Origin of the sequence: Mycobacterium sp. 852013-50091_SCH5140682, assembly GCF_001665685.1 — a bacterium.
Classification (GTDB): Bacteria; Actinomycetota; Actinomycetes; order Mycobacteriales; family Mycobacteriaceae; genus Mycobacterium.
Genome location: NZ_LZTB01000035.1, coordinates 1 through 115,343, shown reverse-complemented (window position 1 = coordinate 115,343; position 115,343 = coordinate 1). Strand labels below are relative to the sequence as shown.

102 protein-coding genes and 4 pseudogenes (1 of these 106 running past the window's edge) are annotated in these 115,343 nt (G+C 62.6%); 55 read left to right on the top strand and 51 right to left on the bottom strand.

The annotated features are described in order from the left end of the window. The 5 genes and pseudogenes from A5784_RS11425 to A5784_RS11405 all read right to left on the bottom strand — a co-directional run. A protein-coding gene (locus A5784_RS11425) for an acetyl-CoA C-acetyltransferase (protein ID WP_064945007.1) crosses the window boundary here: on the bottom strand, positions 1–413 show its 5' end (the start). It extends 739 nt beyond the left edge of the window; 413 of the gene's 1,152 nt are visible here — the first part of the coding sequence; it begins with the start codon at positions 411–413; the stop codon falls past the left edge of the window. Positions 414–490: 77 nt separating this feature from the next. Beyond that, positions 491–1,141: a TetR/AcrR family transcriptional regulator gene (locus tag A5784_RS39135; protein ID WP_064945006.1), complete on the bottom strand. Its 651-nt coding sequence runs from the start codon at positions 1,139–1,141 to the stop codon at positions 491–493. A gap of 55 nt (positions 1,142–1,196) precedes the next feature. After that, positions 1,197–1,550 (bottom strand): hypothetical protein, encoded by a 354-nt coding sequence (locus tag A5784_RS39130; protein WP_232006011.1) that lies wholly within the window; start codon positions 1,548–1,550, stop codon positions 1,197–1,199. A 350-nt stretch (positions 1,551–1,900) separates the two neighbouring features. Next, positions 1,901–2,353: pseudogene (locus A5784_RS39835) on the bottom strand (phosphotransferase); the annotation flags it as partial. A 266-nt stretch (positions 2,354–2,619) separates the two neighbouring features. Further along, positions 2,620–3,774 carry an acyl-CoA dehydrogenase family protein gene (locus A5784_RS11405; protein WP_064945003.1) on the bottom strand — a complete coding sequence of 385 codons (1,155 nt, stop codon included), beginning with the start codon at positions 3,772–3,774 and terminating at the stop codon, positions 2,620–2,622. 157 nt (positions 3,775–3,931) lie between these two features. Here A5784_RS11405 and A5784_RS11400 point away from each other — a divergent pair, with 157 nt between their 5' ends. From A5784_RS11400 to A5784_RS39630, 4 genes are read left to right on the top strand one after another with little or no spacing between them, the layout of a single operon-like run. After that, entirely contained in the window at positions 3,932–4,540 is a 609-nt protein-coding gene (locus A5784_RS11400) for a cytochrome c oxidase subunit 3 (RefSeq protein WP_064945002.1), read from the top strand. Further along, positions 4,540–4,809 carry a cytochrome C oxidase subunit IV family protein gene (locus A5784_RS11395; protein ID WP_064945121.1) on the top strand — a complete coding sequence of 90 codons (270 nt, stop codon included), beginning with the start codon at positions 4,540–4,542 and terminating at the stop codon, positions 4,807–4,809. The genes A5784_RS11400 and A5784_RS11395 overlap by 1 nt, the downstream gene beginning before the upstream one ends. Before the next feature lie 52 nt (positions 4,810–4,861). Then, positions 4,862–5,743: a protoporphyrinogen/coproporphyrinogen oxidase gene (locus A5784_RS11390; protein ID WP_156750504.1), complete on the top strand. Its 882-nt coding sequence runs from the start codon at positions 4,862–4,864 to the stop codon at positions 5,741–5,743. Positions 5,744–5,753: 10 nt separating this feature from the next. Continuing rightward, entirely contained in the window at positions 5,754–6,149 is a 396-nt protein-coding gene (locus A5784_RS39630) for an FAD-dependent oxidoreductase (protein ID WP_197514703.1), read from the top strand. A gap of 10 nt (positions 6,150–6,159) precedes the next feature. Here the strand turns inward: A5784_RS39630 and A5784_RS11380 are convergent, their stop codons facing one another. Continuing rightward, positions 6,160–6,660 (bottom strand): pyridoxamine 5'-phosphate oxidase family protein, encoded by a 501-nt coding sequence (locus tag A5784_RS11380; RefSeq protein ID WP_502687508.1) that lies wholly within the window; start codon positions 6,658–6,660, stop codon positions 6,160–6,162. Between the two features lie 225 nt (positions 6,661–6,885). On the opposite strand from A5784_RS11380, the gene A5784_RS11375 reads away from it, so the two are divergent. Continuing rightward, on the top strand, positions 6,886–7,743 hold the full coding sequence (locus tag A5784_RS11375; protein WP_082944777.1) for a PaaI family thioesterase: 858 nt from the start codon (positions 6,886–6,888) through the stop codon (positions 7,741–7,743). A gap of 85 nt (positions 7,744–7,828) precedes the next feature. Beyond that, positions 7,829–9,355 (top strand): GMC family oxidoreductase, encoded by a 1,527-nt coding sequence (locus A5784_RS11370; RefSeq protein WP_064944997.1) that lies wholly within the window; start codon positions 7,829–7,831, stop codon positions 9,353–9,355. A 69-nt stretch (positions 9,356–9,424) separates the two neighbouring features. On the opposite strand, the gene A5784_RS11365 is transcribed toward A5784_RS11370, so the two are convergent. The 3 genes and pseudogenes from A5784_RS11365 to A5784_RS11355 all read right to left on the bottom strand — a co-directional run bounded on the left by A5784_RS11365 (position 9,425) and on the right by A5784_RS11355 (position 11,305). Beyond that, positions 9,425–10,231, bottom strand: coding sequence for a maleylpyruvate isomerase family mycothiol-dependent enzyme (locus tag A5784_RS11365; protein ID WP_064945120.1), 807 nt, complete (start codon positions 10,229–10,231; stop codon positions 9,425–9,427). A gap of 212 nt (positions 10,232–10,443) precedes the next feature. Continuing rightward, positions 10,444–10,908, bottom strand: a pseudogene (locus tag A5784_RS11360) (CAP domain-containing protein); the annotation flags it as partial. 64 nt (positions 10,909–10,972) lie between these two features. Continuing rightward, positions 10,973–11,305, bottom strand: coding sequence for a DUF732 domain-containing protein (locus A5784_RS11355; protein WP_064944996.1), 333 nt, complete (start codon positions 11,303–11,305; stop codon positions 10,973–10,975). Between the two features lie 362 nt (positions 11,306–11,667). Here A5784_RS11355 and A5784_RS11350 point away from each other — a divergent pair, with 362 nt between their 5' ends. Beyond that, on the top strand, positions 11,668–12,330 hold the full coding sequence (locus A5784_RS11350) for a TetR/AcrR family transcriptional regulator (protein WP_064944995.1): 663 nt from the start codon (positions 11,668–11,670) through the stop codon (positions 12,328–12,330). 7 nt (positions 12,331–12,337) lie between these two features. Here A5784_RS11350 and A5784_RS11345 read toward each other — a convergent pair whose 3' ends face one another. Continuing rightward, on the bottom strand, positions 12,338–13,408 hold the full coding sequence (locus tag A5784_RS11345) for a phosphotransferase family protein (RefSeq protein ID WP_232006009.1): 1,071 nt from the start codon (positions 13,406–13,408) through the stop codon (positions 12,338–12,340). A gap of 144 nt (positions 13,409–13,552) precedes the next feature. Here A5784_RS11345 and A5784_RS11340 point away from each other — a divergent pair, with 144 nt between their 5' ends. From A5784_RS11340 to A5784_RS39820, 11 genes and pseudogenes are all read left to right on the top strand, one after another. Beyond that, entirely contained in the window at positions 13,553–14,128 is a 576-nt protein-coding gene (locus tag A5784_RS11340) for a TetR/AcrR family transcriptional regulator (RefSeq protein WP_082944775.1), read from the top strand. Between the two features lie 69 nt (positions 14,129–14,197). After that, the gene (locus A5784_RS11335; protein WP_232006008.1) at positions 14,198–15,253 is read left to right on the top strand and encodes an LLM class F420-dependent oxidoreductase; all 1,056 of its coding nucleotides are present in this window, start codon (positions 14,198–14,200) and stop codon (positions 15,251–15,253) included. Between the two features lie 122 nt (positions 15,254–15,375). Then, entirely contained in the window at positions 15,376–16,119 is a 744-nt protein-coding gene (locus tag A5784_RS11330) for a DUF4386 family protein (RefSeq protein WP_156750502.1), read from the top strand. A gap of 76 nt (positions 16,120–16,195) precedes the next feature. Further along, positions 16,196–16,312 (top strand): annotated as a pseudogene (locus tag A5784_RS39120) (CAP domain-containing protein); the annotation flags it as partial. Positions 16,313–16,436: 124 nt separating this feature from the next. Continuing rightward, the gene (locus A5784_RS11325) at positions 16,437–17,261 is read left to right on the top strand and encodes an alpha/beta hydrolase-fold protein (RefSeq protein WP_064945117.1); all 825 of its coding nucleotides are present in this window, start codon (positions 16,437–16,439) and stop codon (positions 17,259–17,261) included. A 317-nt stretch (positions 17,262–17,578) separates the two neighbouring features. Next, entirely contained in the window at positions 17,579–18,649 is a 1,071-nt protein-coding gene (locus A5784_RS11315) for an ABC transporter ATP-binding protein (protein ID WP_064944990.1), read from the top strand. A gap of 1,357 nt (positions 18,650–20,006) precedes the next feature. Next, positions 20,007–20,969, top strand: a complete 963-nt coding sequence (locus A5784_RS11305) for a GlxA family transcriptional regulator (protein WP_064945116.1) — start codon at positions 20,007–20,009, stop codon at positions 20,967–20,969. A 432-nt stretch (positions 20,970–21,401) separates the two neighbouring features. Next, entirely contained in the window at positions 21,402–21,821 is a 420-nt protein-coding gene (locus tag A5784_RS11300) for a Rid family hydrolase (RefSeq protein ID WP_064944988.1), read from the top strand. A 417-nt stretch (positions 21,822–22,238) separates the two neighbouring features. Then, positions 22,239–22,634 (top strand): transposase, encoded by a 396-nt coding sequence (locus tag A5784_RS39830; protein WP_232006007.1) that lies wholly within the window; start codon positions 22,239–22,241, stop codon positions 22,632–22,634. A 140-nt stretch (positions 22,635–22,774) separates the two neighbouring features. Then, entirely contained in the window at positions 22,775–23,191 is a 417-nt protein-coding gene (locus A5784_RS39825) for a transposase (protein WP_353651909.1), read from the top strand. Further along, positions 23,155–23,493 carry a transposase gene (locus A5784_RS39820; protein ID WP_353651908.1) on the top strand — a complete coding sequence of 113 codons (339 nt, stop codon included), beginning with the start codon at positions 23,155–23,157 and terminating at the stop codon, positions 23,491–23,493. The genes A5784_RS39825 and A5784_RS39820 overlap by 37 nt, the downstream gene beginning before the upstream one ends. A gap of 241 nt (positions 23,494–23,734) precedes the next feature. Here the strand turns inward: A5784_RS39820 and A5784_RS39815 are convergent, their stop codons facing one another. Next, positions 23,735–24,025: a glycerate kinase gene (locus tag A5784_RS39815; RefSeq protein ID WP_064944987.1), complete on the bottom strand. Its 291-nt coding sequence runs from the start codon at positions 24,023–24,025 to the stop codon at positions 23,735–23,737. A gap of 114 nt (positions 24,026–24,139) precedes the next feature. Further along, positions 24,140–25,057, bottom strand: coding sequence for a sugar phosphate isomerase/epimerase family protein (locus tag A5784_RS11285; protein ID WP_064944986.1), 918 nt, complete (start codon positions 25,055–25,057; stop codon positions 24,140–24,142). 736 nt (positions 25,058–25,793) lie between these two features. Here A5784_RS11285 and A5784_RS11280 point away from each other — a divergent pair. The 8 genes from A5784_RS11280 to A5784_RS11250 all read left to right on the top strand — a co-directional run bounded on the left by A5784_RS11280 (position 25,794) and on the right by A5784_RS11250 (position 32,963). Beyond that, positions 25,794–26,240, top strand: a complete 447-nt coding sequence (locus A5784_RS11280; protein WP_197514702.1) for a VOC family protein — start codon at positions 25,794–25,796, stop codon at positions 26,238–26,240. Between the two features lie 57 nt (positions 26,241–26,297). Continuing rightward, positions 26,298–27,125 (top strand): mycofactocin-coupled SDR family oxidoreductase, encoded by an 828-nt coding sequence (locus A5784_RS11275; protein ID WP_064945115.1) that lies wholly within the window; start codon positions 26,298–26,300, stop codon positions 27,123–27,125. Between the two features lie 690 nt (positions 27,126–27,815). Further along, complete coding sequence (locus A5784_RS39620; protein WP_082944773.1) at positions 27,816–28,160, top strand: SDR family NAD(P)-dependent oxidoreductase; 345 nt, start codon at positions 27,816–27,818, stop codon at positions 28,158–28,160. 153 nt (positions 28,161–28,313) lie between these two features. Continuing rightward, the gene (locus tag A5784_RS39615) at positions 28,314–28,574 is read left to right on the top strand and encodes an SDR family oxidoreductase (protein ID WP_286159422.1); all 261 of its coding nucleotides are present in this window, start codon (positions 28,314–28,316) and stop codon (positions 28,572–28,574) included. 15 nt (positions 28,575–28,589) lie between these two features. Next, positions 28,590–29,084, top strand: a complete 495-nt coding sequence (locus tag A5784_RS11265) for a VOC family protein (RefSeq protein ID WP_064944984.1) — start codon at positions 28,590–28,592, stop codon at positions 29,082–29,084. Between the two features lie 136 nt (positions 29,085–29,220). Continuing rightward, the gene (locus A5784_RS11260; RefSeq protein ID WP_064944983.1) at positions 29,221–30,267 is read left to right on the top strand and encodes a sugar ABC transporter substrate-binding protein; all 1,047 of its coding nucleotides are present in this window, start codon (positions 29,221–29,223) and stop codon (positions 30,265–30,267) included. Further along, positions 30,260–31,786 (top strand): sugar ABC transporter ATP-binding protein, encoded by a 1,527-nt coding sequence (locus A5784_RS11255; RefSeq protein ID WP_064944982.1) that lies wholly within the window; start codon positions 30,260–30,262, stop codon positions 31,784–31,786. Before A5784_RS11260 ends, A5784_RS11255 begins: the two co-directional genes overlap by 8 nt. Before the next feature lies 1 nt (position 31,787). Next, positions 31,788–32,963 (top strand): sugar ABC transporter permease, encoded by a 1,176-nt coding sequence (locus A5784_RS11250; RefSeq protein ID WP_064944981.1) that lies wholly within the window; start codon positions 31,788–31,790, stop codon positions 32,961–32,963. A gap of 56 nt (positions 32,964–33,019) precedes the next feature. Here A5784_RS11250 and A5784_RS37495 read toward each other — a convergent pair whose 3' ends face one another. Next, complete coding sequence (locus tag A5784_RS37495; RefSeq protein ID WP_286159421.1) at positions 33,020–33,112, bottom strand: SDR family oxidoreductase; 93 nt, start codon at positions 33,110–33,112, stop codon at positions 33,020–33,022. Positions 33,113–34,454: 1,342 nt separating this feature from the next. Here A5784_RS37495 and A5784_RS11245 point away from each other — a divergent pair. Continuing rightward, complete coding sequence (locus tag A5784_RS11245; protein ID WP_082944770.1) at positions 34,455–35,162, top strand: alpha/beta fold hydrolase; 708 nt, start codon at positions 34,455–34,457, stop codon at positions 35,160–35,162. Positions 35,163–35,522: 360 nt separating this feature from the next. On the opposite strand, the gene A5784_RS37490 is transcribed toward A5784_RS11245, so the two are convergent. Both A5784_RS37490 and A5784_RS11235 read right to left on the bottom strand, forming a co-directional pair. After that, positions 35,523–36,470 carry a LysR family transcriptional regulator gene (locus tag A5784_RS37490; RefSeq protein WP_082944769.1) on the bottom strand — a complete coding sequence of 316 codons (948 nt, stop codon included), beginning with the start codon at positions 36,468–36,470 and terminating at the stop codon, positions 35,523–35,525. Between the two features lie 21 nt (positions 36,471–36,491). Beyond that, positions 36,492–36,986 (bottom strand): 2,4'-dihydroxyacetophenone dioxygenase family protein, encoded by a 495-nt coding sequence (locus tag A5784_RS11235; RefSeq protein WP_029371512.1) that lies wholly within the window; start codon positions 36,984–36,986, stop codon positions 36,492–36,494. Between the two features lie 925 nt (positions 36,987–37,911). On the opposite strand from A5784_RS11235, the gene A5784_RS11230 reads away from it, so the two are divergent. The 8 genes from A5784_RS11230 to A5784_RS11190 all read left to right on the top strand — a co-directional run bounded on the left by A5784_RS11230 (position 37,912) and on the right by A5784_RS11190 (position 46,951). Continuing rightward, the gene (locus A5784_RS11230) at positions 37,912–38,901 is read left to right on the top strand and encodes a thiamine pyrophosphate-dependent enzyme (RefSeq protein ID WP_197514701.1); all 990 of its coding nucleotides are present in this window, start codon (positions 37,912–37,914) and stop codon (positions 38,899–38,901) included. Between the two features lie 11 nt (positions 38,902–38,912). Next, the gene (locus tag A5784_RS11225) at positions 38,913–39,875 is read left to right on the top strand and encodes an alpha-ketoacid dehydrogenase subunit beta (RefSeq protein WP_286159420.1); all 963 of its coding nucleotides are present in this window, start codon (positions 38,913–38,915) and stop codon (positions 39,873–39,875) included. Further along, positions 39,872–41,209, top strand: coding sequence for a dihydrolipoamide acetyltransferase family protein (locus A5784_RS11220; RefSeq protein ID WP_064944978.1), 1,338 nt, complete (start codon positions 39,872–39,874; stop codon positions 41,207–41,209). Before A5784_RS11225 ends, A5784_RS11220 begins: the two co-directional genes overlap by 4 nt. Further along, positions 41,210–42,649 (top strand): dihydrolipoyl dehydrogenase, encoded by a 1,440-nt coding sequence (gene lpdA, locus A5784_RS11215; protein WP_064944977.1) that lies wholly within the window; start codon positions 41,210–41,212, stop codon positions 42,647–42,649. It begins immediately after the preceding gene. Between the two features lie 29 nt (positions 42,650–42,678). Continuing rightward, positions 42,679–44,025, top strand: a complete 1,347-nt coding sequence (locus A5784_RS11205) for a metal-dependent hydrolase family protein (RefSeq protein ID WP_082944767.1) — start codon at positions 42,679–42,681, stop codon at positions 44,023–44,025. Between the two features lie 263 nt (positions 44,026–44,288). Continuing rightward, positions 44,289–44,780 carry a TIGR03618 family F420-dependent PPOX class oxidoreductase gene (locus A5784_RS11200; protein ID WP_082944766.1) on the top strand — a complete coding sequence of 164 codons (492 nt, stop codon included), beginning with the start codon at positions 44,289–44,291 and terminating at the stop codon, positions 44,778–44,780. 314 nt (positions 44,781–45,094) lie between these two features. Next, complete coding sequence (locus A5784_RS11195) at positions 45,095–46,003, top strand: LysR family transcriptional regulator (protein WP_029371501.1); 909 nt, start codon at positions 45,095–45,097, stop codon at positions 46,001–46,003. Positions 46,004–46,048: 45 nt separating this feature from the next. Beyond that, positions 46,049–46,951, top strand: coding sequence for an SDR family NAD(P)-dependent oxidoreductase (locus A5784_RS11190; protein ID WP_197514700.1), 903 nt, complete (start codon positions 46,049–46,051; stop codon positions 46,949–46,951). 327 nt (positions 46,952–47,278) lie between these two features. Here A5784_RS11190 and A5784_RS39810 read toward each other — a convergent pair. The 3 genes and pseudogenes from A5784_RS39810 to A5784_RS11185 form a co-directional block, all read right to left on the bottom strand. Then, positions 47,279–47,563, bottom strand: a pseudogene (locus tag A5784_RS39810) (NAD-dependent epimerase/dehydratase family protein); the annotation flags it as partial. Between the two features lie 109 nt (positions 47,564–47,672). Beyond that, positions 47,673–47,798: a hypothetical protein gene (locus A5784_RS39610; protein WP_286159419.1), complete on the bottom strand. Its 126-nt coding sequence runs from the start codon at positions 47,796–47,798 to the stop codon at positions 47,673–47,675. 174 nt (positions 47,799–47,972) lie between these two features. Then, positions 47,973–48,269, bottom strand: a complete 297-nt coding sequence (locus tag A5784_RS11185; protein ID WP_064944973.1) for an antibiotic biosynthesis monooxygenase family protein — start codon at positions 48,267–48,269, stop codon at positions 47,973–47,975. A 499-nt stretch (positions 48,270–48,768) separates the two neighbouring features. Here A5784_RS11185 and A5784_RS11180 point away from each other — a divergent pair, with 499 nt between their 5' ends. Further along, positions 48,769–49,623 carry a uroporphyrinogen-III synthase gene (locus A5784_RS11180; protein ID WP_286159418.1) on the top strand — a complete coding sequence of 285 codons (855 nt, stop codon included), beginning with the start codon at positions 48,769–48,771 and terminating at the stop codon, positions 49,621–49,623. Positions 49,624–50,351: 728 nt separating this feature from the next. On the opposite strand, the gene A5784_RS11175 is transcribed toward A5784_RS11180, so the two are convergent. The 6 genes from A5784_RS11175 to A5784_RS11150 form a co-directional block, all read right to left on the bottom strand. Beyond that, complete coding sequence (locus A5784_RS11175; protein ID WP_064944971.1) at positions 50,352–51,566, bottom strand: acetyl-CoA C-acetyltransferase; 1,215 nt, start codon at positions 51,564–51,566, stop codon at positions 50,352–50,354. 47 nt (positions 51,567–51,613) lie between these two features. After that, positions 51,614–52,444 carry an SDR family oxidoreductase gene (locus tag A5784_RS11170; protein ID WP_064944970.1) on the bottom strand — a complete coding sequence of 277 codons (831 nt, stop codon included), beginning with the start codon at positions 52,442–52,444 and terminating at the stop codon, positions 51,614–51,616. A 96-nt stretch (positions 52,445–52,540) separates the two neighbouring features. After that, positions 52,541–53,482, bottom strand: a complete 942-nt coding sequence (locus A5784_RS11165) for an AraC family transcriptional regulator (RefSeq protein WP_064944969.1) — start codon at positions 53,480–53,482, stop codon at positions 52,541–52,543. A 231-nt stretch (positions 53,483–53,713) separates the two neighbouring features. Continuing rightward, entirely contained in the window at positions 53,714–55,012 is a 1,299-nt protein-coding gene (locus A5784_RS11160) for a lipase family protein (protein ID WP_064944968.1), read from the bottom strand. Between the two features lie 355 nt (positions 55,013–55,367). Further along, positions 55,368–56,882, bottom strand: coding sequence for a long-chain-fatty-acid--CoA ligase (locus A5784_RS11155; RefSeq protein WP_064944967.1), 1,515 nt, complete (start codon positions 56,880–56,882; stop codon positions 55,368–55,370). Positions 56,883–56,932: 50 nt separating this feature from the next. After that, complete coding sequence (locus A5784_RS11150; RefSeq protein ID WP_064944966.1) at positions 56,933–57,901, bottom strand: polysaccharide deacetylase family protein; 969 nt, start codon at positions 57,899–57,901, stop codon at positions 56,933–56,935. Between the two features lie 261 nt (positions 57,902–58,162). Between A5784_RS11150 and A5784_RS11145 the strand changes: the two genes are divergently transcribed. Continuing rightward, positions 58,163–59,197, top strand: a complete 1,035-nt coding sequence (locus A5784_RS11145; protein WP_064945110.1) for an NADP-dependent oxidoreductase — start codon at positions 58,163–58,165, stop codon at positions 59,195–59,197. Positions 59,198–59,269: 72 nt separating this feature from the next. On the opposite strand, the gene A5784_RS11140 is transcribed toward A5784_RS11145, so the two are convergent. The 7 genes from A5784_RS11140 to A5784_RS11110 all read right to left on the bottom strand — a co-directional run bounded on the left by A5784_RS11140 (position 59,270) and on the right by A5784_RS11110 (position 64,828). Then, positions 59,270–60,022 (bottom strand): DJ-1/PfpI family protein, encoded by a 753-nt coding sequence (locus A5784_RS11140; protein WP_197514699.1) that lies wholly within the window; start codon positions 60,020–60,022, stop codon positions 59,270–59,272. A 253-nt stretch (positions 60,023–60,275) separates the two neighbouring features. Then, a complete protein-coding gene (locus tag A5784_RS11135; RefSeq protein WP_156750499.1) occupies positions 60,276–60,689 on the bottom strand; it encodes a RidA family protein in 414 nt (137 codons plus the stop codon). A gap of 95 nt (positions 60,690–60,784) precedes the next feature. Next, a complete protein-coding gene (locus A5784_RS11130; protein ID WP_064944964.1) occupies positions 60,785–61,756 on the bottom strand; it encodes an NAD-dependent epimerase/dehydratase family protein in 972 nt (323 codons plus the stop codon). 320 nt (positions 61,757–62,076) lie between these two features. Further along, entirely contained in the window at positions 62,077–62,505 is a 429-nt protein-coding gene (locus A5784_RS11125; protein WP_064944963.1) for a Rid family hydrolase, read from the bottom strand. 88 nt (positions 62,506–62,593) lie between these two features. Continuing rightward, a complete protein-coding gene (locus A5784_RS11120; protein WP_064944962.1) occupies positions 62,594–63,304 on the bottom strand; it encodes an HD domain-containing protein in 711 nt (236 codons plus the stop codon). A 668-nt stretch (positions 63,305–63,972) separates the two neighbouring features. Further along, complete coding sequence (locus A5784_RS11115; RefSeq protein WP_064944961.1) at positions 63,973–64,314, bottom strand: DUF2834 domain-containing protein; 342 nt, start codon at positions 64,312–64,314, stop codon at positions 63,973–63,975. A gap of 55 nt (positions 64,315–64,369) precedes the next feature. Continuing rightward, positions 64,370–64,828: a GNAT family N-acetyltransferase gene (locus A5784_RS11110; protein ID WP_064944960.1), complete on the bottom strand. Its 459-nt coding sequence runs from the start codon at positions 64,826–64,828 to the stop codon at positions 64,370–64,372. Between the two features lie 130 nt (positions 64,829–64,958). Between A5784_RS11110 and A5784_RS11105 the strand changes: the two genes are divergently transcribed. Further along, positions 64,959–66,629: an ABC-F family ATP-binding cassette domain-containing protein gene (locus tag A5784_RS11105; protein WP_064944959.1), complete on the top strand. Its 1,671-nt coding sequence runs from the start codon at positions 64,959–64,961 to the stop codon at positions 66,627–66,629. Positions 66,630–66,661: 32 nt separating this feature from the next. Here the strand turns inward: A5784_RS11105 and A5784_RS11100 are convergent, their stop codons facing one another. Beyond that, complete coding sequence (locus A5784_RS11100; protein WP_064944958.1) at positions 66,662–67,423, bottom strand: IclR family transcriptional regulator; 762 nt, start codon at positions 67,421–67,423, stop codon at positions 66,662–66,664. A 168-nt stretch (positions 67,424–67,591) separates the two neighbouring features. Between A5784_RS11100 and A5784_RS11095 the strand changes: the two genes are divergently transcribed. From A5784_RS11095 to A5784_RS11080, 4 genes are all read left to right on the top strand, one after another. Further along, positions 67,592–68,353: a CoA transferase subunit A gene (locus A5784_RS11095; RefSeq protein ID WP_064944957.1), complete on the top strand. Its 762-nt coding sequence runs from the start codon at positions 67,592–67,594 to the stop codon at positions 68,351–68,353. Positions 68,354–68,355: 2 nt separating this feature from the next. Beyond that, complete coding sequence (locus A5784_RS11090; protein ID WP_064944956.1) at positions 68,356–69,012, top strand: 3-oxoacid CoA-transferase subunit B; 657 nt, start codon at positions 68,356–68,358, stop codon at positions 69,010–69,012. Further along, positions 69,012–70,190: an acetyl-CoA C-acetyltransferase gene (locus tag A5784_RS11085; protein WP_064944955.1), complete on the top strand. Its 1,179-nt coding sequence runs from the start codon at positions 69,012–69,014 to the stop codon at positions 70,188–70,190. Before A5784_RS11090 ends, A5784_RS11085 begins: the two co-directional genes overlap by 1 nt. Positions 70,191–70,642: 452 nt before the next feature. Continuing rightward, complete coding sequence (locus A5784_RS11080) at positions 70,643–71,671, top strand: SGNH/GDSL hydrolase family protein (RefSeq protein ID WP_064944954.1); 1,029 nt, start codon at positions 70,643–70,645, stop codon at positions 71,669–71,671. Positions 71,672–71,769: 98 nt separating this feature from the next. Here the strand turns inward: A5784_RS11080 and A5784_RS11075 are convergent, their stop codons facing one another. Together A5784_RS11075 and A5784_RS11070 are read right to left on the bottom strand one after the other, a co-directional pair. Beyond that, entirely contained in the window at positions 71,770–72,654 is an 885-nt protein-coding gene (locus A5784_RS11075; RefSeq protein ID WP_064944953.1) for a universal stress protein, read from the bottom strand. Continuing rightward, on the bottom strand, positions 72,651–74,480 hold the full coding sequence (locus tag A5784_RS11070; protein ID WP_064944952.1) for an amino acid permease: 1,830 nt from the start codon (positions 74,478–74,480) through the stop codon (positions 72,651–72,653). The genes A5784_RS11075 and A5784_RS11070 overlap by 4 nt, the downstream gene beginning before the upstream one ends. A gap of 586 nt (positions 74,481–75,066) precedes the next feature. On the opposite strand from A5784_RS11070, the gene A5784_RS11065 reads away from it, so the two are divergent. From A5784_RS11065 to A5784_RS11045, 5 genes are all read left to right on the top strand, one after another. Next, a complete protein-coding gene (locus A5784_RS11065; protein WP_064944951.1) occupies positions 75,067–75,429 on the top strand; it encodes a bifunctional 3-phenylpropionate/cinnamic acid dioxygenase ferredoxin subunit in 363 nt (120 codons plus the stop codon). Further along, on the top strand, positions 75,426–76,616 hold the full coding sequence (locus A5784_RS11060) for an NAD(P)/FAD-dependent oxidoreductase (RefSeq protein ID WP_064944950.1): 1,191 nt from the start codon (positions 75,426–75,428) through the stop codon (positions 76,614–76,616). Before A5784_RS11065 ends, A5784_RS11060 begins: the two co-directional genes overlap by 4 nt. A gap of 40 nt (positions 76,617–76,656) precedes the next feature. After that, positions 76,657–77,796 (top strand): aromatic ring-hydroxylating oxygenase subunit alpha, encoded by a 1,140-nt coding sequence (locus A5784_RS11055; protein WP_064944949.1) that lies wholly within the window; start codon positions 76,657–76,659, stop codon positions 77,794–77,796. 154 nt (positions 77,797–77,950) lie between these two features. Beyond that, the gene (locus A5784_RS11050; RefSeq protein WP_064945108.1) at positions 77,951–79,999 is read left to right on the top strand and encodes an NADH:flavin oxidoreductase; all 2,049 of its coding nucleotides are present in this window, start codon (positions 77,951–77,953) and stop codon (positions 79,997–79,999) included. Positions 80,000–80,032: 33 nt separating this feature from the next. Further along, positions 80,033–81,118, top strand: coding sequence for an S-(hydroxymethyl)mycothiol dehydrogenase (locus tag A5784_RS11045; RefSeq protein ID WP_064944948.1), 1,086 nt, complete (start codon positions 80,033–80,035; stop codon positions 81,116–81,118). Positions 81,119–81,874: 756 nt separating this feature from the next. Here A5784_RS11045 and A5784_RS11040 read toward each other — a convergent pair. The 6 genes from A5784_RS11040 to A5784_RS11015 form a co-directional block, all read right to left on the bottom strand. Continuing rightward, a complete protein-coding gene (locus A5784_RS11040; RefSeq protein ID WP_064944947.1) occupies positions 81,875–82,516 on the bottom strand; it encodes a hypothetical protein in 642 nt (213 codons plus the stop codon). 537 nt (positions 82,517–83,053) lie between these two features. Further along, the gene (locus tag A5784_RS11035; protein ID WP_064944946.1) at positions 83,054–84,040 is read right to left on the bottom strand and encodes an FAD binding domain-containing protein; all 987 of its coding nucleotides are present in this window, start codon (positions 84,038–84,040) and stop codon (positions 83,054–83,056) included. After that, on the bottom strand, positions 84,037–84,567 hold the full coding sequence (locus A5784_RS11030) for a (2Fe-2S)-binding protein (protein WP_064944945.1): 531 nt from the start codon (positions 84,565–84,567) through the stop codon (positions 84,037–84,039). The genes A5784_RS11035 and A5784_RS11030 overlap by 4 nt, the downstream gene beginning before the upstream one ends. Continuing rightward, complete coding sequence (locus tag A5784_RS11025) at positions 84,549–86,837, bottom strand: xanthine dehydrogenase family protein molybdopterin-binding subunit (protein ID WP_064945107.1); 2,289 nt, start codon at positions 86,835–86,837, stop codon at positions 84,549–84,551. The genes A5784_RS11030 and A5784_RS11025 overlap by 19 nt, the downstream gene beginning before the upstream one ends. A 75-nt stretch (positions 86,838–86,912) precedes the next feature. Further along, positions 86,913–88,082 carry an FAD binding domain-containing protein gene (locus tag A5784_RS11020; protein ID WP_064944944.1) on the bottom strand — a complete coding sequence of 390 codons (1,170 nt, stop codon included), beginning with the start codon at positions 88,080–88,082 and terminating at the stop codon, positions 86,913–86,915. Then, positions 88,079–89,086 (bottom strand): amidohydrolase family protein, encoded by a 1,008-nt coding sequence (locus tag A5784_RS11015; RefSeq protein ID WP_064944943.1) that lies wholly within the window; start codon positions 89,084–89,086, stop codon positions 88,079–88,081. Before A5784_RS11015 ends, A5784_RS11020 begins: the two co-directional genes overlap by 4 nt. A gap of 267 nt (positions 89,087–89,353) precedes the next feature. On the opposite strand from A5784_RS11015, the gene A5784_RS11010 reads away from it, so the two are divergent. Further along, complete coding sequence (locus tag A5784_RS11010) at positions 89,354–90,226, top strand: glyoxalase (protein WP_197514698.1); 873 nt, start codon at positions 89,354–89,356, stop codon at positions 90,224–90,226. Positions 90,227–90,273: 47 nt separating this feature from the next. Here the strand turns inward: A5784_RS11010 and A5784_RS11005 are convergent, their stop codons facing one another. Together A5784_RS11005 and A5784_RS11000 are read right to left on the bottom strand one after the other, a co-directional pair. Further along, positions 90,274–91,110 (bottom strand): NmrA/HSCARG family protein, encoded by an 837-nt coding sequence (locus tag A5784_RS11005; RefSeq protein ID WP_064944941.1) that lies wholly within the window; start codon positions 91,108–91,110, stop codon positions 90,274–90,276. A gap of 218 nt (positions 91,111–91,328) precedes the next feature. Further along, complete coding sequence (locus A5784_RS11000) at positions 91,329–92,189, bottom strand: NAD(P)-binding domain-containing protein (RefSeq protein ID WP_064944940.1); 861 nt, start codon at positions 92,187–92,189, stop codon at positions 91,329–91,331. Positions 92,190–92,373: 184 nt separating this feature from the next. On the opposite strand from A5784_RS11000, the gene A5784_RS10995 reads away from it, so the two are divergent. Together A5784_RS10995 and A5784_RS10990 are read left to right on the top strand one after the other, a co-directional pair. Further along, positions 92,374–93,321 (top strand): alpha/beta hydrolase, encoded by a 948-nt coding sequence (locus A5784_RS10995; RefSeq protein ID WP_064944939.1) that lies wholly within the window; start codon positions 92,374–92,376, stop codon positions 93,319–93,321. Further along, on the top strand, positions 93,318–96,116 hold the full coding sequence (locus tag A5784_RS10990) for an AAA family ATPase (RefSeq protein ID WP_064944938.1): 2,799 nt from the start codon (positions 93,318–93,320) through the stop codon (positions 96,114–96,116). The genes A5784_RS10995 and A5784_RS10990 overlap by 4 nt, the downstream gene beginning before the upstream one ends. A gap of 47 nt (positions 96,117–96,163) precedes the next feature. On the opposite strand, the gene A5784_RS10985 is transcribed toward A5784_RS10990, so the two are convergent. From A5784_RS10985 to A5784_RS10955, 8 genes are all read right to left on the bottom strand, one after another. Next, the gene (locus tag A5784_RS10985) at positions 96,164–98,107 is read right to left on the bottom strand and encodes a thiamine pyrophosphate-dependent enzyme (protein WP_064944937.1); all 1,944 of its coding nucleotides are present in this window, start codon (positions 98,105–98,107) and stop codon (positions 96,164–96,166) included. Next, a complete protein-coding gene (locus tag A5784_RS10980; protein WP_064944936.1) occupies positions 98,104–99,726 on the bottom strand; it encodes a glutamate synthase-related protein in 1,623 nt (540 codons plus the stop codon). The genes A5784_RS10985 and A5784_RS10980 overlap by 4 nt, the downstream gene beginning before the upstream one ends. 261 nt (positions 99,727–99,987) lie before the next feature. Then, positions 99,988–100,308: a DUF202 domain-containing protein gene (locus A5784_RS39805; RefSeq protein ID WP_082944762.1), complete on the bottom strand. Its 321-nt coding sequence runs from the start codon at positions 100,306–100,308 to the stop codon at positions 99,988–99,990. Then, a complete protein-coding gene (locus A5784_RS10975; RefSeq protein WP_064944935.1) occupies positions 100,305–100,634 on the bottom strand; it encodes a YidH family protein in 330 nt (109 codons plus the stop codon). The genes A5784_RS39805 and A5784_RS10975 overlap by 4 nt, the downstream gene beginning before the upstream one ends. Before the next feature lie 56 nt (positions 100,635–100,690). Next, positions 100,691–103,057, bottom strand: coding sequence for an arylsulfatase (locus A5784_RS10970; RefSeq protein ID WP_064944934.1), 2,367 nt, complete (start codon positions 103,055–103,057; stop codon positions 100,691–100,693). Between the two features lie 96 nt (positions 103,058–103,153). Beyond that, a complete protein-coding gene (locus A5784_RS10965) occupies positions 103,154–104,512 on the bottom strand; it encodes an MFS transporter (protein WP_064944933.1) in 1,359 nt (452 codons plus the stop codon). Positions 104,513–104,716: 204 nt separating this feature from the next. Continuing rightward, a complete protein-coding gene (locus A5784_RS10960; RefSeq protein WP_064944932.1) occupies positions 104,717–105,577 on the bottom strand; it encodes a LysR family transcriptional regulator in 861 nt (286 codons plus the stop codon). A 453-nt stretch (positions 105,578–106,030) separates the two neighbouring features. Further along, the gene (locus A5784_RS10955; protein ID WP_064944931.1) at positions 106,031–106,393 is read right to left on the bottom strand and encodes a hypothetical protein; all 363 of its coding nucleotides are present in this window, start codon (positions 106,391–106,393) and stop codon (positions 106,031–106,033) included. A gap of 327 nt (positions 106,394–106,720) precedes the next feature. Between A5784_RS10955 and A5784_RS10950 the strand changes: the two genes are divergently transcribed. The 3 genes from A5784_RS10950 to A5784_RS10940 all read left to right on the top strand — a co-directional run bounded on the left by A5784_RS10950 (position 106,721) and on the right by A5784_RS10940 (position 109,823). Further along, positions 106,721–108,067, top strand: coding sequence for an FAD-binding oxidoreductase (locus tag A5784_RS10950; protein ID WP_064944930.1), 1,347 nt, complete (start codon positions 106,721–106,723; stop codon positions 108,065–108,067). A gap of 25 nt (positions 108,068–108,092) precedes the next feature. Further along, positions 108,093–108,887 (top strand): bestrophin-like domain, encoded by a 795-nt coding sequence (locus A5784_RS10945; RefSeq protein ID WP_502687507.1) that lies wholly within the window; start codon positions 108,093–108,095, stop codon positions 108,885–108,887. A 96-nt stretch (positions 108,888–108,983) separates the two neighbouring features. Next, a complete protein-coding gene (locus A5784_RS10940; protein ID WP_064944929.1) occupies positions 108,984–109,823 on the top strand; it encodes a GAF and ANTAR domain-containing protein in 840 nt (279 codons plus the stop codon). A gap of 263 nt (positions 109,824–110,086) precedes the next feature. On the opposite strand, the gene A5784_RS10935 is transcribed toward A5784_RS10940, so the two are convergent. Beyond that, complete coding sequence (locus tag A5784_RS10935; protein ID WP_156750497.1) at positions 110,087–110,605, bottom strand: hypothetical protein; 519 nt, start codon at positions 110,603–110,605, stop codon at positions 110,087–110,089. Between the two features lie 624 nt (positions 110,606–111,229). Between A5784_RS10935 and A5784_RS10930 the strand changes: the two genes are divergently transcribed. After that, positions 111,230–112,708, top strand: coding sequence for an APC family permease (locus tag A5784_RS10930; RefSeq protein ID WP_064944927.1), 1,479 nt, complete (start codon positions 111,230–111,232; stop codon positions 112,706–112,708). Between the two features lie 275 nt (positions 112,709–112,983). After that, entirely contained in the window at positions 112,984–114,966 is a 1,983-nt protein-coding gene (locus A5784_RS10925; protein ID WP_064944926.1) for an APC family permease, read from the top strand. Positions 114,967–115,343: the final 377 nt, after the last annotated feature.

Here is a 115,343-nt window from a genome sequence, read left to right as displayed (position 1 = left end):
TCGGTCGATCCGAACGGTTCGCCAGCGGCGAACGCACTCAGGATCGGGAACTGGCTCATCTTCTGCACACCGCCGGCCACGATGAGGTCCGACGTGCCACTCATCACTGCCTGTGCGGCGAAATGTACTGCCTGCTGGGCAGATCCGCACTGGCGGTCGATAGTCACGCCGGGGACGGACTCGGGAAGGCCGGCCGCCAATGCAGCGGTTCGTGCGATATCTCCGGCCTGGGAGCCGATGTTGTCGAGACATCCCAGGATGACGTCGTCGATGGCCGCCGGATCGATGTCATGGCGTTCCACCACCGTCTTGATCACGTGTGCGGCCATATCGGCCGGATGTGCGTCTGCAAAACCACCTTTGCGCCTGCCCACGGCGGTGCGGGTGGCGTCAACGATATAAGCCTCAGTCATGAAAATAATTTAACATAGAATCAAAAATGCTGTTAGTGGAGTCCCCGCACAGGATCACAGGGACGAGCTCCGGGTACTCAGCGACGTCGTCGGGAACGCTGCGGCTTGGGGGACGGACTGAGGCTGTGCTTAACGAATACCTGCGCGTTGGACACCATGGTCTCGACGGAGCCTCGCCGGGGATGCCACCATTCGGCCGACCAGTTGAGGGCGCCGAGCACCAGTGCCTGGGCCAGCGGCGGATTCAGATCGTCGCGGATCTGACCGTCGGCCGCAGCGTCCTTCATCAATCCGCGCCAGATCCGGTCGTAGGCGGCCTCTTCCTTCTTTTGCCGAGTTTTTAGATGCTCGGGGATCTGCCCCGAATTGCGGATCGAGGCCCGCGCATAGTCGGACAACTCGAGCTCGTGCCGCAGGTGCGACTCAACCGCAGTCATGATGCGGTCCATCGGAGCCGTTTCCGGCGGCAGGGCATCGAGCGCCTCCTGCAGATACTTCCGCAAATCGCTGATCCCGCAGAACATGACCTCTTCGATGAGGTCCTCACGGGATTTGAAATAGTAATAGATCGCCGGCGCTTGGAGTTCGGCTTCGTCAGCGATATCGGTCAGTCGGGTACCGGCGTAGCCCTTGACGCTGAGAACCTGGGCGGCAGCGTTGAGGATGCGCGTGCGCGTCCTTTTGGCTTTTGTGTCGTCGGAACCGGACGCTGACAGCTTGGAGGGCATCGGTAGATGATATGAGCGCCACCCAGTCATGATCGAGTGCGTGGTCGAAACGGCCTCATGTCGAGGGTATCGCCGCCCAGTTGATCGGTTGCACGCGGAAGCCGCGGACGTCGCGCATGCCGGGCGTGATGAGGTCGATCTGCCGGCGTACGCGCCGGGCCAGCAGGCGCGCGACCTCGGCCTCACAGGTGGCGCCGTGATGCGAGACGAAGTCCTCCAGATCCTGATCGGTCTGAATCCAGTCCCGGGGGGCGAAGCCGAGCAGTTCGTCCGCCTCGGCCTGGTCCAACGCGTCCACGTACGGCATCGCCTGCGCGCTGCGTTGCAATCCTGGTAGCAGGTCGCGTACGACACGGAGGCGGAACGCGAGGTAGCTGTCGATGTTCTCGTTGGCGAGTAGGTCGTCCACGATGCGCTGCACGGCAAGGTGTGCGCCGGCGTTGCGGATTCTCGGATATGTGAGCGCTGCGGGGGAGCGAGTTGAAATTCGCTCTCTTCGGCGATGATTTCCAAGCAGATCGTCAGTGACATGAGCGACCATGCCTGCCACTGGGCGAGATCGAACTCGGCCGGAGGATTCGCGCGGGTACCCGCCGAGAGCATCGCGGTGAGCAGTGCGAATCTGACGGCATGGAAATTGACGACCTGCCGGTCGATTGGCTGACCACTTGCCTTCGCGTAGACCGTGAAGGCATGGGTCAGATCCCCGATCGGCTGTGCAGTGTCGCGCATCCGCATCGCGCCGAGGTCGGCCAGTGGATCGCCCAGGCAGCTGAATTCGACGTCCATCAACGCGGTAACGCGTCCCTCGGCGTGCAAGAACTGCCCAGCGTCGAAATGGATCCAAGACACCACGTCCCGGTGAAGCGGAACGTGTCGGTGCAGCCAGCCGATGATGAATTCGATGGCCGGATCCGGACCCGGTTTGACTTCGCGATACCACTGCTCGGACAGCCCGAATCCCATGTACCCGACGTCCTGTGGTGTTGCCGGTTTGGACAGGCCGATCGCCTCGAAAGCGCCGGTTCCTACTCGATGGGCACCAGCGAGCCTCTCGACGTAGTCGGCGATCACTGCGCCGCGAACCCGCTCATCGTCACGTTCGTCGAAACGGTCCCGCCCGTCGACCGACGCCATGAGTATCGCCTCGGGTTCCTCGCAGAACGCCAGGGGAGCGGGCACGGCGACCCCTTCGTCGTGCAATACCCGCATGATGTCGTACTCGCGCCGCAACGAGAGCGTGCGGGTCCAGGGCATTGATTCTTCGCGCTGGCAGCGGGCGTAGAGGCGGTGAGCTTCACCGTCGATCTCCACGGTGAGGAACCAGGACGGTCGCCACCGGGCTTGTCGCTTCCACTCGAGAATGCGACCCCCGGTTTCGCTTTCCACCCAGTCGAACAGCTGCGGCCAGGGATTCTCCAGGCCGTCCCAGCGGGTGTCGGTGGCAGGGCGATCGACCGCGCTGTCGGTCACGGCGTTCAGATCCCGCCGCGGGAGACCAGCTGCGACGCGATGACGTTGCGCTGGATCTCATTGGTGCCTTCGCCCACGATCATCAGCGGGGCGTCGCGAAAATAGCGTTCGACGTCGTACTCGGTGGAATAGCCGTAGCCACCGTGGATGCGCACGGCATTCAGTGCGAGCTCCATCGCCACCTCGGAAGCGAACAATTTGGCCATCCCGGCTTCCATGTCGCAGCGTTCCCCGCTGTCGTAGCGTTCGGCGGCATACCAGGTGAGCTGCCGAGCCGCGGTCAGCTTGGTGGCCATATCGGCCAGATAGTTGCCGATCGACTGGTGCTTCCAGATTGGCTGGCCGAAGCTCTCGCGCTGCTGGGCGTAGGCCAGTGAGTCATCCAGCGCGGCGGTGGCCACCCCAAGCGCCCGGGAGGCCACCTGGATGCGGCCGGTCTCCAGGCCCTTCATCATCTGCGCGAAACCCCTGCCCGGTTCGGTACCCAGGATCGCTGACACACCGATGCGGTAGTCGTCGAACGCCAGCTCGCAGGATTCGACGCCCTTGTAGCCCAGCTTGGGCAGGTCACGCGAGACGGTCAGACCCGGCCCGTGCTCGACCAGCACGATGGAGATGCCTTTGTGTTTGGGCACTGCGGTCGGGTCGGTCTTACACAGAAGGGCGATGAGATCCGAGCGGCGGGCATTGGAAATCCAGGTCTTGGCGCCGGTGATCACCAGATCCGTCCCGTCGGTTCTCGCGACGGTGGTCATGGCTTGCAGGTCCGACCCGCCCCCGGGCTCGGTGAGCGCCATGGTGGCGCGGATCTCACCGGTGGCCATCTTGGGCAGGTATTTCTGCTTCTGTTCTTCGGTGCCGAACAGCGTGAGCAGTTTGGCCACCACGGTGTGCCCGCCCATTGCTCCGGCCAGACTCATCCAGCCGCGAGCCAGTTCCTGAGTCACCTGCGCATAGCAGGGCATCGACACCGGGCTGCCGCCATAGGCCTCTGGCACCGCCAGCCCGTAGATCCCGATCTGCTTCATCTGGTCGATCCAGCGCTCGGGATATTCGTTCGCGTGCTCCACGTCGCGCACGGTTGGTTTGACCTCGCGGTCGATGAAGGACCGTACGGTCTCGACGAGCAGGATCTCTTCATCGCTGAGCTGATTGTGCATGAAAGCACCCTACCGTTGTTTTTATTTTATGTTAAATTATTTTCTGTGACCCACATCGACGATGAAGGGGTGTCCTGGCCTTGAAGACCTGTACCGCGACGATCAGCGACCGCGCCGACGCGCTTCCCGGGACGCTCATGTCGGCTACGGAGGCACGATGACATCGGCGCGGACACAGCCGTCCGCCGCCACCCGGAAGAAGACGCAGCCTAAGGGGCGGCTTCCCGCGGAGGAAGGTGTCTGGGTATTCCTCTTTGGCGACATGACCGTATTCGCGTTGCTGTTCAGCGTGTACCTGTATTACCGCGGCCAGGATCCAGCCCTCTTCAACACATCTCAGCTCAAGCTGAACCAGACTTTCGGGGTGGTCAACACACTGGTGTTGTTGACCAGTTCGCTGTTGGTGGTCACCGCAGTCCGCGCCGTGAGGCAGAGTGCCCACCAATTGGCCCGCTGGCTCACCTACGGGGCCATGGCGTGCGGTGTGATCTTCGTGATCAACAAAGCCATCGAATATGGTCTGAAGATTTCGCATGGGGTGGTGCCGGCGACCAACCAGTTCTTCATGTACTTCTACGTGATGACCGGGCTGCACCTGTTTCACGTCGCCATCGGTCTGGTGCTGCTCGGGTTGGTTGTCAAGCTGACTCGCAAGCCGGCCTTGGACGGGCGTGAGCAGGGCTATCTGGAAGGTGCCGCGTGTTTCTGGCACATGGTCGATCTGCTCTGGATTGTGATCTTCCCGCTCCTCTACTTGGTGAAATGATGCTGACAACTCTTGTGCGTGACCGCATTACCATCGTCTGGTTCGTCCTTGTCGCTGCGACGCTGGCGTCGTGGACCCTCGGGGTCGGGCATGAATTGCCGCAGCGCTACGCGGCCATCAGCATCATCGTGATCGCCTTCGCCAAAGTGCATTTCGTCGGAAGGTACTTCATGGAGATCCGGGATGCGCCGCCGGCCCTGAAGGCAGTGTTCGGCGTGTGGAACGTGGTGGTCGCCGGCCTCTTGATTGGGCTCTATCTCTACGCATAGCAGCGGTGCGTGCATATGGGACAACGTGATTCAGGACGAGAATGGAGAGTTCATGTTCGCAGTGGTAGGTGGGGGAGCCGCGGGTAGCGCGGCCGCCTTCGTGCTCAAGCGCGCGGGACATGACGTCGTCCTGTTCGAGGCATCGGACAACCTTGGTGGTCGCACCAGGACTGTCCAACGGGACGGCTTCGGAGTCGAGGTCGGGGCGATCTACATGCTCAACTCCTACGCGAAATGCATCGAACTACTGAACGACAGTGGCGCGCAGAATCTGCTGGAGCCGTGGTCGCCGCCGCTCGCCGGACTCTGGGATGGACGCAGTCTTCACCCGGTCCAATACGACTACATGCCTTCGTTTTTCAAGATACCTATGCTGACGCTGCGTGACAAAGCCCGGTTGACGGTGCGGGCGGCACAGTCGATCCTGAGCCCGGCCCCTGAGCCGTTTGAAACCGACAGCCTGGCGCAGTTCGACAAAGGCGAGAACATGGAGGCCTGGGCGCGTCGCCGACTCGGCGATCCGCTGTTCGAATGCCTTGTTCGGCCGTTGATCGAGCCGTCCTTCGGCACCGATTGTCGAGAGCTGTCGGTGCCGTATCTGCAGGGCGTCATGAAGCGCGCACACCGGGCCAAGTTCTTCCTGTCGCGGGAGGGGATGGGCAGTGTCTGTTGCGCATTGACGCGCGGCATCGACGTCCGGCTCGGCGCCGAGGTCACCGGCATCGAGAGTGGCCGCGACGGCGTAAAAATCGTAACCGCAGACGCGTCGGTGCTGCATGTCGAGGGAGTGGTCGTCGCAACCGACGCCCGCCGCGCCGCCCAGCTGCTCGAAACTGTTCTGGAACCCGCCACGGTACAGGCTCTCAATTCAGCCCGGTACGCATCGATGGCCCATGTCAACCTGCGCTGGCGCCGTAACCCCCTGGCCAGGTAACAAATTTGAGATGATCCTGCCGATCGGCATTGGTCCGCGCCCGTTGTTGGGCACGATTGTGAAGTCGTCTGCGTCGTCGCGTTTGGTACCGCCTGGAGCCTGTATGACCAACTCGTATTTCTCGAGCAGGGCAACGCAGGATCTCACCAACGACGAACTCATCGATACGGCGCTGCGACATGTCGCTGAAACGTTGGGCAAGGACTTCCCCGAGCCTGAGGCGGAGGTGTTCACCTCTGACCGGGCCCTTGCCATCTGCCCTCCGGGCCACTACTGCGCGATGATGCAGCTCAGAGACACCATGCCGGCGCGCGTGGCTATCGCAGGTGACTACCTTGCTCACTTGGGGGTGGAGACTGCGGTGGTCAGTGGCGATCGTGCAGCTCGGCGGCTGTTGAGCGGGTAGCGCCCCCAGGCTATCGAGCGGCGTGGTCGCCGAGTTTGCGGAAGTCCCAGCTCGTGATTTTCGTGGGCGTGATACGGAGCCAGCCGTGCCGTCCGTCGTTGACGAAATCCGCACCCGAGAAGTACTTTTCGGCGAACAGACGTTCTGGTTCAACGAGTGCTTGATGGGGTTCGCCGATACGTGGAACCTCGCCGACCACGTTGGTGGTACCAGTGATCTCAACGCCTCGAAGCTCGCCGTAAGCCTCGCCGGTGTCGACGACGGCCGCGATCCGCTGATTACGCGCAAGGTCCGTCCAGCGCTGACTGTCTACGATGGAATACAGCCACAGTGTGGATCCGTCCCAGGTGAACCACAATGGCGTCACATGAGGGTGGCCGGTGGTGGTGACTGTGCCGACTCTGCAGGTTCGCTGGACGGCGAGAAACTCGTCGATCTCGTTGGGGTGCATGGCAATAGAACGTCGTCGTCGTTGCACGTGCATCGCGACCTCCTTGTGCTGTGTTCGCATGTGTTCGACCCGTGTCCCGGGACTTCTGCACCCACCGCAGGTGGTAGGCGTTGCCGATGCACTCGACTCGCCCTGGTATAAAATTTGAATCTGCGATAAATTCTATCAAGGCGCCAACGTGGTGTATACCGGCGCTCATCAACTCTCAGTGAGGACGTCATGATCGACTATCGGGATCACCGCAAATGACGTACGCGCCACTCGGCCTCTGGCACGGGGCTGACGATGTCGATCGCTGAGGATGCGCGTCAGACTGCCGCCGGCGCCGCGTGGTGCATGATCGAGGACTCGAGGACGGTTGAGTCACGGTTCGGGCTTCGTGACTGCTCACCTACCGATGCCGGAGGCAATCGGTGCGCGTTCGTTGCCCCGGCGTGGGCGCGTGACCCGCAGGGGAGGCCACGGGTCGGCGCCTTGGCGGTGCTGGCTGATCACATTCTCGGAGAGCTCCCGTATATGCGGCGCCCACCGAGAACATGGTCGCTTACCGCCGAGTTGTCCCTGGACGTCATCGGGGACCTCCCGTCGACCGATGTCCTGTTCGCTGAAGCGGTCGATGTGACCGGGGGCCCGGACGCGTTCTTGCAATGCCGAATCACCACGGCCGCAGGAAGACTGGTCGCGGTAGGCACCGCGAGGACGGCCTATGTGGCGGCTACCGGCGAGGATCCGGTGGCCGACGCCGCGGCAGCGCCATCCGCCGTCCACGATGACTTCGACGCCAGCGCCGTGCTCGGACTCCAACATCGCGACCTCACTGACGGTGTCGAGATCGCCCTGTTGAATCCGGGAAACTGGGTGAACGGATTCGGCATTCTGCACGGCGGTGTGTCGGCATGTGTCTCCGAGCTGGCGGCAGCAGAGGCGGTCCGCGCGCGCAATCCCACCCTGTCCACTGCGCATGTGCACACCAGCTACTTGCGTCCGGTCGTAGCCGATGCGCCGTTCGTCGCGACCGCCCGCCTTCATCACGTCGGCAGGTCCTCGGCGGTTGTGGAAGTGCTCGGCCGCGGCGGTCGGGGCGAGCTGTGCACAGTAGCCACGGTGACTGCAACGAGCCGGCTTCAACCTGCGACGAAGTGACCAGGTGAAGCCGCGAAGCCTGATGTCCCCGTGAGCTGCGGCCCAATCCGGTTGCCGTCCGTCAGATCTGTGGAAGAGCCCATTGATGAAGCGTGAATTAGATGACCGAGACGCCGAATATATTGTGGTTGGGGCCGGATCGGCAGGATCGATTGTCGCATCCCGCCTGGCCTCTGCGGGGGCCAGCGTCCTGCTCGTCGAGGCCGGTGGGACGGATCGACGACCGGATGTACGCGTGCCTTTCGGCATCATGTCGCTCTTTGCCACGGCGAACTGGCGCTATCCCGTGGTGGCCGACACCAGCAAGAGCGGTTTGGCGAGTGCCTTTGCCGGGGGGCGCATCGTTGGTGGTAGCGGTTCCATCAACGCCATGGTGTTCAACCGTGGGCGCGCCTCGGACTTCGACGCTTGGGCGTCCAGTGGCGCAAGTGGTTGGGCCAGTGCCGATGTGCTGCCGTATTTCAAGGCGATCGAAAACTGGGTCGGTGGGGCCGACGAATATCGCGGTGACTCAGGGCCGGTGAACGTCTCCTGGTGCGGCCATCGTCATGTTCTTGACGATGCGTTCATCGAAGCGGCTGTCGAAGCGGGGCACAGTCGCAACCTTGATCAGAACGGACGCAGGCAACTCGGCGTTGCGCGGTGTCAGGTCAATCAGAAACGGGGTCTTCGTTCTTCGTCAGCCCACGGCTATCTTCGGGGGCAGGAACGAGTTTCGCGGCCACGCCTGATCACGAATACCAGGGTTGCCAGGGTGTTGGTCAAGTCGGGTCGCGCTATCGGGGTCGAATGTGAGGATGGGCGCACCCTATGGGCCCGCCAGGAAGTCATTCTGAGCGCTGGAGCCATCGGCAGTGCGGCACTGCTACTACGGTCTGGTATCGGTCCAGAAGGCTCAGTGCTGAATCTGGCTGGTGTAGGTGAAAACTTTCAGGATCACCTCGTCGTGGCTCAGCACTGGGAGTCGAAGGTGCCCACGATCAACACTCTGGGGCCGATAGATATCGTGAAGGGATTCAATTCCCTTGCCCGGAGTGGAACAGGTCCGCTGACGACAACCCCGTTTGAGGCGCAGCTGTTCACCGAGGATCTCCAAATTGCCATCACCCCAGTCCGATACGAACTTGACCCGATTCGTGGGCGCGCGTCGTTGAAGCGGTCTGACGCGTTCACCGTGTACACGGTGTTGTTGCGTCCTGAAGCGCGGGGCCGCGTGGGCTTGCGTGCCGGACGACCGGCGATCGAATTCGCCAGGCTCAGTTGCGCTGACGATGTGCGCCAGTTGACCGATGGGGTTGCGCTGACCCGTGACCTGATTGAATCGCAGGCCGCGATGCGTGGGCTCGCCGGAGAACGTCTCGACGGTGGCGCGCCGATCGACAAGGCGTGGCTGGCGAAGGCGGAGAGCAGCATCTACCACGCAGTCGGAACCTGCCGAATGGGCACGGACGATGCTTCGGTGGTGGATACAACGCTGCGGGTGAATGGCATCGAACGGCTGAGAGTGGTGGATGCTTCGGTCATGCCGACGCTGACATCAGGCAACACGAACGCTCCGACCATGATGATCGCGCACCGTGCGAGCGATCTGATTCTGTCTGATCACCTGTGAAATCGATGGTCTGATTTTCGGCAGTTGTCAAGATCCCGCTCCCCAGACATGCAGTAGGGGCGGTCATTCTCAGACCACGTTCAACTCGTCGAGGAATACCGCCCCGTAGCCGGTGTCTCCGACTATGTTGATGTCGTAGTCGCGCCAATCCGAACGCTTTGTTGCCCACGAGGGAAAGTCGGAGCTGTCCCCGACGATCTCCACAGCCGGCCGTTCGATTCCTGAAAGTATGCGACCGTCTCGTTGGATCGTCCACGCACCTCCGCCCGGCCCGGTAAGACGCAGGCCCACAGGGCGACTCAGCCACTCCGGGCGTCCTGATCGGAGTTGATTCCCCAGCACCGCCAGCATCCAGTCGATCACGACGGCCATCCGGCGGGGAGCAGGAGGGGAAGGTGACAGACCCAGTGCAGGCGCAAGATCGTGGCGCATATGTGTGTGATGATCGAAAACCATGGCGCCAGTGAGTAATAGCCCTACGGGAAAGCGACCGAGCTCGGCTAGCGGTACTGGCAATCTGGTCAGGGGCGATTTGGTGACCAGCGTGGCGAGCTGGATGATTCGCGCACTCCACCGCTCGTATTCCGCCACGGTCTCATCGGGCCGCCTCACCCGCCGTGCCCAGACCATCTCGTCGTTGGACTGCTCGATATCTTTGCTCAGTAACAGTTTCAGAGATTCGGTGGTGAAGATCGCATGGCACCCGGCTCCGATGTGACTGACCACATCCTGAACAGTCCAGCCGGGTGCCATGCTGGGCAACCGCCATTGCGAGTCGCTGAGGGTATGGCACAGGTCGAGAAGCTCGGCGCGCTCAGCACGTAGGGCAACGACGCCGTCCCTGTGAGCTGGGCGCTTCAAGGGGGCAAGGGCCATGGTTTTTACTGCCATCCCACGTGCGAGGGATCAGGCAGATCGGTAATCGGTTGAGAATTCACACAACAACTGTGCGCAGCGCAAGGTGACAAGTCAACAAGTTTCTATGTGAGATTAAAATATCGCATTCGGTTCCGAAATAACCAATGGTGCACTGATATTCGACTGTCGCTACCCGGATGTGATGCCTCGGAGTGGCGCGTCAATCAGGCCGGGTGGCCGTAGACCGCGACCACTACGGTTCGGTCCAAGCTGTTCTCCGACCAGACGCCCATCTGGGTGTTGGCGCAGTTCTGCATTATGGCAAGCGACGCGGGGTCGTAGTACCACTGGTTGATCAACTCGATGCCACTCATCGCGAGTGCCGGGTTGATACCGACCGTCTGCTGCACAACTCCGTGGTAGCCGGCCGCCTCCGCGCGTGACTGGGGTGTGGAGCCATCCGATCCGAGATCGCCGCCCAGCTCGCGGTTGTTGAGCACGTCAATTGCGTGCCATTGCGCAGCCAGCGTCAGTTGCGTGTTCGCCGCCACGTTGTTCTGGCACCCCGCTTGATGCTGCACGGTGTACACGTTGGCAACGACGCTGTTGTTGAAGCGGCGGTTGTCGGCGTGTGCCGGTGCTGCGATAGCGGTCGCGATCGTCGTCGCCAAAACTGCTGTGCGCCCGGCTATCAGGAGTCTCGTGAATGATCTGCGCCGATGGAGCTGATCGAAAGAAAATAGGGTGTGTGGCACAGATCTACTCCGATCCCGGGCGGTAGCCGGCGGCCGACTGTCTCAGCTGCCAAATGGCGGCGGGGCATAGTTCATTGGCGGCCTGGGTAATGAGGTACGACGCTTGGTACTCGTCGGCAGTGCCGAAGTCGCGCTTCACGTCAGCCAGGAGCGACGCGTAGGGATGGCCGGTTTGAATCTTGTCGCACAGTCCGTTGCCGTAGTCCACGGCCGCTTGGGCGTTGGGGAATCCATACCCCGGCCGCACCGTGACGTTGATCAGGTAGGCAACAGTATCGGCTTGCGCGACCCCTGTTGAGCTCAACGTCAGCGCTGCGGCGGCGGTGGCGCCAACCAAAGCTAATGTGGTGCCGGCCCACGTCCGTCCCTGAGACGCTCTGCGCGATGCGCCAGGGGCATGAGTCGGTCCGCCGGGGCGGGATCCTGTTACGGAGATCACGCGTCAACTGTGCGCAATGGATGCGCTCAGGTCAAGCATTTTCTATTTAGAATTAAGTCATTCTTGTGCGATGCAGTGAAGCCCCAGCTTGGGCGAGGCAGTACCGCAGCAGGTCTGGATGCGGGGCTTCTGCGCGAGGGGTATCGAGCAACGGTGGCGACCGCTAAGTGCCATCTAAAGCCGCGGATGGGGGAAAACGCCGGCCGGTCGGAGCTACGGTAACGTCGATCGGCTGATTGTTTCGGCCGTATCATGGTCGGATGCCCAGGCAACGCTCCCGGCCGCCAGTCGACGCCGACGAGTCGATTCTCGGTGAGTCGATTTCAGAATCTAAATCGGCGTTGACACGCTCGAGAATCTTGGATGCAGCTGCACGCGTCCTGTCGGAACATGGCTACGCCGGCTTGCGGCTCACTGACGTGGCGGCCGAGGCAGACCTACAGGCGCCGGCCATTTACTACTACTTCCCGTCCCGCGACGAGCTCATCGAAGAGGTGATGTGGTCGGGTATCGCCGACATGCGATCACATGTCGCCGCAGTCCTGGACGAGGTTCCTGACGGGACTGCCCCAATCGACAAACTTCTGATCGCTGTCGAGGCGCACCTGCGGCATGCACTCGAGATCTCGCACTACACGACTGCTGCGATTCGCAACGCCGGGCAGGTTCCCCAGGATATTCGCAAGCGTCAGGTCCTGGAAGAAGAGCGTTATGGCGAGATTTGGCGCAGATTGATCAACGATGTTGCGCGTGAAGGCGTGCTCCGGCCAGAGCTGGACCTCTACATCGCCCAAATGTTGGTGCTCGGTGCACTGAATTGGGCGGTGGAATGGTGGAATCCGCGGCGCGGCGCGATTGAAACGGTGGTCGCAAACGCCCAGTCAGTGATCCGGCATGGGCTCGCTGACATGTCCGCAAAGTAGCGGCGCCTCAGGCCACCTTCGCGAGATGCCCGGCGGCCGAGGTCAGCAGCACACCGATGGAGTTTTCGAGTTCCTCGGGGTCGATCGCTGCGTGTGAACCCATCGCGCCGGCCAGCCGGCGCGCTCGTACGCCCTCCAGAAGGCTGGCGGCACGCCATTGCGAGAATGCCCTGTAGTAGTCGAGGCCCCCTACTGGAAAGCCCGTCACGTCGCGGTATACGTCGACCATTTCGTCGCGATCGGGAAAGCCCCCGGCGCGGGTCGGCGACGGCATCACGATGGCCGACTCATCAGCAGGACGCCAGTCGTCGAGCAACCACGCGAGGTCGGCGAATGGATCGCCGATGGTGCACAGCTCCCAGTCGAGCACTGCGGTGATGCGCCCCGCGGAAACCAAAAGATTGGACAACCGATAGTCGCCGTGCATGATGACCGCGGGAGACGGTCGCGGAAGCCGCTGTGACAAACCGGCGCACACCGCCTCCCAATCGCGGTCATGTCGGCTGGCGTGGCGCACCCGCTCCCACGCTGCTGATACCCGACGCAACTGGCGAACAAGATATGGACTGGTGGACGTGTCGATACCCAAAATTGAAGCGTCGAGACGGTGCAGACGGCCCAGTGTCTCTGCCACAGAAATACCGAGGACCTGGCGCTGATTGGGGTTCAGTTCCTGGGCGTCCTGTTCGCTTTCTAGGGGTGCGCCGGGTGCTCGCTCCATGACCAGAAAAGGTGAACCGGAGGGACTCACTCCTGTTCCAAGGACTCTGGGCACCGGTACGTCGGTTTCCGCAAGTGCCCCGAGTATCTGGGCTTCGCGTATCACGTCGTGTGCCTTACTGGCGGAGTCGCCTGGCGGTGGCTCACGCATCACCCATTCGCGGCCAGCGTGATCGGTGACGACTGTGGTGATATTCGACTGGCCGATTCCGACCCGCTTGATCATTACCGGGGGCGTGACATCTGCCTGGTTCCGTTCCAGCCACTGTGCAACGGATTCAGGTTGTGTCCACATGCCGCCAGTAGCTGAGGTTGGCGAGGTGTCAGCACCGGTGGATTTCCGCAGGTCCATTGCCATCGACCCTTCTGTCGCTCTGTTCCACTGAAGATCGCGGAGCGCGTCCAACGGCACAAGCCAAGGACCCGCGGTGGTCTGCCACGGCGCAGGCGACGGATCGCCCGCGGTGACCATCCATTATTTATTCTGCATTAGAATACGTGCATGGCAACAGCGGGGTCCGCGCGGGTGCGTGCAAACAAGTCTGCAACGCGTGAGGACTACATGGTTGTCGGTCTGCAGACCTTGGCTGACCAGGGGCATCTTGGCCTCAAGCTCGCCGAAGTGTGTAGCCGCCTAATGGTCACGTCCGGGTCGTTCTATCACTTCTTCGGCAGTTGGGCGCAGTACCGGACGCAAGTGATCGAATATTGGAAGAACGAGGCGACCTTGACGCAACTGCGTCTACTGCGCGGCGAACTCGATCCGTACCGACGCATCGAGCGACTCGTCGAAGTGGCGCTGAGTCTGGATCACACTGCTGAGGGTGCGATCCGTGCCTGGAGCCGGGTCGATCCTGACGTGCATGCGGTGCAGGCGGAAGTAGATGAGCTACGCCGACAGGTGGTATTTGACTCCGCGCTCCAGATCGCTAACGACGAGCCGCGTGCCAGCCGATTCGCCGATGCGGCGTTGTACCTGCTCATCGGCTACGAGCAGGCCGCCCTTGCGCCTGATCTTGACGGGCTGGAGGCGATCTTCCGGGATCTCCTCTCCGTTCTGGAAGGCCAACCGCAGTGACGCGCCACCTGGCCACGGCCGGGCAACGCCGCGGCCGACGCGGCGAAAACCGATGAAGGAGATGCAGCTGTGAAACTAGGTATGCCCTTGCGCTACTACGGAAGTGAGTTTGCCGCAGTCGTTGACCGACTCCCCGAGTTCGAACAGGTGGGTCTGGATCGGGTCATGATTGCCGAGGCCTACAGTGTGGATGCGGTCAGCCAGATGGGATATGTGGCTGCCAAGACGTGCCGCGCCGAGCTGGCCTTCGGTGTGTTGCCGATGTTTTCCCGGACGCCTACCAACCTGGCGATGACGGCCGCCGGAATCGACTACGTGAGTGGTGGTCGGTGCATCCTTGGTATCGGTGCGTCGGGCCCACAAGTCATCGAAGGTTTCCACGGGGTCAAATACGACGCACCTATCGAACGTGCACGCGAACACGTGGCCATCTGCCGCAAGATCTGGCGGCGGGAGGCCAGCGAATACCGCGGAAAGCACTACACGTTGCCGCTGGACGTCGATTCTGGTGGGTCGGGACTCGGGAAGCCGCTGAAGATCATCGGGACACCTGTGCGGGCCCGGATTCCGATGGCGCTGGCCGCGATAGGACCCGAGAATGTTGAGTTGGCCGCTGAGATCTTCGATGAGTGGCAACCCATTCTGTTTCATCCCGAACGAGCCGATCGCGCGTTCGGAGACGCGCTGCGGGCAGGAAAAGCTCGCCGCGACGGTGAACTCGATGATCTAGGCATCAGCGTGCAATGCCCGCTGCTGATCTCGGACGACTCCGACCGCGTGACAAGTGCATTGAACGCCGTCCGCGCGAATGTGGCGCTGTATGTGGGCGGCATGGGTGCCGCCGGTAAGAACTACTACAACGCTCTCTTCGCTCGGTATGGTTACCCGCAGCAGGCGCGCCAGATCCAAGACCTCTTTCTTGGTGGTGCGAAATCCGCCGCAGCCGAGGCTGTTCCGGAGGAATTCGCACGGGCGATCTCGCTGATCGGCAGTCGTGCCGAGGTGGGGGATCGGCTAGCTGCGCTCAAGGATGCGGGTGTCACTTGCGTGCTCGCCGATGCCGTTGCCTCCTCACACGCCGAGCGAATCGATGCGATGGCTACGGTGAAGGGTTTCATAATTTGACGCTGCAGCAAAAGCGCCATCTCGTAGTTGTTTATCTTAATTTTGATTAAAGTCCTCCTGTGGGCGCGGTGCGTGGGCCGGCCCAAGTGTCGGTGGACCCGAAGCCGGACCGGAGGAGAAACGTGACAGTCACCATCAACCCAAGCGCGAGCGAACGCATCGCCACTGACCGCGCCGACTATCGACTTCTTCGTGTTGCGTTGTGGACAGTTGTTATCTATGCCGGGCTAGGACTATTGGGATTCGCTGTGTTCGCGGGTTTCTGGCCACCGCCCGGCGAGGACCTCGATGCGGCGGGTATTGCCGCATACTTCCGTGAGCACGAGACGTCGATCCGAATCGGCATGGTGCTGATGGCGGTGGGTGCTCCGTGCTATTACACCTGGAGCATCGCGCTGTCGAAGATCGTCAGCCGCATGGAGGGGCCGATGGGCCCCCTGTCCATGACGGAGTTGATCGGTGGCCTGATGACCGGTGTGGTTACCGTCGTTCCGGCAATTGTCTGGCAGACCGCCGCATTTCGGTCCGAAGCACGCTCGGCGGAGAGCATCCAGACGTTGTACGACTTGGGGTGGTTGTTCTTCGATCTGACATGGATGTTCTCGTTCTTGCAGAGCGTGGCATTGGGAATTGCGATCTTGAAAGACCGACGCGCCGAACCGCTGTTTCCTCGCTGGGTGGGCTACGTCTGTTTCCTGACCGCGGCTGTATACATCCCTCTCGTCTTCGTCCCGTTTGCGCGCACCGGTCCGTTCGCTTGGCATGGCGTACTCAACTTCTGGGCCGTGTTCGTGATGTTCTTTGTTCTCATCGCGGTCTTGACGCCGTTCGCGTTCCGCGCCTTGCGTCGTCTAGAGGTGGAGTAGCGCCGTGAACAAGATTGCCTTTGAGGTGAGCAGATTGTCTTGCTCGGCAAGATAATTCAGATAAGTTGATCGGAGAGTGCTTGTGGATCCCAGCCCTGACTACGACGCAAGTGACGAACTCGAATACTTCTTCAATTGGTTGCCGTGGGCGCTTCGCGGTACGTATCCGCCGCCGGCATATCCGCCGATCTAGTTGACATCGGAGTCATTGCAGGTGCCCGACGAGCGTCAGGTGTGCTGTTCTAGAAGGAGATTGACCAATTAGTGTTGCCGTGCGATTGCTGCGTGCGTTCTTCGTAACCGCGTTGAGTCTCTGCATGTGGTCGGCCGCTCAGGCGAAAGCCGACACCGTCGAGATGCTGACGGTGCCGTCTGCGGCGATGGGCCGGGACATCCCGGTGGCATTCCAGGCTGGCGGTCCGCATGCGGTGTACCTGCTGGATGCGTTCAACGCGGGTCCGGATGTAAGCAACTGGGTGGGTGCGGGTGCATTCAGCACGCTGGCGGGTAAAGGCCTCGCGGTGGCTGCCCCGGCCGGCGGCGCGTTCAGCATGTACACCAACTGGGAGCAGGACGGCAGCAAGCAGTGGGAGACCTTCTTGTCCCAGGAGTTGCCGGACTGGCTGGCGTCCAACAAGGGCCTGGCTCCGACCGGTCATGGCGTCGTCGGCGCGGCACAGGGTGGCACTGCGGCGCTGACGCTGGCGGAATTTCACCCTGACCGGTTCCGGTATGCCGGGTCTATGTCGGGTTTCTTGACTGTCGGCAACACCTTCCTCAATGGCGCGATTACCGCAGGTATGGCGCAATTCGGCGGGGTCGACACCCAGGGCATGTGGGGTCCTGCGCAGTTCGGTCGGTGGAAGTGGCACGATCCGGACGCCCACGTGCAGCTGTTGGTGGACAACAACACCCGGCTGTGGGTGTTCAGCCCACAGACCCTGACCTGCAGTGACCCGCCTGCGATGATCGGTTACTGCGATCAGGCGCAGGGCAGCAACCGGAGCTTCTATACCCACTATCGCGCAGTCGGTGGGCGCAACGGGCACTTCGACTTCCCGACCGGCGGCCAGCACGACTGGAACAGCTGGGGTCCGCAATTAGGCGCGATGTCAGGTGACCTCGCGGCCGCCATCAGATAGTTGTCGACTGGAGGAGTAACCATGGCCCGCGTTCTAGCTCTGTCTTTAGCTGCGTCAGCGTGCCTGATCGCCCTGGCGTTTGCGGCTCCTGCCGACGCCCAACCTGGGGATTCGCCGTGCGCTGCTGCGGTCTCGTTGATTTGTCATTTCATCCCAATGGCGCCCGATCTCGACGGCGACGTCGATCTCACCTCTGATCAGCTGGCAGGATCCCCTCCGATGTCGGGGCCGATGGGTGCACTGCCTGTCGATCCCTGTGCGAGCGGCTGCATCTAAGGCGTGCACCTCGAATACGTAAGGACCAGAGAGGATTTCGTATGGGCGTGCAAATCGATGTGACGGGGCTGAGCAAATCTTTTGGGTCTTCGAAGATTTGGGAAGACGTCACGATGTCGATTACCGCTGGCGAGGTCAGCGTGTTGCTGGGCCCGTCGGGTACCGGCAAGTCAGTGTTCCTGAAGTCTCTGATCGGCCTGCTGCGCCCCGAGCGCGGCTCGATCGTCATCGACGGCACCAACATCCTGGAGTGCTCGGCCAAGGAGCTCTACGAGATCCGCACCCTGTTCGGTGTGCTGTTCCAGGACGGCGCGCTGTTCGGCTCGATGAACATCTATGACAACACCGCCTTCCCGTTGCGCGAGCACACGAAGAAGAGCGAGAGCGAAATCCGCAACATCGTGATGGAGAAGCTCGAGCTCGTCGGTATGCCGAACGACGGCCACAAGTTCCCCGGTGAGATTTCCGGCGGTATGCGCAAGCGTGCCGGCCTGGCCCGCGCTCTGGTGCTCGACCCGCAGATCATCCTGTGCGACGAGCCGGACTCCGGTCTGGACCCGGTGCGTACCGCGTATCTGTCCCAGCTGCTGATCGACATCAATGCGCAGATCGACGCGACGGTGCTGATCGTGACGCACAACATCAACATCGCCCGTACCGTGCCCGACAACATCGGCATGCTGTTCCGTAAGCAGCTGGTCATGTTCGGCCCCCGCGAGGTGCTGTTGACCAGCGAGGAGCCCGTCGTCAAGCAGTTCCTCAACGGTCGCCGTATCGGCCCGATCGGTATGTCGGAGGAGAAGGACGAGGCGACCGCGGCCGCCGAGCAGGCCATGCTCGATGCCGGTCAGCATGACGGTGGTGTCGAGGAGATCGAGGGTGTGCCGCCGCAGCTGTCGGCCACTCCCGGTATGCCCGAGCGTAAGGGTGTGGCCCGCCGCCAGGCTCGGGTGCGCGAGATCCTGCACACCCTGCCGCCGGCTGCACAGGCCGCGATCCTCGATGACCTTGAGGGCACGCACAAACTGCCGGTGCACGAGTTCGGCGACGAGCCCACCGCGCGCCACCACCGCCCGGTCGAGGACGACGCCCCAACCGGAGCCATTGCCTGACGACGCCGACCATGACCGATGCCAAGACCTTTGAGGTGAGTGATGAATCGAGCTGAAGAGTCGGCGTTCGTGTGGGCGCTCATGGATTCGGCAAATCCGTTCCTCAGCAAGACTGCACGTACATGGCTCTGCGTGCGAATCGGCGCGGGAGAATTGGAAAGCGCCATCAAGCAGCTTCTCCGAGGGTTCGTAGCGAGCGAAACTGCATTGCCGGCCAATCTCATGGAGTCGCTGGCGGCGTGGATAAGCGGATTCGCGGGGAGTGAGGGCGAGGCGGACCTTCGCGAACTCATGTGCGGGATCAATATGTCGCCGCCGCCGAGTCATCTCGCGGACCCTGGTCCGGTGCGGTTGAAGGCCGTGCGACTCGTTCCCCGACGCAGCGCGAGGGCGGCTGGAAGAGAGCTGCAGGCCGTGCAGTCCTAGGAATCCTCCGGTACTGCGACTGCGGCATTGTGTCCCCATCGTGCAACGAATGTCCCGGTGAGACTGTTTCCGTCGAGCTCGCTTCGGGCGGCAGGTACGCGGTCCGCTCTTGATAGAAATCAAGCTGCGGTCGGACGCGTAGTCGAGTGTCGTCCACCGAACCAGCCGCCGGGAGTTGAAGGCATAATTACTCGTATCTAAACCGACGGCTGCACGGTCAGCTCCCGGCCCGCGAGCGGCTAAGTTCATCGGCGGACAGCCACTCGCTATCTATATTGTTCCGATTCGAGTGCGCGAGTGCAGTCTCAGACCCAGTTAATGAGACAACCGTCTCGTTCTAGGATCCGCCACCGAAACGAGATAAATTTGTCTGCCATCTCGATGAGAAAATAGCATGCTAGCAGGTAGATGGACCGCCGTCCGCCACGGACTTTGAGAACCTACACCGGAAAACGCTTGTGTACCACCACCAACCACAATCCCATTCGAATACTGACAAAGATTGGCAAGTGACGGGACCAACTGGAACTGCGGTCCGCGAAACTGCCTGGTTGGTGCCATTGCCGTGCGTCCGCATGTAGGTCGCGGATGGGTGAGCGAGGAAGATGGTTCTGAGCTTGCCGATGCCTTCTCGTGGCTCGCTTGCTCGAGGTGTCCGAGGGGACTGTCTTGCGACGTTCTTGCTGCATCTTCTTGGTGTGTGTTTCAAGAACTCGATCGGCGATTGCCTGTGGGAATCGGCGTAAGTCGGCTGGCGCCCGAATCGAATCGATGGCGGGCGCCTGATTAGCTGGTCCGACGTTGCGGGTGGCCGGGACGTGGGAAGCGGGGGTGGCTGGAGCCGTCCGCCACCAGAATGGCCGGATCCTTGCGATATTAGGCAGAATGGCCACTGTTCATGCGAGAGCTAGTAGGCCAGTGTCAGTCAGTGATGGAGAAACAGCACCGTATTGCAGTTGTGGCCCTCGACGGTGTCACGGCGTTGGACATTGCGATTCCGGTCGATGTATTCACAGTTGATTCTGATGTCCCGTATGACTTGAAACTCTGCGGGATATCGGATCGCGTCAGTACTGCATCGGGCCTGGTCTTGGCGGTCGGCCACGGACTTGATGCAGTGGGCGAGGCCGATACCGTGATCGTCCCGGGGTATCAGCCGGTGGATCGGCCCGTCCCTGCCTTAGTTCTCGACGCTCTAGCGGCGAGTGTGGCGCGAGGTGCCAGGGTGGCGTCAATTTGCACTGGGGCGTTTGCTTTGGCCGCAGCTGGCGTCCTCGACGGTAAACGAGCCACCACGCATTGGCAGCATCTTGGGGAATTCGAGGCGTTGTTTCCATCGGTGCAAATCGACCGGGATGTCCTCTATGTCGACAACGGTGATGTCCTTACTTCTGCCGGAATGTGCTGCGGCATCGACATGTGCTTGTACATGGTGATGCGGGATCTTGGTGCCGCGGCCGCGAATCGGGTAGCGCGTGCATTGGTCGCCCCGCCCCATCGCGATGGGGGGCAGGCGCAGTATGTTCCCGCTGCGGTTGCGATTGTCGGGGATACGTCGTTGGCTGCCACTCGGGCCTGGGTATTGGGCCGCCTCGCCGAGACAATCACTGTTGCAGACATGGCCCAGCACGCCAGGATGTCGGTGCGAACCTTTATGCGTCGTTTCACCGACGAGACAGGAACGACTCCGTTGCAGTGGCTGGTCAACGCACGCGTAACCGCTGCACGCGAACTACTTGAAACCACAGACTATTCGATCGACCGGGTGGCTCAGGAATCCGGCTTGGGGTCGGCTGCCAATCTGCGCCTCCATTTCCGCCGCAGCCTGGCCACAACGCCAACCGCGTACCGTCAAGCTTTCTCGTGTGACTACGCCACAGCTACTGCCGTCTGAAGGGTCGAACCTAGCGATCCAAAAGTTGATCCGATTGGAGCGCCATGCGACAGACCTTTCGTGTGGCGTCTTGTCGGTTGATTCCACCGCTGCCTGCTTCCTCGACGCTCGAAACCGGCGCGGAAGGCGGTGTCTCTGTTAGCTGTTCAAAGAGTTTCGCAGCTGGCGCATGTATTGGAACAGGTATCGACACCTACAGACTGCCTTCCGTATCCCGTGTCGACCGGCTGTGAGGCAATTGCTCCGTATACCTCGCTGGAGATTGCGCAGCGTCGCGCGCGCCCCGAAACCCGTACCACCCGCGCCGCTCCACGATCTACGATGAATTCTCTAGCGAACGCGACTCTTTCGGCCAGGCCACGACAGAACACGTCGGCCGTTCGTCTCGCTGGACCAACCGGTCCGCATCAGTCACAACAAAAGGAAAACGCAATGACCATCCACACTGTTGAGGTCCCCGAAGACTCTGAGATCTTCGGCAAGACCGTGAGCGCCTTCGAGAGTTTCGGCTATTCCGCAGCAGTGCGCTCACACGGGCACCTGTTCATTGCCGGCACTATCGGTCGGCGCCCCGACAGCACCATCCCTGAGGGCATTGAGGAACAGACCGAGATCGCCATTGGGAAGCTGCAGGAGATTCTCCGTCTGGAAGGACTCGATCTGTCTGCGCTCGTCGATGTCACCAGCTACCACGTCGACATCCACCAGCACTTGTCCGGCTTTACCAAGGCGAAGTCCCGCCTGATCCAGCCTCCTTACCCGACTTGGTCACTGATCGGGGTCAGCGGGCTCGCTAGCCCCGGACTGCTTGTCGAAATTCGCGCTACCGCAGCATATCCGGAGGGATCCTGACCATCACGCTTCCTGCGCCCGGACGCACGCGTGACCTACCGGCTCGCATCTGGGTTGACGTTCCCACCGGTGAGCCGTAAGGGAGAGCATCGGGCGCATGAGCCCGACATACCCACCAAGCACGTCTCCGGTCCAACCAAACGCCGTCGCAGAGATGGCCCAGCAAGCTCGGATGTCCGTGCTGACCTTCATGTGCCGGTTCACCGACCAGGCCGACTTCGTGCAATGGCTCGTCATCGCACGCACTGTCGCTTTACACGAATTGCTTGAAACCAATTGTCAACAGTTTCCGAAATTTGACCCTCTGCAGGTCTCGTGCACTTGACCCACCGGGACTGTGGATTTAAACGGTGTTTCTGCCCGGACACGCTGAGCGATGCTCGCAGGGGATAGTGCCGTGATGACGCACTGGATGATGTGGCGAAGAGGAAGCCGTCCGATGCGTCGGCCGAAGCGCAAACTGCTGGGGAATTGGTGCGGCTGGCTCAGGAGCAGGGTCTGTCACTGACTGGGGCTGATGGGTTGCTCAAACACCTCAGCAAGACGGTGCTCGAGACCGCGCTGAAGGAGGAGATGACCGAGCATCTCGGCTATGAGAAACATGACCCTGCGGGAGCGGGGACAGGAAATATCCGCCACGGGACCAGGACCAAGACGGTGCTGATCGACACGACCGGCGCGGTGGAACTCGACGTGCCCCGCGACCGGGCGGCGACGTTCGAACCGCAAATCGTCAAGAAACGCCAGCACCGCCTGTCAGGCGTAGATGAGGTCGTGCTGTCGCTGTATGCCAAAGACCCTACTGCCGGTTAGTTTTCGGCACGTTTCGCCGAGATCTACGGCGCCTCGGTGTCCAAGGAGACGCTCAGCGGCGATCACCGACAAAGTGATCGAGGAGAGGAACGACTGGTCGCTGCGGCCCTGGATGAGGTCATGTCGCGATCGACGCGATCGTGGTGAAGGTCCGCGACGGCCAGGTGGCCAACCGGCCGTTCTACGCCGCGATCGGGGTCAGTTTGGCCGGGGACGCGACATTCTCGGATTGTGGGCCGGCAGCGGCGGCGAGGGCGCGAAGTTCTCTGATGAGCTTGCTGACCGACCTGCGCAACCGCGGTGTCAAAGATACGTTCTTCGTGGTCTGCGACGGACTTGGAGCATTACCCGATGTGGTCAACAATGTGTGGCCGCAGGCGCTCGTGCAGACCTGCATTATTCACCTGATATGCAACACTTTTAGGCTGACCTCGCGCAAGTATTGGGATGAGATCAGGGGGATATCAAACCGATCTACACTGCGGTCAACGCTGCTGCGGCCCGCACGGCATTCGATGAGTTGGCTGAGAAGTGGGGACAGCGCTACCCGGCGGTGATCCGCTTGTGGGACAACGCTTGGGCTGAGTTCATCGCGTTCCTGGACTACGACGTGGAGATTCGCCGCGTCATCTGTTCGACGAACGCCATCGAGTCGCTCAACGTCCGCTATCGCCGGGCAATCAAGGCTCATGGCCACTTTCCCTCCGAGCAGGCCGCTCTGAAGTGCCTGTACTTGGTGACTCGCTCCCTGGACCCCACCGGGGTCGGCAGGGCACGATGGATGATGCGGTGGAAGCCGCCGCTCAACGCGTTCGCAATCACCTTCGGTGACCGACTCCCGGCAGCCGAAATCTACTGATGGACACCGCGGAAACACCGTTAAGGGGATAGTCCCCTGCCGAACTACTTGCGGTGCTGTTAGCCTCCAGCGGTCTGTCGTTGTTGCAACGTTGACTAGAGCTCACCTTGCCGACAACTGATCAGAATTCAGTTGCCGTTGACATGACTGGGCAGGCGTGCAGCTTGGCTGGAGGGACCGGGCAGAAGTGGTGGGCGACGATCAGCCACGGGGGCCACGTTTTGGTGGTCGCCGGGTCTAATCACGTCCGCGCTGCCACAGGGGTGTCGCGGTAGGGGGTCAACTTGCGTGACCGAGTATGGGAGCCGAGTCGCGTTGTGCCGCCGAGGGTCAGGACAACCTGCGATGGCTCGTGGGTGAGCGAGTGCCGAATCGACTGGCTGAAACCGAGACTCGACGAGTCCAGCGGATCAAAGCGCCGCTCGCGCAAGGTCGACGAGCCACAGCTGTTGGCGACTTCGACGCCGGCCCCCGATACGCACAGCGCGATCTCGGCCGTGCGCGGGAGTCCGGTTGCACCCGCGATGCTCACGGGATATCTGGGGTGTCCGGCGCTGCAGCGCCAGAGTACGTGCCGGTACGCTCCCCGAGGCGAGTCCGGCGACCAGGGCCGCCGCAACCGCGGCGCATCCAGACAGTCTTGAACTTATCGGGCGCCACCAGTGCGGTACTGGCTGCCTGCAGGTGGGGGACCGCCACCCAAGGCGTGCGCTGGCAGCGCCACGGTGGAGAAGCTGTCCACGACCAGCGCGGTGGCGTCGGCAAAGGGCTTGTCCCACAGCTCTTTGCTGAAGATCTCCACCTCGACGTCACCGCGATATCCCGCATCGTCCACCGCGGCGGTGAGCCCCGCGAGGTCGATGTGACCAGCGCCCATCACCCCGCGGGCCAGCAAGGTATCGGGCGGCAACGGCGTGATCCAGTCGTTGACCTGATAGGACGCGATCCGGCCCTGGGCGCCGGCGCGGGCCACCTGTTCTAGGACCTCGGGGTCCCACCATACGTGGAATGCGTCGACCGCCACACCGACTGCGGCGGCCGGGTGCTCCTCGGCGATGTCGAGGGCCTGACCCAGTGTGGAGATCACGCTGCGGTCGGCCGCGTAGATCGGGTGCAGCGGCTCGATGGCCAGCACCACCTCGGCATCGGCGGCATACCCGGCCAATTCGCCGATTGCATCGCGCACGCGGCTGCGCGCGCCGATGATGTCGGTGCTGCCGGGCGGGAGGCCGCCGGGCACCAGCACCAGCACCGGGACCGATCCCGGCGCGCCGGCGCGTGCTAGTGCGGCGGTCTCGTCGATTGCGCGACGGTTCTCCTCGATCGATTCGCGAAAGCGCTGTGGGTCCTCTGCTGTGAAGAATCCGCCGCGGCACAGACTCGATACGCGTAATCCGGAGTCACGTATCACGTCGCACGCGGTGGACAAGCCGACCTCGGCAACCGGTTCGCGCCACAGTCCGATTGACGGGATACCCGCTGCCACAGTGGTGTTGATCGCCTCACGCAGGTCAGCGTGCTTGATGGTCACCTGGTTCAGCGACAGCCGCGGGTGCACGCTCATGTTATCCGTCCCGTCGCGCCGTTCAAGATGATTGCAACGGTGGTCCCTGGTGAACATCTTCAGCTCCTCGGTAGCAGTGTGCGGTATCCATTTTGGAAGCGCTCACCATGAGAGCATAGGCCCGACGCGGCGGCAGCGATCTCGGCCAGTATCCGAGTTCTGGATGGGCTGCACGGCCGAAATGCACTTGACCGCTCTGCGGCGGGGGCAAATACTGACTTCCGGATCAATTGACCGGCAGCACATTTCGCACAGAGTGGGCTGTCAGAGGCAGCGCCCACAATGCGTCTGTCACGGTATGTCGCCGCGTGCGGACTTGAAGGGCGAGGGCAACGATCCGGCCCTTGAATGCTAGGACTGCACAGGATTGGCTCCGGGGTGCTGTTCCCTTGGATGACTCTGCGCGCGGTAGGCAGAGGCGCCGGTACGCCACAAACAGATCAGGGCGAAGTCATCGGATCAGGTTCTGGAAACAATACGCCCACCGTGTTCAGAGGAGTAGATACGCTGTGCATCAAGATAATTCGCTGAGTTGAGAACCGAACGGGGACCAGCGCAATGAACTGGCTCGGCTGTGAATGGCGTCCACGGGCCAAACTAGGTAGCTATGGCACACAGTACGGCCGCCACTCGTGCTGAATGTAGGCAACGGGGAATGGGCAATCTGGCCGGGCGCCGACCGGCAAGCGCAGCATCACTGCGATATCGATGGATACGTGGAAAGGCGATGAATCACATGTCGATCAAAGTTATGCACCACACAGGCATTGTCGTGTCAGATCTCAGCGCGTCTGTTTCCTTTTATGAAGAACTCGGCTTCGTAGCGGAGGCCGACCAGCCGGCTGAGTTGCTTGGCGAAGTCTGGGTTGACGGTCTTGTCGGACTCGACGGCGTAGCTATGCGTCTGATCTTTATGTCATTGGGCGGCAGTCGTATTGAGCTAATTCAGTATCTCAGCCCCGTGGGCGCTGATAGCGCGACCCTCACGACGAACGACGTCGGAAATCCCCACATAGCTTTGGCGGTGGATGACGTAGAGCGAGAGTACAGGCGGCTGCGTGAGCGCGGCGTTGAGTTTGTCTCGGAGCCGGTATCTGTCTCCGGGGGCGCGTTTTCGGGTCTCGTCGTGGTGTACGGCAAGGACCCTGACGGCAATCTGTTCGAGTTGCTCAGTGATGTTTAGCAACTAACAACAACTGTGATCGTAGATAGGTCGCAAGTCGAAGAAAGGATCGAGAACATGGGACGGGTCGAGGGCAAGGTCGCGCTGATCACGGGTGCTGCGCGGGGCATGGGGCGAAGTCACGCACTGCGCCTGGCTGCTGAAGGCGCCGACATCATCGCAGTGGATGTGTGTGAACAGGTGAGCCCAATGTACAAGGGTGCTACCGAGGAGGATCTCGCGGAGACGGTGAAGTTGGTCGGAGACCTCGATCGGCGGATTGTCGCGGCGAAAGCGGATGTTCGTGATTTCGCGGCTCTGAAGGACGCGGTAGACACGGGGGTGTCCGAGCTGGGCAGGCTCGACATCGTGGTGGCCAATGCCGGAGTCCTGACGATGGGTTGCGCGTGGGAATTGTCAGAAGAAGAATGGGACCAAGTTATTGACGTCAATCTCAAAGGGGCTTGGCAGACGTTGAAAGCCGCTACGCCCCACGTGATCGCGGGCGCTGATGGCGGGTCCATGATCCTTATTACGTCTGAGGCGGGGATGAAGGGAAGGGCCAATATGGCCCACTACTCTTCGTCGAAGTTCGGTGTCGAAGGCCTGGCTCAAGTTTTCGCAAAGGAGCTCGCTCCCTATTCGATCCGTGTCAATACGGTCTGCCCAAGCGCGGTGGCGACGGAGATGACGCAAAACGAGGGACTGTTCAAACTGTTTCGACCGGATCTTGAGAATCCGACGGCTGACGACTGCGAAGGTCCCTTGCGAGATCTCAATCTGCTGCCGAACACTTGGACCGATCCAGCTGAGATCGCGAACGCGGTGTTGTTCTTGGCTTCGGATGAAGCTCGCTACGTTACGGGCCTGTCGTTGCGGGTAGACTCCGGCAGCGTTGTGAAGTAGCCGACTCGGCACCTGCCGGCGGTAGTTGGTGATCCTCGGTAGCCAAGAAGTCGTGGTTGTCGTCACGGGCTCTTCCCGTGCTGCGTCGGTTTCTGTTCCGCAGACATTCCGAGCGGGCAAATTCGGGCAGATTTCAACGATTGCCCGAGCACGGTCTACGCCTGCTCAGCGGCTTGGCGTTCGAACCCGTGGTTAGCAGTGACGTAGTGGGCGGTGAGGTGAGGGCTACGCGCCGAATAGACGGTGCCGCAGCTATGTTCACTGCGGGATGTCGCTCGCCCGCCGCTCAAAGGCGGCTGGCGGCTCCCGGCCGGTCTGCCGCCCCATGACATCCAGAACTCACCCGTAACTACCTGCTCGCTTTTCGACCGGAGCTGACGTTAGTGACATGGTGGTACCTCCTAGCCGACCCCGAAGCGGAGTACCACTGGCATCACGGCTTACGCCCTTGGCTCCACCCGCGGCCGAAACAATTCGCCGAGCCGGTGGTGTTGCCGTGTCCAGTGGGATTTCAAGAGAATTGCCCTGCTGGACAGGCCATCACCCATCCGGTTCTCGGATGTTCTGCACCGACATTGTGGTGTTGAGCACATGGGGTTCAGAGGATTATTTTGATCACACGTCGCAGCTGCAGTCCGACAGATTGTGTCGCGGAGCATATCCACGGAGACTCGTGAAAGGTGAAAAGCCATGACCCAGAACAGGGTTACGGTGGTGACCGGGGCGGCAGAAGGCCTCGGCAGCGCGATCACGGTGCGGCTGGCCGGGGCAGGCCATGACCTAGTGCTGGCGGATCTGGTGTCGAGCAGCAAGACCCCCGAGCTGGTGCGCGCGCACGGGGTCCGTGCACTGGAGGCCGAATGTGACGTCTCATCCGAGCCGGGCGTCGCCACGCTGGCCGACGCGGTCGAGGAGTTCGGTGGAGCGGATGTCCTGGACCACAACGCCGGTGTCTCCCCGTCCTCCTCTTCGAGGACCTCACGTTCGCCGACTGGCGCAGAATCCTGGGAACGAACCAGGAATCGATGTTTCTGACCTGCAAGGCATTCCTGCCGATGATGCGGGAGCGCGGCTGAGGTCGCATCGTCAACATCGCCTCCAACGCCTACATCAACGGTGCTGATCCCATGCTCGCCGTATACGTGTCCAGCAAGGGTGGTGCCATCGGACTGGCCCGCGCGCTGGGCAGTGAGTACGGCGGTTACGGCATCACCGTCAACGCGGCGGACTCCCGGACTGATAGTCAGCGACACCACCATTCGTGCCATCGGCGGCGCCCCCGGCGACGAGGGTGCGGCCAAGTGGGACGACATGCGTGCCCTGCAACCGATCAAACGCAACGGTTCGCCCGATGACATCGTCGGAGCCGTCGCATTTCTGGCGTCGGACGACGCCGGCTACATGACCGCACAAACCATCGTCATCGACGGTGGCCTCGGACGAGTCTAGAGAAAGGCACTTTCTATGTTCCTCGGTTTGCACCACACCGGAATCACCACAACGGATCTCGACCGGCTCAAAGACTTCTACTGCAATCTGCTGGGCTTTGAGGAGCGGGCAGGCGGACAGTGGGAGCAGGGCCGTCCCGACATGGATGCGATCGTGGGCTTTGAGGATTCTGCAGCCCGCTTCGTGATGCTGTGGACCGGAAACACCCACCTCGAACTGTTCGAGTACCACAACCCCGTCGGAAGGCCCAAGGATCCAACGCTCCGCGCGTGCGACCACGGCATTACCCACATCTGTGTCGACGTGGTGGACGTCGACAATGAGTACGAACGGCTGCTGGCCGCGGGCGTCGAGTTCACCACCAAACCGGTGTCGGTGTTCGGTGTCCGGACCACCTACGCAAAAGACCCCGACGGCAACATCCTCGAGTTCCAAGAGATCTTGAACTGGGACGAGATGCGCATCCCGTCGGCGATCCGCTACCGCTTGGCGCACGAGGGCGTCGAGTAGACGTGACCACCACGTTGCCGCTGACCGCCTGGCGGACAAGCGGATCCGAGGCGTTGGCGGAGGACATGGACCCCTACATCCCGACGCCGGGCGTCGGATCCCTTTCACACCACATCTCACCTAGAGAGGCTTTGTCGTGCCCAAAAATATCCGACCCCGCGGTCTGCATGTCCTGGCGGCCGCCGTTCTGGCTGTCTCCGCCACTGCATGCGCGAACCCGGCCTCGCAGGGCAGTAAGGGGGGCGGCTACCTGATCGGTGTCGACTTCCCGAGCCAGAACCAGGCCCGCTGGGGCTTTGAGGCCAAGACCTTTGAGGAACAGGCTGGCAAGCACGGGGACAAGGTGATCGTGAATTACGCCAACTACAGCACCTCCAAACAGACCAGCGATGTGGAGACCATGCTGCAGCAGGGTATCGACGTCCTTGTGCTGGGGCCCGTGGACAGCACGGCGGCAGCGGCACTGGTGACCCGGGCGCAGAGCCAGGGGGTCAAAGTCATCACCTACGACGTCGGCGTCACCGGAGCGACGGCGGATTACGCAGTGGAACGAAACAACTACGAGGCAGGCAAGATGCACGTGGAGTCGGCCCTGGCAGCAGTGCCCACGGGAAACTACGCGATCATCCGCGGCGACCGGTCAACCAGTGTCGCTCAGGGTATAGGTAGGGCGTATGACGATTTGCTGCGCAACAAGCCGGGTGTCAATGTCGTCTACGACCAGTGGACTCCGGCCTGGGACTCCGCACAGGCGCAGCGGTACGCCGAGGCCGCGTTGTTGGACAACGGCAACAACATCGATGCGTTCATCGTGTCCTGGGATTACGGCGCCCAAGGTGTGGCCCAGGCGCTCAAGACGGCGGGGATCTCCAGGCACGTCTATGTGACCGGAACCGACGGAAGCGTGCCCAGTCTCGCCAATATCGCGACCGGGCGGCAGAGCGAGACGGTGTGGACGCACATCGACTCCGGTGCGTCGTCGGCGGCTGATATCGCACACGCGCTGGCCTCACACGGTGAAGTTCCACAGCCCGATGACACCGTCGATGGTGTCAAGACCCATTACATGAAACTGACCAACGTCGACGCCGCCAACCTGTGCGAATTCGTTACCACCATCGCACCGGCCGGATGGGCAAGCGTCGAGCAGGTGTACGGCCCGAACTCGGCCCACTGTGCCTGATCTGCTGGAGTGCCGGGGCCTGACGAAGACCTATGGACCGAGCACCGTTCTCGATGACGTCGGGTTGACCCTGCGCGCCGGGGAAGCCCTGGCGGTACTGGGCGAGAACGGCGCAGGGAAGTCCAGCCTGATGAAGATCATCGCCGGGCTGACCCCGCATGGAACCTACGAGGGCACCGTCAAACTTGGCGGCACCGCAGCAGAATTCGGATCCGTCCGCGCCGGGGAGGACGCCGGCGTCGTCATGGTCCCGCAGGAACTGCACGTCGTCCCGCACCTGACGATCGCCGAGAACATGTTCGTCGCCGAACTCCCTGGACGTTTCGGGATGTATGACCGGCGAGCTGCTGAAGAGCAGGCGCGGGAGGCGCTGCGGATCTTCGACCTGGACATCGACCCGCGTTCGAAAGCTCAGGCACTCTCGCCGTCGGAACGCCGTCTGATCGTGCTTGCGTCCGCGCTGCACCGGTCAGCGAAAGTCCTGATCCTCGATGAGCCGACCGCGGCGTTGACCGAAGCCGAGTCGGCCGTACTGCTGGATCACGTGGCCGCCGTGCGTGAGTCCGGGGTCGGCATTCTCTACATCACGCACCGGCTCGACGAGCTGGACCGGGTGGCGCAGCGGACCATCGTGTTACGCAACGGCAAACTGGTGTCAGAATTCGAATCTCTGCCGGTGCGTTCGAAACTGGTGTCGGCGATGCTCGGTGCCGAACTGGAGTCGGTGGAGCCACTGGCTGAGACCGGTCGGGCGCCGTCCAGGGCAGGCCAACCTGTTCTGCGAGTGCGGAACCTCACCGTGGCAAGCAACGACAAGGTACGCCCACCCCGGGTGGTGGATGCCAGCCTGGACGTGCATCCCGGAGAGATCGTCGGGTTGTACGGCCTGGTCGGTGCCGGTCGCACCGAACTGGGGCAGGCGATCTTCGGCGCCTGGCCCGGACACGTCGGTGGAGAGTGTGAGATCGCCGGTGTGACCGGGCTGCCCCGCAACACCATGCAGGCGATCCGGCGCGGACTCACCCTCCTGGTGGAAGACCGCAAGTCACAGGGTGTCATCGGCGGCCATGACGTCGCCACCAACCTCAACGCCTCAATGATCGAACAGCACAGTCTTGGGTGGCTTTTCGTGGACCAGGGCAGGGAACGGCGCCGCGCCAAGGACCTGATCACCAAGCTCGGAGTCCGCCCGCCGCGGGCGGACAGTCAGATGACGGCACTCAGTGGCGGCAACCAGCAGAAGGTGCTCCTAGGGCGGTGCTTGATCGACGGCCTGAAAGTGCTGATTCTCGATGAACCGACCATCGGAGTCGACGTCGGCGCACGACGTGACATCTACGGACTGATCCGAACGTTCGCCCGGGATCTCGGCGTCGGAGTCCTGCTGATCTCCAGTGACGTCGACGAGGTGCGGACCGAATGTGACCGCGTCCTGGTGATGTACAAGGGCCGCATCACCGGCGAATTTCCGGGCGCCGCAGGCGCACACGAACTCTTATCCGCAGCCACGGGAGCATGACATGACCACATCATCGGAAAAGGTCGCCACCACCCTCACCCCGGCGCCGGTACCCCGCACCGCGCGGTTGCTGGGCGCCTTCACCTCCAGGGCGACGGTGCTGCTGGTAGCAGCGCTGGCCCTCATCCTGTACTTCGACTACGCCTCGGGTGGCCTTTTCATCACCACCACCAACGCCTCCCTGCTGCTGCGCCAGACCGCGGTCATCGCCGTCATCGCCTCCGGGGTGGCGGTCCTGATCATCATGGGAGAGATCGACCTGTCTATCGGCAGCGCGGTGTTCTTCACCGGACTCGTTGCCGCACAGTGCCAAGTGGCCGGTTGGGACCTCGTGTCGACCATTCTGGCCTCGGTGTGCGTCGGCGTGGTCATGGGACTGTTGCAAGGTGTGGTGGTGGTCCGCTTCGGCGTACCCGCCTTCGTGGTGACACTCGCGGGTCTGCTGCTGTGGCGCGGCGTCGGCCTGATGTGGACCAACGCGGTGGCAGTGGGGCCGGTGCCCTCCGCGTTCTCGAGCCTGACCGAGGGACGGCTATCGAACATGGTGGGCATCCTGCTGTCGGTGGCGGTGGTACTGGCCTGCTTCCTGGTGACGTTGACGAAGGTTCGCGAGAACCGCTCCCTCGGTATCGGCCTGGTGGCGCCGGCGGTGGCCGGTGTGCTGTGCGCCGCGGGGCTGCTGTGGGTGGCATACGGCAAAGTGGGGCTGCCGAATGCACTGCTGTGGATCGCTGCCGTCGGCATCGTGTTAACCATCGTGATGACCAGGGCGAAGTTCGGTCGACGGGCGTTCCTGGTGGGGTCCAACCCGGAGGCAGCAGCCTTCGCCGGTGTCAGTGCCGGGCGCACCGTGTTGTTGGGGTTCATCCTTATGGGAGCGATCTACGGGATCGCCGGCGTCATGCTCACCGCGCGGTTGTCCACTTCCACAGCGGACTCCGGTTACAGTCTGGAGCTGGTGGCCATTGCGGCCGCTGTCATCGGCGGCAACTCACTTCGCGGCGGCGTCGGTTCAATCCAGGGGGCCATTCTGGGCGCATTCCTGTTGGCGACGATCGACAACGGTATGTCTCTTCTCGGCGTGTCGAGCTACGCCCAGAACGTGGTCAAAGGCCTAATCCTGGTACTGGCCGTCGGGATCGACGGATACCTCACGCGCCGAAACGTTGGCGGCTGAACATCTGAAACGCCCTACGGCCGCGGCAGAGATCTGCCGCGGCCGTAGGTGTGTGCTCACGCCGCGGTGAAGCCGCCGTCCACCATCAGCTCGGCGCCGGTGATGTAGGAGGCCTCACTGCTGGCCAGAAAGGCCACTGCAGCAGCCACTTCCGCAGCCGTGCCCGCGCGGCCCAACGGAGTCGCAGGGAACGAGCTCGGCCGAGAAGGCGGGATCCTGAGCGTCGGTCAGCGGTGTGGTGATCAGACCGGGATGGACGGAGTTCACCGGAATCCCACTGCATTAGGGAAGTCCTTTGACTCGCAGCAATCAGCCACCACGGTTCTCGATCGCCTCCCAAGGATCCCGGCCAGAGGACTGATGAAAATGTCCTCTGGTTTGGAAGGTGCGCAGGCCGAGCTCGCGCGCTCGTCATTAAGGCGTCGATCGATCTTGCTGCTGTCTGCTGTCGTCCACAATGCTGGTCCCGATCCCAGAACGGTCGCGGCCCACTACAACGAGCTGCATGTGCTGTTAGAGCCCGACGGTGAGCACGATGCGCCATTGGCCGCTGGGCTGGCAAGGGAAGGACGTGGGAGGCCAGCCCGCGTTGCGACCTATCGCGACGTGGCTACGGCGCTCAACAGGCATCTCGCCGACTAGCCGATCGTCGGAAAGCGCTCACCGCGTCGCCCATCCGAGCAGAAGCGCTCTCAGGTTCATTGCTGTTGATTCGTTCCCAGGACCACCGGTGGATAGATGAGCAGATCCTCCCGGCATGGCGACCTTGCTGTGGAAGCGCAACATGGCTGAGATGCGCTTTGCGTTGAACTGGAGGGCTGCGTTGAGATCTGCAGCGGGACCAGCGACTCCGAATGTGAACAGGGTTAGACGGGGCCTGTGCCAGGATCAGATTTGCTAGCATCCAGATGCTCCGCACCCCTAGGTAACCGACAACGGTCACGTCGTCGATGGCCGGATCCTCCCTAAATGAGGCAGTTTTTGGCTTGTGAGACATGGAGGGACGCGCCAACCTTAGGTTGTGGGTCTGCTAGTACCTCCTCCGAATGCAAAGAGCTCGTCGATGATCGGCACTTCGGACGGTGTTGTTGGCGCACAAGGTGCGGACTATTCAACTGATCTGGGACACTTGAGGTGTCGCCTTCATCGGAGGGCGTTAGTTAGTCGCTATCCTTCCCTTGTGCGCGTGTCTTTTCACACGTGCTTGAGGGGCGACTGACACGGACGTGAACCCACTGACGGTGTGATGGGCGCCAAGGTATGAGGACACGGTCGGTTCCTGTATGCGTTATCGGTAATCAGGTTGATAATATGGATGTTTATGTGTTGTCGCAGTTGTAGTTTGGCGGCATCTGGCTGCAGTGCCGGCACCACTTCTTGCGCAACTGCGCGACTGGCCCCAAGGCCGCAACCCCCTACTCAGAAGAGCATCATGACAGTCACAGTGAAAACCTTGCGGTCGAGATTGATGGTGCAGGCCCGGGAGTACTCATGATTCACGGCCTTGGCGGTACATTGAATATCTATCAGGTTCAAGCAGAGGCGCTAGCCGAGGAATACGCCGTCATCCAAGTTGATCTCGCTGGAGCGGGCCGGTCTCCAGTATCTGACAACATCACTATCGACTCACACGCCGATGATCTAGCGGCCATCGTCCGTGCAACCGATCACGACACGGTTGCCGTCGTAGGGCACTCGATGGGCACGCTGGTTGCCCGCTCTCTCGCGGCCCGTTACCCGCGGCTCGTCAATCGTCTTGTCCTGCTCGGCGCAGTTGCCCAACCCGGTGATGCGGCACGGTCGGCCCAACACGAGCGGGCGTCCACAGTACGAAACGGCGGAATGGCAGCGATTGCTCCAGGCATCATCGCCAAGGCACTATCGGCTGAGACGCGAAGAAGCAGACCGGAGATTGCGGCATTTGTCCGTGAGCTCGTGATGCGTCAAGATGCAGAAGGCTACGCACGGAACTGCGAGGCTCTCGCGAACTCAGGTGAGCCGCACCCGATTAGCTCCAGTACTCCGTTGCTCCTCATCACCGGCAGTGAGGATAAGGTGGGACCACCTCAGGTCAGCCAGGACCTGGCTGCTGTCCATCCGTCGGCAAAGATGAAGATTGCCAGCGATATTGGCCACTGGACGGCGTTAGAGGCGGCCTCGCTGGTCACCTCCGAGCTCCGCACCTTCTTAAGGCAATGAGGGTTGGGCATCTATGCCAGGCGACAACGGTGAGGCAGCTCGGATGTGCAACGCTGTCGACCATGCAATCGCGGACTTACCTGGCTTGCTCACGATGTTGCCCGACTCGCCATCAGTGACCAGTTCAAGCGAGGCTGCAAGCGCACACGGAGTCAGATACCGGCGGCTTCCAAGAGCGGTCAAACTCAAAAGTGTTCGTTTCCTGACCGTTTAGATAATCCGCTGGCGGCCGCATCGCTGTGGATCTGCGTGATCCTCGGAGTCGATGCAATGCCGACTACGTTGCGCCGAGCATGGGACTTCGTTCACGGTATTAGGGGTAGGGGTAATCCCGCCCGCCGCCGCTCCCTTTTCAGTCGCTTAGGCCCTTGGGATCAAAGGGATAGTCATGCACTGGCATGCTTCAGCTACCGCCGCCACTGATGCGGACAGCGGTGCTCGCGAGCGCCACCACAGTGCGACCTCGCGGTTGCATCCTTGACCAACCAGCGGAACAATGCACACGCCATCGTGGTTACTGGTTTGTGCCGCCAGCTGATTGGTGATTCCGATGCCTAAACCTGATCGGACCATGGACACCAGCGTCTGCGGCTGGTTCGTGCGATACGCTACGGCCCCTAAGAGGCCCGCAGTCTCCAGCGCTGCCGTGCCATCCAAACCAGCAATTCGGGTACTGGGGCCGTGGGCTTCCCCGACGGTGATGAGTGTGCGATCTTTAAGGTCAGTCAGGGCAATCCCGCTCCGGGGCGGCGGAGAATCGTCGACCGAGAATACAGCGACGAGCGGCTCACTCCATAGCATTTCACATCCAAGCCGATCGACATGTTCTGGTGTCGGCAGGCTCGGCCGGATGGCGAGATCGATGTCCCCTGCCACCAGCGCTGCGTCGAGCTCAAGGGTGGCTCCCTCCCAGAGCAGCACCTCGACACCGGGCTGGGTCTGTTTCAAGTGGCGCACCACTTCTGCGTAGCAGTGCGCGGCTGCCGACGGGTACATTCCGACGACAACGGTGCCGCCAAGAAGGCCGCCCGCATTGGGAAGATTGCGCTGAGCGGCCGTCAACTCATCGAGTACCGCTTGGACGTGTGGGTGTAGGCGGCGACCGTTGTCCGTAAGCATGACCGGATGTCGCGAGCGATCGAAGAGCTGAACACCGAACAACCGCTCAAGATCGGCGATGTGCTGGCTCACCCGAGGCTGTGGAAGGAATAGAGCCTCTGCCGCAGCGGAGAAGCTGCCATGCCGAACGACCGCGTCGAACGTGCGAAGCCGATCGACCTTTAGACCCGCGAGCCGGTCGTTAAGCATGCAGCTCTCCTGCCTGTGGCGTCAGCGGCGGAACTGCTCCACATAGTCGGCTCCCAAGCCGTTTTGCTCGTAGTGACGCCGGCACATCTCTAGCTTGGTGAATACGTCCTCGTAGCCCACTTGACGATCTTGGTCGTCTAGGTAGACCAGTGCCCCGGTGACGTTGAAGAACGTGATCATCTCGCCGGTGCAGTGTTCGGGTACGCGCAGGGTGTGGATCTCGCCGGGTGGCTCGTAGACGAACCCTCCTTTGCGTGCGACCCAATCGTGCTCGTCGTACTTCCACTCGCCTTCAAGCACGTAGCCGACCACGATCCCAGGATGGCGATGCCGTGAGACGACCCCGGTTTTGGTGACTTTCAACAGATTGCACCACTGACCGGTGATCGTGTTGAGGAACAATGGTCGGAAGAATACGCCGGGCGACTGAGGTACCCACACGCGGTCGTCGTCTGGCATCGCATCGACTGCGATCTCCAGCGGGATGTCGAGGGACACGGGAACGGTGGCACTCACAGGTTTCTCCTTTGTCGTTGGGTTTGTGTGAAAGCTGTTGTGGGCAGGGGAAAGTGTCGCTGCGGTCGGGCCCGTAGAACGCGCGGGTCCAACAGAGCAAACGACTTCGCTGAACAGCATGGCGACCGTCGCTTTGGCCCAGTGCCGAAGACACAAGGCCTAAGCGGGAATCGGGCTCGGCTCGGGTGCGGGCATCGCCTTCACGAGATGAACGATAGGTCCGGTAGGCGCGCAGGTAAACCAGTCGAATCGCGATGCAGGTCATCCGTTTTCGGTATAATCTGCTCATCTACCGTCCCGTCCCGGCGACAGCCACGTCAAGTGCGCTGGTAGACAGGCTGATTGGCGCGAAGGGAAGTGTCAAAGCGGTCGAATCTGGCACCTGTGGTAAATCGATGAAGTTCGGCCGTGTCCGGTGTCCCACTGGCGGGGTGATCTGAATCCGTATGTCTAAGAAGGTGAACTTGCCGCTGGGCGGGTCCGGGGGCGTTAGGGCTTAGAACAGGTGGGGTGAGCTCTTCGCCGCTCTGGCGCTCCGCGTCTAGTGGCTCCCTAAGCGTTCTGCTGTATCCATTTTTCGGATAACCCTGTTAGCAAATGTGCGATTGACCGAAGGGTGGGCGAGGGCAACACTAGTTCGACACACAAGTGATAGCCATCACGCTGGAAGCGATGTAGTCGAGGTTTGGCGGCACCCTCGAAGGAACGTCGAACCAGCTGAACGGTTCTGAGCCATGACGCGATCAGCTGCCCTCGTCACATAGAGCGACGCTTCAGCATCCTGGCATTGCTCGTTCAGCGATGGATGATTCTCGGAAAGGTCACAATGCCCCAGCTATCTCCGCAGTTTCCGGCCGCAGTCGGCACTGCCGAGCCGTGGTCGTTGCTTGCCGCCTGCAGTGACCTGTCCGCTGTCGACACCTCGATGTCGCCCGTTGAACTGCAGGAGGCGTTGGAGTACATGAAGTTCTCCCGAGCCTTCGACGAGAAGGCGTTTAGTCTGCAGCGTCAGGGCCGCTTCGGGACGTTCTCGCCGGTGCATGGGCAGGAAGCATCCGTGGTGGGCGCTGCGTTTGCTCTAGATCCGGTCCGAGATTGGGTGGTGCCGCAGTACCGAGAGTTGCCGGCGCTGCTGCGGCAGGGTCTTCCTCTTGAGAACTTCATGCTCACCCACCTTGGCGATCCGCGGGGAAACGCAGCGCCCGAAGGCACCAACGTGATGCCTATGCAGATCGGGCTCGCGGCGCAGTTGCCGCAAGCCGTCGGTCTTGCATGGGGCCTGCAGCGGAAGGGAAGTGACGGGGTCGTCTTGGTGTTTTTCGGCGACGGAGCCTCGTCTGAGGGTGATTCTCACGAGGCCTGCAATCTGGCGGGGACTTTGCGCGCGCCTGTCGTGTTCTTCCTGCAGAATAATGGGTGGGCGATATCGACGCCACGTTCGCGGCAATCCGCGGCGGCAAACCTCGCGGCGCGCGCCCCGGGCTACGGAATGCCCGGAATCGTCGTTGACGGCAACGATCTACTCGCTGTCCATGAGGTGGTATCCCACGCTGTCGCTCGTGCGCGCGCTGGTGATGGTCCATCGCTGGTCGAATCGGTGACCTACCGCATCGGTGACCACAACACCGCCGATGACTCAACGCGCTACCGCAGCGCCGAGGAAGTCGCTTCCTGGCTTGAGCGCGATCCTATTGAGCGGGCGCTGGCCTACCTGCAAGCACGCCAGCTGTGGGACGACGAACGTGAAGCAGATGTGCGAGTGCGCATCAACGAACGTATCGACGCAGCCATACAACTGATGGAGAGCGTCGAAGCTCCTGGCGTGGACCATCTGTTCGAGCATGTCACAGCTGAACCGTGGTCGCGGTTGCGCCTGCAGCGGGATGCGTTGCTTGCGCAGGAGGGCGCGCAATGAGCCGACGAAACATGGTGCAGGCCATCAACGAAGCCCTCCGCGGCGAGCTGGAGCGCGATCCACGCACAATGATTCTCGGTCAAGACATCGGGCATTTGGGAGGCGTCTTCCGCGCTACTGACGGGTTGCTGGATGAGTTCGGCCCTGACCGGGTCGTCGACATGCCGCTGGCGGAGGCGGCGATCGTAGGAGCAGCTATAGGTCTCGCAGTCGCGGGGTTCGTGCCGATCGCAGAACTTCAATTCCTCGGATTCAGTCACCAGGCGTTTCATCAGATCGGTTCACAGCTTGCTCGGATGCGATATCGCTCCCAGGGGCGACTTCCTATGCCGGTGGTCATCCGTGCACCTTTCGGCGGCGGCGTCCGGACTCCAGAGCTGCATTCCGAAGCGTTAGAAGCACAGTTCGTCCAGAGTCCTGGACTGTCGGTGGTGATGCCAGCCACGTCGGCCGACGCCAAAGGTCTGCTGCAAACGGCGGTCCGGTCACCGGACCCGGTGTTGTTCTGCGAGCCGCTTCGCGGCTATCGCCTCGTGAGCGGTGAAGTTCCCGAAGGTGAAGCACGAGTGCCGTTTGGTCGGCTTCGCATGGCTCGGGAAGGCGACGACGTGACGATCGTGGCCTGGAGCGCCGCCGTGCACATCGCGGAGAAGGCGGCCGATCTCGTGGCGGAGGAGGGTATTTCGGCGGCGGTAGTGGACTTGCGAACGCTGGTCCCGTTAGACGAGGCAGGCCTGGTGGCCGCGGTCTCCTCGACCGGTCGGTGCGTTGTCGTACACGAGGCTCCGCTCACCGCAGGTTTCGGCGCTGAGATAGTCGCAACGGTGACTGAGGGAGCCTTCTACTCACTGGAGGCACCGGTCGCCCGCGTCGCGTCGCCTGACACTCCCTACCCGCCCGGGCGCATCGAAGACCTATATATACCCAGCGTTGGACGAGTTGTGGATGCCATCCGGGCAACGGTGAAGGCATGACACTCGTCGCGTTCAAATTGCCCGATGTCGGCGAGGGTTTGGCCGAGGCCGAGATCATTGAGTGGCTTGTCGCCGTCGGGGACACCGTTGAAGCAGATCAGCCGGTCGTGATTGTGGAGACGGCGAAGGCTCAGGTCGAATTGCCAGCGCCGACGGCGGGTCGGCTCATGAGCCGACCCCATGAACCTGGTGACGTCGTGGCCGTCGGAGACACCCTGTTTGACTATGAGATCGGATCGGAGTCGGCCAGTACGGTCGGCTACCCATCGTTGATGAACGTAGGACCTGCTGGTGCCGCCTTGGGGGCGGCGAGTGCGTCGTCAGGGCTCACCGACGACTCCATCGCGCAACTCCCAAGCGGCGATCCGCCGTCCGCCCCCTCCGGCAGCCAGAAATCGCCATCGCACCCCGGCGTTGACACGCGGAACCGACGCGCGTTGGCGGCGCCCAGTACGAGAAAGTTCGCCATCGAGCAAGGGGTCGACCTGGCAGGCCTCATGGGAAGTGGACCCAACGGCCGTATCGAAGTTGGAGACGTCAGAGCAGCGATCCACCGTCGATCAACGCAAGATCAGCGAAATGCGCAGGGCGCCTACGACCCTGCTCGTCCCACGGCGATCAGCGGTGAGGCATCTCGCGGCGTTGTCGAGAAACGACCCTTGCGCGGCCTTCGACGGCAGATCGCGCGGGCGATGACGGCAACTCTTTCGGTTCCTCACATCACCGACTACCGAGAAATAGACGCCGCTGCGCTGATCGCTGCGCGTTCCGCCCTGCAGGGGTTAGCAGCGCCAGGGGACAAGATGAGCCTGCTGCCCTTGCTGGTGTGCATCGTTCTTGCGGCGCTGCGTGAACATCCAACCTTCAATGCCAACTATGACTCGCACGCCGAGGAACTGACACTTTTCGCCCAGCCCGACATCGGAATCGCAACGGCAACACAGGATGGGTTACTGGTTCCCGTTGTAAAAGCTGCGTCACAGTACTCGATCGCTGGGCTGTCGCAGGAGCTGAACCGGCTTGTCTCAGCCGGCCGTGACCGTGTTCTGCGGCCAGACGAGACGAGGGGAGCCACTTTCACAATCAGCAATTTCGGTAGCTTCGGTGCTTGGCTCGGTACACCGCTCATCGCGCCTCCGCAGGTCGCCATCGCTGGTTTCGGCAGAGCCAGGGACGCGGTTGTGGCCGAGAACGGAGTGCCCAACGTGCGCCCCATTTTGCCAGTTGCTGTCGCCGCCGACCACCGTGTCATCGACGGTGCTGACCTTGGTGCTTTCGTCAACACCATAGAAAAACTGGTTCGCAACCCGCTGCTGCTGCTCGGGGAGCGCTGAATGGTAGTCGGAGAAATTGCAGAACCTGTGGACCTCCTTGTCGTTGGTGGCGGTCCTGCCGGCTATGCGGCCGCCTTGCATGCCGGCGGTCGGGGCAGAGGCGTGATGCTCGTCGATCGAGACGGCGTCAACGGGCTCGGCGGTGTGTGCTTGCGTCGCGGTTGTATCCCGTCGAAGGCGCTAATCGAGCTTGCTCATCTTGCACACAGTGCGGCTGGGCATCCAGCAATGCGGAAAGTCGCACGCGTCGACCTCGCCGCTTTCCGGCAGCACAAGAACGAGATCATCACCGCTCTCGCCGACGGCGTCACGGGTCTGATGAAGGCGGCCAACGTGGACGTAAGCGCCGGCGAGGTTCGCTTCACACGGCCCGATCAGGCGGTCATCCGCACTTCTGACGGGCACGCGCGGTTCGTGGAGTTCAATGACGTTGTCATCGCCACAGGATCCCGTCCCGCACAAGTGCCTGAGCTCGCAGTCGATCATGTGACAGTGCTGGACAGCACCAGTGCACTGAATTTGGACCATGTTCCCGCCACATTGGCCGTGATCGGCGCGGGCTACATCGGGGTGGAGCTGGGCACCGCGCTGGCCAAGCTCGGCGCCAGCGTCACACTCGTTGAGGCATCGGACCGAGTGCTACCTGGCTTGGACGCGGCGCTTGTCCGGCCTGTCGTGCGGCGTTTGACCGATCTTGGCGTCACCGTTCTCACAGAATCGCAGGTTGTCGGACACGCCAATGGAATTTTGAAAGTCGTAGGCAATTCAGGGGAAATCGATGTCGAGGCCGACCAGGTTGTCCTCGCGGTCGGACGCCGTCCCAATACTGATGAGCTCGGATTGCATCGCCTGGGAGTGCCAGTACGTTCAGATGGACTGCTCAACGTTGGTCCGAACCGTCTGATTCGAAATCACGTCGCGGCGGTCGGTGACGTCACGCCAGGTCCAGCACTCGCGCACAAGGGCTATGCCGAAGCGCTCGTGGCGGTTTCGGCTCTGTGTGGCGACCGAACAGTGTTCCATCCAGCGGCGATACCCGCAGTCGTGTTCTCGGACCCCGAGATTGCAACCGTCGGTCTTACCGCGGCCGACGCGCAGCGCGAAGGAGCGGAGGTGGTGACCGTACCGATCGCCAGCAACGGGCGGGCATTGACTCTCGGCGCGGCTAACGGCGTCGTGCAATTGGTCACCGATAAGGACACCGGTGTGGTTCTCGGCCTGCACATAGTTGGGCCGCAAGCCAGCGAAATAATCGCGGAAGGAGTCGTGGCCATTGAGATGGGTGCGACTGCCGCCGACCTCTCCGACATCATCCACGTACATCCGACTGTCGCTGAACAGGTCCAGGAAGCGGCCCGATCCGCGGCCGGCTATGGATTGCACCACCCAGCCCGAAGCGGTCGAAGAGCGACAGTCCAAACCATCAAACCCGTTGTATAAAAACCCGTTTGAGAAGTCAGGAGCCACCCATGCTAAATCCAGAATCGATGTTGCTCACCCACGGGCGCATCTTCATCGGCACCGACGAGGAGGTGATTCCGGACGGCGCAGTTTGGATCGAAGGCGATGAGATCCGTCGCGTCGGCCACATGGATGGCTTCGATGATGTTGGCGATGAGGTTCCACGCTTCGACCTGGGTGGGCGTTTCGTAATGCCAGGCATGACCGAGGCGCACAGTCACTTGTCCTATTTCAACGCGGTCAGCCTGGCGGACCTGGACATGAACTGCACTCCGGAAGCAACGACAATTTATGCGGTCGAGAACGCCCGTACGATGCTGCGTTGCGGGTACACGTCCGCGTTCAGCTTCGGCTCACTCCACGCTGTCGACGTCGCCGTACGCAACGCGATCGACGGCGGACAAGCACCAGGCCCTCGCTACGCAGCCTGCGGACGCGACGTGATGGGGACAGGTGGGATGGTGGACTGGAACCCCGATCACCTCAAGCTGGGTATGGATGGACTGGCCCTCCTAGCCGACAATCCTTGGGAGGTTCGCAAGATCATCCGGAAGGTGCGCAAGAGCGGCGCGGACACGGTCAAGGTCTACCTCGACGGCGAAGGCATGACCGAGGGCACCCTCCCGGGCGAACTGTCCTACACCCAAGAGGAGGCCAGCGCCGCGGCAGACGAGGGCCATCGTCGCAACCTCCGGATGCTGTGCCACGCGCGTTCGGCCGACGCGGTCAAGATGGCGCTGACCGCTGGTTTCGACGTCATCGGTCACGCCAACTACCTCGATGATGAGGCCCTTGATCTGCTCAAACGTGAACGCCACCGCATCTTCGTGACCCCGGCCATCCACTGGCAGGTGGGCCTCTACAAGAACGGCGCAGAATTCGGGTTCACCCCCGACGTACTCGACGGGCTGGGCTACAAGGATGAGATGGTCGAGACCATTGCCAGCGTCGCCAAGATGCGTAAGGCCGGAGTCAAAGTTCTCCCCGGCGGCGACTTCGGCTTGGCCTGGACGCCGCACGGCACGTACGCCCATGACCTGCAAAACTTCGTGGAAATGTTCGGATACTCCCCTCGAGAAGCCTTATCGGCCGCAACACGTGACGCGGGCGAAATGATGGGCTTATCCGGTCGGGTGGGCACCCTTGAGCCTGGAAAATTCGCAGATGTGGTCGTGGTGGAAGGGGATCCACTCAGCGATATCACGATCTTGCAAGATCTCAACCGAATCAAAACCGTGATTAAAGGCGGCCGGATTTTCCACAACACGTTGCCCACCGGGCCCCGCTATGACCTCGGAGCCAAACCTGGGCTCACGTTGCCCGAGAAAGAAGAAATTCTCTCCACGAACCAGTGACTTCCATCGATTTCCCGGCCCTGCGTGCGGCCGCCGAAGCCAAGGCCGAGAGCGATCAGCTACCGGGGCCGTGCAACAGGCGGTGCCGCGAACGCGGCGAGTGTGCCTTCGGTCGAGCAGAAAGCGGCGGCGACTTTTGTCGCGCAAGACATCGACGGCGCACTCGGTCAGAGCCGATGCCGGACAGCAATTAATCCTTCGCCGAGGCTTGCAGAAATGAGCCCGAAGATGCCGGTGCAGGCCCGTAAGAATTGAGGACAATAATGGAAATTGGAAAGATCATCCCGGTAGGTGAAGAGAATCAACAGGAGATTGGGGACCGGCGCGCTGGTGGCATCGCCGACCTGCCAGACTCCCATCTCAGACTGCTGCGTGGCGCTTACACCGCGGCCATGTCCACTGTCAACGCAAGCGGCAGTGTTCAACTCACCCCGGTGTGGCTCATGGATGACGGTGAACACCTGCTGTTCAACACCGCCCGCGGGCGACACAAAGCTCGCAACCTCGCAGCGCGCCCACACGTCTCATTCCTTATCGTAGATCCCAAGGACCCGTTTGTTTGGGTCAGTCTGCAGGGACAGGTGGTCCGTGTGGTCGACGAGGACGACGTAGAGAGTGGTCACCTTGCCACCGAAACGATCAACAGGGCCGCTGCCCTCTACCTCGGTGTGGATGTCTACCCGAATCGGGACGATCGGGGTGAGGTTAGGCGCTTGTACTACATCCGGCCTGACCGGGTCGTTGTGATGGGCTAGAGGTGATGCACCAAGGTTATCGCGGTGGACAAATGCGTTGCCGTTAAAGCATCTCCCCGGGTCGGCCCGGTCGGCCCGACGAGACTGCTTCTGAGCGGTGGGGCGTATCCTCCGCGACATGATGAGGCAGCCTGTTCTCCAGGGTTGGGTTCTGTGCTGCGACAGGGAAAGAGGTGGTGCCAGACGGCGCCAGAGTTGTGTTGAAAAGGCAGGAGGGGTTCGGCGGGCGTATGGCATTCAGGATGCAAAAGTGAGCGCCGCTCAATAATGGAGGTCCTTGACAGTCACGGCCCTAGAGCGTGGAGTATACAAAGGTGCAAATCGACTGGCTGATAGCGTTTCTGGCCGTCGTCGACCACGGAGCATTCACCTCCGCAGCGACGCAGCTGTACCGATCGCAGGGCCGGATTTCGAGTTATATCGCGTCATTGGAGCAGTACCTTTCCACGCAGCTGTTCGACCGCGATCATCGTCCCGTGCGCCTCACCCCAGCTGGCGAAGCGTTTGTTCCTCACGCGCGCGCCATGCTCGAGGAACTGGAGTCCGGCCGAAACGCGATGGCATCGGTGCAAGGGCTCGTCCGCGGCGATGTGGCGCTAGTGACATATCCCAGCGCTAGCGCGTCATTCGTGCCCGGCGTCCTCACACGGTTCTCCTCGGAGTACCCGGGAGTCCGCGTCGAGCTGCTCGAACAAGCCGTCCTCGGCATCGATGCCACACTTGATCGAGGCCCAGCCCTCGTCGCCATCAGACCCCTCCTACCTGCTCCGCGCAGCGCACACGGATTCGAGAGCGAACCGCTCTGGCGGGAGCCAATGCGGTTGGTCGTTCCGGTGGGGCATGCGTTCTCAGGACGCCGCTCTGTGCAGCTCGCTGAGCTCGCTGAGCAGCAGCTGGTCCTTGCGGGCCAGCACATGCACGATACCGAAGCGATCCGACTGTTGAATGGACACGGGGTTGAACCGCGAATAAGGTTCCTTTCGGATCAGCCGCAAGGACTGGTTGGGTTGGTGCGCGCTGGCTTGGCTCTGGGTTTCACCAATCAACTCGCGTTGGAGACTGTAAGAACCGACGGTGTATCTGTGGTCAACGTCGAACCTTGCCTCTACCGCGAGGTTGCGGTGTTCTACGCCCCAGGTTTGGGAGGATCACCTGCGGCGAAGGCTCTGCGGGCTACGATCCTCTCCGCACCCGTGCCACCGTCCACGATTGACATGCGGTGAGCGCGTCGATCCGAGTTTCGGATGCACGGACACTCGACTACGAAGTTGATCCTGGGTCCCGGCGGCAACATCGTCGGACGAACGTTCGAACGCGTGCGACTCGAACCCCCTACCGATTCGGAAAGCGACGGTATGCAACGCCGCCATCCGCTGGAAAGGCCTACTGTGAACTCGTCATCTGGTGCCACCGATGCGTTGCAGGGATCGGTGGCTATTGTCACGGGATCCAGCTCAGGGATCGGTCGAGCCATAGCAGGCGAGCTGGCCTCTCGGGGCGTGAAAGTGGTTGTCAATTCGCGAGATTCGCGGAATGCCGAGCGAGTTGCGGCTGAAATCAATGATGCGGGTGGCACTGCGATCGGGATCGGGGCCGACGTCGGTCTGCCGGCGGCCGGGCAGCAGCTGGTGGAAGCCGCCCTCAACGCGTTCGGGCGACTGGACACGCTCGTAAACAACGCGGGAATATCGCTAGTCAAGCACGCGGAAGACATCACCGCTCCCGAGTGGGCAGAGGTCCTTGCAACCAACTTAACAGGGCCGTTGTTCTGCGCCCAGGCGGCTGCGCGCGCCATGATCCAACGAGGCGGGACGATCGTGAATGTCTCCTCTGTGGCCGGATCGATTGCAATACCTGGCCGCGCGGCATACGTCACCGCCAAACATGGTCTGGAGGGACTCACGAAGGCCCTGGCGGTAGACTGGGCCGCTAGGAATATTCGAGTCATTGCGGTCAGTCCGGCCTATGTCGCAACACCATTCGTCGAACACACTATGGCGGCCGGCGGATTTACCACGAGCGACATCGAGCGACGCACACCATTGGGCCGCCTGGCCAGCGCCGAAGAGGTCGCCACGGTCGTCAGCTTCTTGGTCTCGCCTGCTGCTTCGTACATCACAGGGACGACAATCGCAGTGGACGGCGGATGGATGGCTTACGGAGGTTGGTGAAGCGGGCGTCAACGGTTCCTGAAAACTGGCCCGCTGCCGCAAAATTGCCCCACCCCCTAGCGGGGTGAGGGGCGTTTGGGGCTCGGTTGCCCGATCGCTTGTTGTGCGGCTGTGAGCGTCTGGCGCAGTAGCAACGGCTAGGGTTGTCGCGGGCAAGGTTGTGCTCCGCACTGGGCAAGAGCTCCTCAGCGAGTGCAACTGCGAAGGGTGACGTCGCGCAGTGGTGCGTTGGCTCGGCGCGGCGCGTCGAGGGTGCAGGGGCAGCAGCGCCATCTTGGGTGCGACCCTGTCGGCCAGAGTGGCGTGTTCCTGGCAGGCGGCGAATACCAGGTGCGTGACATCGCGGAGCTGGTCGATGATGCTGTCTGGGTCGGCGATGTCAGTTGTCACGCGGGCTGAGCGCGTCTGCTGATCCGCTGCGGGTGTGCGGCGGCCCACGCCGAGCACGGGTCGGTCCCGGTCGTTGAGGTGGTCGACGACGTCGCGCCCGATCACTCCGAGAGCGCCGACGACGAGGGTATGAGAGTCATTGTCAGACAGCGTGAACCGGTGACCTGCCTGGCGAGATCGGATGCCAGGAACACGATTGCGGCGACGTCTTCTGGGCCCCAATGTGCCCGACCGGGAGCTTGCGCACCTCGGTGGCGAAGTGTTTGATGGCGGCTTCGCGGTCGAGGCCGTACTCGGCAGCCAGACTGTCAGTGAACCCGCCGTCCCTGTCTCATCGGGCGGTGCGGGTCGGCCCCGGAGAGACGATGACGATGTTGCCGCGAATGCCCTTGGTGCCGAACTCGTTCGCCCATGACTTGGACAGGTTGACGACGCTGTATATCACGCGTCGCGTCAACCCTCCGCTGTTTGCCGATACCTGGCGGGGCGAGGAGGTGCCGAAATCGTTAGGAAGTAGCCGATCCGCAACCGACCGCCTCGAATTGTAACCAAGAGCGCGGGAGCCAGCCGATAGTGCCTAAGAGCTTCCACCGATACGCTGAGTCCGTAGAGGCTCTTCGTCCTGATGCCTTCAGGACAGGTCGACGACTTCGAACTCGAGCAGGTCGGCCCCAGTGGCCACCGGTTTGCGTCCGTCGGCGACCGGCTCGTGGTCAACCGCCTTCGCCCGCCAGGCATCAAAGGACTCCTGGCTCTCCCAGATCGTCATCACGAAGTACCGATCTTCGCCTTTGACTGGGCGCAACAAGGTGAAACCCTCGAACCCGGGTTCGCCGTCGACCATGCGCGCCCGTGCGGCAAAGCGCCCCTCCAATTCAGCGCCCTGGCCTGCCGGAACATGCAGGGCATTGATCTTCACCACAGACATGAATCTCCTTATGTCATCGGTTGTTAGTGGCGGTCACTGAGCAGTGAGTGCCACCGATTTTCGGTAATGGACCGCGCTGGGCCTGAGGCTGTTCACCGACGAAGTTCAATACTACTGTTCAATACTACTGAAGGTTCGGCTCCTGGGTATTGCGACTGTCTCTGCTTGCCGATACGAAAAGCCTTGGCACGCAGCTATAACACTATGGCAGCAACCTAACGCAGCCTGGCGCGATCGCCGCTGGCGATGTCCGAACGCGCCGACGATGATGAAGTGGCCGGTTTCGTCGCAAGCCCAGGAGGGGTCAACGCTCTTGATCGCCATCGACCAGGCGCTAGAAAGCTCGTTCGTAAATATCCACGCGGGCAGCGTCTTTCATCTCGTTGTCGCTATGACGAGATCGAACCTCGTCAACGGCAAGTAGCTGGTAGCGATGCCAGCATCAACACATGACGCTTGACGGTGAGAGTGGCCCCGCCGCCTGGTTGGGCCGCAGGACGTGACGGCATCACCGCTGCGACAAGATGATTCGTCACCCGCTGGGCGGTCCCTTGAAGGTCGACTGATCGGAGTGACAGCGGCTCGGAAGGCCCGAGAACAGATCGAGATGTTCCAGCGACGCGGCGCCGATATCATGTGGGCGCCCGCGCTGTCACTTGTCCCGTCGATGATCGACGAACGGGAGCTTCGCCGTACTACGAAGGCCGTCGTGGGCCGGCCTGTGGATCTGTTTCTGGCGACAACCGGTACCGGCATAAACTCCTGGTTCGAATCCGCCGACGCATGGGGATTGGGTCACGATCTGGTCCGAGTCGCCGCCGGCGCCGAGGTGTTGGCTCGGGGACCGAAGTCAGCCGGTGCACTGGTCGGGCGGGGTGTACGCGTCGACTGGTCGCCGCAGAGTGAATGCTTCGCAGATGTCCTGGCCTACCTATGCCGCAGGGACCTGTCTGGTAAGCGAATCGTCGTGCAGGAGCATGGCCTCTCGCTGGATCGCGCAGCTCAGGTCCTGCGCGAGCGGGGTGCTGATGTGATTATCGCCTCGATCTACCGCGTCGAAGGACCTGAGTCGCCGGCGCGGCTTGATGAACTTCTCGATCTGGTCGTCGGTCATGCTCTCGACGCACTCACCTTCACATCGGCGCCTGCCGTCGCCTCGGTCATGCGCGCCGCCGCAATCGCCGGTCGCGAATCTGCCGTCGTCGATGCGCTACGGGGCGACATTGTGGTCGCGTGCGTGGGGCCGGTGGCTGCAGATGCATTCTCGCCCTGGAGTATTCCTATCCTCGTGCCTCGCCGCTATCGGCTCGCCGCGCTCGTCAAACTCGTCGAATCCCACCTAGAGCAACGCTGACCCGTGAACCAGAGTCGTCTGACACGCCCGTTTAGGCCCCCTCCCCGTGCGTGGTGGCACCCGGGTCCAGCGAGCTCGATCGCCGGGCGAGTAAGAAATGCCGGCAGACCGTTTGGCGATCTCGCTGATGGGAATTGGTGCCTCGGCCTGCGTGGATCGTTATGAGTCAAGCACATTCAGGCCAGGTTGGTTTGATCGCGTTGATGCGGTCCCGAGTATCGAGCGTTGCTATTTCCGTCAGCGTGGGAGGCTTCTGCGCCGTATTTGGCTCCGCCTGTGGGATATCCACAGCTCCACACACTGAAACCCCACAGTCAGGTTCGGCTAGTAGCTCTCACATAGCACGTGATGTTGTTGAGGAACTGAAGCGCAGCGGGTTACAGCTGGGGCGGTCCGTGGACACCAGTGCCGCGGACTGTCCGAGGATCGGATGTGCGCAGTCGATTACCACCGAGCGTATGCAAGTTCTCTCATTTCGCACAAGTGGTGCGGCTCAGGTATATGCAGCAGATCACGGCATGCGCCAGGTGATGACAGTAGTCGTCGCTTTCGCCCCGACGATGCATGTCGAGGAGCGTCAGGCATACTGGGCCGCCATCACCCGTCTGATGAGTTAGGTGGGGTCGCAGGGCGAATCGTGCTTGGTCGCGGTGCGTGCGAGAGTCGCATTCCGGTCCATGACGTCACTGGATGCCCGAGTTGAGTGACGCCACCAACCCTGGGACATGTTACGACAGACGTTCGAGAATCATAGCCATGCCTTGGCCACCCCCGACGCACATGGTTTCTAGCCCGAATTGCTTGTCATGGAACATCATCGAGTTGATCAGCGTGCTGGTGATCCGGGCACCCGTCATGCCGAAAGGATGGCCGAGTGCGATAGCGCCACCGTTGATATTGACTTTGTGTTCGTCCACACCTAGTTCTCGCATGGAGGGGATAACTTGGGCAGCGAAAGCCTCGTTGATCTCGACCAGGTCGATATCGCCGATGTCGAGGTTGGCCCGTCGCAATGCCTGCCTGCTCGCTTCAACAGGCCCGAGTCCCATGATCTCTGGTGACAATCCGGTGACGCCTGTGCTGACAATGCGCGCAAGCGGAGTGATACCGAGTTCGGCTGCCTTGGAATCAGACATCACCACGAGCGCGGCTGCACCGTCGTTGAGCGGGCAGCTGTTGCCCGCAGTTACAGTTCCGCCTGTTCTGAACACCGGTGGCAGTGTCGATACGGCTTCAAGAGTGACGTCGGTGCGTGGGCAGTCGTCGGTGCTTACATAGCTGCCGTCGGGTAGACGTACAGGGGTGATGTCGCGGCCCCAAAAGCCGTACTGGATGGCCGCTTCGGCGCGGTTCTGGCTGCGCACAGCGAAGGCGTCCTGATCGGCGCGGCTGACTCCTTTGAAGTCGGCCACGTTCTCTGCAGTCTGACCCATCGCGATGTAGAGATCTGGCAGGCGATCCCCGGCTCGGGGATCAGTCCAGCCGAGGTTGTCCTTTGCGCGGGCGGCGGTGCGGGACTGAGCATCGGCAAAGAGGGGGTTCCGTCCTTCGGGGTTGTCCGAGGCGCCGTTGAAGTATCGACTGACAGTCTCTACGCCGGCAGAGACGAATACGTCCCCTTCACCAGATCGTATGGCGTGCAGTGCCATACGAGTCGTCTGCAAACTGCTTGAACAGTAGCGATTGACCGTGACACCGGGGAGTTGATCTAGGCCGGCCAAGACGGCTACGGCTCGGCCTAGGTTGTTTCCGGATTCGCCTGCCGGTTGGCCGACACCGAGCATAAGGTCGTCGATCTGGGTCGGATCGAGTTCGGGGACTTTGGCCAATGCGGCGTGCACTGCGTGTGCCGCGAGGTCGTCGGCGCGAAGGTCTTTGAGGGATCCTTTGACGGCGCGGCCGATCGGGGTTCGGGCAGTGGAGACGATGACGGCTTCGGGCATGCGGGTCCTCCTGTGGCGTTGGTGATGTGTGCTGTCGGGATGCGGGTTCAGTTCGTGGCGCCGCTGAATCCGCCGTCGACCGGAAGTACAGCTGCGGTGACGAACGCCCCGGCTGTTGAGGAGAGGAATCTGACGGCGCCGACGATGTCGCCGGCTTGGCCGTAGCGGCCGAGGGGGACGGTGTTGAGCAGCTCGTCTTCCTGCGCGGGGTCGGCCGCGACGTGGCTGAGCATGTCGGTGAGGAACGGCCCGGGGGCGATGGCGTTGACCGTGATGCTGTCTGGTGCCAGGCGGCCGGCTAGATGGCGGGTGAGCATATGCAGGCCCGCCTTGCTGGCGCTGTAGGAGTAGTTCTCCCACCGCGGTGCGACCAGCCCGTCGACGCTGCCGATGTTGATGATTCTGGCGGGATGCTCCGCGTTGGCGCCTTTGCGCAGCAACGGGAGTAGGCCGACGATGATGCTGAATGGGGAGACTAGGTTGGTGTTCAGGACCTTGCTCCAGCCGGCGATTGGGTAATCCTCCAGGGGTGCTCCCCACGTGGTGCCGGCGTTGTTGACCAGGATGTCGATGTGCTCGTGGCGATCGTTGACCGAGTTGACTAGATGTTCGACGCCGGTTGGCGTCGAGAGATCGGCGCTGATGTAGCTACAGCGGCCTGAACCTCCGAGAGTCTCTGCCTCGCTATTGATCTGGTGGGCAGTTGCGCGGCACTGTTCGACTTTACGGCTGGTGATGATCACATCGGCACCGTCGGTGACCAGCCCGCGGGCGATCATGGCGCCGATTCCTCGGGATCCTCCGGTCACCACGGCTATGCGGCCGCTGACAGAGAACAGGGTGTCGTTATCGGCGAGAGGATGAGTTGTAGGTTCCATGCTTCGACGCTAAGAGATGGTGCGGCGTACTAGCTTGGAGCCTTGCGCACGTATGTTGTTGTGCGCGCGGTATTTAACCAACGCGGGCAGGATAGTTCAGTGAGATGTGCGGGTGTCTGATGGTCGTTCTCCGAAGCTGCGGTGGTAGGCGTTGCTGAAGGTGCTCAGGTCGCCGAATCCTGAGGAGAAGGCGATCTGGGTGATGCTCTGTGCCCGCCATCCGGGATCCTGAAGGCGAAGTCGCGCCAGTGCGAGCCGCTCCTCGCGGATCAGGTCCGAGGGTGTGGTGCCCACGCGTTGCAGTTGGTTCTGAATATGGCGCAGTGACCAGCCCAAGCCTGCGGCGATACCTGCGCCGGTCAGCGCCGGATCGTGTGCGTTGCTGCGCACATAGCGGCGGATTGAATCGACTAGTGCGTCGGTGGGAACATCGTCCAGCGGTGCGCTGAGATCGTTGTAGGCGATGGCGATGAGGTCGACGATCCGGTCCATGACTGCGTCGAACTGGAAGCCGTCCAGCTGATCGCGCTCGCCACGGATCGTGCGTAGCTGATCGACGACGATCCGGCCGAGCCCGCGCCTCGCATCAAGCGATATCGGACGATCATTGGTCGGCTGCGCCAGTCGAGAGTCAAGGTGATCTCGTGGAATGACAAGGGCTACCGCCGAGACATTGTCGCCATGTCGCATATCCATCGCAGCATCCAGCGAGGTGAGCGTCATCGTGTGTGGCACCGCGACGATGTCGCTGTCCCCTTGGGCGAGCCGCAGATGACCATGGACAGGGATGAGCAACTCGTAAGATCCGTGCGGAGATCGCCGTATCTGGGTGGTATCTCGAGTCAGTGCTTCAGCGTCACCCCACCAACGGACGAGTCGATAGCGACCCGACTGCTGGTATTCGATCCGGCCGGAGTAGTCAACGGCCAGCGCGAAGGACATCGGACAGTGAATCTCTGACACGCGGTCTCGCCACCAGTCGCTGCGATCCTTGGCGCCCAGATCCTGGGTACTTAGGGTCTGCACGATGTAACTCATGTCGGAACGTCGCTTCCTCGTGGTGCCTCTGCCTGTCGCCAAGCGGGCTGCGCTGGGCAGGTTTGGCGGCAGCGCAGTCACTGTAGAAATGTGACCTAGAACACGTCTTGGCTATATGCGCAGCGTACCTTTCGCTGTACGCATGGCCAACGTCGTAGCGAACTGCATTCGCCCGGTTGCGGTGCGGCCGTTCGGGCGAGTTCGCAACCGGGCAGCGGCAGACGTCACATGTCAGGCCGGAGCCGGAATCTGCCCGCAGTTGGGCGCGCTAGGTATCCCATTGAACCGGTCGGCGATCCAGCTCATGCTTCGCTCTCCGTCGACAAAGACGGGCAGCATGGAATTGACGTCCAACTTGTTGAACAGCGGTGGCTGTTCATTCGTCCACAGCGTTACGTCGGCGCCCATCGCGCACCAGTCGGCCGCGGTCTGTTCTACGGCAGAGTACGGATCAAAGGGATCCCACCGATTGTGCGTCAGATACACAGGGCCGGTGGGTTTAACGTTGCCGATCCGCTGAGCCCACAGCAGGGACTTGAAGGGTTCTGCGGCAGCGGTGGCGAAGATGTCCTGTTTGAACCAAAACTGGATATGCCGAAACATGTAGTCGACACCGGTCTGCAGCAGGCATTGACGGCCGGTATTGGCCAGCATTTCCACTCCGCGCGGGGTGAGCGCATCCCAGATGGGCCGCTCTGTCGCAGGATAGGACGCCATGATCCCTCGCAGGACGTAGCCGAGAACACCGGCCAAGAAGTTGCCGTCCATGGCGGGCAGGACTGCTGCGATATCCGTTGGTGCCGCAGCCGCGTACGTGCCCACGACGTGCAACTCGGGCCCGTAGCTCGCGGCCAATTCGGCCGCTGACAGCGCCGCGTGTGCGCCTGCGAGCCATCCCCAAAAAGCGACAGGGCCGTGCGGGTCCAGGGACGTGTCGGGCAACTTCATTGCAGCGCGGGCAGCGTCTATGAGTGCAGCTCCGCCAGCGTTGCGGTTGAGGAATTGCGGGGACCCAGAGTCATGGATACCCACCCCGACACCGTCAGTGATGACGATGGCGAAGCCACGCGCCAGCAGGGTCGCGACCCAACCCTCCTCCAGGTTGAACATGACATCAAAACCGGTCTGCAAAGAGGCGTGGATGCCCTGATTGAACATGCGCGACGGTGCACACTGCTCGCCCATGCCAAAGCCCATGACCGCATACGCGAGAAGGGGACGGGGGCCGATGCCCGGCCAGGGGACGTCGGGTTCTATATAGGTGCCAGTCACCGCCACTGGCTGTCCTTGGGCGTCGGTGCTGCGGTACATGATCCGCGTTCCTGTGCCGACAAACGCTCCGAGTTGCCCGGACGGTTCGAGCACCAGCCGCGACGGTTCGGTGCGGATGAGGTCGCCTGGCCGGCCGGGCGGGAGCGGACTAGGTGGGGTGTAGAACGGGAGATAAGCAGTTTCGTCTGCACGCACGACCGGCGGCATTGCCGATCCGCAGACCGCGAGCACGATGATCGTGACGGCCAACCCGAGCATGCGTACCAACCAACGCGTCACGTGAGTACGCACCGAACCTGACACCACAACGGATTGGGACCCGGACAGCGGTGTGGCAGTGCGTTCGGGCGTGAGATGAGTCATGTTGGCTGCTCCGGGGATTGAGGACTGAAGTCAGGAAACTCGGGAAGAAGCGCAGCCTGCAGTCGGATCGCTCGGCCTGCGGTTGAGGCGCCTGCTGCGATGGCGGGCGTGAACGACGTGATACGGCGCTCATCGCCGTGGTGCGGTGGTTCGGGCGCCGATCGGAAACCCCGGACAGGTGGTGTCCGTCCGGACCGTGGTGATATTTGGGAAAAGTGCGGTGGCGCAGTGTTGTTAACCCGTTACCCGACTATGCGATGGCTGCGCTGCTCGCGTTTTTGAGCTGTTGTTTGAGGACCTTGCCCGTGGCGTTGAGCGGAAGCTCGTGGCAAAACTGAACTGTGCGTGGGCATTTGTATACGGCCAGGCGGTCCCGGCACCACGCGATGACTTCAGATTCGGCTAGTGTCGTGCCCGGTCGCGTGATCACGAAGGCTTTGATCTCTTCGCCGACGCGTTCATCGGCAATCCCCACCACCGCGGCGAGGGTGATGTCGGAATGAGTCATCAGGGTCTCCTCGACCTCGCGGGGGTAGACATTGAACCCGCCGCGCACGATGAGATCTTTGGCGCGATCCACGATGTAGAAAAAGTTGTCTTCGTCGCGAGTGGCAATATCGCCGGTGTGAAACCAGCCGGCAGAATCGATGGCCTCATCGGTCGCGTCAGGGCGGCCGATGTATCCCTTCATGACGTTGTGCCCGCGGACGACGAGTTCACCGCGATCGCCAGGACCGCAGTGCTGGCCGTCGGGACCGAGCAGCGCGAGTTCGACTCCCCACACTGGCATCCCGATGGAGCCGGGGCGGCTGGGTCGGTCGAGTCGATTGAAAGCCACCACCGGGCTTGTCTCGGACAACCCGTATCCTTCGCGGATGCCAACCCCGAAGACGGTCTCGAATCGCTTGAGAAGCTCGACGGGGAGCGCGGCGCCACCGGACATGGCCACTTTGAGCTGCCTGCCCAGTGCGGTGATGTCGTCGCGGTTTGCGGCTGCGCCCAGCAGCGCCCAATACATGGTGGGTACGCCGGCGAACACCGTGATCTGATGATCGCGGATCAGGTTCAATGCGGTACCGGCATCGAATCGGGGCAATAACACGAGCGTTCCACCCTGGCTGATACCGGCGTTCAGCTGGACAGTTTGGGCGAACGAGTGAAACAGCGGTAGTGCCACCAACTGCGACTCACCGAGGATGTCGAAAAGGCGGTGACATGTCAGCGCATTCAGGACGAGGTTGGCGTGTGTGAGCTCAGCACCTTTGGGCTTGCCTGTGGTACCGCTGGTGTACAGGATGACCGCAGTGTCGGTCGCGTCGGTCGGGACCAACACATCCTCGCGAGACTCCTCGTCGAGAAGTTCGGCCAGGTCGCTGATGGCGATGGAGAATTCGCATGTGGTCACGTCGTTGAAGCCGCGCCACGCATCGTCGGGCAGGTAGTTTTCGGCAAAGAAGTAAGCACGTGCGCCCGAATCGCGAAGGTGGTAGGCGACTTCGGCGCGTTTCAGCATGGTGTTCATCGGTACGACGACCGCGCCCGCCTTCAGGATCCCGTAATAGATGACAGGGAATTCGAGAACATTCGGGACACTTATGGCTACACGATCGCCAGCATTGACGCCACGGCGAATCAACAGCGCCGCGATCTGATTGGCTGCAGCGTTAACCTCACGGTAAGTCATCCGGCGGGTACCTTCGATCAGCGCTGTCCTCGAGGGTCGTTCCCGGGCAGTGTCGGTGAGTGTGACGGAGAGATTGAGCACGAGTTACTTTCTCTTTCTGGTGATCTGATGTCCTCGACGCAACGCCTGTACTACGACCAGTCCCATAGGTAGGGTGATCCCACCCGGTCGGCGATCGGCTTGAGGACTTTCTCGTCGTAGTACTGAAGGGTGTCCATCCCGTTGACCGGGCACTTGAACAGGATCTCGCTGAAAAGCTCTTCTGAGAGGTCGGGTTTCGTGATGCCGGCCGCCATCGCATAGCGCTGAAGGTGGTTGCTGAAGGAGTCCCGCACGGGCGGCATGCTGAAGTTCACGGGATGCTGCATAGCCTTCTCAAGGCTGACGAATTGCACACCTCGCTGCTTGTACGCTTCGACAATGCGTCCGATAGTGCGTGCGGCCAGGGGCGTGCCATGCACCATCCAGATGTGCGGTACGTCGGTGCCGAACATGGCGCGGGCAGATGCGGCATGCGTCTCCAGACCTTGGATAGCGCCCTGGACGTGGAGGTCTTCTAACCTGGCTTGTGCGTCAACATCTCCGGTGATGAGGGACCGCTGATACGGCACGATGTAGACGAAGTCACCGAACCAGCAGGTGATGGGTGCGTTTCGATATCCGTGGTCGCGCAAGAAGTCCTCGACTTGTCCCCGTTTGCTCTCCGAGCCGGAAGACATATCCATCGGGTAGCGGAAGTAGCGCTCGGGGGCTAGGTCGACAAGCGGGCCGATGAGCTGCTCGGCCTGGTCAACGTCACGACAGAAGTCGTCAGCGCTCATCCAACGCAGTGGAGCGTGTTGATGGGTGTGGTTGCCCAGGTGATGGCCGGCCTCCAGCCACGCGTTCCAGCACGCCAAGCTGGCCGGGTCCTTGGCGATGCTGTAGGTGTGCGCGAACCCGTAGACACCGTTCTGGCCGGCACCGGTCAGCGCCTCGGCGAGTGCGCGGGTCACGTCGAGTGAGCTATGTCCTTCGGGAAGCGGCGTACCGTCCCACAACACGAAATCATCGACCGTGATGGCCACTTGGACGTTACTGAGCGAAGCCTGGCCAGTCATGGCGAAGTTCCTTCTGCAAATGATGTGGCGGTTCGGCTGAACGCCACGCGACATTGAACCTATGAATGTGATGGGGAGCACGTCTTGGGCTCAGGCGTACGCCCACTTTCACCCCGCGCACGGCGATGGACGTGATCGACGTCGATATTTGATGCAGCGCTGGAATCGAATTCCGTGCGCATGTAGCCAAGCCGCGCCGCTTCGTCGGTTTCTACCGTGGCATGGACGGCCGCGCGAGCCGGAAACGGAAGGAAGATCCACGTGGTGAAGACCCTGCAGTATGTGCTGGCCCGCCGCCCGAAAGGGCCGGTTGCCGAGGAGGATTTTCGCCTCGTGGAGACGGTACTTCCAGACCTCGGCGACGGCGATGTAGAGTTCGAAACCCTTTTTATCTCAATAGATCCAGCGATTCGCGGTTGGCTCGACGACCGTCCAAGCTACCTGCCGCCTGTGCAGATCGGCGCTCCGGTGCGAGCGCTGGGAATCGCCCGTGTGATCTCCACGCGCCATAGTGGTTTCTCGCCAGGAGATCTCGTGCGTGGTTTTGTCGGCTGGCAAGAGCGTTTCGTGGTCACCGGTCCGGGACCTGAGTGGGAACGTATCCCTGAGAATTCGGATGTACCGCTGCAGCGCTGGCTCGGAATCCTTGGCATGACAGGGCTCACCGCCTGGGCAGGTATATGCGACATACTCAAACCTCAAGCCGGACGGACTGTCTTGGTCTCGGGAGCCTCAGGTGCTGTCGGCAGCATCGCAGTGCAGCTCGCCAAGCATGCAGGAGCCCGCGTTGTCGGCATTGCCGGCGGGCCAGAAAAGTGCCGCATGCTCGTCGAAGATCTCGGAGCGGATGAGGTCGTCGACCGTAAGGCGACGAACTGGGCAGAACAACTGGCCGAGGCCACCCCGGAGGGGATCGACCTCGTCTTTGAGAACTCCGGAGGCCCAATGTTCGAAGCTACCATCGATCGACTCAACAACCACGCCCGCATAGCCCTGTGCGGCTTGATTGATGGATACAACATGGATCAAAGGCCCGCAGGGCCTCGAAACTTCGGACTGCTGCTCAGTAAGCGCACCCATGTACAGGGATTCATCGTCCTTGACTACTTCAACCGCGCGGCGAAGGCCCGCCAGGAACTCTCACGATTACTCCGGGAAGGGACTCTCAAAGAGATCGAGACCGTGGTCCACGGTTTCCATGAGCTGCCACGTGCTTTCATCCGATCGTTTGAATCTGGACCTCCAGGCAAGCTGGTAGTCGAGACTGTGCCTGTGTGGATACGTGAGCGGTGCTGATCACTTTGAGGCAGAACAGGTCTCGCGCTTGCTAGGCCACTCGTGCGAAAGAGTCCGACGCATTGCAGTGCCTCAGCTGTTGGTAACGATCCGCCGAGCGGATTGAAGCCGACGCTCCAGAAGTGGTTTGCCTCGGGCGGTCACGGATTGCAAGACGTGTGGCGGCGCCGTTTCGGGTGTGCCGCTGGAGAACGGCGGCTGGGGTGCGTACTGCATGAAGAGTTGGATCGCTTGCGCTTCGTCGAGTCCGCGCAGTTCGGCCGCGACCATCAGGGCCGCGTCGATACCAGCGGTGACCCCGGCGGCGAACACGAAGCTACCGTCGGTGACTACGCGCTCAGGGACGACGGTAGCGCCGAAGATCGGAAGAACATCGAGCGAACCCCAGTGCGTGGTTGCACGCCGTCCATGCAACAACCCTGCGGCTCCGAGCAGCAGTGCGCCAGTACACACCGATAAGACACATCGAGCTCCAGATGCCTGCCTTTGCAACCAATCCAAAAGACGCTGGTCTTCCATCTGGGCCTGCTGACCGGGACCACCGGGTACGTGCAGCACATCCAGCTGCGGCGCATCCTCGAGCACCGCATCGGGTAGAAGTCTGAGTCCACGCCAATCACGGACGGGCTGTGGCGACAGGCCGTATGTGGTGTACGTGACATTGCTCAGCGACGCGAGCACCTCGTAAGGGCCCGTGAAGTCGATCTGGTCCATGTCCTCGAAGATGATGGACCCAATCTTCAGGTCGTGCCGATGCTGTTTGGCCTCACCGTAATCGTTCATGCCTTCATTCTGGTTGTAGGAAAGGTCCGTCGCGCCGCGCATTGCTGCCACCTTCCGCATGACTGCAGCCACATCGCCGAGCAGTCGGCTGGCGCCAAGCCTGTGATGTCTGCGGCCAACCCTGTACACATGACAGGCTGTCCATCTACAGGCCCAGATTCGCGATACGCGGCCACATGCGCATCCATCTGAATCTGTTGCAGTGGCAAGCCGTAAATCATTGACCTTCGCTTCTGTCGTCGCATTCAGTAGTGGGGCCACCTCTCTTCGGACCATCGCCGGCCGCCGGAAGGACTCATCCGCGATAGGCGATCGCCGGGATCTCCAGGACTTGCCCCGGCAACAAGAAGCCGGCGACCTTGACAATGGACATGTTGGGAGCGTGGTCCCCGACCCACGGAACGTAAACCCGGGGAATAGCCTCCGCCAATGCGGGCAGGTCGGATGCGTAGATCGTCAGGGATACAAGATTTGTGCGGTCCAAGCCTTCAGTTCTCAAGAGGTCTTCGATAACTCGCAGGATGAAATCCAACTGCCCGGCAGTGTCCTCGGGATGAACGATCCGCAGATCGTCCAAGCCGCCGACATTTGCGACAACGCCAGCGAGATGGACGGTGTCGCCCGCACTCACGATCTGATTGAAGCCGAAGCCCTTGAACACGTCGGGGGTGATGAAGTTTTCGACCTGCGGAGATGTCCTGCGAATCATGATGTTCCTTTCAGTGAGCGTGTCGCCGTCCAGCGGCAAACAGGGGACGCCTGTGGCGGCTATGGCGGGATCTATTGCGTCGCAGTGTTTCCGCACTAGCGTGCGGTTCTCAACTGCTTGAGACCGTCGGCGCGTAAGGTCTGGCCGACGTAGCCGAGTTCGGCGCGGGCGGCACGATCGTCGGTAGTGAATTCTCGTCCGATCATCCGGACCATCGTTCGGGTCAGTGGTGGATCGGTCTGATCCCGGCGGAGGGAAGCGATGGTCTCCATGATCCAACCCAGGGAAGCCGCCGCGGGGTAGGGAACTGATCGGAGATTGCCGATGGAGAGGCCCTGGACATCCGCCAGCGCCGCGATGAATTGGCGGAAGGTGATGGGTTCCCGGTCGTTCACGAAGTAGGCGCGTCCACTCTGACCGCCGACGAGTGCGAGTTGCACCGCCTCGACCACATTGTCGACGTGACAGGTGCTGAACGGGTAGTCGCCGCGGTTGATGAATGCGAACTGCCCGGTGTCGATGCGGCCGGGAATCTCACGGCTGAACGAGTCGCCTGGGCCCCAGATCGCCGAGGGGCGCAATGCGATGGTGCGGAACCCGATCGTGTTCGCCGCCAGCACATCAGCCTCACTGATCGACTTGGTTGCGATATAGCCTGAGAAGCTTTTCGGATAGGTCTTCGCCGACTCGTTGACAGCGTGCATGGGTGAGCCATGTCCATCCATGACAACTCCGGCGGCACTGATGTACAGGAATGTCGTGGCGCCGGCGCGCTTCGCAGCGTTGAGCAGCGCCCGAGTACCTGCGACGTTGGAGCGGAAGTATGCCGCACGCGACCCAGCGAAGCGCAGGTATGCCGCGGCGTGCACGACGGTATCGACCGCGGGTAGGGCGATGCCGTCGGGACGGTCAAGATCGCCGGGTAGCGGCGTTGCCCCCAGCGCGCGGACCTTATCGACTGATGTGGCAGAGCGAGCAAGAGCGAGCACGGTGTGACCGTCCGTAGCCAGCCTCTTGACGAGGTGTTGACCGACGAATCCTGAGCCCCCGGTGACGAGAATCTTCATGATCGTAGTCCTTCCGCTTCAGACGATTGCACTGTGCGCAGCAGGTCGGCACGGACCTGGCGCAGCTGGGGGTCGAAAGCCAGTGCGTGTAGCCCTCGTTAGCTTGTTGTGAACGCGATCTACTGAGGCGGAAGACGCTGCGCGCTACGGTGCGGACTGCACGGCGGTCGATGCACTGCAATCTCGGTTCGGACAACAAAGCGGCGCCGTCGCCGAATCACTCGCCTGTTCCGTTCGAAGCAGGGATATGTATGACATGGCGACTGCGACAGGGCTGCCCCAGCACCGCCTCGCGCCGAGGCAGCCCTGTCGTACGCGAATTAGCTATCGCCAGACCGGATCAGAGCCACGGCCTCGACCTCGATACGCATCTCGGGCAGACCCAGCGCTTTCACACCGAGCGCAGTCCACAGTGGCAGGTGTTCTCCCGCCCGCTTGCGGAACTGATCAACAACTGCCGTCAGGTGATCGTCGCCGATAGAATCCTCGCTGGTGGGCTTGTGATACGTATTGACTTTCACTACGTCATTCCACGTCGCACCTGCCGCCACGAGGGTCTTTTCGACATTGTCAAAGGCCTTCTGGATCTCTGCTTCCAGAGAATCGACCGAGAAGGTCAGGTCATCGTTCCATCCGCCCTGGCCGGAGATTTCCACACGATCGCCGATCCGAACGGCCTGACCGTAGCTGTACTGCGTCCGAAAAATATCTCCATATCCGGGGGTGTCAAAGAACTCAGGTGTAGACATTCAGGTGCATCCTTTCGTACTTCATTTCATATCCACTTCGGCAAGCCGGTCGTCCGGGAGTCTCTGTGCGATAGCCGTGCTACGGCGCTCAGTTGCCCCAGCGTGAACCGCCATCGGCGATGAGTTGCTCACTGTAGGTGGCGCCGAATTCGCGTCGCTCGCGCAGAACTTCGCCTGGTGGGCTATAGCGCGGGGCGTTGTTCGGACCACTTGCAGCGTGATCGGCGACCGCGTCGATGACCGACGTAGCCATATTGAAACGAGGGTAGGCAGAGTGGATTACGGCTCCGATTTGTGCGGTTACCGCGTTCAGGTGTGCCTCCGGCAGACCTAGGACACCCCCGAAGTCGATGGCGACGCCTTGATATGTCAGCGAAGTCAGGGCGCCCATCCGCTCAGGGATGACAGCAGTGTTATGGAGGGCGATGGCTTCCCAGACGGCATCGACCTTGTGCGCCTCCAGGCCATGGCCGGTAAGAAACTCGGCCGCGCGGTCCGCACCATCGACCTCGAAGCGCGTGTTCCTCTTGGCGAGCGGTGACAATCCAACGTCATGCAGGACACACGCAAAATAGAGAAGCTCATCGTCGAAATCTCGGCCACGCGCCAGCCCAACGTGTGGAGCGAGCAGCCGAGCGAACAAATAACTCCGCACGCTATGATTGGCGATCGCCGGCGACTCTGCGCCTCGGACCAATTCGAGCGCGGCAAGCGCTAGTGGTGTGCTCGGTAACGTGACCAGGTCGGTGTCGGTGGGGTGCTGTTCCTTCTCGGAGGGTGAAGCGTGCGGCAATGTCATACGACGAGTGTGCGGTCACTTCCTCAGGCCCGGCCAGAGGCAGAATTGCCGGTATCCGCTAGGTTGCTGCCAATTTCTGGCCGCGCCATCTCGGCGACCTCTTGCCGCGTCTTCCGCGCAGGGGTGGAGGCCTGGTGACGCGTCTTGATTGTGTTGGAACCGAAAGGGCCTCAATGGTTATAACATCGCTGTTCGCTCCTTGAAGTCTCACTGGCGGTGGCGGACTCTGAGCCGGAGACCCCTACCGATCGCGCTGAAGCTATCGCCAACGGTTGGAAGTTCGGTCCGATCGACGGATAACCCTGCGGTTCCGAAGGCGCGCCTCGTTGTAAATAAACGTTCACGACCAATGAGCGATGCAGATGACGCCTAACGTTGTCAGCAGTACGAGCTCGGTGGGCAGGAAATCTTGCACGACCATACGGTTTCCGCTTTGCCATTCTCAATTGGAAGAATGTGCTGACAGGATCCATTGGAACTCGCACTACCCGCATGTCAGGGGAGTGTCGTTGCCGGTGCAGTCCTGGAAACGACAGTAGGTTGCAATTCTCGATGGCGGATTGCATTTCGAAATGGCGGAAGTTGGCGGATCTGCCAACTGCACTGCAAAGCCACTCTCCGTGGGTGCGCCGCAGCCGCTGTCGATGACCTTGCACGCCTGCACGGAGTCACAAGTCCGAGAGCTGCGCCAGACGCCGCTCCCGGGCGATGAGAGATAGCGGGACGGCCGCGCTGATATCGACAACGAAACCCAACACGACGTACACCCACAGGTACTTGACGCCGATCCTGCGTGTCTCGACGACCATGAAGACCAGCGCTGCGGCGGAGACCAGTGTCAGGTCGATGGTCATCGAGCTGACCGCGTGATTGGCGAAACGGCGGGCGAAGAAGTCGAGCGTGCTTCCGCCGGCCGAGAAGTATGCGATGTTGTGCGCCCAGGTGGCGATGAGCGCCACCAGCGCGATCACACCGTAAAGGATGCAGAGGTTTCTTCGGGCAGCGGTCATGCCCGTGTGTATGTGGACATCAGCGCAATTGTCAATGCCTGTGGATCGATCTGCCTCAGGCTTGCAATGCGAGATGAAGGATCGGGTATGGTCTGCCATCGCCGTCTAATTCACTGCGACTGACCTGTGTGAATCCGCGGCTCAGGTAGAAGCCGTGGGCACCCGAGTTCTGTTCGTTCACATCGACTTTGGTGACGCCATCCTTCTCGATCGTCTCCGCGAGAAGCAGGCTTCCGATTCCGCTGCCGCGAACCTGGTCCGAGACGAACAACATCTCCAGGTTGCCGTCGGCGGTGCCGGCGAAGCCGACAGATTCTCCGTCGCGTTCGGCCACAGTCAGTGTGACCGCGGGAAAGTAAGTAGAGGCCAAATTGCTTTCAATGCGGTGGAAGTCAGACTCTTCGAGGAAATCATGCGTAGCGCAGACCGCACTGCGCCAGATTTTGATCAGACGGGGGTAGTCGTCGGGTCTGCGCACTGGCCTCAGGACGATGGCACTATCTCTCTGGGGCATCGCTGCATCCTTATGGCACGGTCGAGTCGAGTCAACTGGATAACTCCGCCGACCACCTCGGCCGGGATTCTCCGAGGTTGATGCGGTCGGCGCCGCGAAAACAGTTTGCGGTGGCTCATACGGTTGATCCGTGGCTCATCTAGACCTGTCAAGGATCAGCTACGGCCTACCGGACGGCCGTCCGCTTCTCAACAATGTCTCGCTGCGCGTCAGCGAAGGGGAGCGCGTCGCACTGATCGGCGCCAATGGTGCCGGCAAGTCGACACTGCTGAAGATCGTGCTCGGAGAGATCGAACCCGACGAGGGCTCTATCTCCCGCTCCGGAGGCGTCGGAGTGATGCGGCAGTTCATTGAAGGTGATTGCGTCCGTGATCTGCTCCTGAGCGTCGCCCCGCCGCCCGTGGTCGAAGCTGCGAGGAGAGTCGACCGCGCCGAGCGCAGCATGTTTGAGGCGGGCACCGAAGCGTCGCAGATGAGGTATGCGAACGCGCTGACGGGATGGGGTGAAGCAGGCGGCTACGAGATCGAAGTGTTCTGGGACGTCTGCACCGACGCGGCGCTCGGCATCCCGTATGACCGAGCGGCATCTCGTCCGGTGGAGACTCTGTCGGGCGGTGAGCAGAAGCGCCTCGTGCTCGAGGCCCTGCTGCGTGGTGCCGACGGGCTCCTCATCCTCGACGAGCCGGACAACTTCCTCGATGTGCCAGGCAAGCGCTGGCTCGAGGACCGCCTGCGGGAGTCCGGAAAGAGTGTCCTCTTCGTGAGTCACGATCGTGAGCTTCTGGCACGCTCGGCGACGGCTGTCGTCACGCTGGAGCTCGGCGCTGCGGGAAGTACCGCATGGACCCATCCGGGTAGCTTTGAGACCTATCACGCGGCTCGCGAAGCCCGCTTTGAGCGGCTTGACGAGTTGCGCCGCCGCTGGGATGAAGAACACGCAAAGCTCAAGGCCCTGGTGCTGATGTACAAGCAGAAGGCGGCCAACAATGACGGGATGGCGTCTCGGTATCAGGCTGCCCAGACACGTCTCCAGCGCTTCCAAACGGCGGGACCTCCGCACGAACTCCCCCGTCAGCAGCGATTCCAGATGAGTCTCGCCGGCGGGCGAACCGGCAAACGAGCGGTGGTGTGCGATCAGTTGGAACTCGTTGGCCTAATGCTCCCGTTCGACGTCGAGGCCCGGTACGGCGACCGAATAGCCGTTCTCGGGGCCAACGGATCCGGCAAGTCGCACTTCCTGCGGCTCTTGGCGGCTGGCGGGACCGACCCGGAACCCGAGCACAAGCCTCCCGACGATCTTCCGATCGAGCCAGTTGAGTTCGAGGGCCGCGCCAGACTCGGCGCTCGAGTCCGGCCCGGATGGTTTGCACAGACCCAGCGTCGACCCGATCTGGCGGGTCGGACCCTTCTGGAGGTGCTGCACCACGGAGACAGTCGCAGGGAAGGGCGCGATCGTGAGTCGGCCACGCGTGCGCTCGCTCGCTATGAGCTCGCTCATGCCGCGGAGCAAGTCTTCGACTCGCTGTCCGGTGGGCAGCAGGCGCGATTCCAGATCCTGCTGCTCGAGCTCGGCGGTGCCACGCTACTGCTGCTCGACGAACCTACCGACCACCTCGACCTGGAATCAGCTGAGGCACTGCAGCAGGCGATCGCCGCATTCGAGGGCACCGTCATCGCCGTGACGCACGACCGCTGGTTCGCCCGCGACTTCGACCGATTCTGGATCTTCCAAGAAGACGGAGAAGTCGTCGAATCGTCGGTGCCAGTGTGGGACGAAGGACGCGTCGTCCGGCCGAGGTGATGGCGTCGCCGGCAGCGAGTAACACCAACTGATCATCTCCGAAGCCGCAGCGTCAACTCGTGCGCCAATTCGAGGAGCAGCGCACCCATGTCCGCTCGTCGGTCGGCACGGAACCGTGTTTCGACACCGGTGAGGCTCAGCGCCCACGCGGGGCGACCGTTCCGGTCGAAGACGGCCGCGCCCATTCCCCAGCTGCCTTCGACCAGAAGTCCGGGATTGACTGCGTAGCCGGTGGTTCGGGTGGCGGCGATCCGTTCGCGGACCGCGGCTTCGGAATGGCTTGTGGTCCAGCGGGGTTCGAGGTCGGACCGGGTGAAATAGTCGTCGATGTCGCGGTCGGGTAGGTGACTGAGGATCGCCAACCCGGCCGAGGCGACTCCGAGCGGGAAGCGAATCCCTTCGTGGAGGACGTGGGATCGCAGCGGGAAGCTGCCTTCTCTGCTGAGTATGCATACGGTTTCATCACCCCGGCGGGCCGACAGGAATGCGCTTTCGCCGGTTTCCCGGGCCAGGCGTTCGATGACGTCGCGCGACTGGTCGGTGATGTCATAGCGCTGGGCAGCGCCCGCGCCGAGGAGATAGAGCTCCGGCCCGAGCGACCACAATCCGGTGGCCGAGTCGCGATCGACCAACCCCTCTGCACCGAGTGCCGTGAGGAGACGGTGGGCGGTGGGTCGGGGCAAGGCTGCGGCGCGGGCGATCTCCGTGGTCGACATCCCCGTCGACTCACCGCCGCCGATGGCGCGCAGCAGCGCCGCGGCGCGCGCCAGCACCTGCGTTCCCTTGTCTTCCACCCCGCCGATTCTATGCGTTCACATAGTGAACGCATGTTGGTCTAGTGGCCATCATCCGAGCAATGTCGGCGAACTTTCTACGACGCCTTGTGCCCTGGACCTCGGAAGAAGCAGTATCGGCACCATAACGGTCCGCGTTTGACCAGTGGTCGGAAAGGAAGGGCATTGATGCCATCGAAGGTCTACGGCAGCGCCGCGGAGGCGGTCGCCGACATCGCGACGGGGGCGACCCTCGCGGTCGGTGGCTTCGGTTTGTGCGGTATCCCCGATGCGCTCATCGAAGCCATCGCCGACTCGTCGACCACTGACCTCGAAGTGTTCTCGAACAACTGCGGCGTCGACGACCACGGGCTGGGAGTCCTGTTGTCACTGGGCCGCATCCGTCGGGTCACGGCTTCTTATGTCGGGGAGAACAAGGAATTCGCCAGGCAATACCTGGCCGGCGAACTGGAAGTCGAGTTGACTCCGCAAGGCACACTGGCTGAGCGGCTTCGGGCCGGCGGTACCGGGATTCCCGCGTTCTTCACCCCCGCAGGCGTCGGCACCGCGGTTGCCGACGGCGGTATGCCATGGCGGTACGCGTCCGACGGATCGGTGGCAATCGCGTCACCGCCCAAGGAGACGCGCGTGTTCGGCGACAAGCGCTACGTGCTCGAGGAGGCCATCAACGCGGACTTCGCCCTCGTGCACGCCCGGCTCGGCGACACCGACGGCAACCTCGTGTTCGAGAAGACCGCGATGAACTTCAACCCGCTCGCGGCGATGGCGGGGCGTGTCACCATCGCCCAGGTCGAGGAACTCGTCGAGCCCGGCGCGATCGACCCGGGCCAGGTCCATCTCCCGGGTGTGTTCGTGCAACGCGTCGTACACACCGGACCGCAGAACAAGCGCATCGAGAAGCGCACTGTCCGTACCGCTGAAGGAGCCTGACGATGACAGCGACACTCGCAACCGGCTGGACCCGCAACCAGATCGCCGCGCGCGCGGCCGCCGAGATGGTCGACGGACAGTACGTCAATCTCGGCATCGGGTTACCCACCCTGATCCCCAGCTATCTCGCTCCGGGAGTGCGAGTAATCCTGCACTCGGAGAACGGAATTCTGGGCACAGGCGGATACCCGGACGAGGACAGCGTCGACGCCGACCTCATCAATGCGGGCAAGGAGACGGTCACCGTCAACGCCGGTGCGGCCTTCTTCGATTCCGCGACCTCGTTCGGGATGATCCGCGGTGGCCACATCGACACCGCCGTGCTTGGTGCCATGCAGGTGTCGCGCCACGGTGATCTGGCGAACTGGATGGTGCCGGGCAAGATGGTGAAAGGTATGGGCGGCGCAATGGATTTGGTCCACGGCGCGGCGCGGGTCATCGTCGTGATGGAACACACCGACCGTAGCGGCGCACCCAAGATCCTCGACGCGTGCACGTTGCCCTTGACCGGACAACGGGTCGTCGACCGCATCATCACCAATCTCGGCGTCATCGATGTGCCCGGGGACGGGACCCTGCTGCTGCGCGAACTCGCTCCCGGCGTCACCGCCGACGACGTGATCGCCGCGACCGGCGCCGAGCTGGAGGTGCAGCTGTGATGGCCGCCGAAACCACTTCCGTTCTGGTCGCCGGTGCGCGCACGCCGATCGGAAAGTTCATGGGGTCGTTGGCGAGCCGGTCCGGCGCGGAGCTCGGCGGCATCGCCATTGCTGCAGCGCTCGCCAAGGCGGGCATCTCGGGTTCGCAGGTGCAATACGTGATCATGGGGCAGGTGTTGACCGCGGGTGCGGGCCAGATCCCGGCCCGGCAGGCGGCGGTCGCCGGCGGCATTCCGATGACGGTGCCTGCCTTGACGATCAACAAGGTGTGCCTGTCCGGGCTCGATGCCATCGCGCTGGCCGATCAGCTCATCCGTGCCGGAGCGTTCGATGTCATCGTCGCCGGTGGTCAGGAGTCCATGTCGCGGGCGCCGCATCTCCTCGAAAACTCGCGTGCCGGAATCAAATACGGCGATGCAACGCTGCGCGACCACGTTGCGGTCGACGGGTTGCGGGATGTGTTCACCGACCAGGCGATGGGTGCTCTCACCGACAGCGTCAACACGTTGACGCGCGCTGAGCAGGACGAGTTCGCGGCCGTGTCGCAGCAGCGCGCCGCGGCGGCCTGGAAGAACGGCGTCTTCGACGAAGAGGTTGTGCCCGTTGCGATCCCGCAGCGCAAGGGCGATCCGGTTCAAGTCGCCCAGGACGAGGGCATCCGCGGCGACACCACCGCCGACTCGCTGGCGCGATTGCGGCCGGCGTTCATCCCCGACGGCACCGTCACCGCGGGCAATGCTTCGACCATGAACGACGGTGCGGCGGCTGTGGTGGTGATGAGCAAGACCAAGGCCACCGAGCTCGGTCTTACCTGGATCGCGGAGATCGGCGCGCACGGCGTCGTCGCCGGCCCCGACTCGACGCTGCAACTGCAACCCGCCAACGCGATTGCCGCGGCGTGCGCACTCGACGGAATCGACCCGGCGGCATTGGATCTGGTGGAGATCAATGAAGCCTTCGCCGCGGTCGGGATCGAATCGACGCGTGCGTTGGGGCTCGACCCGGAGAAGGTCAACGTCAACGGTGGAGCCATCGCGATCGGTCACCCGCTGGGTATGTCCGGCGCACGAATCGTCCTGCACCTGGCGTTGGAACTGCAACGCCGTGGGGGAGGGACCGGAGCGGCCGCGCTTTGCGGTGGCGGCGGACAAGGATCCGCACTCATACTCCGGACCTGATCAGCGGTAGACGTCCGCTCATTTGCATTGTCAGTGGCCCGTTGGGGAAGACACCCGACGATCCCGCGGCCTCGCCCCGAACATGTGGGCGATCGACGCTGCACGCAGCGACCATTGCCGACTGGGCAATCGACGCCGCAATGGCGGACTGAAAACGGCTGAATAGCGGGTCCCTTTGGCCACCGGCAACCTGACCGGTTGAATGCTGAGCAGCCTGCTCCGGTATGGGACACACCGCTCAACGTGTCCGACCGACCACTCGGCGCAGGAGCACCCGGCTTCGGCGCAGCGCTTCGATTGTGACCCACATCTCATCTAGGTTCGATTCTCCAACGCCGAAATGGAGGTGCGGTCGCTGACCGGGGTCGGTGCCGAGAAGGCCATCGTGCGCTGATCGCCGCCATCCAGCACAACCAATCGCGGAAAACTCGTCAACCGTAAAGGAATTCAGAATGCCGATGTCAGTCCATGCCCGGGCAGCGGTTGCCGCAGCGGTCACGGTCAGCGCGCTCACGGCGTGCGGTTCCTCCGGCACATCCTCGGACACCACTGCGGCGCCTGTGAAGCTCCGCGAAGCCGTGTTCTTCGGTGACAGCCTCACCGACGCCGGCACCTACGGAATGCGCTTCACCACCATTCCCGGCATGACCTGGGCGCAACATGTCGCCGAACGCCTCGGCCAATCGACGGAACCGAACGAGCACGTCGTCAGCTACAGCGACGTCTACCAGGGGAAGCCGGGCCTCAGTGGCCCCGGCGGACTGAACTACGCCGAGGGCGGCGCCCGGGCCAACAGCGCCTACTCGACGGTCTCGCAAAATCCGGAGGGCACCCCGATATCCACCGCGGTCCAACTTCAGCACTTCTTGAACCAGCACGGCTCCTTCAACCCGGACCAGCTCGTCACTCTCTACATCGGTACGAATGACGTTGCGTACAACTACGATCCCACGAAGGACCCGGCGCTGGCCCAATCTCTCCGCGACAACCACAGTCCGACACCGGAAGTGATGGCCGCCGAGCGGGCGCGGGTGCAGAAGGCTGCCGAGGACGAGGCGAAGACCGCCGCGGCGATCCTCGACAAGGGCGCCCAGCACCTGCTGGTGTTCAAGCTCGCCGACCTTAAGGTTCTTCCCTGGTTCGAGTCCGACGCGTCGCGCCGCTACGTCAGCGAGTTGACCGACGTCTACAACACGCACCTGGTGGATTCGCTGCCCAAGGACCCGAAAGTTCAGATACTCGATACCGGAGCGTTCATCGACGACTTGTTGAAGAACGCCAACACCTACGGATTCACTCACGGGGCCAACGAGGACGCCTGCGCACAGCCCGGCCAGGACTTCTGCGCTGCCGACGCGTGGAAGTCTCCCGACGCCGACCGGACCTACGTATTCGCCGCGGCCGAACACCTCACCACGCATGCCAACGAGCTGCTGGCCGACTACGTGATGAAGCAGGTCGGCATACCCGGCGGACACTAGCCCGGGTCGACGGCCGGACATGTTACGGCCTCAGCTAGCTGGTGGCATCGCCTCACAGTTCGACGTACCGAATGATTGCCCGGTCAGCGCTGCCGCCTCTAGTCCTGCATCTGCGGCAGGATCATGACCGGAACGGGCACGTGTCGGAGAATTTTCGACGCTGCCGAGCCGAGGAACACCTGAGCCAAGGGGCCCGCCGCAGCTGAACCGAGGACGAGGAGGTCGCCGGATTCCCAGGCGATGTCGTTGACGGCGGCGGACCAATCGGGGCCCATGCCGATCACGAGGTCCACGTCCGGTAGTGGAATTGCTTCGCGGGCACGATCGAGTTGTCGGCGCAGCGTGCGTACGGCATTGCGGGTCCACTGGTCGGTGACGAGATCCTCGGCGGACTGCTCGATTGATCCGCTCAGCATGAGTGGGGGGCGGACGGTAAAAGATGCGATGCGCATCTGCACATCCCATTGCGCCGCAAGCTCTGCGGCAGCGCCGATGATCGGGGTGGTACCGGACATGCCTCCGTAGCCGACTGTGAGCCGTTCCAGGGTGAGCGGGCTGCGCGGGTATCCGCGCGGCGAGATCGCCACGGGTACGCGGGCCGTGTGCGCCAGACGTTCGGTGACGCTTCCCAGCGCTATTCGGCCCAGCAGTCCCGACGAGGATGATCCGACCACGATGAGATCGGCGTTGTACTGTGCGGTCAGTTCCGTCAGGCCGCGCGGTATCGATGTGGATCGGTGAATGACTGGTGTGATGTCGAGATCGGTCCGCAGTTGTGCGATCGCTTGGTCAAGCGATCGCAGTACTTGGATGGACAGTTGATGGTGGTATTCGCGGTCGAGTTGGTCGATGCCTATCACTGAGGGGCCGGCAAGTATGGCAGCGGCGATGATCTTTTCACCGGTGGTGCGTGCGATCTGTGCCGCCAAATGCAGTGGCGCACTGCCGTTGTGGGTGGCGCTGAACCCGGCGACGATCGTCACTGCGAGAGTTCCTCGGACGAGACAGGAGTCGCGACGACGTGGGTGACCGGGATGGCCGGATAGTCGCTGCGGGCGCGGTCGACCACGTCGAACCGATGCCAGACAGACTGTTCGGGCGGCAGTGTCGCGATGACGATCCGATCGGGGCGAAAGGTGTCCACGGCGTTGGCAAGGGCACGCAGCGGGCGAAAGTCACCGTGGATACCGTCGGCGTCGAGATCGGCTGAGCGCAGCACACCTACCGTGTGGTCGAGCCTGTCCTGTGCGGCCTGCTGGGTCGCCTCCCATACATCGAGTGGGCCGTGGGTGGCCGCGACGCCGGTCTCGATCGGGCTGTCGGGGACGACGACGAGGTACTTCGCGGTGCGTGTCGCCTTGATGTCGCGCAGTTCGGCAATCAGTTCGTCGGATGCGGCAGTTTCGTTGGCCAGCACCAGAACCCGGGTGGGCGGCGCCTCGGCGATGGCGCTCTCGACGTGCGGCCTGCGAGTGATCGCCCACCGGTTGATGAAATACAGCGCAATCACGACAACCCAGGACAGCAAGCTCAGTACCAGTTGGGACCGGGAATCTTCGCGGATGCCCATCTGCGCGAGGATCGCCATGATGGCCAGCACAGTGAAGACGGACAGCACTGGGAACAGCCACATCTTGACCTTCAGGTGCCCAGAACCGTTGCGGTAACGCAGGACGACCTGCGAGATCCCGATCAGGCAGTACACGAAGAGGATGACCGCACCGCTGGAGTTGAGTAGGAATGCGAACACGGTGTCGGGGGAGATCGCGGCGGCGATGACGCACAGGAAGCCGATAGTCGACGATGCCATGATCGCCATCGCGGGCACACCGCGGCGCGTGACGCTGACAAGTTGCTGCGGTGCTTCCCGGCGGGCGGCGAGCACGAACAACATCCGCGACGCGGTGTACATCCCCGAGTTCAGGCAGCTCAGCACGGCGGTGAGCACCACAGCGTTCATGATGTGGTCCGCGTAGGGCAGGCCCATGTCACTGAACGCTGCGACGTAGGGTGACGCAGCGATCGATTTGTCATTCCAGGGCACGATCGTCACCAGTAGGAACATCGAGCCGACATAGAAGATGGCGATCCGCGCGATGACGGAGTTCGCCGCCTTGGCCACTGCTCGTTCGGGATTGTGTGATTCGGCCGCAGCGATGGTGGCCACTTCGGCGCCGGTCATCGAGAAGATAACCGTGACAATGGCTGCGGTGATCGCCCAGGCGCCGTTGGGTAGGAAGCCGCCGTGGGCGGTGAGGTTGGAGAAGTCCATCGATTTGTGCGGCCACAATCCCAGCACGTACGCACCGCCGATGGCGAGAAACAGCACGATCGCAGCGACTTTGATTCCGGCGAACCAGAATTCGAACTCGCCGAAGGACGACACCGAAAACAGGTTGGTGAGGGTCATGGCCGTCAGCAGGACCAATGAACATAGCCATAACGGAATGTCGGGCAGCCAGTATTGGACGATCTTGGCTCCGGCGATGGCCTCGAATCCCACGATGATGACCCAGAAGTACCAGTACAGCCAGCCAACGGAGAAGCCGGCCCAAGGTCCGAGCGCGTTGCGGGCGTAGTCGGCGAACGAACCAGTGGACGGGTTGGCCACCGCCATCTCGGCGAGCATCCGCATCACCATGATGACCAGAAATCCGCATAGGGCGTAGGGGATGAAGGCAGCCGGTCCGGTGGCGTGGATGACCACACCCGATCCGACGAACAGTCCCGCACCGATGACGCCGCCGATGGCGATCATGCGGAGTTGTCGGTCGCTGAGGCCCTTGTGCAACCCGGGCGCAGTGCCCATGGCATATCTCCTTTGTGATGTGTGCCGCGCAGCCGCAGAAGCTTCAATGCCGTTGTATCGCTGCGGAGAACGGGAAATGGTGCTGAAGTGCACCTGATACATCAGAAGTATATTTGCGATCCAGCCCTGACACCCTCGTCCTGCGCAAAGTTGCTGTAAACCAATATGACGACCTTGTAACTGGCGCACTGTAAAGCGGCTGAAATTCGTAACATGTCGTTCATATGTACTGATTTGCAGGCGATTTCGTCCATCAGTGCTAGGCGACCGGGTCACCGAGCTCAGAATGTGACGCACACGCCGTGCTGACCAGACCCTGGCATTCGGCGGAGTGCCCATGCGGTTTCGGCACCGAGCAAGAATGCGCCAGGTCGCCCGGAGGTGCAGCGTCGTCACCCATGGTCCGGAGGATTAAATAACTTGGAGCACAACCGTTCTCATGGCAATGGGAATGGTGGTGCCGCCGGCTGATGCCGACGACATGTCGTTTTTCCTTCCACTTGACAAGCGTTACGACACCTCTCACACTGTTGCGTATAACGAGTGCGTTGCGCTATCCGCACCATAGTTGCCTGAGGGGCCGTTCATGCTTGAGATTTGTTTGCTAACCGACCTACCGCCCGGGGAGTCGCGTCGCGTGGAGGCCGATCCTCCAATCGCGGTCTTCCATACCGAGGACGGCGAGGTGTTCGCCATCGATGACACGTGTTCGCACCAAGATGCTTCGTTGGCAGACGGATGGTTGGAGGGGTGTGAGATTGAATGTCCTTTGCATGCTTCACGATTCGATCTGCGTACGGGTGCGGTTGACGCACCGCCGGCGAAGCTGCCGGTCCGCACGCACAGGGTGGTCATCGAGGATGGCGTCATCAAAGTCGAACTGAGTACCTACGCTCCCAACCTGCCGCCCGACATCCGCTCGCGACTGGGCGAGGCAGGCAAGCCGTGAAGCACGTCGCGATCGTCGGGGCATCGCTGGCTGGACTGTCAGCCGCGCGGGCCCTGCGAGCCAATGGTTTTGACGGCGCGTTGACCATCATTGGAGATGAGGCGCGACGGCCGTACGATCGGCCACCGCTGTCCAAGGAGTTCCTGTCCGGCAAGGTCACCGAGGCCGATCTGGCCCTCGAGTCCGATGGGGACGACCTGGGTGCGCAATGGCGCCTCGGGGTGGCAGCTGCGAAACTCGATACCGGCTGCGGTGCAATCGAACTCGCCGATGGTGCGCGGATCGATGCCGACGGTGTGGTGATCGCGACCGGCTCGCGGGCGCGCAGGTTGCCCCGGAGCGAACGCATGGCCGGTGTGCACGTGGTCCGCACCATTGACGACGCGATCGCGTTGCGCGCCGAGCTACACGCGGGCGCGCGCCTGGTTGTCATTGGTGGCGGTTTCATCGGCGCCGAAGTCGCCTCGACCGCACGCGAACTCGGCCTCGAGGTAACCGTCGTGTCGGCGGCGATGACCCCATTGCAGACGCAACTCGGACCGACGATGGGCGCCGTTATTGCGTCCGCGCACGCGGTCAACGGGACCACACTTATCTGTGGTGTCGGCGTTGTGGGGCTGGCCGCCGAGCACGACTCCCGGCAGGATTCCCACTCCGCTTGCCGGGTAACCGGTGTAGACCTCGCCGATGGCCGACACCTGCCGGCTGATGTCGTCGTGGTCGGTATCGGCGGCATACCCAACATCGAGTGGCTGCACGGTAGCGGCCTGCGCCTCGGTAACGGTGTGCTGTGCGGGTCGAACGGGCAGACAGGCATCCCGAATGTCGTCGCGGTGGGGGACTGCGCGGCGTGGCTCGACGCTTCCACCGGTGTGACACACCGCGTCGAACATTGGACCGGCGCTCTCGAGCGACCAGCTATCGCCGTCTCCACCTTGCTATCCGGGGGTTCGGACCCCTGCTCGCCCGTCAAGCCCCCGTACTTCTGGTCAGACCAGTACGGCTCGAGAATCCAGTTCGCCGGTATCGCCGCCCCCGACGACGAGATCGTCATCGAAGACGGCAGTTGCGAAGACCACTGCTTCCTGGCGACCTACCGCCGTGACAACCGCATCGTTGCGGTCCTGGCGATCGACCAGCCACGGCTGTTCACTCGCCGGCGGCGGCAGATCGCAGCCACCGCTTGATTCCTCGTCCTCCAACCCGTCCACAGATATAAGGAACCCAGTGACCACAGCAGTACCCGGATCCGCTACGGGCTTGCCTGAGAGCCTGATCCCCACCTTGGCCGGCCATTACTACACTCATCCCGAGGTCTTCGCGCTCGAACAGGAAAAGGTCTTCGAGCAGATGTGGTTTTGCGTTGTGCGGGCCTCGGATCTCGACAAGCCCGGCGCGTTCAAGACTGTCCAGGTCGGTCGTGAGAGCGTGCTCGTGACAAGGTCACGCACAGGCGACATCAATGCCTTCTTCAACGTGTGCCGCCACCGCGGCGCCCGGTTGTGCACCGAGGATGCCGGCGAGGTCAAGCGTGCGTTCCAATGCCCATACCACGCTTGGACTTACGATCTGGACGGCAAGCTGATCGCCGCGCCGAACTTGACCAAGATGCCCGACATCGACCGGGTCGAGTACGGGCTGCGCAAGATCGCGGTCAAACAGTGGCTCGGCTATGTGTGGGTGTGCCTTGCCGAGGCGCCCCCGTCGTTCGAGGACACCGTCATGCAGGAGGTCGTGGACCGGCTCGGTGACATCGAGTCGATCGACCACTACACCGTCGCAGACCTCAGTGTGGGGCGTCGGATTGTCTACGACGTCAAGGCGAACTGGAAGCTCATCATCGAGAACTTCATGGAGTGCTACCACTGCGCCACAATCCACCCGGAACTGACCGAGGTGTTGCCGGAGTTCGCCGACGGGTATGCCGCGCAATATTACGTGGGGCATGGCGCCGAGTTCGGGCAGGACGTCCAGGGTTTCACCATCGATGGATCGGAGGGCCTCGATCATATTCCCGGCGTGACCGAGGATCAGGATCGTCGCTATTACGCCATCACCATTCGCCCGCAGGTGTTCGTGAACTTGGTTCCTGATCATGTGATCGTGCACCGGATGTTCCCGCTGGCCGCCGACCATACGGTGGTGGAATGCGACTGGCTGTACTTGCCTGGCGTAGTCGAATCCGGTCGTGACCTCGACCGGTCTGTCGAGCTGTTCCACCGGGTCAACCAGCAGGATTTCGAAGCCTGCGAGCGTTGCCAACCCGCGATGGACTCACGGATGTATCGCGAAGGTGGTGTGCTGGTACCCAGCGAGCACCACATCGGCGTCTTCCATGATTGGTTGCGCGACAAGATCGCCGAATGACGGTGTGGGAGTGGATCTGCGGCCCAAGGCCCTCGATTCACCATATTTCGTAACTTCAGACAAGCACGCCGACGGCGCGGTCGGACACATTCACTTGCGGCTACAACTGGGCGTTCTCCACGATGCGCCCAACATTTCAGAAGGTCGGATCCGTATGACATCGCAACTCCTCGACCCGCTCCTGCAACCGTTTCAGCTGAAGAACGTCGCCCTGCGGAACAGGGTGGTCAGCACCTCTCACGAGCCCTCCTACACTGAGGACGGCATGCCGAAACGGCGGTACCGGCTCTACCACGAAGAGAAGGCCAAAGGCGGGGTCTCGCTCACCATGATGGGCGGCTCGGCGGTGGTCGCCCCGGACAGCCCCGCGGCCTTCGGCAATCTGCACCTCTACAAGGACGAGATCGTGCCCTGGTTACGAGAACTGGCATACGGCGTGCACGAGAACGGCGCGGCAGTGATGTGCCAGGTCACCCATCTCGGCCGTCGCACGAGCAACTACGACGGGGACTGGCTACCGGTCGTCTTTCCATCATCGATCCGGGAACCTGCTCACCGGTCGTTCCCCAAGGTGGCCGAGGAATGGGACCTCGAGCGCATCGTGCGCGCCTACGCCGATGCCGCGCAACGGTGCCGCGAAGCCGGGCTCGACGGGATCGAACTCGAGGCATACACCCACCTGCTGGACGCGTTCTGGTCACCTCTGACCAATCACCGTGACGACGAGTACGGCATCGCCACCATGGAGGACCGGCTTCGCTTCCCGCTGAGGGTGATTCGCGCTGTACGCGAGGCCGTGGGACCCGATTTCGTGGTCGGCATCCGGATGTCGCTCGACGAGGATGAGCAGGGTGGGTTGGGCTACGACGAAGGAGTGGAGATCGCCAGGCGCGTGGCGGCCGAGGGGATCGATTTCATCAGTGTGATCAAGGGTTACATGGCCAGCGACGAGGCGCTGTCGCGGGTCATCCCCCCGATGGGTACGCCCGTCGCACCGCATCTCGAATTCGCGGGGCAGGTCAAGCAAGCGCTGTCGATCCCGGTCATGCACGCTGCACGGATCAACGATGTGGCGACCGCGCGGCATGCGATTCGTGACGGCATTATCGACCTTGTCGGGATGACGCGTGCACATATCGCCGACCCGCATATCGTAGCGAAAATCCGTGCGGGCGAGGAAGACCGGATTCGGCCGTGTGTCGGTGCCAGCTACTGCTTGGACGAGATCTATCAGAATCGTGACGCCAAGTGCGTGCACAATGCATCCACTGGACGCGAAGACCGGATGCCGCACAAGGTGCCACTTGCCACGGGGCCTGCGCGAACCGCGGTGGTGGTCGGGGCGGGTCCAGCCGGGTTGGAAGCGGCGCGGGTGCTGGGGGAGCGGGGTCATCGAGTGGTCGTCTTCGAAGCTGCGGACGAGCCGGGCGGCCAGATCCGACTCGCGTCCGCGGCGCCGCGGCGCCGCGATCTCATCAGCATCATCGAATGGCGTCTGGATGAGTGCAAACTGCACGACGTCGAAGTCCGGACAAACAGCTACGTCGATGCCGAGGAGGTGCTGGCCGAGAATCCCGACCTGGTTGTCGTCGCGACCGGCGGTGTGCCGAACACCGAATTCCTCGCGGAGGGAACTCATCTGGTCACTGACGGCTGGGATGTACTGTGCGGAGCGGTGCGCCCGCGCGGGCAGGTGCTGTTCTATGACGACAATGGTGGCCATCCGGGCATGGACGCCGCCGAGGTGTTGGCCCGCTCCGGTGCACCAGTCGAAATCGTCACCCCGGAGCGAACATTGGCTCCGGATGTCGGGGGAGTGAACTATCCCGGATACTTCAAGGTATTCGCCGAGCACGGCGTCCGCGTGACGCTCAACGAACGGCTAACGGCGGTACGGCGTAAGGACGGTCGCCTGGAAGTGGATCTGTATAACGAGTACGCGCACGCCACCCGTCAGCGCATCGTCGACCAAGTGGTCGTCGAACACGGTACCCTGCCCTCCGACGAACTCTACTTCGCGTTGGTCGCCGGCTCATCGAACCTCGGCGAGGTCGATCAGCAAGCGCTGCTGAACCTGCAGCCGCAGAACGTCGTTCGCAACCCGACGGGCAGATACCAATTGTTCCGGATCGGTGATGCGGTCGCCAGCCGCAACATCCATGCTGCGATCTACGACGCATTCCGTCTGTGCATCGTCCTATAACTGTCCGAAAAGTTCCTGAAAGAGAGTGATCCCATGCCGCAGCATGTTCGGGGCGTGATCGCCCGAGAAAAGGGTGCGCCGGTCGAGCTCACCACCATCGTCATTCCCGATCCCGGCCCAGGCGAGGTCGTCGTGCGGGTGCAGGCCTGCGGGGTGTGCCACACCGACCTCACCTACCGTGACGGCGGAATCAACGACGCGTTCCCATTCCTACTCGGCCACGAGGCTGCGGGCGTGGTCGAAGAAGTCGGCAGTGGCGTCGAATCCGTCGCGGTGGGCGACTTCGTGATCCTCAACTGGCGCGCGGTGTGCGGACAGTGCCGGGCCTGCAAGCGCGGCCGCCCGCAGTACTGCTTTGATACTTTCAACGCCACCCAGAAGATGACGCTCGAAGACGGTACTGAACTGACTCCGGCGCTGGGCATCGGTGCCTTCGCCGACAAGACGCTTGTCCATGCCGGCCAGTGCACCAAGGTCAATGCCAACGCCGATCCTGCCGTTGTCGGACTGCTCGGCTGTGGCGTGATGGCCGGGATCGGTGCGGCGGTCAACACCGGCAACGTCTCCCGCGGCGACTCAGTCGCCGTCATCGGCTGCGGCGGGGTCGGCGACGCCGCTATTCTGGGTGCTCGCCTCGCCGGTGCGGGTACCATCATCGCCGTTGACCGTGATCAGCGAAAGTTACAGTGGGCCCAGGATCTCGGTGCGACGCACGTTGTGAACGCCGCCGAGGATGACTGTGTCGAGGCTGTGCAGGCCATCACCGGTGGGTTCGGCGCCGACATCGTGATCGATGCGGTCGGCCGCCCCGAAACCTGGCAGCAGGCGTTCTACGCCCGCGATTTGGCCGGCACTGTCGTGCTGGTCGGCGTGCCCACCCCGGACATGATTCTGCAGATGCCCCTGATCGACTTCTTCTCCCGCGGTGGAGCATTGAAGTCTTCGTGGTACGGCGACTGCCTGCCCGAACGTGACTTCCCGGCGCTGGTGGATCTCTACCAGCAAGGACGACTGCCGCTGGAACGCTTTGTTTCCGAGCGGATCGAGCTCGATGACGTCGAAGACTCTTTCCACACGATGCACGAGGGCAAGGTGCTGAGGTCCGTGGTCGTGCTGTAAGCGGCCCTGCGCATCCTGCGCGTTGTCACATCGGGGACGTAATGCTGTGGAGGGCCGCTGCGGCACCGGGCAACATCACCGGTGCCGCAGCGACCTGACCTGGGGCGGTCGATGTTCATCCCGTCGGATGTCCGCGGCCTAGACTGCGGAGCCGTCGGTAGCTCGGGTGGCCTGCGTACGCACTCACCCACCGATTGAGGCGCCTTGCGAGATCGTCGGGAAGCGGAGCCTTTTCCCGTTCCAGCGCTGTCAGTGCGACATCGATGGCATCAACGCAGTCATCGGAGGTGATCCTCATGAAAACCGCGTTGAGTTCAGAGATAGACAGTCGCGACCGAGCGAACTCGACAATGTCCCAAGCCAGTTCGTGTTCATCGGGTAGCCCTGCTTCGTGGCTGCTCTCTCCGTCATGACGAGTGGAGCTCTGGTCGGCTTGAGGGGAGGTGACGGGTCGGTGCGGGTTCATGCTTGACGTCCTTTGCTCCCACAGAACGAACTCCGCTGTATCGAGTCGTCTGTTCGACAGATTTCCGGGGGCACGACGTTGTGCGAATAGGTAGACGGGTCGGTAGACCCGATTGGCCGCGTCCGGGCGGAAGCAAAGCTCCTCGACGGCCAACGGCTTGGCTACAAGCCAATCAAATCGGCCAGTCAGATGTGCGAGAGTCGTCCGTTTATAACGGGAATCACACATCGAGGCACAGGACTTGGCTTGATCGAGCGCAAGCGGCCGGCGTGGGGGTTCAGTCATCACTGTCAGCCACTGAGCTGTAACGCGGTGCCGTTGGTCAATGCGTAGCGGTCAAAGAGGGTGCCGATCGCCATGGCAGGTAGGTCGATGTCCTCGATCCGCTGGACGGCGCCGTCGCCGGTGTCCGCGTCGGGTCCGTAGATCGCGAGCCATGCCAGATCGAGCCGACAGTCGGTGAAAGCCAGCCAGAGTGCGTCGTCGGACGCCATCTGAGTGGCCACTGCGGCAATCGGCTCATCGGGTTCGACGACCACGACGACGGGTCGCAGTCCCCGGGCCGTCACCGAGCCAAGTTCTGAATTGAGTTGGTGTAGAGCTGGATCCGACTCTGACCGGAGTAAGCGACGCAGCGTGTCGCCGCAAGAGCCAGACCGGCTGAAACCGCCGATCCTGGTGCGCACCCAGATGTTTGCGATTACCGCCTCCTGATGTTCTATGACGGCGGGAAGCTCATGGCTGTCGATGCCCGCCCGGTCGGCCATCGCGGACCGAAAGTTGCAACGCGCCTCACTCAAGGTGTCGGCTCCGCCTGTTAAACGGCTCGGAAGCGAGTAGTACTGGACCGCCGGACTGTACTCGGGGTCGTAGATGTAGATGACGTTCTCCGGCCGGGGCGGCGGGTCACTGGTCGACTCCTGTTCGCTCATTGAAAACCCTTCCGAATCGCGGGTGGGCAGTGCAAGCGCTGAGCGAGTCTTGTGAATTGAGCCTCAGCGGGGAATGCCTTTTTCCGTATGTGAGCTGGACCATATCCAAACTCAGGTCAGCGGTTTTGGCAAGCCATAGAATTGGCTTCAGCACAACCGCCTGTTCACGGTGCCAATCCGACACAGACGGGAAACATGCAGTCGCACGATGGACCGATGGCCGAGCATCCCAATTAGAGCTCTGTGCTGGGTGTTTGTTGCGCAGGCGCCGACCGCTATCGGCACCGCCGGGTATGCCTTGGACAAGAGGCCGGCAGCTGGACGTCCGCCTCCGCAGTCCCGTTGGAGGCCCGAATTGAAACGTGTTCTTTTATGGTCGTATTGGGACGGTTTGGATTGATTCTGAAGCCGATCATTTGTGTTTATTCATGCGTGGCTTTGGTGCCCGTTTAGTGACAATCGTGTTGATTCTCCCCGGCGGGATGTCGGTCCTGTTTGAGCACGAGATTTGAACTCCAGTGACACGGGCGCAGTCCGTCACCGACGTAACGCGCTGGCACGCTGCAGGGCGCGCACGACACTGTGCTTTCCGAGATCGACCTTGTACGCGTTCTGACTCAGCGGTGTTGCGCCGGCTATGGCGACCTCTGCTGCGGTGTCGAAGCTCTCGATTTCAGCTGGCTTGCCTACCAGGGCGGCCTCGGCCGCGGTCACCCGCCAGGGTTTGGCGGCCACACCGCCCAGCGCGATGGCAGCTGACGAGACGACGCCGTCGAGAATCGTCAACCCAGCAGCGACCGATACCAGCGCGAACGCGTAACTGTGCCGGTCTCGCACCTTGAGATACCAGCTGTGCCGGGCGTATTGGGATGGTGGCAGCTCGATGCCTGTGATCAATTCGCCGGGCCGCATAGTGTTGTCGGACTGCGGTTCCTGCTCGGGTAGCCGGAAGAACTGTGCGCGGGCTATCTCGCGGGATCCGGCATGTGAGGTCACGTGGATGACGGCGTCCAGCATCGCCAAGGCCACGGCCATGTCGGACGGGTGCACGGCAACGCACGAGTCGCTGGCGCCGAACAATGCGTGCTCGCGGTTGAACCCGGCCAGCGCACCGCATCCCGAACCGGGCATGCGCTTATTGCAGGACGGGAACGTGGGTTCCATGAAGTAGGGGCAGCGAGTCCGCTGCATGAGATTCCCACCGGCGGTGGCCATGTTGCGCAGTTGCGTTGTCGCACCGGACAGAATGGCGTGGGATAGCACCGGGTACTGGTTACGGATCAGGCGGTGGTTGGCGATGGCGCTATTGGTGACGCCGGCGCCGATCAGTACGCCACCACTCTCGGTCGCCGTGATCGTATCCAAACCCAAATTTCCGATATCGACGAGCGATGTCGGGACCTCGACGCCCAGCTTCATCAAGTCCAGCAGATTGGTGCCGCCGGCGTAGAACTGGCCACCAGCAGCGGCGCAGTCGAGAGCGTCGTCGATATCGACCGCGCGGTGAAAGTCAAAGGGCTTCACTGGTTATCGCCCGGCAGACATGATGCTATCGCGTCGATGATGTTCGGATATGCCCCGCAGCGGCAGATGTTTCCGGCCATTCGTTCGCGGATCTCGGCGCTGCACAGGGTTTTCGGTCCTGCCTTTACGTCGGCAGCTGGATTCTCGAAGGACGCGGCAGACAGATCGCCGCGGCCGTGTTCGCGCAGCAGCGCGTGCGCCGAACTGATCTGTCCAGGTGTGCAGTAGCCGCACTGGAACCCGTCGTGCTCGACGAACGCGCCCTGCAGGGGGTGCAGATGCTCGCCGTCGGCGATGCCCTCGATGGTGAGGACGTCCGCACCGTCGATCGCGACCGCCAGCGTCAGGCAGCTCACCACACGTTCACCGTTGACCGTGACCGTGCAGGCACCGCACAGGCCGTGATCGCACCCCTTCTTGGTGCCGGTCAACTGGATCCGTTCACGCAGCAGATCGAGCAGCGTAGAACGCACATCGGTCTCGATACTGAATACCGTGCCGTTGATGGTCAATTTGACGGTGTGCATGTCCGGGCTCCGCGGTATGGCGACAACAGGTTCTCGATGGTGATCGGCAAGTCGCGCACGCGGCGACCGGTGGCGTGGAAGATGGCGTTGGCGATCGCGGCGGGCACGCCGCAGATGCCGATTTCGCCGATTCCCCGGGCGCCGAACTTGTCCAGGCGATAGTCGGCACTGTCGATGAAGCTGATGTCGAAGAACGGGACGTCGGCGTGGGTCGGTACGTAGTACTCCCCCAGGGCGTGGCCTGTTCCCGGGTCGTACGGCACATGTTCGAGCAGGGTCATGCCCAACCCGAACGTGATGCCACCAATGACCTGGCTGCGGGCGAGCTTGGGATTGATCACTTTTCCGCAGTCCATCACCGCGACCCAACGAGTGACCGCTGCGCGCCCGATCTCCTCGTCGACTTCGACTTCACAGAAGTGAGCTCCGAACGATTGTGACACCGGACCGTTTTCGGGTGCTCCGGGACTGGCCATGGTGAACGTCAACACGTCCAGAAGTGCATCGTCGGCATGGGTGAAGAGCTCGTCGATCGACATGGTGGGCAGCGTCGGATCGGAACTGACGAGCGTATCGTCGCGGATATCAAGCGCCGCGACATCGCGACCGGCGTACGGTGAGTCCCGGCTGTTGACGAGATGATTCAACAGTCGGTGCTTCCATTCCTGCCCGGCGTCGTACACCGCCGAACCCACCGTGGCAGTCGTTTGCGATGCGCCACTGTAGGGCGCTTCGGGGAACGCCGAGTCTCCCGAGCTGAACGAGATCCGACTTGTCGCAAGACCGATTGTGTCGGCCGCGATCTGGGTCATCACGGTTCGCACGCCGTTGCCGACTTCGTGTGTGGCGGAGGCGAATTCGACGGCTCCGTTGGGCTGGGTCACCACGCGACAACCGGCAGGCATTCTGCGCCCCGGGTACGTTGCTGTTGCCATCCCCCAGCCGACCCTCACGCCGTTGCGGCTCAGTGAGCGGGGTGTGTGCGGCCGGGCGTCCCAACCGAATCGGCGGGCACCTTCCTGGAAGCACTCGGTGAGGTGTCGCTCGGACCACGGTTGACCGCTTGCCTGATCGATAGCCGCGTCGTTGGTGACCCGTAAATGCAGGGGATCGACACCCGACGCGTACGCCAGTTCGTCCATCGCCACCTCCAGAGCGAACAGTCCGGGTGCCTCGCCCGGGCCGCGCATGAAGCACGGGGTGGGGCGGTTTACCCGAGCCACATTGTGGGACACCACCATCCGTGGCGATTGGTACAGGAAACGGGTGGACAGTCCTGCAGGTTCGCAGAAGTGAGCGACCGTGGAAGTCTCGGTCAGCGTGTGGTGCTCGACGCTGCTGAGCAAGCCGACTGTGTCGGCGACCAGGTGTAGGTGTTGTTCGGTAGGTGGACGGTGACCGGTCGAGGTGAACATCTGGGCTCTGCTCAGCACCAGTTTCACGGGTGTGCCGGCCATTCGTGCCGCGACGGCGCACAACACGACGTGCATCCATAAGAAACTCTTTGAGCCGAATGCGCCACCGACCAGCGGTGAGATCACTCGAATCTTGTCGACGGTAGTTCCCAGATAGGCGGCAAGGACCTGCCGTTCACCGGCGATCCAGCGCGTCGTGTCGTGCACCGTGAGGTAGTCACCGTCCCATGCCGCGACGGTGGCCGATAGTTCGATCGGGTAGTGCGCATTCTCGGGTGTCGTGTACCGCGATGCGATCTTGATGCCGCCCTCAGGTGCGTCTCTGGCTCCCCGATGATCTTGGAGTTTCTCGTCTTCCAGTTTTACAAAGTGGTCAGGTTGATAGACACCGGAGCGGACGGGTCCGGCACCGCCAGTCGGTCGGGGCTGGTTGAGCGCCTCCCGGGCGGCCAGGACGGCAGGTTCCTCCTGATAGGTCAACCTGATCAGCGAGGCTGCAAATTCTGCATTCTCTGGAGTGTCGGCTACCACGAGTGCCATGTGTTGACCGCGGTATTGGACGGTCAGGTCGGACAGCGGGGGTCGACGTTCCAACGGCAGATCCCAGGTCAGGTCCGTGGGAAGAGTTTGCAGTGCAGGACAATTGAGCGGGGTGAGCACAACCGACACACCCGGAGCGGCCAGCGCGCGAGATGAGGCGTCTTCCAGCGATTCGCGGGTGACGTGCCCGTGGGATATCTCGGATTGCACCAGCACCGCGTAGTGCAGCCCGGGTATCACCGTGTCTGCGGTGTATCGCGCGGACCCGGTGACCTTGTCGGATCCCTCGACCCGGTTGAACGCGCTGCCGATCACCGGCGGTTCACCTGCATGCGACGAGCATGGCACTGGTCAATGTAGGCGTCCATCAGTCACATGACTGAGGTTCCGTCAGTGATGTGCGACCCGATCCCATACGTGCGGACTGTCCATGGTGCCGAGTCGGGACGTCACTGCACGTCCGATGCCGATCACTGCAAGGTCTTGCAGCGCTCGCAGTCGGTGCCGCTCCCATAGGTGCAGTCGGTCCTCGGGCAGGGGGTCACCGGGCGCCCATCCTCGAAAGGCGTTCGCAAGGAGCGCGGCATCGGCGATCGATTTCGACGTTCCCGAGGCTGTGTGGGGGCGGACGGTTCCGGCGGCATCGCCGATGACGAACACCCGGCCGTTGCGCATGCGTGCACTGGCGAGATCCATCACCGGTTGCAGGAACGGCTTCGAATGACGGACCAGCCGTGCCAGGAGTGGCGGAAGATCGTTGTCGGCCAATGCCTGCAAGGTTGCCTTGTTGGATTCGGACACATCCGTGGCCGGCAGGAAGTAGTCGTATCGGCGCGTAGACCGTCCGGTCATGATGTCGCCGAACGCCTCGTCGGACGCGTTGACGTACCACACCCAGTTGACTCGGCGTCGTCCTGGCGTGATCTCACCCGCAGGTCCCGGTACGAGATAGCAGAGAAACTGAATCCCATCGGCGCTGTAGAGAGTAAACCGCTCGCTCAGTTCGCCGGTGATATCTGCTGGGAGCTCGTCCTCGATTTCCAGACCACGCCATGCCACATAGCCCGTGTATTGCGGCGGCGCGGCGGAAACGGACTGGCGCACCGTAGATCCGATCCCGTCGGCCCCGATGACCAGTGTCCAGGTTGACGTGGTGCCGTCGGCGAAACTGAGGTCGACGCCGCGTTCCCCGGGAGTGACGGCAGTGACGGTGACGCCTTGGCGGTAGTCAACGCTCGGGATCGCAGTGCGGAACGCACGGTACAGCGTGTCCCACGCGGTCATGGTCTGTGGCATCGTGATGGTTCGTGGCGGGCTGTGGCAGTGCAGCAGGTGACGTTCGCGCAGCCCGACGCTCACTGTGTCGGGGCGAATACCCGTGACCGACAGCAGGTACTCAATCTCGGGCTGCATCACGATTCCCGCGCCACGGCCTGCCAGCGGTCCGGCAGTGTGCTCGAACACAGTGATCTGGGCGTCGGTGGACCGGCTGAGTTCGCCCGCTGCGGCCAGGCCGGCCAGCGAGCCGCCCACCACAGCGATCGACCAGGGGCCGCTCACAGGTTGAGGATCCGCTCGGCATTGCCGGCAGCTACCGCGGCCAACTCCGTTGGCGGCAGCGATAGTTGGCGGAGAAAGTCAGCACCATCGCGTGGCAGGCGGTACGGGTAATCGACCGAGTACATCAGCCGTTCGGAGCCGACGACATCGCGGGCGCACATGAACGGTGGGGTTGTGAAGTAGCCGCTCGTGGTCACGGTGAAGTGATCGAGAAAGTACTCGCTGACCGGGCGTTGCAGTCCTGTCACCGAAGTCGGCAGCCCGTCCTGGGCGCGATACAGCGCGAACGGCAGATGCTCCCCGAGGTGGCCGATGATCAAGCGCAGCGTCGGGAACCGGTCCAGTACACCCGCGAGAATGATCCGTAGGCAATGCAGTCCGAGTTCGGCATGCCATGCCCACGCAGCGGTGCCCAGGAAGTACGCGGCGGCCTCGGGCAGCCCGGCGGTATAGACGTCGCGTACCTGTTGGGCTGGAGGGGTCGGGTGCAGGTAAAGAGGCACGTTCAGTTCAGTGGCGGCTTCGAAGATCGGCGTGTAACGGGTGTCGTCCAGGAACGAGCCACCTTCGGTGCCGTTGAGAAACCCCCCGACGCATCCCAATTCCCGTACTCCTCGGCGCAATTCGTTCGCGGCGCGTTCGGGCTGGCGCAGAGCGAGGCTGGCGAACATGCGCAGCCGTGTGGGATGGCGGCGGGTGGCTGCGCACGCCGCGTCGTTGGCGTCGCGCACCAGCGCAGTGGCATCCGCTGGTCTCAGCCGGTGCTGGCCACCGGCGGCCAGCGAGAGGACCTGCAGGTCGACGCCGCCGGCGTCCATGGCTGCGATACGGGTCTCGTCGAGATCGATCAGTGCTGCGCGCAGTGCCGGCGAGGTGCCGGCGCGCGGCATGAATTCGCCGGTCGCGTCGAGGTACTCGGCGGTGGCGAAATGCTCCTCCAGTGTCACAACGCGGACAGTGATCTCTTCGGCGCTCGCGGGTGATGGTCTCACTGTGATCGTCATGCATCCTCCTGTGCCAAACGGGGTCTCCGCCTCAGTTGTCGCACAGGGTGATACGCCGCGTCACCAGTCGGATGACTGATGGCACGAGCACCGTGGTCAGATAAGAATGGGTCGGGCAAGAGCGACCGACGTGAGGTTACGAGCGATGGCAACCGTTGCAGACCTGGTCACCACCAACGTTGCGCGCCGCATCCTGGACTGACTAGGAGACACATGTACAGCGCGTCTCGTTTTCGTTGGATTGCATTGGCCGCTGCCATATTTTCGGTGACGTCGTGCGGCGGTGACGTGCTGGGCCCTACACCGCCGCAGACTGCCGCCACATCTGGTGCCGAAATCGGTATGGCGGTGGGGACTCAATACGACAGCGTGCACGTATATGTGCAGCCTGGCCAGCTTGACGCGTTCGTGTCGAGTTGGCTGGCCACCTTCGGTGGTAGCACCAAACCAGCTGCAGTCGTGACCGTCACGCCGACACCCAGTCAGACCAGGTCACAGCTGATCCTGTCGCCGGTCGGCACCATCTCGGCTTTCGAGTTCGTCACGGCTGTGCCCTATCCGTTCGGTGCCGAACGCACCGGATGGCTGATGGCCAATTTGGATGCAGGCGTTCAACAAGCGCGTGAGGCCGGGGCGGCTGTCGTGGTCGCTCCGTTCACAGATCCGATCGGGCGCGACGCGATCGTTCAGTTCCCGGGTGGGGTGAATGCCCAGTTATATTGGCACACAACACCTCCCAGCTACCCACCGTTGACCACGGTGCCCGACAATCGGATCTACCTGTCGGCGGACTCGGTGGACAAGTTCCTGCCGTCATACCTGAGCTTCACCCGCGGCAAGATCGAATCCGACACCACATCCGCTGACGGCGCGCTGATCGGCAAGCCGGGCACCACATTCCGACGGGTTCAGCTGAATTCGCCGTTCGGCAACACTCAGGTATTGGTCACCGACGGCCAGTTGCCCTATCCGTATGGTCGTGAACTGGCCGGATACCAGGTTGGCGACGTCGCCGCAGTCGTCGCGAAGGCAACGGCGGCAGGCGCACGCGTAGTGGTGCCTGCTGCGCATGTCGGCAACACAACCTCGGCGATGCTGCAGTGGCCCGGTGGCTATATCGCCGAAATCCACAACGACTGAGCTGTCGGAGCAAGCCCAGGTGTCCGGGAAGTTGACCAGGGCTCAGCTCAGAGAGTTTCGCGTAACCAATCCTGGAAGCTCTGCCAGCCGATCTCCGGATAGTTATGGCGCAGATCAACGATGTCAGCGCTGTAGCCGTGCTCGGACAGGTAGGTGAACATCGCGCGCATATCGGGCGAGCTGATCCGAGCCGGATCTAACGTGATCAAGTCGATCGGCCGTCCCAGCGCCTGCTCAAGGTCTGCGGTCATCTGACGGGGTGTCGGTGCATCGGAAGCCACGTCGATCCGCGTCCCGATGAAGCGTTGCGGATCGCGCAGCGCCGCTGCCACGAACCGGCCAAGGTCCCGGCGGGACAACTGCTGTAGTGGGGTGTTGGGCGGGATGGGGAGAGCGAACCTGCCGGCACGCAATTCGTCGAGGCCACCGAGCATGTTGTCGTAGAAGTAGGTGGGACCGACGATGGTGTAGGGGACACCGGAGCCGACGAGCGCGGTTTCGATAGCCGCCTTGCTCTCGAAATGCGGTATCCCGGTATGTCGATCGGCGTTGGCCACTGACGAGAACACCAGGTGCGGAACGCGGGCTTTCGCCGCAGCTGTCACCATGTTCAGGCCCTGCGCCAGCTCGGCATCGGGGCCGTCCTCGAACGGGGTGGTCACTGCGAAAACCCCTGTGGCACCGCTGAAAGCGCGAGTCAGTGCCTCGACGTCGTCGAGATCGGCTGCGGCCACTTCGACGCCGGCTTGGGAAAGTTTCTGCGCACGAGTGGATTGCGGGTTGCGGGTGATCGCGCGGACCTGTACTCCGCTGTGTGCGAGGGCGGTGACAACGGCGCCACCGGTTGCTCCGGTTGCGCCGACGACGGCGTATGTGGCTGACATGGCATGGTCCTTTCAGGCGGCGTCGCTACGCCACACATAGGTGTGCTCACCGGAGAGCAGTATCTCGCCGCGCTGATTATGCACGGACACTGCGGCTTTGACCCGCCCTCGCTTGTGTCGGGGATGAGTTCAGTGATCTCCAGCTGTGAGTAGAGGGTATCTCCGCTGTGCACCTCGCCCAAGAACTCATACGCCAGGCTTTCGGAGCGGACGAACACCTACTGCCGTGGCGACCGGTAGGCGGGTAGGGCGGTAGTTCTGCGGGTCAGGTCGACGAACATCGGTTCGTAGTCCTGGTCCGAATCCACTGCCGCCCAAAGTCGGTCCCGCCCTGCCGCCGAAATCGGTAGCGCCGCGGGATCGTCGACGATCGACAGCAGGGTGTCGAAGTCTTCGGCCGATGCCCGTAGTGGGCGCGGGTTCGATTCATCGAGCGCCCGGTTCACGACGGCAGCCATCGGGCCAACGCCGAAGAGGCGCAGTGCGGTGGCGTAATCGCCACCGAGTATGTCGGTGACGTCGAGGGCTTCCCGGAGCCCGACCTCGGCGGCCATCACGAACGCGTTGGTGATCAGTTTGTAGGCGACGCCGGTGCCGTACGGGCCGACCTGCTCGACCTTGCCCAGAACCGATAACACGCTGTCCGCCTTACGCACGGCCTCCGGGGAGCCGCCGACGAGAAACGTGATCGATCGGTCCTGGGCATAACGCACGCCGCCGATGATGGGAGCATCCACGACCATCGCTCGAGCCGGCACCTTCGCCCGTATTCTTGCTGCCATCTGAGGCGTCGTGGTGGAACAGCTCACCAGAACCGCGTCCGGTCCCAATCCGGCGAGCGCGCCGTCGGTGGCCCAGAGAGCCGTCGCGATGTCTGCCGACATGACCAGGCTCAAGACGACATCGCTGTACTGCGCGGCAGCCGCAGGCGATGCCGCGGGCTGCGCGCCAGCGGCCGTCGCCGCCCGCATCCGGTCGGGATCGGTGTCGTAGGCGGTCACCGCGAAGCCGGAGTCGAGCAGATGCGGCAGCATGGCGGTTCCCATGTCCCCGACACCGACGACACCGACAGTGAGCATGATTCTCCGATCGTGAGCATGGTTCGGCCGGTTGATATGTACGCATGGTGAGTCTGCAGGCCTCGGACGCTGCGGTCATCAGTCGAATGACTGGGGACCGCGACGCCGGCCTGCCTGGTCGGCTGTTCCGGCGTAAAGTGCGGCATGTTGTTGACGTCGGTCGGCACATTGCGGGAAGGATGCCGTGAGCCGGGACATAGTGTTGGACCCGACCGTTGCGCGCCTGGTCGCAGCGATGGCGGTACCCCCCAGCCTCGGCCAGCTCGGACCGCAGGATGGCCGACTGGCATTGCGTGAGGCGCAACGCAGCAGCATCTCTCAGCCCGGTACCGAGGTGCGGTTCCACACTGCTCAGGTCGGCCCCGCCGGCCTGGTCGGTTTCTGGTTGGTGCGGCCGACCGGTGCGGTGGGGCCGCTGCCGGCCGTCCTGTATGTTCACGGCGGCCGGTTCATGTTCGGTGACGCCGATACCCATGGACGTGTGGTCGGTACGATCGCAGCGCGGTGCGCTGCGGCGGTGATCGTGCCCGAATACAGCCGGACGCCCGAAGCTCGTTATCCGGTCGCGCTAGAAGAGTGTTACGCCACTCTGCTGTGGGTCCGTGACAATGCCGAGTCGTTGGAGATTGACCCGAAAGCCATTGCGGTGGGCGGTGATTGCGCGGGCGCCACCATCGCCGCCGCGATGTGTATGGTGTGCAAGTCACGCGGAGGCCCACGGATCAAGGCTCAACTGCTGTACTACCCGCCGACGGACGCGCGGTGCGAGTATCCGTCTCACGAGGCATTCGCCGAGGAGTACTTGCTCACCAGCGACGAACAGGCGTGGTACTGGGAGCAGTATTGCGATGGTGATGCAGACAGTCCGACGGCATCGCCGTTACGCGCCTCACGCACGGATCTGACCGGCTTGCCGCCGACGCTCATCGTGACCGCCGAGGCCGATGTGGTGCGCGACGAAGGCGAGGCATTTGCAGAACGTTTGCGCGAGGCAGGGGTCGAGGTGACGTGCACGCGGTACTTGGGTACGGTGCACGACTTCGTCGTCCTGACTCAACTGTGTGAAACTCCCTCGGCGCAGGCAGCGCTCGAACAGGGCGTTTCGTTTCTCAATCAGGCGCTTCGCCCGTGACGGTCGTCCGTGCGGTACTGCCGATCGTCGGCCGTGATCGGCTGATCCGCCTCACCTCCGACGTCGCTTCCGGGGCGGTCGATGCGCAGCGCGCGATCATCCTGGTGGGGGAACCTGGAATCGGCAAGTCAACGTTGCTGCGTTGCGCCATGAACCAAGTGACGCCGCCCGCCCGGGTGCTCTTCGCGAGCGGGACAGAACCAGATCATGTCCAGCCTTACACAGCGCTGGCTGAACTCATCATGCCCGTCATCGATCAAATCCACGAGCTGCCTAAGGATCTGCGCGATGGCTTGGCCGATGTCCTTGGCTCGCGAGCCGATTCGACGAGTCCAGGGCCGGTGTTGATACAGCAGGCGGTGCTGGCGTTGCTTGCAGTCGTGGCGGCTCGTCAACCAGTGGTGTTGGTGCTCGACGATTTCGACCGTTTCGAGCCAGATTCCCGTCAGGTGCTCAGCTACGTGATCGGCCGTGTGCCACACCTGCCGGTCCGGGTGTTGCTGAGTGCTCGGCGTATCGATCCGTTGCGTGGCATCGACCGATCGGTCACGGTGATCGACGTCGCGCCCCTGTCCGACGCGGCTGCGGCCGAACTGATCGAGACACAGTCCGTGGTGCCCGACTCCAGTGTGCGGGGCGAGATCATCCGTTGGTCCGGAGGAAACCCGCTGGCGCTCATAGAATCTGCGCGGTTCTACGGTAAGTCGGGGTCGGCGACTTTCCGGGAGAACCACATGGTGGGTTCCGGATTCGCCTACGCGCTGTTCGCCGCGCAGCTGTCCGAGCTACCGGCGGACACCCGCAAGCTGGCCCTGTTCGCCGCTGCCGGCGCAGGGTACGAGACTGTCGACGCAGTCACCGCCGCAGCCGGTTTCGGCCATGAGCTGTCCCGGTGGGAGCCTGCGATCGAGGCCGGGCTGGTGACGATCGGTGAGGATCGACGGGTGCGGTTCAGTCATCCGTTACTGCGCAGCATTGCCTACAGTGAGGGTGCTCTCGATGAGCGCCGCGCCGCACACATCGCGCTCGCAGCGTCTCCTAAACTCGATGTGCCCTGCCGCGCATGGCATCTCGCAGCGGCTGCCACCGGCACTGATGAAATGGTGGCCGCGCTGTTGGAACAGGGCGCAGAGCAGTCGCAGCAACGTGGCGGCTATCTCGAGGTGGCACGAGCGCTGCAGCGGGCCGGCGAGCTCAGCCCAAGCGGTACCGACGCAGCCCGGCGGTTCACGCTTGCGTCGGTGGCTGCGAACTTCGGTGGCGATCCGTCTTGGGCTTCGTCCTTGGCCACAAGCGCGATGCAGAGTTCGTCTGATCCTGAAATCGTCGGGCAGGCAGCGTTGACCCGCGCCTCGATCCTGGTGCAATCGGCCCGGCCGGCTCAGGCGTGCGATGTGGTGCGCAGCACCTTGGATGGGGCCAGGCCTGCCAACGCCCGGTTGCGGTTGGCGCTGATGTACTGCGCCGCATCGGCTGCGTACTACTCCGGTGAGCTGGCCCATCGGCGGGATCTTCGACGCTGGCTCGACGAAACTGCCGGTGATGTCCTCGGCGAGAGTGTCTTCCCCACGCCGCTACCGGCTGAGACGGGTCCTTTGCAGCGGGACTATGTCTCGATGTACGCCGACAGTGCCGCGAGCGAGCACAGCAGACCCGCACCGTGGGATCGGCGGTGGCTGCAGCCGATGTCGGCCGACGCCGAACCCTACCGGCGGCTGATCATCGGCGCCATGGCATATGCCACGGAGGACACCGCGCTGGCGGTCAGTGAACTCGGCGACGCGGTCGAGCGCCTCAAATCGGACGGTGGGCTGCGTGGGTTCACCTACGCCATGGCGACCCTGGCCTGGGCTCTGCTGGATGCTGGGCGCTGGTCGGATTTGCAGGATCTGCTCGAAGAGACTGAAACGCTCTGTGCCGTATATGATTTAGCGCTGCTACACACGGAAAGTAGTGCAGCGAAAGCGCATCTGCTCGCTTGCCTCGGAGACACCGACGGCGCCGCGGAGGCGTTGACCGCAGCACTGCGGATCAAGGCTGACAATGGTGGATCTGCGACCGCGGCGGCGTTGATGCGAGCGGAAGGATCCATTGCCCTCGCGCGTGGCGACTTCGAAACCGCTTATCGCGCATTGCGCCAGTTGTTCGACGCGGACGGTGAGCCCGTCCATTTCGTGGTGGCCCATCGCGGGCTTGCAGACCTGGCCTGGGCCGGGGCGCGCAGCGGACACCTTGACGAGGTGCGGCCGATGGTCGTGGCCATCGGACGGCAACTGGGGTCGAACCCACCGGTTCGGCTCCGGTTGCTACGTCATCAGGCACTTGCCCTCACTACGTCGACGCATGTGGCAGAACGGCACTACCGACTGGCGGTGTTCGATCCGACGGGAGATCAGTGGCCGATGGAACGTGCCCGCGCCCGTTTGCATTACGGCGAATGGCTGCGCCGGGTACGCCGCCCTGCCGAAGCTCGTACGCAGCTGACCGCAGCGCTGGAGGTATTCGAGCGGCTCGGCGCCGCTCCGTTCGCCCAGATCGCACGGGCAGAACTGCGCGCCGCCGGAGTCACGGCATCGGCATCGTCGACAGCAGTGGAGGGACTCGATGCCCTCACCGCTCAGGAGCGTCAGATCGTAGCGTTGGCCGCGTCAGGTCTCACCAATCGTCAGATCGGCCAGCGGCTGAACCTGTCCCCGCGGACCATCGCCTCTCACCTCTACAACGTGTACCCCAAGCTGGGCGTGAGCCGGCGCCATCAACTGCGTGACATCGTCGCGCACGATCCGTCGACGTGACGACCAAGGACTGGGTTCGGGACTGCCCCCTTCGATTACATCCGGCCTTAGTGGCTTGCCGGGTCAGTCAGGATCTCCACGAGGGCCGGCCCGGTATGGGCGAGGGCTTCGGCGATCGCCGAGCCGAGATCCTGCGCGGCGGTGACGCGTCTCCCGTAGGCACCGCAGCTTCGCGCGTAGCCGGCGAAGTCGGGATTGTGCAGTGACGTCTGCCAAACGGCGTACTCGGCGCTGCGTTGTTCTTCGCTGATTTTGGCGAGTTCACCGTTGTTGAGCAGGATGTGCGTGATGTTCATGTCGTATTTCACTGCGGTGGTGACTTCGGCGAGGTATTGACCGAAGCCTCCGTCGCCGGTGACCGCGACGATGGGCCGGTCCGGCGCAGCTGCCCAGGCACCCATCGCCGCGGGGAACCCGAAGCCGATGGATCCGAGATAGCCCGACATCAGCACCGACTGGCCGGTGGTTTCGAAATATCGGCCGAACGAGTACGCGTGGTTGCCCACGTCCACCGTGAGAACGGCATCAGAGGGCACCAGGCGGCTGAGCTCTTCGAATACTGTTGCGGCGGCGACCCGTCCGGCGGGGTCTTTGTCCGCCCGGCGGGCTTTCTCCGCCCGCCATACCGCCCACCGCTCGGCAACCTCGCGGCGTTGGTCCACCAGGTCTGGGTTCGGGCGCAGACCATCGAGCGCGGCCGTGGCGGTGACTCCGACGTCACCAAGCACCGGAACTGTGACCGGGCGGAAGCGGCCGAGCATCATCGGGTCGGTGTCGACTTGGACGATCGGCTTGTACGGCGAGATCCCGGTGTGGTTTGAGAAGGACGCCCCGAACACCAGCAGCAGATCGGCCTTGTTCATCATCCATGAGGCGACGGGCGTACCGGAGCGGCCCAGCACACCGCAGGCGAGCGGATGGGCGTCGGAGATCTGACCCTTGGCCTTGAAGGTGGTCAACACCGGTGCGTGCAGTCGTTCGGCCAGCGCGACAACCGCCGGCATGTCGAATTTCGCTCCGGCACCGACGATCACCAGTGGTCGGGTCGCGGCCGCGATCGCGTCGAGCGCTTGTTGGAGCGCAGCCGCCGGTGGCGCGACCCGCAAGTCAGGCATCCGGCCGTCAGGTCCGGAGGCCTTTTGTTCCGGAGCTCCGAGGATCTGGACTTCGTCAGGCAACACCAGGTGGCCGACTCCGCGGTTCAGGATGGCGTGTTTGAGCGCCATGGTCATCAGTTCGGCGTGATCGGAGCCGGAGCGCACCATTGCCGAATACGCGGACACGTCGGCGAACGCCGCCAGCAGATCGATGTCCTGGAAGGCACCTTTGCCCGCAACCGAGGAATCCACGTTGCCGGAGAGCGCCAGCACCGGGGCCCGGTCGGATTTCGCGTCGTACAGTCCGGTCAACAGATTTGTCGAACCGGGCCCGGCGATACCGAAGCACGCGGCAGGCCGGCCCGTGAGCTTGCCGTACGCGGCCGCGGCGAATGCCGCGGCACCCTCGTGGCGGATACCGAAATACCTTAGTTTTCCCGCAGATTCGGCGCGGTGCATGGCCTCGGCGACACCGAGATTCGAGTGACCGACCATACCGAAGACGGTATCGACACCCCAGTTGGTCATGGTGTCCACCAGCACGTCGCTGACCGTGCGTGGATGCGGGGCCGGTGGTGGAGTCCCGACGTAGATTCCGTCGTCACGGACCTCCACCGGATAGGTGTGGACATTGAAGTCGGGGCCGCCCGCGGCCTCACCGGTGAACGGATCGAAGTCGAAACCGTGCCACGGACACCGGATCTTGTCGTTCTCCAACGTGCCCTGGCCCAGCGGGCCTCCTTGGTGAGGACACCGATTGTCGATCGCGCCGTAGCGCCCGTCGAGTCTGGTCAGGGCGACTGTCTTGACCCCGACGGGGCACATGGCGACTTCGCCGTCGTCGAGTTCGTCTGCGTCGGCGGCCTTGTACCAATTGAGGTCCGAATCGTTCACAGTGGTATCGCTCCTGCATACGGGACCCCGCTCAGGTAGGCGAAGTCACGGTCGAACGTTACGAGATCATCGAGTTGGAAGTCGGCAAGACGGCGATGTCCGCAAGCCCGGGCGAGGACAACCATGAGATCGACCGCGGCGGAAAGGAACCGATGTAACCGCTGCGCAGCGGCGTGCACAGGCAGGCGGGCTCGCAGGAGCGGGTCCTGAGTGGCGATACCTGCAGGACAGGTGTTGGTGTTGCATGCGCGCATACCGACGCAGCCGATGGCCTGCAGGGCTGCGTTGGACAGCCCGATCGCATCTGCGCCGAGCGCCAGCGCCTTCACCATGTCGGCCGGCGTGCGAATACCGCCGGTCACCGCGAGCGTGACCTGCTGGGCGTGCGCGCCATCCAGATGGCGCCGGGCGCGGGCCAACGCGGGAATTGTGGGCACCGAGATGTTGTCGCGGAAGATCGTCGGGGCGGCGCCGGTTCCACCGCCGCGGCCGTCGAGGATGAGATAGTCGACACCGATGTCGAGCGCGGCATCGATATCGCGTTCGATGTGCTGCGCACTCAACTTGTAGCCCACCGGGATTCCCCCGGAAACCTCGCGGACCTGCGCAGCGAAATCCTTGAACTGCTGCAGCGAAGTCCAGTCTGGGAACCGCGCCGGGGAGATGGCCGCGGTGCCTGGCGGAAGTCCGCGAACCTCAGCGATCCGGCCGACCACCTTGGCGCCGGGCAGGTGGCCACCGGTGCCAGTCTTCGCTCCTTGTCCACCCTTGAAATGGAAGGCCTGGACCTTGTGCAGATGGTCGAAGCTCCAGCCGAATCTGCCGGACGCCAGCTCATAGAAGTACTTCGAATTCGCTTGCTGCTCTTCGGGTAACATGCCACCTTCGCCTGAGCAGATGCCGGTTCCGGCGAGTTCGGCGCCGGCTGCGAGAGCGGTCTTGGCTTCCTGGGAGAGAGCGCCGAAGCTCATGTCGCTGACGAAGAGCGGGATGTCCAGCATCAACGGTCGCAATGCGTTCGGGCCGATCACCGTTTGAGTGTTTACCGGCTCGTCGTCGAGCAGCGGCAGTCGCGAGAGCTGGGCTGTGACCAACTGGATCGAATCCCAGGACGGGAGTTGATCTCGCGGCACGCCCATGGCTGCCGTCGGGCCGTGGCCATTGCTCAGCCCGTGTGCCGCCCACTCATGTATCTGGGTGACGTACGGTTCCTCGGCGGTGTCTGATGCCTTGACCCACCGGCCCTGGTAGCCGTCGTCGGCATAGGTCTGCGGATTGACCCGGGCGAATTCGGCAATCGCCGATTCGTCGAGGTAGACCGACCCGTCCGACACCCATGCCGGGAACGTGGCCAGTCTGACCGATGGATTGACCGGTGAGACTCCCGAATCGATCTCATAGCGCCAGCCGTGCACGCCGCACACCACGAGATCACCCTCGACGCGACCGTCGGCCATCAGGGCGCCGCGGTGCGCGCAGCGACCGTAGAGTGCCGAGACGTCGAGTCCGCGGCGGACCAGCACGACATCGACGCCTGCGGCCACCACGGCATACGGAGTGTTCTCGGGCAGTTCGGACAGCGCGGCGACTCGCAGCGCGGTCGCGGATTCAATTGTCACGAGGGGCTCAGCTCCACACCTGAACCGTCGACCATCTCTGGCGTCTGCGCATCAGTCACATGACTGAGGCGTTCGCTGCCGGCACCACCCACAACCACACCCAACGTAGCTGCGCGTCACAAGAACCGCCGGACAGGCTGCGTGTGGTCGAATGTTGTTGCCAGCCGCCCGTTTGCGCCAGGTAGTGGTTGTGGAGGTGCGGATGCAACTCAGACACTGATGCAGTTCAGGGACTCGGGAGCCGATACGGAGTTTTGCCAGTCAACTACCGAAGAGCGCCACTACGCTGGCGCCTCCTGCCGCGGCGACGCTCATGCTCGTCAAGGCAAGGGTGCAGGTCGCAGGTGGTACTACGTCGCGCGAGTGGTGACAGCTCCGCCGACGCACGATCAGTCCGAGGCTGGTCACGCATACCGTGAGCGACACCATGATTGTGGTCAGAAGCATCCACAACGCGTGGTGCTCCAGCCACAACCGCGCACAAATCAGCGCCACACCCGCCGCTGTGAGCACGGTGCGGCGCCAAGCGAGTGCAGTGCGTTCAGGTTGCAGGCCAGGATCGCGTGCTCGCGATGCACTCATAGGAGGATGAGCACGGCGCAGATGACGGCCGACACGCAGATCCCGCTGACGGCCAGCCGGACCATCGGTGAATCCGGCAGCGGATCATCTCTACGCATCGCGGTTTGGACCTGACGCCACCGAATGAACGCCCCGATCGCGACGGCTGTGGCGAGTACAACGCATGTGAGTCCGAGAACTCGGCGGCCCCCTTCGTCTACGCCGGTGGCAAACAGTTGACCGACGGCGACACCGCCGGCAAGCAGAGCGAGCGCTGTGCGAGTCCACGCCAGGAACGTTCGCTCGTTGGCCAGGGTGAATCGGTAGTCGGGTTCCTTGTCGATCATGGCAAACCCGTCGCTTCCTCCGGCTGGTCGCTTCGGTCGCGTTGTATCGGACTCTGTCATTGTGACGTGAGGATGCGGCGGTAGCGCGCTTCATCGGCAGCTGGATCAGCCTGCGCCTGCGCCGGGCTGTCGAGATCGATGCGGACGGTGTGGACCGTGCCCGTGAAGGCATTGTCGAGGGTCGGATAGTCATCCGTCACGGGAGTACCCAGGTCCACCCCGACATCGAGCGTCTCGTCGAACGAGAAGTAGTAGGGGATGGTCTGCTCGACCCGGCCCTCGGCATGTTTGACTCCGTCGATCATGAGCACGGTGTTCCCGCCCAGCCCGTTGCCACCGCCGTCGTAGTGGAACTCCATGCGGACCTCGTGCCTCCCCGCGGCAAGCGGCTGGACCGCCCGCACCGTGTAGTGCGCGAGATTGAAGTAGTTGTAGTCGTAGCAGATTCGACCGTCGAGGCAATAGAGCGACCAGCCACCGAACCGCCCGCCCTGCGAGATGATCACGCCCCGAGCTTGGCTGTCGTGAACCTCGACGTCGGCAGTGACGCTGTGGGAACGGTTCTTGATGTTCGGTGTCGTCTCCTCGGTAAAGCGTCGCATGCCGCCCCGGTAGGTGACCTGCTGACGGCCGCCCAGCAGGTCGATCCGTCCGGCCAGCGTCGGGTTTTCCCGCTCCGTCACCCGCTGGTCCAGTGGAAACACCTGGTACTTGGCCGCTTCGATCAGGAACAGGTCCTGCAGTCGGCGCAACCTATCGGGTTCGGCCTCGGCGAGATCGTTTGCCTGGGTCCAGTCACAGTCGATGTGGTAGAGCTCCCAGCGGTCGTCGGCGAACCGCTTCTCGGCGTCAGGGACCATCTCCCAGGGAATACCGTGCCGGGTGACGGCCATCCACCCCTCGTGATAAATGCCGCGGTTGCCGCACATTTCGAAATACTGGGTCCTCCGCCGGTCGCGGCTATCGGGTGCGTCGAACGTGTAGCGCATGCTCACGCCTTCGATGGGCTTTTGGGCCGTTCCGTTCACGGAGGTTGGGTGGGGGATGCCGGCGCAGTCGAGCACGGTCGGCAGCACGTCGATGACATGGTGGAACTGATGACGGCGGCCACCGGTGTCGTTGATACCGGCCGGCCAGTGCACGATGAGTCCATCGCGGGTACCGCCGAAGTGGGAGGCCACCTGTTTGGTCCACTGATAGGGGGTGTTCAGCGCCAGCGCCCACCCGACCGGAGCGATCGGATAGCTGTTGGGGCCACCGATCTCGTCGATCTCATCGATCATGACCTCGGGATCGTCGACGATCCCATGACCAAGCCGGTGCTCGACCGTGGTGCCCTCGATTCCACCTTCCCCGGAGGCACCGTTGTCGCCGAGAAGGTAAATGAACAGCGTGTTTTCCAGCGCATCAAGTTCTTCCAGCGCTGAAACGAATCGTTGGACCTGATGGTCGGCGTGCTCAGTGAATCCGGCGAAGGTTTCCATGAACCGGGCCGCCAATGTCCGCTGGGTATCGGAGAGTTCCTCCCAATGCGGAACGCCCGCGGCCCACGGCGCCAGCTCGGCATCAGGCGAGACCACTCCGAGTCGCTTCTGCTGCTCCAATGTGAGATCGCGTTGCCTGTCCCAACCGTGATCGAACCGGCCCGCGTATTTGTCCTGCCATTCGCGCGCAACGTGCAGCGGGGCATGCGATGCACCGAACGCCAGGTACGTGAAGAACGGACGATCGGGGGTCAACGTGCGCTGGATGCGCACCCAATCGATGGCGTGATCGGCCAGGTCCTCGGACAGGTGGTAGCCATCCTCGGGTCGGCGACTGGGTTCGACCGGGTTGGTGCCATGGAAAAGCAGCGGATACCAGTGGTTCATCTCGGCGCCCATGAATCCGTAGAAGTGGTCGAAGCCCTCCCCGGTGGGCCACCGGTCGAACGGGCCCACCGGGGAGATCTCGCGCGGCGGGGTTTGATGCCATTTGCCGAACGCAGCGGTGCTGTATCCGTTGCCCTGCAGGATCTGCGCAAGTGTTGCCGCGCTGCGGGGGCGAAACCCGTTGTATCCGGGTGCGGCGGTGGCCATTTCCGTCGTACCGCCCATGCCCACCGAGTGGTGGTTGCGTCCGGTCAGCAGCGCTTGTCGGGTCGGCGAGCACAATGCCGTGACATGAAAGCGGGTGTACCGCAGGCCGCCGTCGGCCAGCCGCTCGGCGGCAGGCATTTCGCACGGGCCGCCGAACGCGCTCGAGGTCCCGAATCCGAGGTCGTCCATGACCACGATCACCACGTTGGGTGCCCCCGCCGGCGGTTGAATGGGGGGTACCGCGGTGAAGGGTGCGGTCTGCTCGTCGATGCCGAGCGCGGTCACCACCGTCTGGATCGGGTCGGGCTCGGGGAGTATGTGCCGGCCTGCGTGAAAGTCAGTCATGGTGGTTCTTCTGCTCCTATGACGTGTCTTGTTGGGATTCAAGGAGATCGCGCTCATCTCGTCGCCCGAGCGGTTGAGCGACCGAGCCACACAGCGCTAGTGCGTAAGGTCCGGCGATAGGGCGGGTATGGCGCCGGTGTCCTCCAGGGAGCGGTTGCTCGTTTCCTCTGCCAACGCCACACAGGTCAGGAAACCCACGAAGGTGATGCCGGCGCCGATGTACATGGTTGCGGAGGTGCCCAGGCTCGTCAGCGATAGCGGCACGAGGAACGTACCCACGGCCGCTGCGAACCTGGTCAACGCGACGGCGATACCGACCGCAGCAGCACGGACGTGGGTCGGGAACAGTTCGTTCGGGTACGCCCACTCGAGGATCCCCGGGCCGCCGGAGAACAACGCGTACATGCAGAAGAACGACACGACGAAAAACGCCGGTGCGTGAGCCCATGCCCCAAGCGCGAAGAGGGGCAGCACCATCAGCGCAAACGACCAGATGACTGTCTTGCGCCGGCCTGCAGTCTCTAGCAGTCGCATGGCGGGCAGGCATCCGATGGCGAACACCAGGTTGATGATCGCGGTGCCCAAGTTGGCAAGGTTTCCGCTGCCGAAACCGAGGGCTTCCAGCAACTTTGGGCCGAAGGTCAGCAAGGCGAACAGCGGGACGATCGCGCAGCTGAAGAAGATGACCACAAATATCATCCGGCGCAGATAGACGCCGCGAAACAACGCCGCGATGCTGCCGCGGGTTTCTCCTGGCAGCATCACGACCCCCGACAGTTCCTCCGCCGTCACCGGGGTGCCCAGAGTGTGTTCGACCACCCGAGCAGCTTCGTCGACGCGTCCAGCGGCGACGAGCCAGCGGGGCGATTCAGGGGTACCCAGGCGCAGCAGGAACACCACTGCCGCCAGGATCGCCCCGGAGGCCAGCATCCATCGCCAGCCCTCGTGCCCGATGCTCTCGATGATCAAGTAGCCCACCAAATAGGCGAGCGCCGCACCGACGTACCAGATGATGATCACCCAGGTGAACATCTGCCCACGCTGGCGGCGCGGTAACCATTCGGTGAGCAGGGAGGTGGCAATGGGGTAATCAGCCGCGATCGCCGCGCCAATCAGAAATCGCAAAATGATCAGCTGCCACGCTTCGGTGACAAATATCGATAACACAGACCCCACAATCAGCACCAAGAGATCGAGGGTGTACATCGTCTTGCGGCCGATTCGATCAGTGATCGGACCGAATATCAGGCCCCCGAAGAACATCCCGATCAATGCCGCCACGCCGAGAGTCGCTTCGATGGTTGTTGAAAGTCTCATTTCACTCGCGATCCCGGGTAGCGCGATGCCCACGATGGCCAGCAGGTACCCATCCAATAGAGGCCCGCCACTGCATGCGGCCGCAAGTTTGTAATGGAATCTGCCCAGAGGGGCTTCATCGACAACATCGAAACTCATCGAGATTTTCTCCCTGCATTCGAATTGATGCGCTCACTAATCCGACTCAGCGTTTTCGCTATGTGTGTGTCGGCTATCACAGTTCCACGTGCGCATCCGTCAGGGAACGGCCTTTCGCGTCCGGGCCGAGACTGCTTTTCGATTGATCCCATTCACATGTTCTATGGGCGGCGATCGCCGACGGTGAGTCCGGCGGAGTCCATCTCAGCGCGCGAGCGCAACGAACCCTGCGGCGGCCGGCGAAAGCGGTCCCGATCGCCACACCAGCCGAGCGGAGTAGCGAAGCGGTGGGTCGGTCGTCACCACCGCCGCGCCCTTGGCGCCCGCGTCCGCTGCCATTGACTGCGGTAGCAAAGCGGCCCCAGCACCTTCGAGCACGAGCGGCACGATCATCGCCCGGTGCGTGGTTTCCACCGCGATCTCCGGTGCGAGCCCTATCTGCCGTAGGGCCTCGTCGAGTACGCCGCGCGTGGCAGTGCCTTGCGGGGTCGCCACGAACCGCAGAGTAGCCAAGTCGGCGAGAGCGACTGCTCGTTGCCGGGCATGTCCCGGTGGCAACACCAGGTGAAGGGTAAGATCGCCGAGCAACATCGACTCCAGGTCCCCACAGGGCACAGTCGCGTCCACCAACCCGAGTTCGCAATCCCCGCTCCGCACCAGATGGCTTACCTGCGTTGCCTGTTCGGGATCGGCCACTCGAACGGTGACCTTCGGATGGCTGCGCATAAACTCGCCCAGCAATCCCGAAAGCGGATCGACGGCAAACGTGGTCTGCGCAACGATGTCCAGCCGGCCACCAGACAACCCGAGGACTTCACGCACCGTCGCCGCCGCCGTGGACAGGTCCCGAGTCACCTGTCTGGCGGGCACGATGAGCGCCTCGCCAGCTGCTGTCGGTACCGCTCCGTGTGGCAACCGGTGGAACAATGCTCCGCCCAGTTCGGCCTCCAGCGCTGCAATCGCATGTGACAGCGACGGTTGTGCCACGTACAAGGCCCGCGCAGCATTGGTGAACCCGCCGTGCTCCACCACGGCGAGGAAGTACTCCAACTGCCGGCGCTCCATCCGCGCAGCCTAAACCTGTGCCGCTGTCAGGGGTGGCCGGATGACCCGATGCGCGTCGGCACCGGAGTGCGTGTCTGGTACAGATGCGCCGCGAATCACCGCCACAGTGTGCGCCTCGAATGCCGGCAGGGCTGATATCGCTGTCCTGGACCGTCACGTGGGAGGAGTTGGCGTCGTCCGGTCACTCGATGGCGCCGGCGCTGCTGATCGTGGCACCGCCGCCGGAGAGACACGTTCTCGCAACGAGAGATTCGCTGATGATGCTACCCGGACAGGCCCCATAGTTGGGTCAATGCGGGCAACCTTGCTGTGCATGCGATTTGGGTCGAACAACTCAAGAGCTGATGCCGGCGGTGTGTATTTCCCGCTGGCGCAGTCGAATCCGCTCTCGATCAGCCATCCTGCGGGCATGCCGTAGCCTGCGCGAAAGATGTTGAGAAGAACCAAGTATACTTACTCCGTCAGCCAGTACGTCAGCACCATCGAGTGGTCGTCAGGCGGGAAACCGATTCCCTCGCACGCGATTTCGCCGGGCGCGGATTCGGCGTCGGGGCGGTTGCGCCAGGTCAGGCGACAAGCGTCCCCGAGCTGTTCGATATGCAAATCGAAGTCGCCGACCAATTCGTCTTCGGCGCCGAAGTACTTGACGTGGTAATCACCGGGAAAGCCGTTGGACGTGTCGCCCGTTGCTCGGCCCCGGCAGATCTTGCAGCCGTCCTCGACCTGGTCGTCGGTGATCCACCGCGCGTCGATGACGTCTTCTTCTTCAGTACTGATCCGATATTCGCAAACGCCGACCACCGCGGTGTGGATCATGGCGAAAGCATAGGCCTCTGACCTGGCGATGTAGAGCCCTCGGTGGTGGCCATTCGCGCTTCTCCTCACCGGCTCAGCTGCGCCCTCAGCGAGGATCCAGTCAACTCTCAGCAAATAACCTGCAGAGGTGTCAAATTCCCCGAACAACTCCCGCCTTGCTGAGTAGATTTGGCGTGTTGATTCCTGCGACGGTAGGGCCGCGATGACGGAAGTTGGGCCGCAAGCGCACGTTGCCGACGAGTTGTCAGCTGTCAGCTCGGTGGCGCTCGTGAGATGGGAATCGGAGCCGGGGAAGCGGATGTCCTCACGCAAACAAGGAGTGACGCTGTGGCCACAACATTGACGGGCGAGGTTGTGCGGCCAGGTGATTCGGCCTATGACGGGGCGCGGGTCGGCTACAACCTGCTGTACTCCTGCCATCCTCAGGCGATCGTGTTCTGCACCGAGACGGCGGATGTGGTCAATGCCCTGACGTGGGCGCGGCAGAACGATGTTCCGGTCCGCGCCCGCAGCGGTGGCCACAGCCTGGAGGGTTGGTCGGCCGTCGACGGTGGTCTCGTCATCGACGTGAGTCGAATGAAGTCGACCCAGATCGACGAGGCTTCGAGTACTGCCACCGTCGGTGCCGGACTCAACCAGTTGGAAGCGGTAACCGGACTCGGTAAGGCCGGCTTCGCGGCACCGACCGGGACGGAGGGAACGGTCGGGCTCGTTGGGGCGACGCTCGGGGGCGGTTTCGGTCTGCTCACCCGCAGGTACGGCATGGCATCGGACAATCTGCTCGGGGCAGAGGTGGTCGTCGCGCAGGCGGGCGGCGGGGCCGAGGTGATCGTCGCTGACGAGGAGAACAACGCAGATCTACTGTGGGCGCTGCGAGGCGCCGGCAATGGAAACTTCGGAATCGTCACGTCACTGACTTACAAGATCCATCCCTTGACGCAGGCGATCTACCTCACCGCGATATGGCCACGGTTGCTCGACCTTCAGGACGTGTTCGCAACCTGGCAGGATGTCGCTCCTCACACCGACAATCGCCTCACCTCCCAGCTTGAGATTCACCGTGATGAGGTCAAGTTGGTCGGTTTGCTGGCCGGCGGGTCGGAAAAGGAGGCCGCGCAGATGCTGGCGCCGATTCTGTCGGTCGGTGGACCCGAGGTCGCGGTGAAGGACGCACGCTGGGCCGACATCTACGCGAGCTTTCAGATACCCGTCGCCGAGGAGGCCGCGAACTGGAAGTACCACTCGCAGTTCATTTCTGAGCCGTTCCCGCCGGAAGCGATCGGCCTGGTCGCATCGCTCATGGCCAAGGCACCGACTCCGACGTGCGACTACTTCACCAACGCGTTCGGTGGAGCCGTCACCAGCAGCGAACCGGCCGGTGGTTCGGCATTCGCTCACCGCGACGCCCTCTTCTATGCCGAACCCGGCGCCGGGTGGGGCACTCGCGGCGCGGACCCCGACGCGGACGATCCGCTGACCGCGGAGTGCCTCGCGTGGATCGCGGACTTCGGTGAAGCGTTGAGCCCCTTCGTGAATGGCGCCTATGTCAATGTTCCGAATGCCGACATGGCGGGGTGGGAAGCCGCATATTGGGGACCCAACGTCGATCGGCTGCGCGCTGTCAAGGCGAAATACGATCCTGACCAGGTGTTCACCTACGAGCAGAGCCTGTGAGCGCGACCGTGAGGATTTGTGACTAGTGAGTCGCTGGCTGCTGAGCAACGTCCCATCGTGGCTGCTGCTGCTCGGACTCGTTGTCCTCATCGCGGGCGGAGCGTTGCTGCTCTTGTTCTATGTCCGGCATCGGTTCCCGCGGTTGGAGGAGGGCGAACAGAACCATGTCACGTTGTTCGCCTTCAGCTTCATCGGATTCATGTTCGCGATCCTGGTCACCTTCTTCACCAACACCTTTTGGGGTCAGATGAACGATGCGGACTCCGAGGTGCGGACTGAGGCAGCGACCGGGGTGCAGCTGGCGGGGGACCTCAATGTGTTCGACAAGACCGACAGCGACCGGATCCGCGAGAGCCTGCTCGAGTACCAACGTGCGGCAATAGCCGAGTGGCCAGAAGCCTCTGCCGGCCGTTCCTCCCCTGAAGCCGACAAGGCGCTCGCGCGTCTCTACACCGCCTATCGACAAGTCCAGCCGCGCAACGACACTCAAACCAAGGCTGTTGACACCTCATTGGGCAACCTGGACAGCATCCGCCTGTCACGTACAGAACGGATATTGCAGGCCCGGATAGATGTCGGCCCACCGTGGTCGTTGTGGGTGGTCATTTTGCTGACCAGCGGTTTGGTCCTCGGCTGCGCGATTGTCTACGGCGTCGAGAAACCGTCCATGCACTACGTGATGGTCGCGAGCTTGTGCGTGCTGATCGCCGCGGCACTGTTCATGGTCTTGGAGTTTTCGCATCCGTACCTCGGCGAGCTGGCGACGTCACCGGAACCGCTGGATGAGGTTATTCAGGTGCTGTCGAACGCACCGGCGTAGTCGAGGCGGATTACGCCACAGGCACAGGGCTGCGGGTCCCTGGAGTCAATGCCGGACTGGTAGTTACCCGTGCGTCAGTTATGCCACACTCATTGAATGACGCATTCGGATCCGCGTACCGACGATTCGCTGCCCGCAAAGGCGGCGGCTCCAGATGCCGGCGAGGCGGCTGAGCTGGTCGTCGCTGCGGCCGCCGGGGCTTGGCACGTCAGCGCTACCGAGCTCGGTCGGAGATTGCTCGCAGTAAGCCGGACCGTCGCCGATGAGGACGAACTGCTCAGCTTGCTGCAGAACCTCGCGCAGATTGCTCAGCAGACGATTCCTGGCGCCGACAGCACGGGCGTGACCATCGATCTGGCCAGGAAAACCTACACGGCTGTGCACACCGATCAGCGCACTCTGCGGGTCGATACCGAACAGTACGACTGCGGCGAGGGTCCTTGCCTACACGCCGCCCGCACCGGCCAGATCGTGCTTGTGGACTTCGGCCAGGCCGCCGCCACCTGGCCGCGATTTGCGGCGGCTGCGCACGCCGAAGGCATTCGCAGTTTTCTCGCCGCGCCGCTGATCGCCGGGGATCAGACGTTCGGGTCACTCAATCTGTATGGCCGGTCCAGTTCGGCGTTCGATAGCTTCGACGTCGAAATTCTGGACCTGTTGACCGAGGCAGTGTCTCGCGCGATCGGCGATTTCGCGCGCTTCCGGTCGGCCCATGATGTGGCGACCGGGCTGCAGCGGGCCTTGGAGACACGCGCGCCCATCGAACAGGCCAAGGGAATGTTGATGGCCATGCACGCAATCGATGCCGACGAGGCCTTCGCGCGGTTGCGTCGGGAAAGCCAGAATACGAATGTTCCACTGCGCATCGTGGCCACTCGTCTCGTGCGGCAGCTCACGTCGCCGCCCGGCACGGAAACAGATGGTGAGGCCGTCTGAGCTGCCGCATCGGGTGCGATTTTGAGAGCGATGGGGGTCGGCGACACGGGATCGGCGCTGGGTGCTCAACGTCGAGGCTGCGGTCCTGAGCATCGCCTTGTGCAGGGCCTCGAAGCAGCCCATCGCAGCCCCCACCGTGCGTGGTGTGCCCGCTGAGCTGCTGGCGCAAACGTTCGCCGGCGATGTTCGTTTTGTTCGATCCGGCTCGTGCAAGTGCGGCGGTACGGAGTCGTAATCCTCACTGCTGTCGGATTGGACAGCTCCTACGAAGTCACTATCGGCGGCATCCACGGGACGCCGGGTGAACCGACGCAGGTAAGTGGGCCGACCGAACCCCACTTGTTGCCCCTATCCGCCTTCTGGCCATCGTTATAGGTAGTCCCGCTCGCGTATCCGTTGTCATCGATGGTGCCGGTGTACTGGTTCCAGTCGCTCGATCCCGGATGTGGGTCCCAATCCGCTTTGAAGTGAATCGTGTTGCCCTCAATGGCGCCGTCGGTCACTGTGCCTGTCGTCACGGCTGGCGGCTGGCCGAACAGTGAATAGTTCAATTGGTACTGAATATGCTGCTGTGACGGCGCCGGTCCATCCCACCCATCCATCTCCACCACGATGTTGTTGTCCTGGTTGATCACAAAATTGCCGGCAGGCAACGCCCACCCACCGCAGAACGGGGCCAAGGGAACTCTTGGCATCGCGGACGCCGACGCCGGCATCGTGAGGGACACGGTTGCACACACAGCCGTGGCGACGGAAGCGATGCGAGTTCTGTTGTAAGTCATGAGCGTTCTCTCCTGTGCAGTACCTGAACCCCGGTTCTGCCATGATCGGACGAGATGCAGCTGGCGCATGCAGTAGTTGACTACTCCAGTGCTCCGTCGCCGGCTGCGCCCGCGCTCATAGTGGTGCTGCGTGCCGAAGACGACCATTAACGGGACTGGCAAGACAACTGACTCTCTGACGTAATGCGTTGTTGCCCAAGATTATTTGGAGGAACAGCCTGGCCGTGCGGTCCACCTAGAGTGCCGACGACCGGGCGCGAGCGGTGGCCGACGTTTCGGATTCTCCCGGTGACACACGAGAAGATTGGTCGCCCACAAGGAGTGGCAGGGCGAATCGAACTCTGTCGACGAGGACGTCCGTAGGCATAATTGATGCCGGGCTGCGTGATTTGTGGGGCGAGGATGGAGGTTGTTGCGGCGTAAGGTTTTTGCCTTTTCAAAGTTCGTCGGTGGGTGGCGTGGTTGATGAGCGGGCAGCGGTATTCTGGGTCGCCGCGATGTACAGGTTTTTCACAACATTAAATTCTGTTTCTTGTCGAGAAACAGGCGTACTGTGCTCCGAATCACACCGCTGAGGTGCGTTCGTCCGCTGCACGCTGCAGCGCCCGCGAAGGGACTCCCGGCATGACGTCGTCGAACCCCGTTGGGTCTGAACCGAAATTGCACAAAGGCACCAACTGGTGGGGTGCCTTCGTCATCGGATTGGCCGGCCCCATCCTGGTCACCGGTATCGACCCACCGGCCGTGCAAGCCCTCGGCGCCGCGGCGGTGCCGATGCTGGCCATCGCCACCGGCATCGGGGTTCTGCTGTGTCTGTTTGCTGCCGAACTGGCCGCCGTCATGCCGCACCGCACCGGCGGACTGCCCTCCTACACCACCGAATCCTTCGAACTGGTCCACCCCGCCACCGCCACCCACCTCGGCGGCCTCTCGGCCTGGGCTTATTGGCTGGGCTGGTTCCCGGTCGCCCCCATCAACATGATCCTGGCCTCGGCCTACATCACCCAGCTGTTCTCCATCCCCACCGGCCCGTCGTTTCTGCCGTTCGGCGGACTGGGCAGCCCCATCACGCTGTCGGTGCTGATCATCTCGATCGTCGCCATCGCGATCATGTACGTGCCCGCCTACTTCGGCATCAAACTCGGCGCCGAATTCGCCACGGTCCTCGGCATCGTGTCCATGGCTCCGCTGACCCTGCTCATCCTGCTGCCGCTGTTCCGCCCGAGCTCCATGACGCTGAGCAATCTCGCGGGCTTCCACTTCGCGTCAGGTGTCACCGGCAGCCCGACCCTGATCTTGGCGTGGATGTTCGTCATGACCTGGTCGGTACTGGCCATGGAAGCCGCCGCCTGCTACCTCGGCGAATGCCGCAATCCGGCCCGCGACGCGAAGATCGCCATGACCATCGAAGGGATCTACGGCTTTTTCATCTTCGTCTTCATGGCTGTCGCGCTCGTCCTGGTCCTCGGTGTCGCCAAGGACGCCGACCCGCTCACCATCTTCTCCGCGCTGATCACCAAAGTCACCGGCACGACCGGCGGCTGGGTCGAATGGGCCCTTGGCCTACCCCTCATCGTGGCCCTGCTCCTCTCGGTACTCAACGCGATCATGGGCTGCGCCCGCTCGCTCTATCAAGCCTCCGAGGACGGCATGCTGCCTCGCTGGTTCGGCCGCCTCAACACCCACGGCGTGCCCGCCCGCGCCATGGCGTTCAACGTCGTGTGCTCGGTGATCGTCCTACTCTTCGGCAGCCCCCTCCGCATCTACATCTTCTCCAACATGGGCTACCTCTTCTCTTGTGGCCTGGTCTTTTTCGCGTACTTCGCCCACCGCCACACCCGCCCCGACATCCACCGCCCAGTCCGACTCCCGGGCTTCATGCGCTGGATCGCCCTGGCCATCGGGATCTTCTGCACCGTGCTGTGGCTCTTCGGCGGCTGGAACAGCCCCTCGATCGTCATCGGCACCCCCAGCCACACCCTGTTCTTCGTCGGCGTCCTCGTCCTGGCCGCCTACGTCCCCCTGCACATGTGGCGTCGCATCACCGACCGCCGCATCCAAAACACACCCGCCCCTGTCGAACCCGAACCTGAACCCGCATAAGCCTGGCATTGGCCCGCCGCGTCCGACGCTGCGGCGGAATCCAGATATAACCGAAAACGAAATCCACCCCTTGGTCGGTAGCCACGACCGACCACCATGACCGGGCCTCTGGCGACCATGACACGCCAGGTGGGGGGCCCAGGAAAGACAGCGGAACTCCCAGTACCGGATGGACTGTCCTGCACGACGCCATCTCGTCTGGGGTTCCGCTGTCGCCCTGACCGAACCATGCCCATGTGCCCTACTAGCCCAACCGCCGTTCGTGGAGGAACACGATGACCCAGACCGGCCATCCCGATGTTGTAATCGCCGCTCCGGTGCCGAGCAGACCCAAACGTTCAGCGAGCCCGTTCGTTCGTTGGCTGATGCGTGCGCGAGTCACGTCGATCACCGGGCCGGAGGTGTCCGAGGAACACCACGAGGAGAACGCCTGGTGGAAGGTGATGTGCCTGACGGGCGTGGATTACTTTTCCAGTCTTGGTTATACGCCGGGAATTGCCGCATTGGCCGCCGGTGCGATTTCGCCGCTGGCCACACTGCTGATCGTGTTCCTGACCCTGCTGGGCATGTTGCCGATGTACCGCAGGGTGGCCCAGGAAAGTCCCCACGGACAGGGATCGGTGGCGATGCTGGAACGGCTGCTGCCGTTCTGGCGCGGAAAACTGCTCGTGCTGGTGCTTTTGGGGTTCGTGGTGACCTCATGGATCATCACCATCACCCTGTCGGCGGCTGACGCCAGCGCGCACCTGATCGAGAACCCTTTCACACCAGAGGCGTTCGACGGACACCCGGTCGTCATCACGGTGATCCTGCTGCTCATCCTGGGCGGGGTGTTTCTGGCCGGCTTCAGCGAAGCGGTCATCGTCGCGGTGCCGCTTGTCGTGGCTTACCTCGGCCTGAATCTGGTCGTGGTGATCGCCGGGGTCCTCGCCTGTATCGGCCAACCTTTCCGCGTGCACGACTGGCTCACCGCGATGCTGTCCACTGGCGGCGCGGGAAACGCCCTCATGACGGCGTTCATCGCGTTTCCGCTGTTGGTGCTGGGCTTGTCCGGGTTCGAGACCGGGGTCAGCATGATGCCGCTGATCAAGGCTGACGGCAGAACCGAGGAGGAACGGCGGAAGAGCCGAATCGCGCGCACCCGAAAGCTTCTCGGCACTGCAGCGTTCATCATGAGTGCCTACCTGCTCGCGACCAGCTTCATCACCACCGTGCTGATACCGGCCCCAGAGTTCGCCGCAGGCGGGCAGGCCAACGGGCGCGCACTGGCATACCTTGCTCACGGATTGCTCGGCAATGGCTTCGGCACGGCATACGACATCAGCACAATCCTGATCCTGTGGTTTGCCGGCGCGTCAGCCATGGCGGGCCTGATCAACATCGTGCCGCGCTACCTGCCGTCCTACGGCATGGCTCCCGAATGGGGCCGCGCGGTACGCCCGGTCGTCCTGCTCAACACTGCGATCGCCATCGCGATCACCATCTGGTTCGGGGCGGACGTCGACTCTCAGGCCGGCGCCTACGCCACCGGCATCCTGGTCATGATGATGTCCGGGGCATTCGCAGTGACCCTGGCCATGCACCGATATCACCGCACCGGCGCCACGATCGGCTTCTCCATCGTCACCGCGCTGCTGGCGTACGCCGTGGTGGTGAACATCGTCGACAAGCCGGACGGCATCGTCATCTCAATACTCTTCATCGTCGCGATGGTGGTGGTCTCTCTGGCCTCTCGGGTCAGTCGCAGCACCGAACTGCGTCACGAGCGCATCGAGTTCGATGAGCTGGCGCTGCGCTTCATTGCGGACGGAATTACCGCGGGGGCACTGCACTTCATCGCCCACCGCTATCGCTGTGACGAGACCGCCGAAGAGCTGGAAGAAAAGGAACACCAGCAGCGGCTGCTCAACCCGATCCCGCCGGACGCGCATGTCATCGTCGTCGAGGTCGAGGTGATCGACCCCTCCGAGTTCTCCTCCACTCTGACCGTCCACGGGATCGACACCGCCGGACACCATCTCCTGAGGCTGGAGAGCTCTGCAGCGCCGAACGCCTTGGCTGCGTTGATGTTGCGCGTGCGCGACGACACCGGCCTGCTGCCTCACCTGCATTTCCAATGGACCGAAGGCAACCCGTTGGCCCACTTGGCCCGATTCGTCCTGCTCGGTCAAGGCGAGACCGCACCCGTTACCCGCGAAGTGCTTCGCCAGGCCGAACGCGATGTGCAACGCCGACCGATCGTGCACGTCGGCGGATAACCCGTCAGGCGACGAAGCGGATAGACGTCGTGCGGCCGCGCCTGCTGGGTAACAGCTTGCGGCCACCCGACCGATGAGACCAAGCAACTGCGACGGGTTCTCGGTGCCGGCATAACACTGCAGCAAAACTCCACAGCTCTGATGAGCGTCGTGAGCAGTGGAAGTCATTGGCGCACAGCAATATCGAGTGCCCGGCGGATGGCGGCAGAGGCTTCGTCCACGCCCAACGACCAGGTCGGCTTGGTCTCTGATCCGGCGCGAAGCTGGTGTGCTGGCCTTCAATCCCGCTTACGGGGCCCGAGCCTGAGACTACAAAGCGTGCCGCATCGCCATTTTGGCTGTCTCTTATACACATCTGACGCTGCCGACGATCGCAT

Excerpts from the sequence above, each read along its gene's own strand:
- A5784_RS39135 (WP_064945006.1), bottom strand. The coding sequence starts at position 1,141 with ATGCCCTCCAAGCTGTCAGCGTCCGGTTCCGACGACACAAAAGCCAAA.
- A5784_RS11405 (WP_064945003.1), bottom strand. The coding sequence starts at position 3,774 with ATGCACAATCAGCTCAGCGATGAAGAGATCCTGCTCGTCGAGACCGTA.
- A5784_RS11400 (WP_064945002.1), top strand. The coding sequence starts at position 3,932 with ATGACATCGGCGCGGACACAGCCGTCCGCCGCCACCCGGAAGAAGACG.
- A5784_RS11395 (WP_064945121.1), top strand. The coding sequence starts at position 4,540 with ATGCTGACAACTCTTGTGCGTGACCGCATTACCATCGTCTGGTTCGTC.
- A5784_RS11390 (WP_156750504.1), top strand. The coding sequence starts at position 4,862 with ATGTTCGCAGTGGTAGGTGGGGGAGCCGCGGGTAGCGCGGCCGCCTTC.
- A5784_RS39630 (WP_197514703.1), top strand. The coding sequence starts at position 5,754 with ATGATCCTGCCGATCGGCATTGGTCCGCGCCCGTTGTTGGGCACGATT.
- A5784_RS11380 (WP_502687508.1), bottom strand. The coding sequence starts at position 6,660 with ATGCGAACACAGCACAAGGAGGTCGCGATGCACGTGCAACGACGACGA.
- A5784_RS11375 (WP_082944777.1), top strand. The coding sequence starts at position 6,886 with ATGTCGATCGCTGAGGATGCGCGTCAGACTGCCGCCGGCGCCGCGTGG.
- A5784_RS11370 (WP_064944997.1), top strand. The coding sequence starts at position 7,829 with ATGAAGCGTGAATTAGATGACCGAGACGCCGAATATATTGTGGTTGGG.
- A5784_RS11365 (WP_064945120.1), bottom strand. The coding sequence starts at position 10,231 with ATGGCCCTTGCCCCCTTGAAGCGCCCAGCTCACAGGGACGGCGTCGTT.
- A5784_RS11350 (WP_064944995.1), top strand. The coding sequence starts at position 11,668 with ATGCCCAGGCAACGCTCCCGGCCGCCAGTCGACGCCGACGAGTCGATT.
- A5784_RS11345 (WP_232006009.1), bottom strand. The coding sequence starts at position 13,408 with ATGGCAATGGACCTGCGGAAATCCACCGGTGCTGACACCTCGCCAACC.
- A5784_RS11340 (WP_082944775.1), top strand. The coding sequence starts at position 13,553 with ATGGCAACAGCGGGGTCCGCGCGGGTGCGTGCAAACAAGTCTGCAACG.
- A5784_RS11325 (WP_064945117.1), top strand. The coding sequence starts at position 16,437 with ATGTGGTCGGCCGCTCAGGCGAAAGCCGACACCGTCGAGATGCTGACG.
- A5784_RS11315 (WP_064944990.1), top strand. The coding sequence starts at position 17,579 with ATGGGCGTGCAAATCGATGTGACGGGGCTGAGCAAATCTTTTGGGTCT.
- A5784_RS11305 (WP_064945116.1), top strand. The coding sequence starts at position 20,007 with ATGGAGAAACAGCACCGTATTGCAGTTGTGGCCCTCGACGGTGTCACG.
- A5784_RS11300 (WP_064944988.1), top strand. The coding sequence starts at position 21,402 with ATGACCATCCACACTGTTGAGGTCCCCGAAGACTCTGAGATCTTCGGC.
- A5784_RS11285 (WP_064944986.1), bottom strand. The coding sequence starts at position 25,057 with ATGAGCGTGCACCCGCGGCTGTCGCTGAACCAGGTGACCATCAAGCAC.
- A5784_RS11280 (WP_197514702.1), top strand. The coding sequence starts at position 25,794 with ATGTCGATCAAAGTTATGCACCACACAGGCATTGTCGTGTCAGATCTC.
- A5784_RS11275 (WP_064945115.1), top strand. The coding sequence starts at position 26,298 with ATGGGACGGGTCGAGGGCAAGGTCGCGCTGATCACGGGTGCTGCGCGG.
- A5784_RS39620 (WP_082944773.1), top strand. The coding sequence starts at position 27,816 with ATGACCCAGAACAGGGTTACGGTGGTGACCGGGGCGGCAGAAGGCCTC.
- A5784_RS11265 (WP_064944984.1), top strand. The coding sequence starts at position 28,590 with ATGTTCCTCGGTTTGCACCACACCGGAATCACCACAACGGATCTCGAC.
- A5784_RS11250 (WP_064944981.1), top strand. The coding sequence starts at position 31,788 with ATGACCACATCATCGGAAAAGGTCGCCACCACCCTCACCCCGGCGCCG.
- A5784_RS11245 (WP_082944770.1), top strand. The coding sequence starts at position 34,455 with ATGATTCACGGCCTTGGCGGTACATTGAATATCTATCAGGTTCAAGCA.
- A5784_RS37490 (WP_082944769.1), bottom strand. The coding sequence starts at position 36,470 with ATGCTTAACGACCGGCTCGCGGGTCTAAAGGTCGATCGGCTTCGCACG.
- A5784_RS11230 (WP_197514701.1), top strand. The coding sequence starts at position 37,912 with ATGTCGCCCGTTGAACTGCAGGAGGCGTTGGAGTACATGAAGTTCTCC.
- A5784_RS11225 (WP_286159420.1), top strand. The coding sequence starts at position 38,913 with ATGGTGCAGGCCATCAACGAAGCCCTCCGCGGCGAGCTGGAGCGCGAT.
- A5784_RS11220 (WP_064944978.1), top strand. The coding sequence starts at position 39,872 with ATGACACTCGTCGCGTTCAAATTGCCCGATGTCGGCGAGGGTTTGGCC.
- lpdA (WP_064944977.1), top strand. The coding sequence starts at position 41,210 with ATGGTAGTCGGAGAAATTGCAGAACCTGTGGACCTCCTTGTCGTTGGT.
- A5784_RS11205 (WP_082944767.1), top strand. The coding sequence starts at position 42,679 with ATGCTAAATCCAGAATCGATGTTGCTCACCCACGGGCGCATCTTCATC.
- A5784_RS11200 (WP_082944766.1), top strand. The coding sequence starts at position 44,289 with ATGGAAATTGGAAAGATCATCCCGGTAGGTGAAGAGAATCAACAGGAG.
- A5784_RS11185 (WP_064944973.1), bottom strand. The coding sequence starts at position 48,269 with ATGTCTGTGGTGAAGATCAATGCCCTGCATGTTCCGGCAGGCCAGGGC.
- A5784_RS11175 (WP_064944971.1), bottom strand. The coding sequence starts at position 51,566 with ATGCCCGAAGCCGTCATCGTCTCCACTGCCCGAACCCCGATCGGCCGC.
- A5784_RS11170 (WP_064944970.1), bottom strand. The coding sequence starts at position 52,444 with ATGGAACCTACAACTCATCCTCTCGCCGATAACGACACCCTGTTCTCT.
- A5784_RS11165 (WP_064944969.1), bottom strand. The coding sequence starts at position 53,482 with ATGAGTTACATCGTGCAGACCCTAAGTACCCAGGATCTGGGCGCCAAG.
- A5784_RS11160 (WP_064944968.1), bottom strand. The coding sequence starts at position 55,012 with ATGCTCGGGTTGGCCGTCACGATCATCGTGCTCGCGGTCTGCGGATCG.
- A5784_RS11150 (WP_064944966.1), bottom strand. The coding sequence starts at position 57,901 with ATGACTGGCCAGGCTTCGCTCAGTAACGTCCAAGTGGCCATCACGGTC.
- A5784_RS11140 (WP_197514699.1), bottom strand. The coding sequence starts at position 60,022 with ATGCGCGGCGCGACGGACCTTTCCTACAACCAGAATGAAGGCATGAAC.
- A5784_RS11135 (WP_156750499.1), bottom strand. The coding sequence starts at position 60,689 with ATGATTCGCAGGACATCTCCGCAGGTCGAAAACTTCATCACCCCCGAC.
- A5784_RS11130 (WP_064944964.1), bottom strand. The coding sequence starts at position 61,756 with ATGAAGATTCTCGTCACCGGGGGCTCAGGATTCGTCGGTCAACACCTC.
- A5784_RS11125 (WP_064944963.1), bottom strand. The coding sequence starts at position 62,505 with ATGTCTACACCTGAGTTCTTTGACACCCCCGGATATGGAGATATTTTT.
- A5784_RS11120 (WP_064944962.1), bottom strand. The coding sequence starts at position 63,304 with ATGACATTGCCGCACGCTTCACCCTCCGAGAAGGAACAGCACCCCACC.
- A5784_RS11115 (WP_064944961.1), bottom strand. The coding sequence starts at position 64,314 with ATGACCGCTGCCCGAAGAAACCTCTGCATCCTTTACGGTGTGATCGCG.
- A5784_RS11110 (WP_064944960.1), bottom strand. The coding sequence starts at position 64,828 with ATGCCCCAGAGAGATAGTGCCATCGTCCTGAGGCCAGTGCGCAGACCC.
- A5784_RS11095 (WP_064944957.1), top strand. The coding sequence starts at position 67,592 with ATGCCATCGAAGGTCTACGGCAGCGCCGCGGAGGCGGTCGCCGACATC.
- A5784_RS11090 (WP_064944956.1), top strand. The coding sequence starts at position 68,356 with ATGACAGCGACACTCGCAACCGGCTGGACCCGCAACCAGATCGCCGCG.
- A5784_RS11085 (WP_064944955.1), top strand. The coding sequence starts at position 69,012 with ATGGCCGCCGAAACCACTTCCGTTCTGGTCGCCGGTGCGCGCACGCCG.
- A5784_RS11080 (WP_064944954.1), top strand. The coding sequence starts at position 70,643 with ATGCCGATGTCAGTCCATGCCCGGGCAGCGGTTGCCGCAGCGGTCACG.
- A5784_RS11070 (WP_064944952.1), bottom strand. The coding sequence starts at position 74,480 with ATGGGCACTGCGCCCGGGTTGCACAAGGGCCTCAGCGACCGACAACTC.
- A5784_RS11065 (WP_064944951.1), top strand. The coding sequence starts at position 75,067 with ATGCTTGAGATTTGTTTGCTAACCGACCTACCGCCCGGGGAGTCGCGT.
- A5784_RS11050 (WP_064945108.1), top strand. The coding sequence starts at position 77,951 with ATGACATCGCAACTCCTCGACCCGCTCCTGCAACCGTTTCAGCTGAAG.
- A5784_RS11045 (WP_064944948.1), top strand. The coding sequence starts at position 80,033 with ATGCCGCAGCATGTTCGGGGCGTGATCGCCCGAGAAAAGGGTGCGCCG.
- A5784_RS11040 (WP_064944947.1), bottom strand. The coding sequence starts at position 82,516 with ATGAGCGAACAGGAGTCGACCAGTGACCCGCCGCCCCGGCCGGAGAAC.
- A5784_RS11030 (WP_064944945.1), bottom strand. The coding sequence starts at position 84,567 with ATGCACACCGTCAAATTGACCATCAACGGCACGGTATTCAGTATCGAG.
- A5784_RS11015 (WP_064944943.1), bottom strand. The coding sequence starts at position 89,086 with ATGACGATCACAGTGAGACCATCACCCGCGAGCGCCGAAGAGATCACT.
- A5784_RS11005 (WP_064944941.1), bottom strand. The coding sequence starts at position 91,110 with ATGTCAGCCACATACGCCGTCGTCGGCGCAACCGGAGCAACCGGTGGC.
- A5784_RS11000 (WP_064944940.1), bottom strand. The coding sequence starts at position 92,189 with ATGCTCACTGTCGGTGTCGTCGGTGTCGGGGACATGGGAACCGCCATG.
- A5784_RS39805 (WP_082944762.1), bottom strand. The coding sequence starts at position 100,308 with ATGAGTGCATCGCGAGCACGCGATCCTGGCCTGCAACCTGAACGCACT.
- A5784_RS10975 (WP_064944935.1), bottom strand. The coding sequence starts at position 100,634 with ATGATCGACAAGGAACCCGACTACCGATTCACCCTGGCCAACGAGCGA.
- A5784_RS10970 (WP_064944934.1), bottom strand. The coding sequence starts at position 103,057 with ATGACTGACTTTCACGCAGGCCGGCACATACTCCCCGAGCCCGACCCG.
- A5784_RS10965 (WP_064944933.1), bottom strand. The coding sequence starts at position 104,512 with ATGAGTTTCGATGTTGTCGATGAAGCCCCTCTGGGCAGATTCCATTAC.
- A5784_RS10960 (WP_064944932.1), bottom strand. The coding sequence starts at position 105,577 with ATGGAGCGCCGGCAGTTGGAGTACTTCCTCGCCGTGGTGGAGCACGGC.
- A5784_RS10955 (WP_064944931.1), bottom strand. The coding sequence starts at position 106,393 with ATGATCCACACCGCGGTGGTCGGCGTTTGCGAATATCGGATCAGTACT.
- A5784_RS10940 (WP_064944929.1), top strand. The coding sequence starts at position 108,984 with ATGACGCATTCGGATCCGCGTACCGACGATTCGCTGCCCGCAAAGGCG.
- A5784_RS10935 (WP_156750497.1), bottom strand. The coding sequence starts at position 110,605 with ATGACTTACAACAGAACTCGCATCGCTTCCGTCGCCACGGCTGTGTGT.
- A5784_RS10930 (WP_064944927.1), top strand. The coding sequence starts at position 111,230 with ATGACGTCGTCGAACCCCGTTGGGTCTGAACCGAAATTGCACAAAGGC.
- A5784_RS10925 (WP_064944926.1), top strand. The coding sequence starts at position 112,984 with ATGACCCAGACCGGCCATCCCGATGTTGTAATCGCCGCTCCGGTGCCG.